The organism is Glycomyces sp. NRRL B-16210 (assembly GCF_000719515.1).
Taxonomy (GTDB): Bacteria; Actinomycetota; Actinomycetes; order Mycobacteriales; family Micromonosporaceae; genus Glycomyces.
In genome coordinates this window covers 1-115,026 of record NZ_JOGR01000006.1, presented here as the reverse complement: position 1 = coordinate 115,026, position 115,026 = coordinate 1, and the positions used below count along the sequence as shown (strand labels likewise).

General features: G+C 67.7%; 103 protein-coding genes, 1 tRNA gene and 1 rRNA gene. 39 read left to right on the top strand and 66 right to left on the bottom strand.

Going from position 1 to position 115,026, the window contains the following annotated elements; translation table 11 throughout:
* The first annotated feature begins 84 nt into the window (after positions 1 to 84).
* Complete coding sequence (locus tag IF12_RS0109420) at positions 85 to 1,059, top strand: AraC family transcriptional regulator (protein ID WP_030157315.1); 975 nt, start codon at positions 85 to 87, stop codon at positions 1,057 to 1,059.
* A gap of 141 nt (positions 1,060 to 1,200) precedes the next feature.
* Positions 1,201 to 1,821 carry a hypothetical protein gene (locus tag IF12_RS0109415; protein WP_133884207.1) on the top strand — a complete coding sequence of 207 codons (621 nt, stop codon included), beginning with the start codon at positions 1,201 to 1,203 and terminating at the stop codon, positions 1,819 to 1,821.
* Here IF12_RS0109415 and IF12_RS0109410 read toward each other — a convergent pair.
* Entirely contained in the window at positions 1,818 to 3,044 is a 1,227-nt protein-coding gene (locus tag IF12_RS0109410; protein ID WP_051704184.1) for an MFS transporter, read from the bottom strand. The two genes, IF12_RS0109415 and IF12_RS0109410, sit on opposite strands and share 4 nt — an antisense overlap.
* A gap of 388 nt (positions 3,045 to 3,432) precedes the next feature.
* Between IF12_RS0109410 and IF12_RS0109405 the strand changes: the two genes are divergently transcribed.
* Positions 3,433 to 4,350 (top strand): cation diffusion facilitator family transporter, encoded by a 918-nt coding sequence (locus IF12_RS0109405; protein ID WP_030157309.1) that lies wholly within the window; start codon positions 3,433 to 3,435, stop codon positions 4,348 to 4,350.
* Positions 4,351 to 4,359: 9 nt separating this feature from the next.
* Complete coding sequence (locus tag IF12_RS0109400) at positions 4,360 to 4,641, top strand: Smr/MutS family protein (protein WP_030157306.1); 282 nt, start codon at positions 4,360 to 4,362, stop codon at positions 4,639 to 4,641.
* 58 nt (positions 4,642 to 4,699) lie between these two features.
* Here the strand turns inward: IF12_RS0109400 and IF12_RS0109395 are convergent, their stop codons facing one another.
* Positions 4,700 to 4,975: a helix-turn-helix domain-containing protein gene (locus IF12_RS0109395; protein WP_051704183.1), complete on the bottom strand. Its 276-nt coding sequence runs from the start codon at positions 4,973 to 4,975 to the stop codon at positions 4,700 to 4,702.
* A 263-nt stretch (positions 4,976 to 5,238) separates the two neighbouring features.
* On the opposite strand from IF12_RS0109395, the gene IF12_RS0109390 reads away from it, so the two are divergent.
* Genes IF12_RS0109390 through IF12_RS0109380 form a run of 3 tightly spaced genes read left to right on the top strand, consistent with a single transcriptional unit; the run spans position 5,239 to position 9,158 of the window.
* Positions 5,239 to 6,063 (top strand): ABC transporter ATP-binding protein, encoded by an 825-nt coding sequence (locus IF12_RS0109390; protein ID WP_030157302.1) that lies wholly within the window; start codon positions 5,239 to 5,241, stop codon positions 6,061 to 6,063.
* Positions 6,064 to 6,075: 12 nt separating this feature from the next.
* Positions 6,076 to 7,065, top strand: coding sequence for an ABC transporter substrate-binding protein (locus tag IF12_RS0109385; RefSeq protein WP_030157299.1), 990 nt, complete (start codon positions 6,076 to 6,078; stop codon positions 7,063 to 7,065).
* Positions 7,066 to 7,070: 5 nt separating this feature from the next.
* Positions 7,071 to 9,158 carry an iron ABC transporter permease gene (locus IF12_RS0109380; protein ID WP_030157297.1) on the top strand — a complete coding sequence of 696 codons (2,088 nt, stop codon included), beginning with the start codon at positions 7,071 to 7,073 and terminating at the stop codon, positions 9,156 to 9,158.
* 60 nt (positions 9,159 to 9,218) lie between these two features.
* Here IF12_RS0109380 and IF12_RS0109375 read toward each other — a convergent pair whose 3' ends face one another.
* On the bottom strand, positions 9,219 to 9,587 hold the full coding sequence (locus IF12_RS0109375; RefSeq protein WP_030157294.1) for a hypothetical protein: 369 nt from the start codon (positions 9,585 to 9,587) through the stop codon (positions 9,219 to 9,221).
* A gap of 348 nt (positions 9,588 to 9,935) precedes the next feature.
* Between IF12_RS0109375 and IF12_RS0109370 the strand changes: the two genes are divergently transcribed.
* The 3 genes from IF12_RS0109370 to IF12_RS23965 all read left to right on the top strand — a co-directional run bounded on the left by IF12_RS0109370 (position 9,936) and on the right by IF12_RS23965 (position 13,748).
* A complete protein-coding gene (locus tag IF12_RS0109370; RefSeq protein WP_030157292.1) occupies positions 9,936 to 10,283 on the top strand; it encodes a helix-turn-helix transcriptional regulator in 348 nt (115 codons plus the stop codon).
* Positions 10,280 to 11,992, top strand: a complete 1,713-nt coding sequence (locus IF12_RS0109365) for a SulP family inorganic anion transporter (protein WP_030157289.1) — start codon at positions 10,280 to 10,282, stop codon at positions 11,990 to 11,992. The genes IF12_RS0109370 and IF12_RS0109365 overlap by 4 nt, the downstream gene beginning before the upstream one ends.
* A 103-nt stretch (positions 11,993 to 12,095) precedes the next feature.
* The gene (locus IF12_RS23965; protein WP_051704182.1) at positions 12,096 to 13,748 is read left to right on the top strand and encodes a hypothetical protein; all 1,653 of its coding nucleotides are present in this window, start codon (positions 12,096 to 12,098) and stop codon (positions 13,746 to 13,748) included.
* On the opposite strand, the gene IF12_RS0109355 is transcribed toward IF12_RS23965, so the two are convergent.
* Together IF12_RS0109355 and IF12_RS26130 are read right to left on the bottom strand one after the other, a co-directional pair.
* Positions 13,726 to 15,774, bottom strand: coding sequence for a hypothetical protein (locus IF12_RS0109355; RefSeq protein ID WP_030157284.1), 2,049 nt, complete (start codon positions 15,772 to 15,774; stop codon positions 13,726 to 13,728). The two genes, IF12_RS23965 and IF12_RS0109355, sit on opposite strands and share 23 nt — an antisense overlap.
* 105 nt (positions 15,775 to 15,879) lie before the next feature.
* On the bottom strand, positions 15,880 to 16,536 hold the full coding sequence (locus IF12_RS26130; RefSeq protein WP_051704181.1) for an excalibur calcium-binding domain-containing protein: 657 nt from the start codon (positions 16,534 to 16,536) through the stop codon (positions 15,880 to 15,882).
* Positions 16,537 to 17,179: 643 nt separating this feature from the next.
* Between IF12_RS26130 and IF12_RS0109345 the strand changes: the two genes are divergently transcribed.
* The 3 genes from IF12_RS0109345 to IF12_RS25560 all read left to right on the top strand — a co-directional run bounded on the left by IF12_RS0109345 (position 17,180) and on the right by IF12_RS25560 (position 20,897).
* Positions 17,180 to 18,664 carry a tyrosine-type recombinase/integrase gene (locus IF12_RS0109345; protein ID WP_030157280.1) on the top strand — a complete coding sequence of 495 codons (1,485 nt, stop codon included), beginning with the start codon at positions 17,180 to 17,182 and terminating at the stop codon, positions 18,662 to 18,664.
* Entirely contained in the window at positions 18,661 to 19,311 is a 651-nt protein-coding gene (locus IF12_RS25565; RefSeq protein WP_133884206.1) for a hypothetical protein, read from the top strand. Before IF12_RS0109345 ends, IF12_RS25565 begins: the two co-directional genes overlap by 4 nt.
* A 137-nt stretch (positions 19,312 to 19,448) precedes the next feature.
* Positions 19,449 to 20,897, top strand: coding sequence for a pentapeptide repeat-containing protein (locus IF12_RS25560; protein ID WP_133884205.1), 1,449 nt, complete (start codon positions 19,449 to 19,451; stop codon positions 20,895 to 20,897).
* A 42-nt stretch (positions 20,898 to 20,939) separates the two neighbouring features.
* On the opposite strand, the gene IF12_RS0109325 is transcribed toward IF12_RS25560, so the two are convergent.
* The 9 genes from IF12_RS0109325 to IF12_RS25555 all read right to left on the bottom strand — a co-directional run bounded on the left by IF12_RS0109325 (position 20,940) and on the right by IF12_RS25555 (position 30,553).
* Complete coding sequence (locus tag IF12_RS0109325) at positions 20,940 to 21,212, bottom strand: hypothetical protein (RefSeq protein ID WP_030157272.1); 273 nt, start codon at positions 21,210 to 21,212, stop codon at positions 20,940 to 20,942.
* Positions 21,209 to 22,174: a hypothetical protein gene (locus IF12_RS0109320; RefSeq protein WP_030157268.1), complete on the bottom strand. Its 966-nt coding sequence runs from the start codon at positions 22,172 to 22,174 to the stop codon at positions 21,209 to 21,211. Before IF12_RS0109320 ends, IF12_RS0109325 begins: the two co-directional genes overlap by 4 nt.
* Before the next feature lie 12 nt (positions 22,175 to 22,186).
* Positions 22,187 to 22,837, bottom strand: coding sequence for a hypothetical protein (locus IF12_RS0109315; RefSeq protein WP_030157265.1), 651 nt, complete (start codon positions 22,835 to 22,837; stop codon positions 22,187 to 22,189).
* 122 nt (positions 22,838 to 22,959) lie between these two features.
* Positions 22,960 to 24,792, bottom strand: coding sequence for a type IV secretory system conjugative DNA transfer family protein (locus tag IF12_RS0109310; RefSeq protein ID WP_081913436.1), 1,833 nt, complete (start codon positions 24,790 to 24,792; stop codon positions 22,960 to 22,962).
* A 7-nt stretch (positions 24,793 to 24,799) separates the two neighbouring features.
* Positions 24,800 to 26,305: a VirB4 family type IV secretion system protein gene (locus IF12_RS0109305; protein WP_030157261.1), complete on the bottom strand. Its 1,506-nt coding sequence runs from the start codon at positions 26,303 to 26,305 to the stop codon at positions 24,800 to 24,802.
* Positions 26,302 to 27,972, bottom strand: a complete 1,671-nt coding sequence (locus IF12_RS0109300) for an SCO6880 family protein (RefSeq protein ID WP_030157258.1) — start codon at positions 27,970 to 27,972, stop codon at positions 26,302 to 26,304. The genes IF12_RS0109305 and IF12_RS0109300 overlap by 4 nt, the downstream gene beginning before the upstream one ends.
* On the bottom strand, positions 27,969 to 29,426 hold the full coding sequence (locus tag IF12_RS0109295; RefSeq protein ID WP_030157255.1) for a hypothetical protein: 1,458 nt from the start codon (positions 29,424 to 29,426) through the stop codon (positions 27,969 to 27,971). The genes IF12_RS0109300 and IF12_RS0109295 overlap by 4 nt, the downstream gene beginning before the upstream one ends.
* Positions 29,427 to 29,471: 45 nt before the next feature.
* Positions 29,472 to 30,221: a hypothetical protein gene (locus IF12_RS0109290; protein ID WP_030157253.1), complete on the bottom strand. Its 750-nt coding sequence runs from the start codon at positions 30,219 to 30,221 to the stop codon at positions 29,472 to 29,474.
* A gap of 14 nt (positions 30,222 to 30,235) precedes the next feature.
* A complete protein-coding gene (locus IF12_RS25555; RefSeq protein ID WP_030157250.1) occupies positions 30,236 to 30,553 on the bottom strand; it encodes a hypothetical protein in 318 nt (105 codons plus the stop codon).
* A 675-nt stretch (positions 30,554 to 31,228) separates the two neighbouring features.
* Here IF12_RS25555 and IF12_RS0109280 point away from each other — a divergent pair.
* Both IF12_RS0109280 and IF12_RS24860 read left to right on the top strand, forming a co-directional pair.
* Positions 31,229 to 32,128, top strand: a complete 900-nt coding sequence (locus tag IF12_RS0109280) for a M23 family metallopeptidase (protein WP_197034666.1) — start codon at positions 31,229 to 31,231, stop codon at positions 32,126 to 32,128.
* A 299-nt stretch (positions 32,129 to 32,427) separates the two neighbouring features.
* Complete coding sequence (locus tag IF12_RS24860; RefSeq protein ID WP_133884204.1) at positions 32,428 to 33,717, top strand: pentapeptide repeat-containing protein; 1,290 nt, start codon at positions 32,428 to 32,430, stop codon at positions 33,715 to 33,717.
* Positions 33,718 to 33,949: 232 nt separating this feature from the next.
* Here the strand turns inward: IF12_RS24860 and IF12_RS0109265 are convergent, their stop codons facing one another.
* Both IF12_RS0109265 and IF12_RS26125 read right to left on the bottom strand, forming a co-directional pair.
* Entirely contained in the window at positions 33,950 to 34,261 is a 312-nt protein-coding gene (locus IF12_RS0109265; protein ID WP_030157240.1) for a hypothetical protein, read from the bottom strand.
* Entirely contained in the window at positions 34,258 to 34,527 is a 270-nt protein-coding gene (locus IF12_RS26125) for a helix-turn-helix domain-containing protein (RefSeq protein WP_197034665.1), read from the bottom strand. Before IF12_RS26125 ends, IF12_RS0109265 begins: the two co-directional genes overlap by 4 nt.
* 119 nt (positions 34,528 to 34,646) lie before the next feature.
* On the opposite strand from IF12_RS26125, the gene IF12_RS23955 reads away from it, so the two are divergent.
* Together IF12_RS23955 and IF12_RS0109245 are read left to right on the top strand one after the other, a co-directional pair.
* Positions 34,647 to 35,288 (top strand): helix-turn-helix domain-containing protein, encoded by a 642-nt coding sequence (locus IF12_RS23955; RefSeq protein ID WP_081913434.1) that lies wholly within the window; start codon positions 34,647 to 34,649, stop codon positions 35,286 to 35,288.
* Between the two features lie 114 nt (positions 35,289 to 35,402).
* On the top strand, positions 35,403 to 37,403 hold the full coding sequence (locus IF12_RS0109245; protein WP_133884203.1) for a hypothetical protein: 2,001 nt from the start codon (positions 35,403 to 35,405) through the stop codon (positions 37,401 to 37,403).
* Positions 37,404 to 37,567: 164 nt separating this feature from the next.
* Here IF12_RS0109245 and IF12_RS24855 read toward each other — a convergent pair whose 3' ends face one another.
* The 14 genes from IF12_RS24855 to IF12_RS0109180 all read right to left on the bottom strand — a co-directional run bounded on the left by IF12_RS24855 (position 37,568) and on the right by IF12_RS0109180 (position 52,627).
* Positions 37,568 to 37,765 (bottom strand): DUF397 domain-containing protein, encoded by a 198-nt coding sequence (locus tag IF12_RS24855; protein WP_081913433.1) that lies wholly within the window; start codon positions 37,763 to 37,765, stop codon positions 37,568 to 37,570.
* Complete coding sequence (locus IF12_RS0109240) at positions 37,762 to 38,604, bottom strand: Scr1 family TA system antitoxin-like transcriptional regulator (RefSeq protein WP_030157228.1); 843 nt, start codon at positions 38,602 to 38,604, stop codon at positions 37,762 to 37,764. Before IF12_RS0109240 ends, IF12_RS24855 begins: the two co-directional genes overlap by 4 nt.
* A 338-nt stretch (positions 38,605 to 38,942) precedes the next feature.
* Complete coding sequence (locus tag IF12_RS0109235) at positions 38,943 to 40,040, bottom strand: hypothetical protein (protein WP_030157226.1); 1,098 nt, start codon at positions 40,038 to 40,040, stop codon at positions 38,943 to 38,945.
* A 290-nt stretch (positions 40,041 to 40,330) separates the two neighbouring features.
* Positions 40,331 to 41,422 (bottom strand): hypothetical protein, encoded by a 1,092-nt coding sequence (locus tag IF12_RS0109230; protein ID WP_133884202.1) that lies wholly within the window; start codon positions 41,420 to 41,422, stop codon positions 40,331 to 40,333.
* 221 nt (positions 41,423 to 41,643) lie between these two features.
* Positions 41,644 to 42,786, bottom strand: coding sequence for a hypothetical protein (locus IF12_RS0109225; RefSeq protein WP_133884201.1), 1,143 nt, complete (start codon positions 42,784 to 42,786; stop codon positions 41,644 to 41,646).
* Positions 42,779 to 43,666: a thiopeptide-type bacteriocin biosynthesis protein gene (locus IF12_RS0109220; protein WP_051704176.1), complete on the bottom strand. Its 888-nt coding sequence runs from the start codon at positions 43,664 to 43,666 to the stop codon at positions 42,779 to 42,781. The genes IF12_RS0109225 and IF12_RS0109220 overlap by 8 nt, the downstream gene beginning before the upstream one ends.
* Positions 43,666 to 44,919 carry a lanthionine synthetase C family protein gene (locus tag IF12_RS0109215; protein ID WP_133884200.1) on the bottom strand — a complete coding sequence of 418 codons (1,254 nt, stop codon included), beginning with the start codon at positions 44,917 to 44,919 and terminating at the stop codon, positions 43,666 to 43,668. Before IF12_RS0109215 ends, IF12_RS0109220 begins: the two co-directional genes overlap by 1 nt.
* Positions 44,886 to 47,927, bottom strand: a complete 3,042-nt coding sequence (locus tag IF12_RS0109210) for a lantibiotic dehydratase (RefSeq protein ID WP_051704175.1) — start codon at positions 47,925 to 47,927, stop codon at positions 44,886 to 44,888. Before IF12_RS0109210 ends, IF12_RS0109215 begins: the two co-directional genes overlap by 34 nt.
* Before the next feature lie 65 nt (positions 47,928 to 47,992).
* A complete protein-coding gene (locus IF12_RS24850; protein ID WP_081913431.1) occupies positions 47,993 to 48,154 on the bottom strand; it encodes an FxLD family lanthipeptide in 162 nt (53 codons plus the stop codon).
* Between the two features lie 26 nt (positions 48,155 to 48,180).
* Positions 48,181 to 49,452 carry a methyltransferase, FxLD system gene (gene fxlM, locus IF12_RS0109200; RefSeq protein WP_197034664.1) on the bottom strand — a complete coding sequence of 424 codons (1,272 nt, stop codon included), beginning with the start codon at positions 49,450 to 49,452 and terminating at the stop codon, positions 48,181 to 48,183.
* Positions 49,453 to 49,595: 143 nt separating this feature from the next.
* Positions 49,596 to 50,159, bottom strand: coding sequence for a 2'-5' RNA ligase family protein (locus tag IF12_RS0109195; protein ID WP_051704174.1), 564 nt, complete (start codon positions 50,157 to 50,159; stop codon positions 49,596 to 49,598).
* The gene (locus tag IF12_RS0109190) at positions 50,152 to 50,580 is read right to left on the bottom strand and encodes a DUF2550 family protein (RefSeq protein ID WP_030157205.1); all 429 of its coding nucleotides are present in this window, start codon (positions 50,578 to 50,580) and stop codon (positions 50,152 to 50,154) included. Before IF12_RS0109190 ends, IF12_RS0109195 begins: the two co-directional genes overlap by 8 nt.
* Positions 50,567 to 51,163, bottom strand: coding sequence for a hypothetical protein (locus tag IF12_RS26120; RefSeq protein WP_166659570.1), 597 nt, complete (start codon positions 51,161 to 51,163; stop codon positions 50,567 to 50,569). The genes IF12_RS0109190 and IF12_RS26120 overlap by 14 nt, the downstream gene beginning before the upstream one ends.
* Positions 51,164 to 52,300: 1,137 nt before the next feature.
* Positions 52,301 to 52,627 (bottom strand): hypothetical protein, encoded by a 327-nt coding sequence (locus tag IF12_RS0109180; protein WP_133884198.1) that lies wholly within the window; start codon positions 52,625 to 52,627, stop codon positions 52,301 to 52,303.
* 457 nt (positions 52,628 to 53,084) lie between these two features.
* Here IF12_RS0109180 and IF12_RS0109175 point away from each other — a divergent pair, with 457 nt between their 5' ends.
* The 4 genes from IF12_RS0109175 to IF12_RS23950 all read left to right on the top strand — a co-directional run bounded on the left by IF12_RS0109175 (position 53,085) and on the right by IF12_RS23950 (position 56,751).
* Positions 53,085 to 54,509, top strand: a complete 1,425-nt coding sequence (locus tag IF12_RS0109175; RefSeq protein ID WP_081913430.1) for a helix-turn-helix transcriptional regulator — start codon at positions 53,085 to 53,087, stop codon at positions 54,507 to 54,509.
* A gap of 43 nt (positions 54,510 to 54,552) precedes the next feature.
* Positions 54,553 to 55,434, top strand: a complete 882-nt coding sequence (locus IF12_RS0109170) for a phosphotransferase family protein (protein WP_369807678.1) — start codon at positions 54,553 to 54,555, stop codon at positions 55,432 to 55,434.
* Between the two features lie 82 nt (positions 55,435 to 55,516).
* On the top strand, positions 55,517 to 56,290 hold the full coding sequence (locus IF12_RS0109165) for a hypothetical protein (RefSeq protein WP_030157193.1): 774 nt from the start codon (positions 55,517 to 55,519) through the stop codon (positions 56,288 to 56,290).
* Positions 56,290 to 56,751, top strand: a complete 462-nt coding sequence (locus tag IF12_RS23950; RefSeq protein ID WP_051704171.1) for a hypothetical protein — start codon at positions 56,290 to 56,292, stop codon at positions 56,749 to 56,751. The genes IF12_RS0109165 and IF12_RS23950 overlap by 1 nt, the downstream gene beginning before the upstream one ends.
* 27 nt (positions 56,752 to 56,778) lie before the next feature.
* Here the strand turns inward: IF12_RS23950 and fxlM (IF12_RS23945) are convergent, their stop codons facing one another.
* On the bottom strand, positions 56,779 to 58,326 hold the full coding sequence (gene fxlM, locus IF12_RS23945) for a methyltransferase, FxLD system (RefSeq protein ID WP_166659569.1): 1,548 nt from the start codon (positions 58,324 to 58,326) through the stop codon (positions 56,779 to 56,781).
* 236 nt (positions 58,327 to 58,562) lie between these two features.
* Here fxlM (IF12_RS23945) and IF12_RS0109150 point away from each other — a divergent pair, with 236 nt between their 5' ends.
* From IF12_RS0109150 to IF12_RS0109135, 4 genes are all read left to right on the top strand, one after another.
* Entirely contained in the window at positions 58,563 to 59,462 is a 900-nt protein-coding gene (locus tag IF12_RS0109150; RefSeq protein ID WP_030157185.1) for a hypothetical protein, read from the top strand.
* On the top strand, positions 59,455 to 60,087 hold the full coding sequence (locus tag IF12_RS0109145; protein WP_133884197.1) for a hypothetical protein: 633 nt from the start codon (positions 59,455 to 59,457) through the stop codon (positions 60,085 to 60,087). Before IF12_RS0109150 ends, IF12_RS0109145 begins: the two co-directional genes overlap by 8 nt.
* A 103-nt stretch (positions 60,088 to 60,190) precedes the next feature.
* Positions 60,191 to 60,952, top strand: a complete 762-nt coding sequence (locus IF12_RS0109140; RefSeq protein WP_030157181.1) for a hypothetical protein — start codon at positions 60,191 to 60,193, stop codon at positions 60,950 to 60,952.
* Entirely contained in the window at positions 60,942 to 61,193 is a 252-nt protein-coding gene (locus IF12_RS0109135; RefSeq protein WP_030157178.1) for a hypothetical protein, read from the top strand. The genes IF12_RS0109140 and IF12_RS0109135 overlap by 11 nt, the downstream gene beginning before the upstream one ends.
* A 341-nt stretch (positions 61,194 to 61,534) precedes the next feature.
* On the opposite strand, the gene IF12_RS23940 is transcribed toward IF12_RS0109135, so the two are convergent.
* Entirely contained in the window at positions 61,535 to 62,767 is a 1,233-nt protein-coding gene (locus tag IF12_RS23940; protein WP_133884196.1) for a helix-turn-helix domain-containing protein, read from the bottom strand.
* Positions 62,768 to 63,043: 276 nt separating this feature from the next.
* Here IF12_RS23940 and IF12_RS0109125 point away from each other — a divergent pair, with 276 nt between their 5' ends.
* Positions 63,044 to 63,664 carry a hypothetical protein gene (locus tag IF12_RS0109125; protein WP_051704169.1) on the top strand — a complete coding sequence of 207 codons (621 nt, stop codon included), beginning with the start codon at positions 63,044 to 63,046 and terminating at the stop codon, positions 63,662 to 63,664.
* Entirely contained in the window at positions 63,661 to 64,110 is a 450-nt protein-coding gene (locus tag IF12_RS0109120; RefSeq protein ID WP_133884195.1) for a hypothetical protein, read from the top strand. Before IF12_RS0109125 ends, IF12_RS0109120 begins: the two co-directional genes overlap by 4 nt.
* A 142-nt stretch (positions 64,111 to 64,252) precedes the next feature.
* Here the strand turns inward: IF12_RS0109120 and IF12_RS0109115 are convergent, their stop codons facing one another.
* A complete protein-coding gene (locus tag IF12_RS0109115; protein WP_030157158.1) occupies positions 64,253 to 65,836 on the bottom strand; it encodes a hypothetical protein in 1,584 nt (527 codons plus the stop codon).
* Between the two features lie 347 nt (positions 65,837 to 66,183).
* On the opposite strand from IF12_RS0109115, the gene IF12_RS22850 reads away from it, so the two are divergent.
* On the top strand, positions 66,184 to 67,788 hold the full coding sequence (locus IF12_RS22850; protein WP_035748738.1) for a ParB/RepB/Spo0J family partition protein: 1,605 nt from the start codon (positions 66,184 to 66,186) through the stop codon (positions 67,786 to 67,788).
* Positions 67,789 to 68,714: 926 nt separating this feature from the next.
* Here the strand turns inward: IF12_RS22850 and IF12_RS23935 are convergent.
* On the bottom strand, positions 68,715 to 69,794 hold the full coding sequence (locus IF12_RS23935; protein ID WP_133884194.1) for a hypothetical protein: 1,080 nt from the start codon (positions 69,792 to 69,794) through the stop codon (positions 68,715 to 68,717).
* A 441-nt stretch (positions 69,795 to 70,235) separates the two neighbouring features.
* Here IF12_RS23935 and IF12_RS23930 point away from each other — a divergent pair, with 441 nt between their 5' ends.
* The 3 genes from IF12_RS23930 to IF12_RS0109090 all read left to right on the top strand — a co-directional run bounded on the left by IF12_RS23930 (position 70,236) and on the right by IF12_RS0109090 (position 72,095).
* Positions 70,236 to 70,688, top strand: coding sequence for a single-stranded DNA-binding protein (locus tag IF12_RS23930; protein WP_030157152.1), 453 nt, complete (start codon positions 70,236 to 70,238; stop codon positions 70,686 to 70,688).
* A gap of 80 nt (positions 70,689 to 70,768) precedes the next feature.
* On the top strand, positions 70,769 to 71,737 hold the full coding sequence (locus IF12_RS0109095; RefSeq protein ID WP_030157151.1) for a DUF4192 domain-containing protein: 969 nt from the start codon (positions 70,769 to 70,771) through the stop codon (positions 71,735 to 71,737).
* 70 nt (positions 71,738 to 71,807) lie between these two features.
* Entirely contained in the window at positions 71,808 to 72,095 is a 288-nt protein-coding gene (locus IF12_RS0109090) for a hypothetical protein (protein WP_030157150.1), read from the top strand.
* Between the two features lie 20 nt (positions 72,096 to 72,115).
* On the opposite strand, the gene IF12_RS25550 is transcribed toward IF12_RS0109090, so the two are convergent.
* The gene (locus IF12_RS25550) at positions 72,116 to 72,445 is read right to left on the bottom strand and encodes a hypothetical protein (RefSeq protein WP_133884193.1); all 330 of its coding nucleotides are present in this window, start codon (positions 72,443 to 72,445) and stop codon (positions 72,116 to 72,118) included.
* A 299-nt stretch (positions 72,446 to 72,744) separates the two neighbouring features.
* Between IF12_RS25550 and mobF the strand changes: the two genes are divergently transcribed.
* On the top strand, positions 72,745 to 77,403 hold the full coding sequence (gene mobF, locus IF12_RS23925; RefSeq protein WP_133884192.1) for a MobF family relaxase: 4,659 nt from the start codon (positions 72,745 to 72,747) through the stop codon (positions 77,401 to 77,403).
* Positions 77,404 to 77,425: 22 nt separating this feature from the next.
* On the opposite strand, the gene IF12_RS24845 is transcribed toward mobF, so the two are convergent.
* The 3 genes from IF12_RS24845 to IF12_RS0109075 form a co-directional block, all read right to left on the bottom strand.
* Positions 77,426 to 78,679 (bottom strand): AIPR family protein, encoded by a 1,254-nt coding sequence (locus IF12_RS24845; protein WP_133884191.1) that lies wholly within the window; start codon positions 78,677 to 78,679, stop codon positions 77,426 to 77,428.
* Complete coding sequence (locus IF12_RS27170) at positions 78,679 to 79,005, bottom strand: helix-turn-helix transcriptional regulator (RefSeq protein ID WP_081913426.1); 327 nt, start codon at positions 79,003 to 79,005, stop codon at positions 78,679 to 78,681. The genes IF12_RS24845 and IF12_RS27170 overlap by 1 nt, the downstream gene beginning before the upstream one ends.
* A 166-nt stretch (positions 79,006 to 79,171) precedes the next feature.
* On the bottom strand, positions 79,172 to 81,124 hold the full coding sequence (locus IF12_RS0109075) for an ATP-binding protein (protein ID WP_051704167.1): 1,953 nt from the start codon (positions 81,122 to 81,124) through the stop codon (positions 79,172 to 79,174).
* Positions 81,125 to 81,326: 202 nt separating this feature from the next.
* Here IF12_RS0109075 and IF12_RS25545 point away from each other — a divergent pair, with 202 nt between their 5' ends.
* Entirely contained in the window at positions 81,327 to 82,250 is a 924-nt protein-coding gene (locus IF12_RS25545) for a hypothetical protein (RefSeq protein ID WP_133884190.1), read from the top strand.
* 275 nt (positions 82,251 to 82,525) lie between these two features.
* Here the strand turns inward: IF12_RS25545 and IF12_RS0109070 are convergent, their stop codons facing one another.
* The 16 genes from IF12_RS0109070 to hemW form a co-directional block, all read right to left on the bottom strand.
* A complete protein-coding gene (locus IF12_RS0109070) occupies positions 82,526 to 83,290 on the bottom strand; it encodes a hypothetical protein (RefSeq protein ID WP_133884189.1) in 765 nt (254 codons plus the stop codon).
* 224 nt (positions 83,291 to 83,514) lie between these two features.
* Positions 83,515 to 83,588: transfer RNA gene (locus IF12_RS0109065), tRNA-Met, on the bottom strand.
* 116 nt (positions 83,589 to 83,704) lie between these two features.
* Positions 83,705 to 84,163 (bottom strand): DUF6508 domain-containing protein, encoded by a 459-nt coding sequence (locus IF12_RS0109060; protein ID WP_030157143.1) that lies wholly within the window; start codon positions 84,161 to 84,163, stop codon positions 83,705 to 83,707.
* A 6-nt stretch (positions 84,164 to 84,169) separates the two neighbouring features.
* Positions 84,170 to 85,069 carry a GTPase Era gene (gene era / locus IF12_RS0109055; RefSeq protein WP_030157140.1) on the bottom strand — a complete coding sequence of 300 codons (900 nt, stop codon included), beginning with the start codon at positions 85,067 to 85,069 and terminating at the stop codon, positions 84,170 to 84,172.
* On the bottom strand, positions 85,062 to 85,385 hold the full coding sequence (locus tag IF12_RS0109050; RefSeq protein WP_035748758.1) for a hypothetical protein: 324 nt from the start codon (positions 85,383 to 85,385) through the stop codon (positions 85,062 to 85,064). Before IF12_RS0109050 ends, era begins: the two co-directional genes overlap by 8 nt.
* 22 nt (positions 85,386 to 85,407) lie before the next feature.
* Positions 85,408 to 86,724 (bottom strand): hemolysin family protein, encoded by a 1,317-nt coding sequence (locus IF12_RS0109045; protein ID WP_081913425.1) that lies wholly within the window; start codon positions 86,722 to 86,724, stop codon positions 85,408 to 85,410.
* A 6-nt stretch (positions 86,725 to 86,730) separates the two neighbouring features.
* Positions 86,731 to 87,204 (bottom strand): rRNA maturation RNase YbeY, encoded by a 474-nt coding sequence (ybeY, locus tag IF12_RS0109040; RefSeq protein ID WP_030157134.1) that lies wholly within the window; start codon positions 87,202 to 87,204, stop codon positions 86,731 to 86,733.
* Positions 87,182 to 89,305: a PhoH family protein gene (locus IF12_RS26575; RefSeq protein WP_051704166.1), complete on the bottom strand. Its 2,124-nt coding sequence runs from the start codon at positions 89,303 to 89,305 to the stop codon at positions 87,182 to 87,184. Before IF12_RS26575 ends, ybeY begins: the two co-directional genes overlap by 23 nt.
* 139 nt (positions 89,306 to 89,444) lie before the next feature.
* Positions 89,445 to 89,798, bottom strand: coding sequence for a histidine triad nucleotide-binding protein (locus tag IF12_RS0109030; protein ID WP_030157129.1), 354 nt, complete (start codon positions 89,796 to 89,798; stop codon positions 89,445 to 89,447).
* 25 nt (positions 89,799 to 89,823) lie between these two features.
* Positions 89,824 to 90,555, bottom strand: coding sequence for a hypothetical protein (locus IF12_RS22835; RefSeq protein ID WP_035748737.1), 732 nt, complete (start codon positions 90,553 to 90,555; stop codon positions 89,824 to 89,826).
* An 84-nt stretch (positions 90,556 to 90,639) separates the two neighbouring features.
* A complete protein-coding gene (locus IF12_RS0109020) occupies positions 90,640 to 91,365 on the bottom strand; it encodes a 16S rRNA (uracil(1498)-N(3))-methyltransferase (protein WP_030157127.1) in 726 nt (241 codons plus the stop codon).
* A 44-nt stretch (positions 91,366 to 91,409) separates the two neighbouring features.
* Complete coding sequence (locus tag IF12_RS23920; RefSeq protein ID WP_051704165.1) at positions 91,410 to 91,925, bottom strand: type II toxin-antitoxin system PemK/MazF family toxin; 516 nt, start codon at positions 91,923 to 91,925, stop codon at positions 91,410 to 91,412.
* 200 nt (positions 91,926 to 92,125) lie between these two features.
* Positions 92,126 to 93,259, bottom strand: a complete 1,134-nt coding sequence (dnaJ, locus tag IF12_RS0109010) for a molecular chaperone DnaJ (RefSeq protein ID WP_030157122.1) — start codon at positions 93,257 to 93,259, stop codon at positions 92,126 to 92,128.
* Between the two features lie 15 nt (positions 93,260 to 93,274).
* Entirely contained in the window at positions 93,275 to 94,291 is a 1,017-nt protein-coding gene (gene hrcA, locus IF12_RS0109005) for a heat-inducible transcriptional repressor HrcA (RefSeq protein ID WP_030157119.1), read from the bottom strand.
* Between the two features lie 154 nt (positions 94,292 to 94,445).
* The gene (locus tag IF12_RS0109000; RefSeq protein WP_051704164.1) at positions 94,446 to 95,552 is read right to left on the bottom strand and encodes a CapA family protein; all 1,107 of its coding nucleotides are present in this window, start codon (positions 95,550 to 95,552) and stop codon (positions 94,446 to 94,448) included.
* 319 nt (positions 95,553 to 95,871) lie between these two features.
* Positions 95,872 to 97,053 carry a radical SAM family heme chaperone HemW gene (gene hemW / locus IF12_RS0108995; RefSeq protein WP_030157115.1) on the bottom strand — a complete coding sequence of 394 codons (1,182 nt, stop codon included), beginning with the start codon at positions 97,051 to 97,053 and terminating at the stop codon, positions 95,872 to 95,874.
* A 45-nt stretch (positions 97,054 to 97,098) separates the two neighbouring features.
* Between hemW and IF12_RS0108990 the strand changes: the two genes are divergently transcribed.
* The 4 genes from IF12_RS0108990 (at position 97,099) to IF12_RS0108975 (ending at position 101,565) form a co-directional block, all read left to right on the top strand.
* Complete coding sequence (locus IF12_RS0108990; protein WP_030157106.1) at positions 97,099 to 97,863, top strand: enoyl-CoA hydratase-related protein; 765 nt, start codon at positions 97,099 to 97,101, stop codon at positions 97,861 to 97,863.
* Positions 97,864 to 97,895: 32 nt separating this feature from the next.
* Positions 97,896 to 98,747: a hypothetical protein gene (locus tag IF12_RS0108985; RefSeq protein ID WP_051704163.1), complete on the top strand. Its 852-nt coding sequence runs from the start codon at positions 97,896 to 97,898 to the stop codon at positions 98,745 to 98,747.
* Between the two features lie 309 nt (positions 98,748 to 99,056).
* Positions 99,057 to 100,715: an alkaline phosphatase gene (locus tag IF12_RS0108980; protein WP_081913422.1), complete on the top strand. Its 1,659-nt coding sequence runs from the start codon at positions 99,057 to 99,059 to the stop codon at positions 100,713 to 100,715.
* Positions 100,716 to 100,911: 196 nt separating this feature from the next.
* Positions 100,912 to 101,565 (top strand): hypothetical protein, encoded by a 654-nt coding sequence (locus IF12_RS0108975; protein ID WP_030157098.1) that lies wholly within the window; start codon positions 100,912 to 100,914, stop codon positions 101,563 to 101,565.
* 96 nt (positions 101,566 to 101,661) lie between these two features.
* On the opposite strand, the gene lepA is transcribed toward IF12_RS0108975, so the two are convergent.
* Both lepA and IF12_RS0108965 read right to left on the bottom strand, forming a co-directional pair.
* Positions 101,662 to 103,494 carry a translation elongation factor 4 gene (gene lepA / locus IF12_RS0108970; protein ID WP_231492474.1) on the bottom strand — a complete coding sequence of 611 codons (1,833 nt, stop codon included), beginning with the start codon at positions 103,492 to 103,494 and terminating at the stop codon, positions 101,662 to 101,664.
* Between the two features lie 556 nt (positions 103,495 to 104,050).
* Positions 104,051 to 105,082, bottom strand: coding sequence for an ABC transporter permease (locus IF12_RS0108965; RefSeq protein ID WP_030157093.1), 1,032 nt, complete (start codon positions 105,080 to 105,082; stop codon positions 104,051 to 104,053).
* A 102-nt stretch (positions 105,083 to 105,184) separates the two neighbouring features.
* Here IF12_RS0108965 and IF12_RS0108960 point away from each other — a divergent pair, with 102 nt between their 5' ends.
* Positions 105,185 to 105,772: a TetR/AcrR family transcriptional regulator gene (locus tag IF12_RS0108960; protein WP_051704162.1), complete on the top strand. Its 588-nt coding sequence runs from the start codon at positions 105,185 to 105,187 to the stop codon at positions 105,770 to 105,772.
* A gap of 227 nt (positions 105,773 to 105,999) precedes the next feature.
* Entirely contained in the window at positions 106,000 to 106,272 is a 273-nt protein-coding gene (rpsT, locus tag IF12_RS0108955) for a 30S ribosomal protein S20 (RefSeq protein ID WP_030157089.1), read from the top strand.
* Positions 106,273 to 106,442: 170 nt separating this feature from the next.
* Here rpsT and IF12_RS0108950 read toward each other — a convergent pair whose 3' ends face one another.
* From IF12_RS0108950 to IF12_RS26105, 10 genes are all read right to left on the bottom strand, one after another.
* Positions 106,443 to 106,694: a hypothetical protein gene (locus IF12_RS0108950; RefSeq protein ID WP_133884188.1), complete on the bottom strand. Its 252-nt coding sequence runs from the start codon at positions 106,692 to 106,694 to the stop codon at positions 106,443 to 106,445.
* Entirely contained in the window at positions 106,687 to 107,730 is a 1,044-nt protein-coding gene (gene holA / locus IF12_RS0108945) for a DNA polymerase III subunit delta (protein WP_051704231.1), read from the bottom strand. Before holA ends, IF12_RS0108950 begins: the two co-directional genes overlap by 8 nt.
* A gap of 345 nt (positions 107,731 to 108,075) precedes the next feature.
* Positions 108,076 to 110,352: a ComEC/Rec2 family competence protein gene (locus IF12_RS0108940; RefSeq protein ID WP_133884187.1), complete on the bottom strand. Its 2,277-nt coding sequence runs from the start codon at positions 110,350 to 110,352 to the stop codon at positions 108,076 to 108,078.
* A gap of 82 nt (positions 110,353 to 110,434) precedes the next feature.
* Positions 110,435 to 111,202 carry a helix-hairpin-helix domain-containing protein gene (locus IF12_RS23915; protein ID WP_051704160.1) on the bottom strand — a complete coding sequence of 256 codons (768 nt, stop codon included), beginning with the start codon at positions 111,200 to 111,202 and terminating at the stop codon, positions 110,435 to 110,437.
* Positions 111,203 to 111,380: 178 nt separating this feature from the next.
* The gene (locus tag IF12_RS0108930; protein ID WP_030157075.1) at positions 111,381 to 112,229 is read right to left on the bottom strand and encodes a DegV family protein; all 849 of its coding nucleotides are present in this window, start codon (positions 112,227 to 112,229) and stop codon (positions 111,381 to 111,383) included.
* A 13-nt stretch (positions 112,230 to 112,242) separates the two neighbouring features.
* Complete coding sequence (locus tag IF12_RS0108925) at positions 112,243 to 112,719, bottom strand: hypothetical protein (RefSeq protein WP_030157073.1); 477 nt, start codon at positions 112,717 to 112,719, stop codon at positions 112,243 to 112,245.
* Positions 112,720 to 112,813: 94 nt separating this feature from the next.
* A complete protein-coding gene (locus IF12_RS0108920; protein ID WP_030157070.1) occupies positions 112,814 to 113,470 on the bottom strand; it encodes a histidine phosphatase family protein in 657 nt (218 codons plus the stop codon).
* On the bottom strand, positions 113,467 to 113,889 hold the full coding sequence (gene rsfS, locus IF12_RS0108915) for a ribosome silencing factor (protein ID WP_030157068.1): 423 nt from the start codon (positions 113,887 to 113,889) through the stop codon (positions 113,467 to 113,469). Before rsfS ends, IF12_RS0108920 begins: the two co-directional genes overlap by 4 nt.
* Before the next feature lie 120 nt (positions 113,890 to 114,009).
* Positions 114,010 to 114,612 (bottom strand): nicotinate-nucleotide adenylyltransferase, encoded by a 603-nt coding sequence (gene nadD, locus IF12_RS0108910; protein WP_231492467.1) that lies wholly within the window; start codon positions 114,610 to 114,612, stop codon positions 114,010 to 114,012.
* A 312-nt stretch (positions 114,613 to 114,924) separates the two neighbouring features.
* Positions 114,925 to 115,026: ribosomal RNA gene (locus IF12_RS26105) — 23S ribosomal RNA — on the bottom strand; the annotation flags it as partial.

Genomic DNA, 115,026 nt, shown 5'->3' with positions numbered 1-115,026 from the left:
AACCTACGGGAGCGCGGGCGCTCCGCCCATCGGCGAGCGTCCTCGGTTCATACGCGATCGTCCTGCACCCGTTAGGCTCGCGGCATGGACGTGCTCAGCGATGTACTCACCGTGCTGCGGACCGGCCGCCCGTTCGCGGCCCGGTTCCCCTCGGTCGCACCATGGTCGAGCCACCGCCGCGACCGCTCCGGCGGGTTCGGGATCCAGATCCTGGTGCGCGGCGAGGCGGTCCTGACCGCGCCTTCGGGCGAGACGATCGCGTTGGCCGAGGGCGACGCGGTCGTGGTGCCCCGCGGCGCCGAGCACACCGTCGCCGACGCGCCGGGCACGCCGCCGGGGCCGCCCTGCGCCGGCGAGGGCGGGCCGGCCGGGACGGTGATCCGGTCCGACGATCCGGCGGCCTCGCACGTGCTGCTGTGCGTGGCCTACGAGCTCGCGCCCGGCCGCACGCACCCGCTGATCGGCTCGCTGCCCGAGTTCGTGCACGTCAGGTCCGATCCGCGGGCGCGGCCGGAGCTGGCCGGGGCGATCGCCATGCTGGACAACGAATTGCGCGCCGAGCGCAGCGGCGGCGACACGCTGGTGCGAGCGCTGCTCGACGCGGTGCTGATGTACCTGCTGCGGGCGACGCTCGACCCGGGAACGCGCGACTGCGGGTTCGGCGGGTGGGCCGCGGCGCTCGCGGACCGGCCGGTCACGGCGGCGCTGGAGGCGATCCACGCCGATCCGGCGAGGCAGTGGACGGTCGCTTCGCTGGGCGAGGTCGCGGGCCTGTCGCGTTCGGCGTTCTCGCGCCGGTTCACCGGGCTGGTCGGCAGGCCGCCGCTGAACTACCTGACCTCGTGGCGCCTGACGCTCGCGGCGCGGCTGCTCGCCGACACCGACCTGCCGCTGGCCGCGGTGGCCCGGCAGGTCGGGTACGCCTCCGAGTTCGCCTTCGCCGCCGCGTTCAAACGCGACTTCGGCAGGCCGCCGGGGCGGTTCCGCAGGGAGGCGCCCACGTGCGAGCCCTCCGAGCTCCCGGCTCTGCTCCGGCCCGAACCCGCCTTGGTCGCCTGAGCCGTTGCCGCCCAAGGCGTGCCGGGCTCCCTCGGGCGGGGGATCGCTTCGGCCCCTACGGGGGAGGCCGTTGCGATCGCCGGGACGGGAGCATCGGGTTGCAGGGCGCGGAGCCCTGATGAGCCGGAGGAGACCGAGCTGATGCAGTCCCGGATAGTGCAGGCCCAATGGACCGATGATCGCACCGCGGGCCCGGAGTCGAGAGTCCGGGCCGCGGGCGTGGCGATGGCGGCGGGCGCGGTCGTGTTCGCCGCCGCCGGATACGTCGCGGACGCGCCGCCCGGCACCATTGGGTACCTGGTGTCCAATGCGGCCGGTCTGGCGGCGGTGGCGTGCGTGCTGGTCGGGATGAACGCGTTCGTGCGCGGGGAGTCCTTGGGCCGCCTCGGTTCCTGGGGCACGGGGCTGATCAGGATCGGACTGGTCGCGACGATCGTCGGGTACCTGGTGAACCTCATCGGGCCGGCGCTTCCCGAAGCGGCCGAAGGGATCGTGGCGATCGCGGGCATCCCCGCGTGGTCGCTGGCGCACCTGATGTACGCGGGCGCGACCGTGCTCGGCCTGGCGTGCCTGCGGGCGGGCAGCGTGCCGCGAATCGTCGCGGTCCCGCTGGCCGCGGGCCTGCCGGTCCTGCTCATCGGCGTCGGCCTCGGACTGGCCCTGGGCGAGCCGTCCGCGCCGGTCCTCACGTGGGCGGCGACCGAGGGCCAGGCGGGCCTCGCGTGGCTCCTGGTCGGGCTGCGCCTCAGCGCCCGGGGTTAGGCCCTGCGCGAACGCATCCCCTTGGCGGCGATGAGGACCACCGGGACGAGCAGGGCGGCGCCGATCCACAGGACCCCCCTCGGGGCGGTCGCGTCCACGACGAAGCCCCCGGCGAAGGACCCCGCCGCGATCGACAGGTTGAACATGACCGTGTTCAGCGAGGTCGCGACCTCGACCTCGCCGGGGTCGACGGCCTTCATGAACCAGGTCTGCACCGCCGGGGAGACCAGGCCGTAGCCCGCGCCCCACAGCAGGAGCACCGCGGTCGCCGAGAACAGGTCGCCGACGGCGAAGGCCATGAGCGCCATGCCGACCGCCATGGCGATGCCGAGCCCGGCGAGCGTGGCGCGCAGGTGGCCGCCGATGAGCGAGCCCGAGGCGACCGTGGCGACCAGCGCCGCCGCACCGAAGGCCAGGAGCAAGAGGCTCACCTGCGAGGCGGCGATCCCGTTGCCCTGGAGAATCGGGCTGATGAACGTGTAGGCGATGAAGTGCCCGGTGACGATGAAGAACGTCAGGGCCAGGCCGGTGCGCACGGTCTTGTTGCGCCGCACCAGCCTCGGCAGCGAGGCGAAGGAGACCGAGGTGTTCGACGGGAGCCGGGGCACCAGGAGCGTGAGCGCGACCATGACGAGGACGGCGAGCCCGGCGAGGGCCCACAGGGCCGCGCGCCAGCCGAAGTGGTCGCCGATGAGCGTCCCGGCGGGGACGCCGAGGACGGTGGCCGCGCCGATGCCGCCGTAGACGGCCGCGGTCGCGCGCGGCACGTCCCGCGCGGGCACCAGGCGCAGCGCGATGCCGCCGGCGACGGCCCAGAACGCGCCGATCGAGAGCCCGACGAGGACGCGGGCGGCCAGGAGCTGCTCGAAGGTGCCGGCGGTGGCCGCGCCGATGTTCGCCCCGGCGACGAGCACGGCCAGGCCGATGAGCACCAGGCGCCGGTCGAGCCGGCGGGTGACGACGATGCTGACGGGCGCGGCGACGGCGGCCACGAGCCCGGGGACGGTGACCATGAGGCCGGCGGTGCCGGCGCTGACGCCCAGCGCCGAGCCGATCGGGGTGAGCAGCCCCACGGGCAGGACTTCGGAGGTCATGACGGCGAAGACGCCGAGGGCGACGGCCGCGACGGCCAGCCACTGCCTGGGCGTGGCGCGCTCGGGCGCGGCGTCGGTGGAGGGAAGGGCGCTCGGCGAAGGGGCGAGCGAATGGTCGAGGGCGGTCACGGCGGCACTCCAAGTGGTTCGAAGCGTTCGGTTCTCGGCAAGACCCGGACGGGTCTTCAGCCGGAACCGGTCCACCACTCGGTCCGTGCTCGGTGACGCGGGGCGCCGCGTGCACAGGGGCCGAGCGCCTCGGTGAGGCCTCCGGCCGGGGAGCGGGCTCCCCTTGGCGGTGTACGCGCGTGCGCCCTGACCGGAGGCGGTGCCTCCGGGGCGTCAACTTGCCTCCAACGGTACCAGCGCCCGCGGCCCTCGCGGAAGCGCGAAGACCTGTCTCGTGCGTTACCGCCGGCCCGGCGGCCTCGTCGAAGCAGGGGGGTTGCGCAGGCGTGACACACTCAGTCAGCGTCGCACGCACCGGGCGCGCGCCAACGGAAGGAACGACGGGCCGATGTCAGCAGAAGGCGGCACCAAGGCGATCGTCGCGGCTCTGGCCGCGAACACGGGCATCGCGATCAGCAAGTTCATCGCGGCCGGGATCACCGGTTCGGCGTCGATGCTCGCCGAGGGCGTCCACTCGGTGGCCGACGCGGCCAACCAGGTCCTGCTCCTCATCGGCGGCAAGGCCTCCCGCAAGGCCGCCAGTCCGGCCCACCCGTTCGGCTACGGGCGCGAACGCTACATCTACGCGTTCATCGTCTCGATCGTCCTGTTCTCCATCGGCGGCGTCTACGCCCTCTACGAGGGCTACCACAAGCTCTCCGACCAGGGGCACGGCCTGGAGACGCCCATCGTGGCCGTCATCGTCCTGGTCGTGGCGATCATCCTGGAGTCGTTCTCGCTGCGCACGGCCGTCAAGGAGTCCAACGCGGTGCGCGGCAACCAGTCCTGGGTGCGGTTCATCAAGGGCTCGCGCTCGCCCGAGCTGCCGGTGATCCTCTTGGAGGACATCGGCGCGCTCGTCGGCCTCGTCGCCGCGCTCCTGGGCGTGGGACTGTCGATGATCACCGGGAACGTCGTGTGGGACGCGATCGGCACGCTCGTCATCGGCCTGCTGCTGGTGTGCATCGCCGTCGTCCTGGCCATCGAGATCCGCTCGATGCTCATCGGCGAGTCGGCCACCCACGAGGACATCGCCGCGATCGAGGCGGCCATCAACGAGGACGACGCGAACACCCTCATCCACCTCAAGACCCTGCACATCGGCCCCGACGAGCTGCTGGTGGCCGCGAAGATCGGCATCGGCACCTCCGAGACCGGCGAGCAGGTCGCCGCCGAGATCGACGCCGCCGAGGCGCGCATCCGCGCCGCCGTCCCCACCGCGAAGCTCATCTACATCGAGCCGGACATCCCCCGCACCGGGGCATAGGGTCGGGCCATGGCGAAACTGGTGCTGGACCTGCACGACATCTACAACAAGGGCGGGCTGATCGAGAAGGCCCTGCGGGAGGTCATCGACGAGGCGGTCGCCAAGAAGATCGACCTCGTGGAGATCATCCCCGGCAAGGGCTCGGGCCAGCTCAAGAAGAAGGTGCTCAGGTTCCTCGACCAGAAGGAGGTCAAGGCCCTGTACCACCGGGTGGACAAGGACTCGAAGAACTTCGGGCGGCTCTTCGTGCACTTCCGCCACCAGAGCAAGGACAAGCGCAGGAAGCGCTGAGAAGCACGACAGCGGCGGCGCACCCCTCCCCCTGGGTCGCGCCGCCGCCTCGCGTTCGCTAGTTGATCATCCGGTCGCGCTCGTTCGTCGATTCGGGCGCCCCGAGCAGCTCGAGCAGCCGCAGCACCGGTACCCGGTAACTGTGGCCGATCCGAAGGACCTGGACGGGAAAGTCGCCGTCCTTCGCCAGCCGGTAAGCGACCGTCCGGCCGATCCCCAGGATCTGCGCGGCCGTCTCGACATTCGTCATCACGCCGAGCGACTTGACGCGCTCGACCGTCCAGATCTCGTCGATGACGACACTCGAAGGCCCCACCTTCGCATTCGGTGTCATGTTCGTCCTCTCTGGCGCCCCGCGCCGACACGGGGTGCATCGGCAGGACGGCGCCTAGGACCAGTCGACCCCACCCGGCACGGTCAAGTCCAGAGTGCCGCGCGGGAATTCACTCTTACGCGTGGTGTGCGCGTCCTCACCGGCGAGTGATCCATTTGGGCGCGAACGGAATTCACCGCCTCGAAACCGCACGTCGAGGCCGCATCGCGGGACGCTGACCAGCCGAGATGCCGTCGAAAACCAGATAGGTTAGCCTTGCCTACATGCCAGATGACGCCGGACTGAGCGGCCGCGCCCTCCGCCTCGCCTACTTCGGCACCACCGTGGTGCACGACGCCGACATCGACCTGCCCCCCGGCGCCGTCACCGCCCTCCTCGGCCCCAACGGCTCGGGCAAGTCCACCCTCCTGCGGTCCCTCGCGCGCCTCCACAAGCCCGACCAGGGCAGCGTCGAATTCCCCGACGGCGCCGACGCGACCGCCCTCAGCCCCAAGGACTTCGCCCGCCGCGTCTCCCTCCTTGCCCAGTCCCGGCCCACCCCCGGCGGCATCCGCGTCGTCGACGTCGTCGGCTACGGCCGCCACCCCCACCGCGGGCGCTGGCGCCACGGCGACGCCGAAGGCCCCGCGAAGATCCGGCGCGCCATGGAGATCTGCGGCGTCGAACACATGGCCGACCGCGGCGTCGAAGCCCTCTCCGGCGGCGAACGCCAGCGCGTCTGGCTCGCCTCCTGCCTCGCCCAGGACACCGCCGTGCTCCTGCTCGACGAGCCCACCACCTACCTGGACCTGCGCTACCAGGTCGAGATCCTCGACCTCATCCGCGACCTCGCCGACGACCACGGCACCGCCGTCGGCGTGGTCCTGCACGACCTCGACCAGGCCGCCGCGGTCGCCGACCGCGCCGTCCTCCTCCACGACGGCCGCGTCAAAGCGGCCGGCACCCCGGCGGAGGTCCTCACCGCAGAGAACCTCACCGCCGCCTACGGCATCGACATCCGCGTCGACGCCGATCCCAACACCGGACTGCTCTCCGCGCGACCGATCGGCCGACACAGCCACCGGTTCGCGGGCAGCACCGCCGACTGACGAAGGAACCCGATGCAGCATCCCCACCTCAAGCGATTCGCCGTGCCCGCGGCACTCGCAGCCGTGATCGCCATGTCCGCGTGCGGCACCACCGAGGAGGCCGGCGACGGCGACAAGGCCGCCTCCGAGGCCGGCCCGGTCTCGGTCACCGACTTCCTCGGGCGCACCGTCGAACTCGACGCCCCCGCCGAGAAGGTCGTCACGCTCGAATGGGCCGAGGTCGAGATCGTCGCCAGCCTCGGCGTCACGCCCGTGGGCGTGGCCGACCTCGAGGGCTACAACCTCTGGGTGGGCGGCTCGGTGCCGGTCGACGACACCGCCACCGACGTCGGCACCCGCCAGGAGCCCTCCATCGACGCCATCGCCGGGCTCGGCGCCGACCTCGTGATCATGGAGACCGACGACGAGGCCCACATCGCCGCGATCGAGGAGTTCGTGCCCGTCCTGGTCGTCGAGGGCTCCAGCGAGAACGACAACCTCGCCCGCATGAAGCGCGACGTCGACATGATCGCCGAACTGCTCGGCAAGACCCCCGAGGCCGCCGCGCTCTGGGGCGAGCTCGAGGCCAAGATCGCCGAGACCGCCGCGACCATCGAGGCCGCCGGCACCGGCGACCTCCCGTTCCTGTTCGCCGACGGCTGGGTCGAGGGCGACGCGGTCTCCGTGCGGCCCTTCGGCACCGGTTCCCTCGTCGGCTCGCTCGCGGACGCGGCGGGCCTCGAGAACGCCTGGACCGGCGAGACCGACGGCGTGTGGGGCCTGGGCGGCACCGACGTCGAGGGCCTGGCCCAGTACACCGACACCGAGATGCGGTTCATCTTCAACAACGCCGACGGCAGCGACATCTTCACCGAGGTCCTCGCCGGCAACGCGATCTGGGAGGGCCTGAGCTTCGTCCAGAACGGCGACGTCTACGAGATGCCGCAGGGCATCTGGATGTTCGGCGGCCCCAAGTCCTCCGAGGCGATCCTCGACGCCATCGCCGAGGTCTACGCGAGTTGAGCACGCTGAGCCCGCCGGCGCGACCGGAGGCTCCGACCCGGAAGGCCCCGCGGCTGCTCACAGCCGCGGCGGTCTTCGCCATCGGGATCGGTGCCCTGGTCGCTCTGGCGGCCCTCCACCTGACCCAGGGCACCTCCGCGGTCGACGCGGGCGACCTGGTGCGGCTGCTCACCGGTTCGGCCGACGCGAGCGTGTGGAACGTGCTCCAGGGGGCGCGGCTGCCGCGGCTGACCGGGGCGGTCCTGGTCGGCATCGCCCTCGGCGCCTCCGGCGTGCTGCTCCAGTCGGTGGCGCGCAACGCGCTGGCGAGTCCGGACACGCTCGCGGTGAACGCCGGGGCGTACCTGGCCGTGACCGCCGTGGCGGCGTTCGGGATCTCGCTCCCGTTCCTGTCGAGCATCGGCGTGGCCTTCACCGGGGCGCTGCTGACGGCGGGTCTGGTGATGGCGCTGTCGGCGGGCGGCGGCGAGTCGAGCACGACGCGGCTGATCCTCGCCGGCTCGGCGACCGCGATGGCCGGGAACTCCCTGGTGTCGCTGCTGATCCTGCTGTTCCAGGAGCAGACGACGGGTCTGTTCGCCTGGGGCTCGGGCAGTCTCAACCTCGCCGGGTTCGGCACGGCGGCCCAGGCGGCCCCGCTCGTGCTGCTGGCGGTCGTCACGGCCGTGCTCGCGGCCCCGCGCCTGGACCTGCTGCGTCTGGGCGACGACACGGCGGCGAGTCTCGGCGTGCACGTGCGGCGCACGCGCCTGGTCGCGGTGGTCTGCTCGCTGCTGCTGGCCGCGTGCGCGGTGACGGTGGCCGGGCCGATCGGCTTCGTGGGCCTGGCGGCCCCGGTGATCGCGCGCCAGATCGCGAAGAAGCTCCCGGTGCTGCTCGCGCACCGGTTCCTGATCCCGTTCAGCGCCTTGTGCGGCGCTCTGGTGATCGTGGGCGCCGACCTGGCCGTCCGCGCCGTGTTCGGGGCCGACAAGAGCATCGAGATCCCCGTGGGCGTCACGACCACGCTCCTGGGCGCGGGCGTCATGGTCTGGCTGGCGCGCTCGGTGACCAGTGCGGGCTCGGGCGACCGGCCCGCGATCCTGCACGGGGCGGCGGCGCGCGGCCGGCCGGCCTTCACCCTGATCGTGGGCGGCCTGGCCGCCGCCTCGTTCACGGCGCTCGTGGTCGGGATGCTCTCGGGGGACACGATGCTCCTGAGCGGCGACCTGATCAACTATCTCGCGGGCAAGACCGGCGCGAGCTACACGTGGATCATCGACCAGCGCTTCCCGCGGGTGTTCGCGGCGATTCTGGCCGGGGCGGCGCTCGCGTGCGCGGGCACGGTGACGCAGGGGGTGCTGCGCAATCCGCTCGCGGAGCCGGGGCTGCTCGGCGTCACCGCCGGGGCCGGGATCGGGGCGGTCACGCTCATCACCTGGGTGCCCTCGGCGGGGCCGTGGGCGATCACGGGCTTCGCGGCCGCCGGCGGGCTGGGCGCGTTCGCGCTGGTCTACGCGATCTCTTGGCGGGGCGGGCTGGACACGGCGCGGCTGGTCCTGGTGGGCATCGGGGTCTGGTCGCTGGGGATGGCGCTGATCACGCTGATCATCCTGGCCTCGGACCCGTGGAACACCCCGAAGGCGATGACGTGGCTGTCGGGCACCACGTACGGCAGGACCGCCGACAGGCTCCTCCCGCTGGTCGTGGCATTGGTGCTGGTGCTGCCGTTGGTGTTGGTGCACCGCAAGGAGATCGACCTGTTGTCGCTGGACGACGACACGCCCCGCGTGCTCGGCGTCCGCTTGGAGCGCACCAGGCTGCTCCTGTTGTGCTCGGCCGCGGTGCTCACCGCCGCCGCTGTGGCGGTGGTGGGGGTGATCGGCTTCGTGGGCCTGGTGGCCCCGCACCTGGCGAGGGGCCTCGTGGGAAGCCGGAGCCACAGGACGCTCCCGGTGGCGATCCTGATCGGCGTGCTCCTGGTGAGCGTCGCCGACACCTTGGGCCGCACGGTGATAGCCCCGGCCCAGATCCCCGCGGGCCTGGTATGCGCCCTCATCGGAACCCCGTACTTCCTCTGGCTCCTATGGAGAACGAGAACCCGAACCGCCTGACGGTGAACGCGGAAGGCCGCCGAGCATCGCTCGGCGGCCCTTCGCCAGTGGTGGGCAGGGTCATCGACGCCTTCGGGTCAAGCGGTTCGCTTCCAGGAGGTCGCAGTGGTCGAGGCGCCAGCCGTTCATGGTGGCGCGGAAGGTGAACGTCATCGCCTGGCGGGCGCAGCCGTTCTCGACCATCGCGACCACTTCGGTGGAGTCGCGGGTCGGACTGGCGGCGCGGACCACGCGCACCCGGCTGAAGCGGGTCGGGACCCGCCGCCGGACCCTGTTGAACGCCAACCAACCCGCCTCCGTCGCGAGCAGGCGGGCGTCGCCGGCGGCCTTGCGCCCGGCGAGGACGTTGAGGAAGTAGTTGGAGTAGTCCACGGCCTCGCGCTGCGAAGGTCGGCCGGCGGTGGGGGCGAAAACCTTGGGGCAGTTCATATTTCCTCCATACGATCGGTGGGGATCGGTTCGGAAGGAAATTTAAGGCTCACTGCTCGTGAAGTCAAACACACCATGGGTAATCAGTCCTCGTCGAATGCGGTCCCGTTGTGCGAATCCGACGGTCCGCGGAGGGCCGACATGGCGACGTATGCGACACGAGCGAAGACGTAAGCATCCCGCCTTGCGGAACCCTACAAAAATCAGACATTTCGCCACGACGCGCCGAAAACACCGAATGCGGCGGCCCGCGATCGTGGCCGATGCCTCAATCGCGAACACCGCCTACGATGAGTGACTTGAAGAATTATTCAATTACTCAAGTTGTCGAGTGATGGGGAGTGCGCGATGCCGGTTCCGCTGTACCAGGTCAAGGCCGAGTTCTTCCGGATGCTCGGCCACCCGGTCCGGATCCGGGTGCTCGAACTCCTCGGCGAGGGCCCCAAGCCCGTGCGGGAACTGCTGGCCGACACCGGCGTCGAGGCCTCCAGCCTCTCCCAGCAGCTCGCGGTGCTGCGCCGCGCCGGGATCGTCACCTCCGAACGGGAAGGCTCGACGGTCACCTACGCGCTCGCCGGCCCCGACGTCGCCGACCTGATGCGGGCCGCCCGGCGCATCCTCACCGAGATGCTCGCCGGGCAGGCCGAACTCCTCGACGAGCTCCGCGAATCCGACACCGCGGCGGCCGGGAAGTGAACAGCCGCAACGCGGTTCGCGCCTCATGGCGCCGACTGCGGGACCTGCTGCCGGGCAGGGCCGACCTCGCGACGGTCCGCCGCTCGCCCGGACGCGACCTGCTCGCCGGACTCACCGTCGCGGTCGTCGCGCTGCCGCTCGCACTCGGCTTCGGCGTCGCCTCCGGCCTCGGCGCCGCGGCCGGGCTCGCCACCGCCGTCGTCGCCGGCGCGGTCGCCGCGATCTTCGGCGGCTCGAACCTCCAGGTGTCCGGGCCGACCGGCGCGATGACCGTCGTCCTGGTCCCCATCGTCGCCCAGTACGGGCCGGGCGGCGTCCTCACCGTCGGGCTCATGGCCGGGCTCCTGCTCATCGCACTCGCGCTCGCCAAGGCCGGCAGGTACGTGCGCCTCATCCCAGCGCCGGTGGTCGAAGGCTTCACCGTCGGCATCGCGGCGGTGATCTTCCTCCAGCAGATCCCCGCCGCGCTCGGCGTGCCCGCGCCCGAAGGCGAGAAGGTCGCCCTCATCGCGTGGAGCGCCGTGCTCGACTACGCCGCGGCCCCGACCTGGCCGGCGGTCGCGCTCGCCGTCGGCGTCGCGGCCGTGATGCTCCTCGGCGCCAAATGGCGACCGCAGATCCCGTTCTCGCTCTTGGCGGTCGTCGTCGCCACGGCCGCGACCGTCTTGGCGCACTTGGAGACACCGCGCATCGGCGCACTGCCCGCCACACTGCCGGCGCCGTCGCTGTCGTTCCTCGAACCGTCCGCGATCCCCGGGCTCGCCGGGGCGGCGGTCGCGGTCGCCGCGCTCGCGGCACTGGAGTCGCTGCTGTCGGCGACCGTGGCCGACGGCATGACCGTCGGGTCCCGGCACGATCCCGACCGCGAGCTCTTCGGCCAGGGCCTGGCCAACATCGCCGCGCCGATGTTCGGCGGCGTCCCGGCCACGGCCGCGATCGCCCGCACCGCCGTGAACGTCCGCTCCGGCGCCTCCTCGCGCCTCGCCGCGCTCACGCACGCGATCGTGCTGGCGCTCATCATGCTCGCCGCCGCGCCGCTGGTCGCCCACGTCCCGCTGGCGGCGCTCGCCGGGGTCCTGCTGGCGACCGCCGTCCGCATGATCGAGGTCGGCTCGGTCCGGGTGCTGGCGAGGGCCTCGCGCTCCGACGCGGTGATCCTCGTGCTCACCGCCGCGGTGACGATCGCGGTGGACCTGGTCTGGGCGGTCATCTGCGGCCTGGTCGTGGCCGGGGCGTTCGCGCTGCGCAAGATCGCCGCCTCCGCGAGCATCGAGACCGTGCCGCTGCAAGAGGGCGACCACCACCTCGCCGAGCACGAGCTGCTGGCCGAGCACATCGTGGCCTACCGCATCGACGGACCGCTGTTCTTCGCCGCGGCACACCGGTTCCTGCTCACCCTGTCCGAGACGGCCGACGTCCGGGTCGTGATCATCCGGCTCTCGCGCATCAGCGCGATCGACGCCACCGGCGCGCTCGTGCTGCGCGACGCCGTCGAGCGGCTCGAACACCGCGGCATCGAGGTCTACCTGTCGGGGATGCGGCCCGAGCACGGGAAGGCGCTCGCCGCCGTCGACCTGCTCGACCGGCTCCGCAAGGAGGGCAAGGTCTTCGAGGCAACGCCCGGGGCGATCGCGGCGGCGCGCGGCCACCTCGCCGAGATCGGGGTGGTGCCGGGGCAGCGGGCCGAGACGCGCGGACGCGCGGCGTGAAGTTCGGCTCACCGCCGCGCGGGTCCTGACCTCCGCAAACGCGCTAGGATCGGTGGCGGACCGACGGTCCCCATCATTCGCAAAGCGGCACAACAGGACTATAATGCAGCAAGGAACCCGGAACCCGGAACCCGGAACCCGGAACCCGGAACCCGGAACCCGGAACCCGGTAACGCGTTGGCCGCTTGACGGCCCCACCGCTCCGTTCCAGCGCCGCATCGTCCTCGCCGGCAGCACCGTCCAAGCCCTCAACCGGCTCTTCTACGACGTCGAACCGCTCCTAGCCGCCGACCGCCGACTCCTCGTGCGGTACTCGCTCTTCCACGCCGAACGCCAGCGCAGCGGCCGCCACTTCGCCCGCCGACACGACATCGACCTGCTCGACTGGGCCACCGTCACCGCCGACCCGCCCGACCTCATCGTCGCCTCCGGCGCGACCCGCACCCTCCACGAACCCGGCCGCGATGTCGCCCTGATCCCCCACGGCGCCGGGCACAACCGCTTCACCCCCTACTTCGACGGCGTCGCCGGACTCGCCCGCGGCCAACTCCGCAGCGACACCGGCCGCCTCCCCGCCTACCTCGCCCTGCCCGGGCCCGCAGCCGCCGAACGCCTCGCCGTCGACTGCCCGGAAGCCCTGCCGTGCAGCGAGATCACCGGCGACCTCTGCTTCGAACGACTCCGGCTCAGCGCCAGAATGCGCCGCGAATACCGCCGCTCCCTCGGCATCGGGCCGCGAAAGCGCCTGATCGCGGTCTCCTCGACGTGGCTGGCGCACTCACTGTTCGGGCAGCACCCCCGCCTGCCCGAGCGACTCCTCGAAGCCCTGCCGATGGACGACTACGCCGTCGCCTTCATCCCCCACCCGAACATCCTGTCCGTGCACGGCAGCATCGAGAGCCTCTTCCGGCGCCAACTGGAGAACGGCCTCATCATGGTCGACCCGGGCGAGGGATGGCGGGCCGCGCTGCTCGCCGCCGACGCGGTCATCGGCGACCACGGCTCAGTCGGCTTCTACGCCGCCGCGCTCGGCATACCGACCGCTGTGGCGGCCTTCGGGTTCGACGAGATGCCGGCCGAGTCCCCGCTGGCCGCCTTCGGCTCGCTGGCACCGAGGTTCGACCCGTCCGGGGACCTGCTCGCCCAGGTCGAGGCGCTGTGCGAGGTGCGGCCGCTCCAGAGCGAGTGCTTCGGACGGGCGCTGGCAGAGCCCGATCCGGGCCCGTCGCAACGCGTCCGCTCGGGCCTGTACCGAACCCTGAATCTCGACGCGGCCGAAGGCCCCGGCCCGCGCATGTTCGATCCTCCAGGGCCGGTGGAGCACTGGCGCCGGACCTCGGCGTGGCGCTGCGAGGTCGACTTCGACGGCGACACGGCGCGGTGGCTCCGGTTCCCTGCGGACGACGGACGCCGCCGCGCGGGTCATCTTGTGGCTGAGGTCCGCTGCCTGGACGTGGACGCGCGGGACCGGGCCGACATCGTGATCCGCCACCACGGTTCGCTTCCTGAGGCCGAGGCCCGCATAGAAGCGCGCAAGCTGCTGCGGGAGCATCCACTTGCGACTCTGGCAAGCGTGCGCACCGGGCCGGGTGCCTTGGTCTGGGAGTGCGCGGATGGCCGTGCGTTTCACGCGACTTGCCCGCCCGAATCAGCCGACGCGGCGGTCTCGGTGTGGTTCGCCGCCGGACGACCCGACTCCGGCGACTGGCGGCTCTCCGGTCCGGAAGGAACGCTCAGCGTTCGGAGGCTTCGCTGACGCCCAGGGCGTTGCGGATCCGGTCGGCGTCGAGCGGGGCGCCATGGGCCTCGTACAGGTGGAGGGCGCGCTCGAGTCGCTCCTCAGGCCTCGCGATCAGGTCCTCGTTCGAATGCGGGACCAGCACTTCGGCGACACGCTCGTGGGTCTCGGCGGCGAGCTGCCACAGCCCCTTGCGGATCGCGGTGGCGACGAACTGGTCCACTTCGGCCAGACTCGCGGCGTCGCGGAGTTGCGAGAAGTGCAGCATGGCGAGGTCGAGGCGCGTACCGATGAGGTTCCGGTCGTCCTTCTCGCCTTGGAAGATCACTGCGGCCCGTCGCCATTCCCGTTCGGCCCCTAGGTGGTCGCCTCGGGCGAGGAGGATCTCGGCCCGCACCCGCAGGCGGATGCCCACGGCCCGAGGCCGTTCGATCTCCTCGGCGCAGGCGATCGCGGTGTCGGTGTACGCGTCGGCCTCGTCGAGACGTCGTTCGCGCAGGCGCAGCCGCCCGAGCTGTTCGGCGACGATGCCCATCAGCTCGGTCCAGCGCCGCGCGTGCCGGCCGAGGCCGGGACCGCCCCGCGCCTCGGCAGCGGCGGCGAGGCCCCGGTCGAGCACCTGCCCGGCCTCGACGTACTCCTCGCAGCCGATGAGGCTGAGCCCCAGCAGAGCCGACAACTGCGCTTCGACCGCCGGGCCGTCGGCGACGGCGAGCGCGCTCCGGTAGCACTTGACCGCCTCGCGGTACCGGTTGGCGTTGGAGAAATAGGCCCACAGCGCCTCAGCGAGGGCCCAGGCCTCGTCCGTCCAAAGTCGATCGGCGGCGATCTCGACTGAGACCGACAGGGCCGCATAGAGGGTGCGCAGCCATTCCATGGCCTCGGCGGGGCCGCTGAACCCGGGAGGGCGCACGCGGCGGCCGAAGTCGGGGGCGAAACGCGCCCGGTCGCCCATGACGGCGAGGTCCGCGAGTTGGGCCCGCCGGACGTGCCAGGTCAGGGAATCCCTTCGGGCGCTGAAGATCTCGACGGGAACGGGGTCGCGAGGATCGAAGCGGCCCTCGGCGGCGTGCTCGACCCGGTACCAGCCCGGCCGGTGCTCGACGACCAGTTCGGCGTCGAGGAGTTCGGCGAGCGGCGCGGGGACCGCTTCGAGTCCCCAGCCCTTCGCGCCGGTGAAGATCCCTGTCAAGGCGCGCTCGAACTCGCGGTTCGGCAAGGCGGCGAGCAGGCGGTACAGCCATTTCGCCGATTCGCTGAGGCTCGCTTCGACCGTTTCGAGGAGGCTCTTGCCGTCCACGGCGTCCTGGACCTCGAGGAGGCCGGTGAGGGAACGGAGGCGGATGAGGCCGGCGAGCTTGCTCAGGTCGGAGGGGCGCGCACCGAACTCCGCGATCAGGCGCGGCGCGACCCCGTCGGGAAGGTTCGGGCAGGCGCACCGCAGGTACTCGGCGGCGATGTCCGGTTCGAGGGGGCCCAAATCGTGCACGAGGTACGGCTGGTCGTCCAGGGCGACGCTCGTGACCGCGAGGAACCCGGCGGTCGCCGAGGCGGGGCGGAACAGCGGGGCCTCGCGGCTGCGCGTGATGCGGTCGACGACCACCAGCAGCGACCGGTTCCGCGTCACCGACCGGAACACGGCGACGCGGCCTTCGAGGCTCGGGGGGATCTGGGCGGGCGCGACGCCGAGCCGGATGAGGACCGACTGCATGGCCTCCGAGGCTTCGTCCTTGTCGAGGTCGATGTAGACCTGCCCGTCGGGGTACCGGCCCCGATTGCGATCGATCGCCATCAACGCGACGGCCGTAGTGCCGGATCCGGCCTCGCCGTGCAGCGCCACAGGCCGGCCGTGTCGCAGCGCCTCGTCGATGGCGTCGAGGTCGCCGTCGCGACCGATCCAATCGGTCCGGACCGGGGAGCCTTCTTGCGGCACAACCACTTCGGGGCCGTTGTGCAGATGGAGGGCGTCGATTCGTCCGGCCTGCACCACGTTCGGGTTGTCACCGTTGAACGTGTTGTGGGCGGCGAACGGTTCCTCTGTCATGCGGGCTCCCGAAATGTGCGTTGCGCTCAGACCATGTTCCCACAGAAGTCCCGGAGCCTGAGGATTCGCTGCGCCCGCCGAGAGCCTCACCGTGCCGGCGACCGCTCATTCGCAGCCGACGCCGTCTCCGTCGCGGTCGAGGTGCTTGCCGTAGCCGGGATCGCCGCGGTAAACGGGCGCGGCTCCCGCCGCGCGCGCCGCGTCGCAGTTCTTGTAGTGGACATCCGAGCTGTCGCCACTGCCGCCGCTGTCGCCGCCGCCACCGCCATTCCCGCCGCCTCCGTTGCCTCCGCCACCGGAGGAGGAGTCCTCGCAACCCACGCCGTCGCCATCGCCGTCGAGGCCGGGCCGATAGCCGGGTTGGCCTTCGAGGACGGGTGCGGCGCCCGCAGCTCGGGCGGCGGCGCAGTTCTCGTAGTAGACCTCCTGCGACTTGGTCGTCTCCTCGACCCGGGCCGCGGCCTCCGTCGTGGGCTCGGGTTCGGGCTCGGTAGTTGAGGCCGCCTCGGTCGGCGCGGGACGGGTGGTCGGCGCGGACTTGGAAGGAGAAGAAGTGACCCTCTCGGACGTCTCGACCTCGGTCGCGACTTCGACGGGTGCCTCCGGATCGTCGTCGCCGCCCATGGCGTTGATGACGCCGCCGCAGCAGAGCACGAGGCCGGCCAAGACCGAGATGGCAAGCGTCTTCCCGAGATTCGTGAGTCGGGACCAGGCTTTGGCGATGGCCTGCTTCGGGTCTGTGTTCAAGGGATCGGTGGTCACGGGAACTCCAATGGACTATGTGGAGGAGTGCGGGGTAGATGCAGGCTATGCCTGTTGTAGACCCCGGAGAATCCTCCTCGCGGTTGACCGCCCACCAACCGTTAGGCCTCCCCCGTTCGTGTCACCCCGGAACTCACCCGAGCAGAAAGCAACCGACCGCCGCTCCAGGGCCGACACACCCAGGCAGGCGGCCGCGGCCCCGACCCGACGCACTGGTGAATACTGTGGAATGCCGACCTCAGTCCGAATGGCCCCACCAGCGCCGCACCTAAGAATCCGATTCCCTATCGTGACTGTCGCCACTCTTAGTTGCAACCGGGAAGTCGTCTCCCCAGATCACCGCAATCGGCGAGTGCGACAAAGCGCGATACGACAAAGAAAGACCCGGTCTCCTCTTTCGAGAAAACCGGGTCTCACTTGATATTCCGTGGTAGCGGGAGGCGGATTTGAACCACCGACCTCCAGGTTATGAGCCCGGTCCTGTCGTAATTGCGACGACCCTGTCCGGGCAGCGAGTTCAACTGAAAACTGGTTCTTGACCAGGGAAAACATAGGTTTTCAACGTACCTGTGCGTACCCCTAGGTCCTTGTCGATCGCGAGTGGTCTGACAAGCGAAAAACAAGCGAGAACCGGAGCTCCCCCATGGGCTACTGCAACAAGAAGACGAACAGGTTCGGCCAGGAACGCTGGACGGCCATGTTCCTCGACCGCCACGGCATCGCGAGGTCCGCCGGGACCTACGACTCCGAGGAGGAGGGCAACGACGCCTGGAGGGAAGCCGAGAAGAAGGTCCAGGCTGGCAAGGGCGACGTCTTGGTCCGCGGCAGGACTCTCTTCCGGGAGTACGTCGAAGAGACCTGGCTCCCCCACCTGACGGTCGAGGTCAAGACCCGCGAGGTCTACACGTACCAGCTCTACGCGCACCTCATGGCCTTCTTCGGCGACAGGCCGATGCTCGACATCTACACCACCGACATCAAGGAATGGCTCTCCGAGCTCAAGGACCAAGGCGTCTCGGCCACCACGAGGAAGCGTCTCAAGCAGCTCCTGAGCTCTATCCTCGGCAGTGCCGTCAGCGACCGATACCTCGCCGAGAACCCGTGTCTTCTGGTGAAGACCGACCCGGTTCCCAAGAAGCCGCTCACCATCATCACCCCCGCTCAGTTCGACGTCTTCTATGTGGCGCTCCCCGACGCCATGTCGAAGCTGCTCGTGGAGACCGCGATCGAAACCGGAACGCGGTGGGGCGAACTCACCGAACTGCGCGTGTCGGACTGGGACCCCGAACACAAGGCGTTCACGGTCTGCCGCGCCGTCGTTCAGATCAGGCCCGAGTTCCATCCCGAAAGCAAGCGGTTCTTCGTCAAGGACTACCCCAAGGACGGCGAGTACCGCCTCATCAAGGTCGCCGGCCACCTCGCCGAGAAGATCGACGCCCACATCGAAGCCAACAACCTGAAGGAGAACAACCTCCTTTTCTGGTACGAGCCCCAAGCCCGTCTCACCTCCACCTGCGCCAAGGTCGAGCTCGGGAAGCCCTCGGGTCGCACCAAGCGGAATCGACGCGGTCAGACCTTCGCCCACGGCACTATGAGCGCGTACACCGCTGGGCGCTGCCGCTGCGCCTATTGCAGGGAGGCGATGGCCGCCTACCGCCGCAAGCGTCGCGCCAGCGGCAAGGACAACCCGCGGAAGCCCCGGGTCTGGGACACGGACGGCCACATACCCAACCGATGGTTCCGCGAACAGATCATCAAGCCCGCATTGAGATCAGCGGGTATCAAGGTCGACATTCGGATGCACCTGCTTCGGCATGCACATGCGTCCTGGCTGCTCAACGGCGGCGCCGACCTCATGGTTGTTAAGGAACGACTCGGGCACGCCAGCATCACGACTACCGAGCGATACCTGCACACCGTTGCGAACGCAGACGAGACCGCACTCGCAGCGCTCGACAAGGTTCGCCAGCACCAACGACGAGAGATACCGTCCGAGCCGGACAATCGCAACAGTCACCACCGATCAGAGCCGATGTCGAACGAGCAGCTGCTTGCTCAGATGGCATCGCTTCAGGCCGAGCTCACGAAGCGCCTCGGAGGGAGCAACGGAGGGGCGGCGGCTGCATGAAGCGCTTTCAAAGAAGGAAGCGAGCTTCCAAGGCGGAAGAGCAGGGTGCTCAAGCGAGGGCGGACACCGCTGCCAATGCTTCACCACTGATGATCGACGCCGTCCCGATCGGCCCCGGCCTGCTGTATCCGGACATGCTGCCCGCGAACGTGTGGGGATCGAACCTTCGAGGAATTCTCTCCAGTGGCGACTGGGATCGGATTCGCATCCCCGTCTGCGAACGAGCCGGAAATCGCTGCGAGGTCTGCGGGCAACCCGGATTTGATCCTGAATCCGGCAGGCCGAGACGGCCCGACTGCCACGAGCTCTGGCACTTCGAGGTGGCCTCAACCTCGGCGGTACAGCGACTCGCTGGGCTCATCGCACTGTGCCCGGACTGCCACCGCGTTCAACATGCGGGGCGTGCGGCGGTCAAGGGTGAACTCTCGCTGGTCGTCGAACAGCTCAGGGCCATCAACGGCTGGACCGACCCCGAGATTCGACTAGCACTCGAAAACGCCGACGAACGTTTTCAGTGGCGGCGACGATACAGATGGGATCTGAATCTAGGTCTTCTAGCTCCTGAGATCCACATCCCTGGCAGTACAAACCTGATCATTCCTGCGTCCCAACGGATGAGACTCGGGAATTCGTACCTCGGTAAGTAGCAGACATCGCGGGCGGTGCAGAGTCCCTGCATCGCCCGCTGACCCGCTCGGCGGCGCAAGCTCTGTAACGCCAGACACCGCACGAAACGGGTATGGAGGTCGTGCAGCCAGCTTGACTTCACGCTACGTTGAGGCCAATGGCTGAAAATCTTACCCGCAAGTCCCACAACGAGACACGAGAGCGCTCGACAATCTGGCGGTCTCCGGAGTTCTGGGGAACGATTGCTCTCTGGACAACCCTTGCGGTTGCCGCGACCGTCGGAATGTACTTCTGGTTGATGGCTGACATCGCCGCGCTTGATCACAGCAATCCAGCCGAACGCGTCGACTCGGTAATCCAAGGTGTGCAGGCCAAACACGTCGCTGTGCTCGCAGGGCTAGGAAGCGCCACGATCGGCGTCCTCCTTCTGCGATTTCGCAAGCAGCTCCATGACGAACGAGAGTCCGAGCGGGCACACAAGGCCCGAGAGCGCCAGCTCGCGAATGCTGAGCGTCAGCTCGAACACTCTGAGCGGCAACTCGCGCTGCGCGACGAGGAGATGAGAGATGCCCGTCTAGATTCAGAGCGGCAGCTCGCATTGCGCGACGAGGAGATGCGAAACACTCGTGCGGATGCCGAACAGCGCAGAATCCTGGACCACTGGGCTAGGGCAATCGACAAGCTCGGCAGTGAAAGCTCCATGGTCAGGATTGCCGGTCTGCATCTGCTCGAAGAACTCGCACGGCAATATGAAGACAAGCGACAGGCAATCATCGACCATATATGCGCCTACCTACGCCAGCATTATCAACCTCCACAGCACGAAGCGACCGGTTGGCCAGGTGTCTCGGGACCACTGCCTGACTTGTTTGGACCACTCCCACCGGCACCAAATCATGAGGTGGATCAGGAACGTCAGGTTCGCCTTGAAGCGCAGCGAATCCTCCAACGGCACTTGAATCGGGTTGAGCACGCCGAAGAATATTGGGAGCACGATCGCATCATTCTCGCTGGAGCGTTCCTAGAGAACATAATCTTCGATGACTGCGAGCTTCACGGCGCCGACTTCTCCAGCGCGGTCTTCGTAGACTTCGCCGAGTTCTCCCACGCAAAGTTCCCGACCGGGGCAACCTTCCGTGCGGCTCGATTCGAAAGCACTGCCAATTTCATCGAAGCCGAATTCGATTGCGATCTGGAATACCTCGCACGCCGCAAGCCCGGTCAGGTTCAATTCAGCGAGCAATTCTGTGCCGATTTTCGAGACACCATTTTCCGTGGTGACTCCGAGTGGACCGTTACGAAGTTCCATGCCGATGTCACGTTCTCCAATGCCCGCTTCTCAAAATGTGGATTCTCGGCGGCTTCATTCAATAAGAGCGCATTCTTCCAGAATGTCACATTCGATGACATGCTCTTCTTCGACGTTCGCAGATGTTACATGGCGCATTTCAACGGCGCAAAAGCGACATCCAAACAGCCACACCAACTCCATGACGCAATGATGCTCGAACTTGATCCGAATTCGAACTTTTACCGCATGAGTTGGTCACTTGATCTCGCCTATCACTCAACTGATAACGAAACCCGGCCTCCACGCCAGGACTGACCTAGGACCTCCCTGATACCGGATGCCATGTGTCCTTTATTGTCAGACCAGCTTCTTTTGAAGCTCTGAGAGGGCGATGGCCGCTCGTTTCTGGGTGGCTTCGTAGAGGTCGATGGCTTTGGGGTCGGTGGCGCGGACCCAGGCGTCGGTGCCGTCGAGGTTCCACCAGTGGCCGGCGTATTTGACGGTCATGTCGAGGATCGGGGAGAGCGGGGTGACCTCGCGGTCGAGCCAGTGGCGGCGCATCTCGGTGGCGGTCATGACCTTCGGGAGGCGGTGGGCGGGGAGCTCGGTCTGGGAGGGGCGGCGGTTCATCGCGCACCACCCGCGGGCCCCTGCGTGGGTCCTTGGTGGTGTTGGGGTTCGGGTGGGGCGTGGGGGTCGATCTGGTTGGCGTGGTGGAAGACCGAGGCCGAGCTGACGGTCCGGTCCAGCAAGTGCGACTCACGCTGCTCGGTGAGGCTGGCCTTGATGTCTTCAGTGAGGAGAGTCTTGGCGGTGTCGATACCGGTCTTGTGGTCGGTGTCGGTGCGGGCGAGGCGGGCGACGAAAGCAGCGTCGGGCTCGCTGTAGTTCGGCGTGGTGTCGCCAAGGCCGATGGCGATCTCGCGAGCTTTGGCGATCTGCCAGACCAGGCTGATGTCACTGGTGTGGTCGCCGTCCCAGCCTGCGGAGGCGACGGCTTCGTAGGCGACGCGGCAGCGGAAGTCCTGAACAGCTTCGGGCGGGACGATGCCGACGAGGGTCCGGGCTTGTTCGGGGTAGGCCATGAGCGCGGCGACGAGGAGTTCTTCGTGGCCGGTGCGGGTGGCGGTCTCGGGGGCGATGGCGGCGACGGCCTGGTCGGGCCAGGGGGTGTCGAAGAGCCGCTGGTAGTGCTCGGCGTGGCGGGAGTTGAGCCGGGGCGTGTCTGGGTCCGGGTGTTCGCCGTCGGCGAGGGCGGTGGCTGCGTAGACCGCGAGGTCGCGTTGCGCGCTGCCGCCGAGGACCATGCTCACGTAGTGAGGCGCCTCGGTCTCGGTGGGGGCGTCGGCGCGGAGGCGTTCGAGTCGTTCGGCGTCGAGGCCGGGGGCGTCTGCGCGTTCGGCGGCGGCGCGGGTGAGGTCGGGGCCGTGGAGGTCGGGGTGTTCGCGGTGGAGGTCTTGGACAGCTTGGTAGACCGCGGCGTAGCCCGGGTGGGCAAGGTCGCGGGCTTCGATGGCACCGACGGCGAGTTCGGGCCGGTCAAGGACCAGGGCGAGATAGCGCCGCTCGGCTTCGGTGATGAGGGTCGACATCAGTTGCGCTCCCTAGTTCCCGGGCTCGGTGGCGGCGAGGTTGTCAAGGCGGCGGTGCATCTCAGGGTCGGTGATCTTGACCCAGTCCCCGGTCTCGAGGTCGCGGGTCCACCAGTCGCCGAGGGAGTGGACATGGTCGCTGTCGGGTCCGTCGAGTCCGCGCGCGGAACCGAGTTCCAAGCGGCGGTGCATCTCCGCGGCGTCGAGGCGTGGTGCCCGGCTGGGCGATGTGCCTGTACTCGTACTCGGTGCGTCGATGCCGCATCGAGGGTCGGCTGCAAGCCACGCCGTCTTGAGGTCGGTTTTCGACCGGTCTGAGAGGCGCCGGCCGCTGCCGTGTTCGGCGGCGCAGCGTTCGGCGTAGAAGGTGATCTGGGTGAAGAGGTTGCGCAGGTCGGTATGCCAGTAGCGGGCGTGCTGGGCGAGGCCGCCGGCTTCGTGGCCGGTGAGGACGCCGGTGTCGGTGTCGGTGGTGTAGAGGGCTTCGCGCCACATCTTCAGCGTCCAGAGCTCTTCGATGATGCCGGGGTGCTGGGGCCAGCATTCGGGCAGGCGCGATTGGATGGAGAGCTCGTAGCGGTCGTGGAGCCAGGCGACCCATTCGACCAAGCCCGCCCAGGCGGCGCTGCGCTGCTCGTCGCTCATCGCGTGCCACTCGGTCAAGCGTCCTTTGATCGCGAGGACGCCGGAGCCGCTTCCCTGCGAGCCGCCGCCCTCATTTTTTGCGGGAGTTCGGCCGCGGCGCACGCTCGGTGTCGTGGGTCGTTGCGGCTGCTGTGCCTGTGTCATCGCCAGTCCCTTCGTTCGACAGCGTGGTCAGGGCGTTCCCAGACCGCGCCGATCGGTTCGGCGACGGCCGCGCCGCGGCCGAGCATCTGCTTCGTCTCCGCGGCCGACCGCTCGTAGTCCTTCGCTTCTCGCGATTGGTAGTGGCGCCGCATGTAGGTCTTGATCGCGGGGGTGGAGGCGTGGACGATGAGGGCTTCGCCGCGTTCAGCGTCGAGGGTGCGGACTTCGGCGGCGGTGATCGTGGAGCGTTCGTGCTCGGCCCGGGACCTGGAGGTGCCGTTCGGGCCGTGCTGTTCGTTGACGACCTGTTCGCGCCAGGTTCCGGCGAGGTCGGCGAACCACTTCGACTCCTCCCCCGCGAGGCCCGCGAGGGCGACCTTGACCGTGGAGGCGCCCCAGAGCATGTCGGCGCCGTCCCTGCCCCAGCGCTTGCGGGCGGCGGCAATCTCTTGGAGGACCGCGACGATGAAGATCCCCGAGCCGGCCGAGTAGGACATGAGGGCGGGGAGGTTCTCGAGGGCGACGACGTTGCCGACCTCGTCGAGGAATTCGCCCAGGGGCGGGTCGAGGCGCTCGGACTCAGATTGGTCGGCGAGGTGGAGGGCGACTTCGTTGACTTCGTCGACCAGGGCGTTGATGATCGGGGCGAGTTCGCTGGTCTGCATTGCGGGGGCGAGGAGATACATGGTGCCGCAGTCGCGCAGGAACTGCTCGATGTCGATCGATTCATTGGGGTGGCAGGAGAACAGGCGGCGGGCCTTGGCGGACAGGAGCGGAGTGATGGCCGTCTGGACGGTGTTGAACAGGTCGCCTTTGGAGTCAGAGTCGCCGGTGTAGAGGGAGAAGAGGTTGCCCGCCACGCCGCTTACGGCGCTCGGGTTGGCGCGCAGCAGGGTGATCGGCTCGTCGTCGCGAGGATCGAGCGCCCAGCGCACCACGTCGTCCATCGTGCGGCCTTCGAGAGCCGCGATGTGGAGCCAGGCCGAAAGGAGGTTCACGGCGTTGTTGCGAAAATACCCGGCGTTTGTGGAGTCGCCGTCGCTGCCGACGGTGACCATGACGTTCGCCCTTCGCCGGGCCCGGTCGTAGTCCTCGCATCCGGCGACCGGGCTCCACCTGAGCGGGTAGGGCCACTCGGTGTCGGAAACGTCCAGGACCGCGACGGGCCCGATCTTGCGGCGGATCTCGTGGGTGGCGAGGACCACATCGCGGCGGATCGAGGTGGTCAGCGCCGGGCCGGGCCAGCGCCGCAGCCACGGGATGATGACTTGCGAGGTCTTGCCTTGGCGGGGTGCGGCGAGGACGAGGATGGAGTTCTCGATGCTGGCGGCGAGACGCTTGGCGCCCACGCCGACCGTCCTCCCGAGGTCAACGGCGACCTCATAGACCGCGACGCGGCCACTCAACCCGGGTCGCAGGCGCTTCGCCTTCTTCAAAGCGGCGCGGTGGGTGAGGGCGCGTTCGAGTTGGACACTGGTGGCAAAGCCCTTAGTGCCGCCGAAACCCGCGAACACCTTGACCAAGCCGATCCCGGCGACCGTGATCGCGGCGAACGCGAGAACGGCGGCGAGCGTGAAGCCGACCGGGCCGGGCAGATGGCCGCGGACACCAGCGGGCCAGGCTCCAGCCGGGTCGGCGATCGAGCCGGGCAGCGCGAACGCAACCTGCACCGTCTCCTCAATCCCCACGTCGATCCAAGTCCAGGAGAAGAGCACGGCCGCAAGCTGGCCGGTCAGCCACACTCCAGCCAAGAGGCCGATGACGATGTAGGCGCAGGCAAGGAAGATCATGTCGCTGCCGAAGCTGCTGGTTCCTGAACTGCTGCTCATGACACTCCTATAGGGACATGCGTTCGTTGGTCCAAGTGAGTTCCTGCTCGATGGGGGTGAGCATCATCTGGACGACGTGGGAGGAGGAGCGGCCGATCTTCCAGATGGCACGGCCCTTGTGCTGGCCGGTCCAGGAGGCGATGTGCTGGCATTCGGTGTCGGTCAACCCGATCGCGTCGCGGGTCATCGCCAACGGGGCGGTGTCTTGGGCAAGGCAGATCCGCACGTCGCAGGAGCTGATGAGGCCCTTGGCGATCGAGACCTCCTCGCTGCCGGCCGCGCCGACGGCCTCGAAGTCGGAGAGCCGGTGCGTGGAGAGGATTTCGATGGTGCCGTTGGAGCGGGAGAGCCGCAGGTCGGCGTCGAGCTTGCGCACCATCGCGGGGATGCGCATCGCGCGCCACAGCTCGTCGCGGATGACGAGACGCACTGGGCCGTTCGGGTCGTCGATGGCGGTCTGGCCCCAGCTCGAGGCACAGGCAAGCGTCATGGCGACCGTCTCGTCCCCGCGGCCCTTCATGCGCTCGAGGTTCACCGTCTGGATCGGAGCGTCGAAGTCGAGCCGGACGGTGGTCGGGCCGTCGAACAGGCCCGACAGGCTGCCTTGGACCATGTTGCCGAGCGCGTCCGCGGCGGGCCGGATGCGCTCGCGCAGCTCCTTCACCGAGTCGGCGCGCAGCTCCTCGACCATCACCGGGTGCGGGTCGCGGAGCACGGCCCACACATCCGGGATGGTCGGGTCGACGAGTTCAGAGTTGCCGTCGTGCTCGCCGGAGATGTCCTTGATCGCGTATGCGAGCGCCGCTTCCTCGGTCGGGTCGAGCTTGCGATCGAGCCGGACTTCCAAGAGGGAGGAGAGGAGGGTGACGCGGCGGCGGTGGATCTCGGCAAGCCGGTCGCGCAGCTCGATGGGGTCGGTCGGCAGGTGCCGACCTAGGGGCCCGGAGTCGAGCGGGTTGAGCCGGGTAGGGAGCCCGGGGCCGAGCTCGACCGGTTCGACGCCGAGTGCGCGGGCGACCTTGGCGTACTCGTTCTTGATGTCGCCCAACACGAACGTCTTCACGCCGTAAGTCAGCAGCCGAAGGGCCAGGCCCTTGATGGTCGCGGACTTCCCCGAGCCGGGAACCCCGGTGATCAAGAGGTTCGGGTTCGAGGTGAGGCCGCGGTGGAGCCATTCGACAGGGTGGCAGGAGAACGCCCCGCCAGTGAGGCAGTCCACGCCCATGTACGCCCCGACCGGCGGCAAGGACTTCCCATACAGCCACGGGTAGAGTCCCTGGACCTGCCCGGTCGAGGACCGGAATGCGGGCAGGTTCGGGATGCGAGGGGCACGGCCGGAGAACGGCTTGGCGACACCGCGCCGCGACGGGATCGGCTCCGGGCGCTCGCGGCGCTCCCTTTCCCGCACGGGCGCTTCGGCCGCTTCGGTTGGGGCGAGCACATCGGCGAGGTCAGCGTGCGGGAGGTGCTGGGCGGCCTTGGCCGCGCGGCGGCGTTCGAGTGCCTGCTTCACTGGGACCACCGTGCCTTCGGCAGGCCGAACCCCAAGGGGAGGGCGGACATGGCGAAGCCGATGTCCTGGGTGTTCCACATCCGGTCGACCTCGATCCGGGCCGCCGCGGCGTCGGCTTCGAGCGCGGCGGCGGCGTCTTCGAGTTCCCGGTGCGAGGCGTCGCTGGTGTCGTCGAAGTCGGTGACCGTGATGGTGATGAGTCCGGTGAACCGGACGAGCCCGTGACCGTTGGCGCGCTCGACGTCCTGCTGGGCCGCGCGGTCAAGGGCGGCCTGCTCGTGCTCGGGCACAATCTGCCCAGTGCGCTGGCGCATCCGCACGGCGACCGACCGGGCCGTCCGTTCCTTCATGACCTCCTTCTCGGCCTTGCGAGGACCGAGCGGTTCATGGTGCATGGAGAAGGTCCGGCGGTGCTGGCCCTCGCCGAGTAGCGGCGCGAGCACCGTGGAGTAAGTGCGCGAGCGCGGCCAGTCGTACACCCAGTAGGTGATCGAGGCGGACCCGTCATGGAGGTAGTAGCCGGGGCGGGCCTCGGCCGAGGCCGGCCGGGCAAGGACCGGATCGATGCCAGCGGGCAGGCCGCCCCGGTCGGCGGCTTCGCGACGCTCGGCCAGCGAGCGCACCATGTTCGGGGTGAACGCCGAGCGGACGACTTCGGCGAGCTCACGCGGTTGCAGCCAGGACTGGACGGCCAGGTCGGCGCCGCCGATGGACGCGGTCAGCGAGATGACGTGGCGGGCGAGCACGGCGGACGCGGCTCGGGAGCCGCCGCCGGCCGATCGGATCGCCGAGGCTGCACGGCGGGCGTCCATGGTGAAGGCCAGGAACGACTCCCGGCTGGAGGTTGCCAGCGTCGCGGTCGACAGCAGCCCCTCGGTGATCGCCTGTGTGACCTCGGGCGCTTGCGGGTCGGCGTGGTCGAGGTGCCAGCGCCGCAGGGCCGCACCGGATTCGGGCAGGAGGCGCTGGAACGCTTGGACGCGGATGATCGGGTTGCCCTCGGTGCAGAGCCCGGCGAGCAGGCCGCCCCAGCCCGCGACTCGCTGTTCGCGCCGGTCGGTGTCGACGAGCCCGAGGCCGGGGTAGGTAATGCGGGCGACCGCGGTGAAGGTCTTGTCGATGCGGTGATGGACGATCGCGATCGGCGTCCCATCGGGGAACTCGTCCTCCAGGATCTCGATCGGCGCCAAAACCCCCGGAAGGTCAGCGCGCTGGCGCTTCCGACCTCGTCTAACGCCGTGTCCGTGGTCGTGTCCGTGCCGTTTCCGGGCGGTGATGGAATCTGCCTCCGGCTCGGCTTCCTCTTCTGTCGCTTCGGGTTCGAGGTCGGTGGTGTCGATGACTGGGCTGGCGTCGGGGGCGAGGGCGCCGGAGGCGAACTTGTGGAAGTCGCGCCGCTTGCCGAGGTGATAGGAGACCCATCCGGTAATCCACTCGTCAGCGGTCCGCCCGCGGACTCGGAAGAAAACAAGCCCGACGGTGAGGGCGGCGATCGGCCAGACGATGACTCCGAACAGGAGGTCGGCGACGGTGAAGGGCCACACGGCCAGGAGTGAGGCGGCGCCGAGCATGAGCACACGCGGGCCGGACATGCCGAACATGAACGCGACGCGCTCGACCTGCCAGCCGAAGTAGCTGCGCGCTTCGGGCTTGGTCGGGTTGCTCATCGGTTACCTCCTTGGTCGGTGTGGCTGGGGGGCGGGGGCTGGATCGGCGGTGGTGGCGTCGGATTGCTTGCACTTCCGTGGTCCGGGGGAGGCGAAGCCGCCTGTGGGGCACCATGACCGGGGCGCGGCTCGCCGTTCGTGTCCGGACCGGGCGGTCGGGGTACCGGCTGGTGGTAGCCGGGGTAGCCGCCGGGGAGCGCATAGGGGTTAGCTCCTTCGATGCCGGCGCGGGCCGCGGTCTGCTCCATGCGTTGGGTGAGGGAGTTGGCGCCTCGCTGGACTCCGCGCAGTGCCATCGCCGCACCAGCGATCCACGGTCCTGCCGCGCCAGCGGCCTTCATGGCGCCGCCGCCGATCGCGCCGCTCTTGTTGCCCGCCATCGTCATGCGGCCACCGACGGCCGCCATTGTGCGGGCTTCGGCGGCCTGACCGAACTGGAAGGAGTTGGGGCTGCCGCCCATCGCGGGGGCTGATTGCGCGCTGAGAAACCCGGCTCCGGCCCCGGCGACCGCCGCGAGCCCCGAACCGCCGCCGACATGGGTGGAAGTGAAGGTCATGAATCTCGCCAGCGCGGGCCAGGCGAGCGCCGCGAGCAGGATGATGAGCATGCCGCTCAGGAGTGTGGCGACGTCAGTCGCGCCGGTGCCGTCCTCGGTTTCAGTCTCGCCGATCAGCCCGAACCCGATCGCGAAGATGATCGCGATCAACGGCTTCATGATGATGAGCTGAATCGTGGCGCTGACGAGTTTCGACCACCATTGCTTGGTGGTGTGGGACATCTGGCCGACCGCGGCGATCGGGCTGGTGGCAATCAATACCGCTATCGCGGCGTTGCGAAGGATCAGCTCACCCCAGAGCACGAAGAGCAAAGCGATGCCGGCCAGCGAGATCAGAAGGACCAGGGTGGCCGCGAGTTCGGGGCTGGCGCCGAAAGCGAGCAGTGAGGCGAGTTTGTCGCGGAGTCCGGCGTCGCCGTCTTCGAAGGTGAGGTCGATGATGCCACCGGCGAGTTCGTCCGAGGCGATGAGCGCCATCGAGCCGATGGTCAGCGTCGTCACGACCGCCAGGAGTGCTTTACCTAGGCCTACAACGGCTTCGACGACGGGTCGGCCTTCAGCGGTCATGACCGTTCGGATGATCTGGGTGAACATGATGAAGACCGAGACGATGGCGGCGATGCCCATGCTGATGGCGTAGACCTTGGAGATGCCGCCGCCGGCGAGGTCGATGTTCGGGAATGCGACGAAGGCTTCCGCGAACCACTCCATCATCTGCATCATCCCGGCCGCGGCGTCGAGCGCAAGGTCTCCCATCACGGTGCTGCCGATCGAGCTGCCGACGGTATCGCTGGCCTCATCTGCGGCGCCGGAGATCAGTTGGTCGATCGCCCACTTGTTGACGGGGCTGCAAAAGACGTAGTCAGAGACGGAAGTGGGGTCGAAGTCATCGCACATGGGCGGGCTCCTGGAGATGGGGATCAGGTTCGGGGCAGGGCGGGATCAGCGGGTGAGCCGGGACCAGCCGAGTTCGGTGGCTTCAAGTGAGCCGGGGTCGGCCAAGAGCGACTGGTAGTCCAACTCGCCGAACGGGAAGCCGTCGATCTTCCAGTCGCCCGATTCCCAGACCATGACGAGAGGGTTGAGCACTGGGGAGGTCTGCGGGAGGCCGTCATCGGTGTAGACGGTGGCCTCGCCCAGCAGCAGGAGGTTCACGCGGTCGGCCTCGTACCCGTAGGTCTGGTAGTTCGAGAAGGCCACGTTCAAGTCGATGCCCTCGGGCACCTCGCCTTCGGCGGGAACGCCGATCGATTCGCGCGAGTCGAGCGCCTTGGCCCGCAGGCCCTCGGTGTCGAGGTCGGCGAGCATCGACTCGGAGAAGATCGCTGCGCCGAGCGCTTCGCCCCGGTCGGGGTCGAGGTTCGCAGAGTAGGTCGACCAGTACTCCACACCCGCGGAGATCGCCCCGGTCAGGTCATGGTCGAACCCGACCCACATGCCCGAGACCAGCTCGGTGCCAACCGTGTCCAGCACCAACACTTCGGGCACATCTTGGTCGGGTACGACCGGACTCGCTTCGGCGCTGGGGCCGGTCGATGGCGAGGGTTGGTTTGCTGCCGCAGAGGCGTCGTCGTCTCCGGACTGGAGCGCGGCGATGGTGAGGATGCCGCCGAGTCCCAGCACCAGCACCACAACGAGCGGCACGACGAGTCGGCCCGATCGCGAACGCGCAAGGAAGTTGTTGCGTCCCATCGTCTCTCCCCCGCCTACGCGACGAAGGTCCAGGTCGTGTTCGTGACGACGATCCAAACCCCCGCCACGACGATGCCGACGAAGGAGCACAGGAGCGCCTTCTTACCGAGGTCGGCTGTGTCGGGGCGCTTGCTCGCGCCGCCGATGGCGATCAACGCACCCGCCACCACTCCGACGATGCCGCAGACGATGAGCACGATGTATTTCGCGGACGAGATCAGGAAGCTGACACCCTCTGATCCCCCGGTGGGGTCAACTGGCGCGGGATTCGGGACGAGGGCGAGAACGTCAACCGTTCTACTGGCAACCACGATTGCGGAATTAGCATCCATAGAGGGCACTCCTGAATGAGGTGGTTCATTTCCTGGGGGGAGACGATCAGACGTCCCTTCGGGGGCCGAAAGTGCACCTGCGGTCATCCGTTCGGCTCAATCGGTCGGCCTAACGTAGCGGCCATCACGGCCCTGCTGCAACTCCACGAAGAACTTCGTTACCATTTTGAGACATCAAACTTGCAGGTCAAGTGCCACTCACAATAGACACGTTACGTTGTGCTCGTACCTGAATACGACACGAAATGTCCGATCACGCCTGCTTGTCCCGTTCACGGTTTACTCGAACTCGGAGTCACCGAAACGACTTCGCGCGCGCTCAGAGCATCCCAAGTACCTACCAGTAACTTCTGAGTTCTATTTTCGTTGACTAAGAGCGATTTCAGGTAACAGATTTACAAAGTGGCACCCGCCGGTATTGACGATCAGTGTTGGGTGCCGCCTATATTGGAGCGCCGCATCGCGCGTTCCTCCTTCGATTTCCGCGCGATGCGCTCCCCGTCCCCGACGATCCTGGTACTCGACATGAACGCACGCGCCCCGATCGCCGCCTTGCTGGCGCTGCCGCTCGTTGCAGTTCTCGGCGCTGTCGTCCTAACGGCGGCAGCGAGCACCCCCGAACTGACAGACGGTATGTTCTACACCTGCCGGACTCAAGCCGAAGGTGCGGCGACCTTGATCGAGGAGACCGAGCTCTCCGACGAGCAGATCCAGAACGCCATCACGATCTACACCGTGGGCGCCGAACGCGGCCTGCCCGACCAGGCGATGGTCATCGCGCTCGCAACCGCGATGCAGGAATCCACACTTCGCAACCTCGGCCATCTCGGCGAGGCCAACGATCATGATTCGCTCGGCCTTTTCCAACAACGCCCGTCTTCGGGGTGGGGGACTCCCGAGCAGATCCAGGACCCGGTCTACGCCTCCACCAAGTTCTACGACAAGTTGGAGACCATCTCCGGTTGGGAGTCCATGCCGGTCACCGAGGCCGCCCAGAGCGTCCAGATCAGTGCGTTCGGCGACGCTTACGCGAAGTGGGAACCGCTCGCGCGACTCGCCGTCGGCCTGCTCGCGGCCATCGTCAACTGCGAGACCGCCGACCTCCCCAAAGGCGCCTGGACCAACCCGCTGCCAGGCGCCCCGATCGTCTCCGGCTACCGCACCGGCGAGCGCCCCGATCACGACGGCCTCGACCTGTGGGCCGACAAGGGCACCACCATCTACGCCGCCAGCGACGGCACCGTCAACCGAGTCCGCTGCAACGCGACCCTCTACGGCGCCGGCTACTCGTGCGACATCGACGGTTCCCCCGAGGTGCGAGGCTGCGGCTGGTACATGCAGATTGCCCACCCCGACGGAACCTTGACCAGGTACTGCCACATGGTGAGCGAACCGCTCCCCGAGGTCGGCGACACCGTCGAGGCCGGCGACATCATCGGCTACGTCGGCAGCTCTGGCAACTCGTCCGGCCCACACCTCCATCTGGAAGCGCACACCAGCCACGACGCTTCCAGCGCCGACGCAACCGACCCGCTTTCGTATTTTGCCGACCGCGGGATCAGCTTCTCCTCCTGACACGGCCCCGTGTAGGTTCTCACTTCCGTTTGCAATTTCTCACCGGAATGGCCAACGGTTCGTCCAACTGGCTAGACTCGTGAGAAGCGATGCCGTTGACCTGCGGCGCAACTGTCGGCTCCCAGTTTGTCTGTCGCAGGTCCCATTTCATCTTGCGAGAACTGGCGAGTTTTCGGCAAAGACAAGTTCGAGAGACTGGGGCAGTTGCGGCATAAAGGTGAACGAATTCGTACAGTTCGTTACCCGGACGGCACACTTTGGCCGTTCCCCGCGCCTCGCGGTACCCCTATCCTGGGACAATGCACCAGCAGCCTGCCCCGGGTAACACCCCCGCGATCCAGCCTCGGAGCAGCGCTTGGACGTGGACCGCGTTGATCGCCGCCCCCCTCATCATTGCTGCAATCTTCATCAGCTATTTCTTCTTCTCCGCGCCCATCCCCGACCGACCGCCCGCCACCACAGGCCTAAGCCCGCAGGAAGCCGCAAGCCAGAACGCAGCCGCGGAACTCGAACTCGCGCGCCTGCGCACCGAAGCCCGCCGCAACACCCTCGCTGCTGGCGGTGGCTTCGTGGCGATCGCCGCCCTCATCCTGGCGCTGCGCCGTCAACACCACCACGAGAAATCCACCTCTTTCGCCGAGGACGACGCCCTCCAGCGCCGGATCACCGATGCTCGTATCAGGGCAGTCGAGCAGCTCGGCTCTGACAACCCGGCCGTACGGATCGGTGGAATCCATAATCTCGAGCGAATCGGGCAGCAACACACCGAGCTTCGACAGGTTGTCCTCGACGAGATCTGCTCCTACCTCCGCCTCCCCTACACGCCACCAGCACCGGAGACGAAGAAACCAATCTCGGCAGCACTGTTCGAGCCAACCGGCCCTCCGCCCGCCGAAACCCACAGCGACCAAGCCGAACGCGAAGTGCGCCTGATCGCCCAAGAAGTCCTGCAACGCCACCTCACCCTCTACAATCAGGACCTGTACTGGCAGCATTCCCGCCTGAATCTCCGCAATGCCCACCTCGACGCCATCCAACTCGCTGGCGCCCACCTGTCCTGGGCCGACTTCACCAACGCGACCTTCACCGACACCGCGCAGTTCATGCGCGTGACCTTCACCGGCGACGCACGGTTTGTGTCCGTGACCTTCACCGGCAACGCGCATTTCGACAGAGCAACCTTCACCGGCAACGCGCATTTCGGTGGCGCAACCTTCTCCAGAACCACGCGGTTTACGGGCATGACCTTCACCGGGAACGCGTTGTTCATCGGCGCGACCTTCGCCGAGGACGCGTTGTTCAGAACCGCGATCTTCACCCGCGCGGCGAAGTTCGAGAGCGCGTCCTTCGGCGGATACGCGGACTTCAAAGGCACAACCTTCGGCGGTCCCATCGAGTTCGGAGGGGTGCGGGTTCAAGGCGCTCTCTGTGCGACCAGTCCAGCTTCGCTCGAGGTGCTACGACGGCAAGGCGTTTGCTTGCGTATCGAAGCCCATCACCAGCTGCCCAAAGAATGGGATTTGAATCCGGACCCAACCAACCCCGGGTGGGGACACCTCACCAACCAGACTGCGACAACCCCGGGTTGATCGGACGCGTGAAATGGGTCGTGCAACAGACAACCTGAGGCTCGATATGCAACCACGGCGATGAACGAACCGCGGGAAGGCTGCCTGAGGGAATGGTCACTCCCGTGAGAATCATGCCTGGCCAAACCAATGAGAGATCGAGTGGCACCGCTGGTCGCCGCGGGGAGGGCGGCCAAGCTCAATGAGAACCTACACCCCGACCCCGCAGCGGTCGACGGCCAGGACACTGGCACTAATCATCGTGGTTCCAGCTCCCCCAGCGCGGCGCGAGCTCCTTGAGGAAGCCCGCGATCGTCTGCTCTGTCAGGCGCTCGCCGAGTCCGGCATTGAGGCACTTCGCGCGGAGCTGCGCCGCGTGCTCGCCGAGCTGCATCCATCTCCCGGTGAACTCGGCCAGCGCGACACGGTCCCCGAGCTCACCGAGTTCCTCCCAGACGGCCATGAACTCCTCCGGGTCACCCACGGCCTCTTCGAGCGTGATTTCCTCAGGCTCGAAGGAGGACCCGGGCGCCAGCCCTTCCCAGATGTCTCGTCGGCAGCTCACCGCTCGCCCTCCGATTCCGACTTCGCGCCGTAGAGCAGTTCAAGGAGTTCTTCCACGACCACCCGGCATCGATTGCCGAGCTTGAGGACCTTCACCGGGAAGGTTCCGGCGCTCGCGTGCTCGTAGGCGGTGTTCCGGCTGATGCTCAGGATGTCGGCGGCCGTCATCAGCGGGCACGTGGTGCCCAGCGCTTCGATGTCCGCGCGCCGCCACATCCGATTCGCACTGAAGCGCGGGGGCTTGCTCGTCAGAGTCCGGTTCGGCATGACGCCTCCTATCTCGCAGTTTCGACAGGATCGATCTTGATCCTTTCGCTTTCCTGCATCGATGGTGCGCGAGTGGCTATCGTGACGGACAGAGGATTCGCAAAAACGACAGGAGCGAGATGGCACGCCCGAGATCGAGAGCCACTGGCGCCAGGGTGCTCACCCCCGCCGAACTCGTCCTGAACCGTATTCGCGCGATCCGCGAAGCCCAAGGACTCTCCATCACCGCGCTCGCCGAACGTCTCGCCGAGCACGGCTACGTGATCAGCGACAACCGCCTCTGGAACCTCGAATCGGGCCGGACCAAACTCCACGTCGACACGCTCTTCGCCATCGCCGCAGCCCTCGGCGTCTCCCCGCTCACCCTCCAAACCACACCTACCGACGACGAGGACGAGGAAATCCAGCCGGCACCTGGCGTGCGCGTCTCCACAGCTCGGTTCAACGCCTGGATGACCGGCACCAGCCCACTCCCCGGGGCGAACACATCGACGTACGCCGAATACCATCCACATGGGACGCAACTCGGCCGCTTCCGAGGCGACCTCGACCAACGCGCCCAAGCCCTGGCGCTCCGCCTCGCCTCCCGCGCCGACGAAACCTCCGCAGCAGCCGAGGCACTACGGGAACAGGCCCTCGCGTATGCCGCGAGCCTCCTCGAAGGCGAACCCTCCGAGGACGTGATCCGCTCAGCCGAGGCGCTGTCGAAGCGACTGGGCGTCGACTTGTCAAACCTCGAAGCTCGGCGTGACAAAGCGTAGAGTCACTTCCCAGCCGTCTTCCGCCGAATGAACACGTAGACACAGCAGACTGTGCTCAGTACCTCGCCCACCTCGGCGCTTCCCATACCGCCCAGGACATGGGAATCTAGAGCCATGGGTATCGAGTCCGGAAAGCCGCTGGAAGAAAACGACGACCTACATCATCAGCGCTTCTTGGAAGTCCTTGAGGTCGAAAAGCTGACGCCTGACGGCCGTTCCGCTCAACAAGAGACCTCGGGCGAGACAGCGGAACCCGCCTTCACCGACAGCGAAGATAGTGGGGACGACGACGGCCAATCGGCAATCGAAGTTCGCCGAACGGACGAGAACCGCCCGGATGGAGTTCGCAAACAAGACCTCGACGACGGTGTGCCTCCAGGCCAAAACCTTGAGACCTTCATTGCCGGAGGCGAGACTTCGGCTGAGCTGGAACCACCATCGGATCAGGTCGAGACGGATATCAGTAAGACGACGATCGAGGAGATCGAACCGCCGGAGGAGCTGGAGGCGGACCCGCCGGAAGCCCAATCCATGGCTGGCAAGGTCACCGGAGGGGAACGGCCAGAGGAATTCGATGATGCCGAGGTACCCGACACCAGCCACGACGACTCTGGAAGACCAGCCAGGTTGGAGTTGGGTACCACATCGCACGTGCCCGAACCGGTCGATGAGCTTCCCAACGAATCGTCAGTCGAGTCCGAAGGCTCGGATTCCAACCGCAGCGACGAGTCGCGCGGCTCAATCAAAGAAACTTCGATGGAGAGCGATCCCGGCCAGGAGCGCCGCGTCGAATCCTTTGCGGGGGAGGCTGTTTCTGAATCCGAAACGGAACCCATCGCCGAGAAGAGCGAGGCCCCTGCCAACGAGGCCCCTGGTGAACTAGACGGGGATGTGGAGGAACTCGGCGAGACCGGCGACGAGATCACCGGAGACCCCAAGCAGGCCCCGGAGAAGGATGCCAAGGCCGAACCCAAGCCCGCACCCAAACCAACCAAGAAGGCCAACAAGGAACCCGGGGCGAGCGAGGCGTCAGAAGATACGGTGGAGCAGCCGGGGCAGCCGGCCGAAATGACGGAAACAGAGAAGCTGGAGCAGTTGAAGGTCGCGCTCAAGTGCGGCTTGCAACTGATCTACATCGCCAGAGCCGAGCGCGCCCAAGCTATTGATCTCGATGTCCCGCACACGTTCTTGTCCGAGGGCATAGGGATCGGTGCAGCTTCCAATCCGGTCGTCGGGATCATATGCAGAGGCGTCGAGGTGATTGCCACGTCGGTGGGTGCGGAACCGTTCACGGCCAAGGTTCTCGCTGTGGGGACGAAGTTCTTCCTGGAACCGCTGCTCTCCGATTTCAGGACCCGCATCGACTCGATGCGGTCAGAGGTCTTCCACTTCATCCGGGTCGTCGAAGTCTGCTACCACCACCAAGCGGGAATCGACTTCGCATCGAACCCGGCCGTTGACTCGCTCCTATCGCAGTTGGCCTCGCGCGACATCGAAGCCGCGATCGACCGGTTTGCCGACGCCGTTCGGGACCAACTCAGCCGCTCGAATATCGATGCACCTCCAGACCTGGACGTGCGGCCACAACGGACGGATCATCGTCTGCACTTCGAGCCACCTCGAAGTCCTGAGTGGCCGTCGCAACCGGGCGTTGCAGGTGAGCCGATGGGGCCGCGCAGGAAAGAGGCGGAGGGCACCGGTGAGGGACTGTCCCCTGTCATTCCGTCCGAGGTTGCCGCCCTTCCGCCTGACTTCTTCGAGAAGTTCACCGCAGCCTTCGACGAGTATCTGGGCAGGCCCGAGATCGTCCAAGCTCTGAACGCGAACGAACCGGTTGAGAAGGCAACGGACCAAGGCAACTCCACCGGCCCCGCGGCCGGCGGCACGGCCACCGACAAGCCGAAGCCCAATGAGGCCCCGGAACACCATGAGGGTGCTGAGCGGGTCCAAGGCGGCTGGGGGGACGGTGAGCCGCGCGCGAATCTGGACCTGTCGTTCGGGGACGAAGCAGCGTCATGGTCGCGTCCGCGTGGGCTGGTGACCATCGCTACCGTCGCGGGAGCCGGGCTTGCCTGCGTGCTCGGCTGGCTAGCCTGGCGCTCGCGCCGCAACTAAGCGGAACGACCGTGTCCATATACTCCGATTTGCGGGGCTATGTTGCCATTTTGCACCAAATGATACGAGGCGGCGGACGTGTTGGTCCGCCACCTCCAGTAGGTTGAAGCTTGAGCAATCTCGCTTGGGCACGGCCCGCTGTTTCGCCGCGGCCGGCCATGGGCTCACTCTTGCCCGTGCTGCTTCACCCAGGACAACAAGGCGTAGTAGCTGCTAGACGAGATCGGCAAGATCGGGCGGTCGTCCGGGAGCTTGCTGTCTGAAATCTCTGGAACACCAGCATTTAGACGAACTTCAACACAGTTGTCGTTCTGATTCCCCTGGCTGCGGGAGGACTTGCGCCAAGGGCCGGGGTTACTCATGCCAGAAACTCCTCTGCTGCGATTGACTTCACGGACGCCCGCTTGTAGGCGTCGATGAAGAACTTACCTTGAGTCGAGCCCGCTGCGATCAGGCCGGAACCCCGAGGAGATTCCACCTGCAAGATGCTCTCCTCCCCACCCTCGAACTCCAAGAGCCGCAACGTATAGCCCATGAGGTCATAGCGGCCAACTTTGAACGGGATCACCCGCACATCCGCGAAGGGAAGTGCAACCATCTTTCGGAGATCAGCAAGGATCTCATCCGCTTTAGGCCCCAGGTCGATGGTTAGTGCCGCCTCGTGGATGAGCAACTGGGCAGGTCGCTCTGATGCGATCCAGCGACGCCGTCGTTCCATGCGAAAGCTCGCGTCCTGGTTGCTGTCGACCTCGGCCACACGCACTTCACTCGTGTCAACGATCCGCTCGTAGTACGCCTCACCCTGAATCAATGACGGCAGCGCGAAGCACGAATGAAAGAACAGGTCGGTTGCAGCGTCTTCGCGCTGCTGGTAGAACCAACCCTTGTCATCGGCGACATCACTGTAGACACTGCACCAGTCGTCCGCTTTGGCCGCCTTGACCAGGCGTTTGATCTGCTCGATTCTCCGGTGCTCTGTGCCATAGAAGTCGAGGAGTTCCAGGATCTTTCCCAGGCTCATACCCCGGTAGGTCCCCGACTCGATGCGATCAAGAGTGCGCGCCGAACAGATGTTGCCAGGGATCTCGCTCTTCTTGAAGCCGTTGGGCTTGCGAGACCGAGGCCTGGTGCGTTCGTAGACCATCTGCTGGGCAAGCTCAGTGAGCGGAGGTGAGCTTACGAAGTCGTCACCGTCTGTCATAACGGTTGATTCTATGGTTCCGCGTCCTCCTTCTTCAAGGGGGCTTCCCACGTCCGTATGACTGAAGTCCCCAGAGAAGAATCGCGGAAGAGCAACTGGTGGTGCCCGGAAAGGATCACCTGCCGGGCACCACCAGGATTGTCGAAGGCACCGCGTTCACCCGTTCGCCCGGCCGACACCGCTTGCAGAATCGCGGTAATCTCAGGGCGGGAAAATGCCCAGAACATTCATGTGATTCCTGAATGGGCATTGAAGATGGGGATAACCAGGTGGTGAGCGCATCCGCCGGAGGTATAGCGTGCAACGCCGACCGATCCAGGGCGTACGTTGTTTCCTGCCTAATATAGCCGTTGAAGGAGTCGCATGCAGAACTCTCGAACCTCGGGAGGGTTCGAGATGTTCATCGCCCCGTGGAGCAGTAGCTCCCGCGCGGCCGAATGGCCCAATTCGGCAAGCCGCCCAGTGGCGGGAACCCTGTCGAGCAGGTCGATCGACCGAGCGGTGGTCAGGAACCAGTAGGCCTCGATCATGGTCTCTCGCTTGTAGATCCCGGTGCGCTCAGCGGCAAAATACCGGTCTTCGACCGCGAACGAGCTGTCGGTGACGATCCGGTATAGCGCCGAAGCCGCCCGGTTGACATCCGTGCGTGCCAACCGCTCGGCGGCCATGATCCGCTCGCGCGCACCGAACTCGGGTGAGTCCGCGATCACCTCGTACGCCAGAGCGGCCATGCCCGGATCCCAGACGTGCATCTCGTCTACCGCGAGGATACGGATCTCACTAGGCTGTTCGGCGTCGGTGAACAGGCGCCCGAGCAGATCGACTCCACGCGAGCGATCACGCCGCGCGATGCACGTCGCGATGAGTACCCTCGTCCACGGCTGGGTACCATCGTGAAAGAACTGTGTCTCCAGAGACTTCCGCTCGCGCTCCCAGATCTCAACCGGGGCCAGGAGTGCCGCCTGCATCCGAAACAGCAAGCCGTTGATCGCCCCGTCAGTCCCGGCGTGCAGGCCAATGATGTTGGTGATCGGCGAGCATTCCATGTCACGGCCGAGAATCTGATCGAACCTCGACGCGGCCCCGGGGGGCGGCAGTTCGAGCTGTCGCTGTTGGCGCCGCATCGTTTCGAAACGGCGCCACCACCATCGGGAATGCCGTCCGGTAAGGGCGACCCATGCCTTCTCAACGTACGTGGCCAAACCCCCCATCACCGGCCGAAGATGGGTCTCAACTTGTTGGTGCGCAGTTCGAATCCTCTCCATTACCAGGGTGCCGAGAACCGCGAGCGCAGGTCCAACGACCGGAAGATACTCAATCGCCACCCAACCCACGAGCGTGAGCCCGGGGGCGATGAGCGCGATGATTATGAACGTGATGACCAGTGGGTGGCGACGCCACCACGGCCGTTTGTCCCCATGCGACTCATGGGACATAGGGGTCAACTCCTCTGTTGATTCTTACGCCTCAGTGAGGTCGGTCCACTACGTTCGGCAACCTCTTGCCGGGAATCGTAGCGGCTCAACTCTATGCGGTGGTTTTCCCCCCTGACGCACAACGAGTCCGATAGTCGCCCTTGAAAGCCTTTACAAGACGGATGTCCTGTACGGTGTCATCACGCATATCGATATGATGCAAGCGCATCGGTACTGGTACCGCATGTTTGTTGTTGTCTCGCTTGTGCTTTGATATCCGGACGATGTCGATAATGCACATTTGAGCGAGATCACATTCCGAGTGTCAGTTTTCTGACAACTTCGAACTTCGTGCGTTCATCGAGATCAGGATCACGTTGGAACGCTTGCAGTGTGAGCCGCCCGTCAGATTCGTCGATCTCGCCGAGCCGGACGGCCGCATCCAGGCGAACTGCCCATGTCAGGCTCGGGTCGTACGCCATCGCCTTATAGCAGTGCAGTGCCTGCGACGCATCATGCTGCGTCAGAAGCGCGATCGCCGCGAAGCGCTGGTCGGAGTCGACCTGTGGATCGTTGGCCAAAGTCCACAACGCGCGCGCGGCACGTGCCGGGTTGCTTCGCCCGAGCAGTTCGGCAGCCTCGATGCGAATGTCCGCGTCGAGGGTGGACTCGCCTACGAGGTACGCCAGCAAGGCAGCCGAATCTGCGGATGGCACGCTCTCGGGTTCGCCTTCGGTGTAGGAGATCGCGGCCTTCAGCCGGAGGGCGTCGGGGGTGTCGGAGGACTTGACGATGGACTGGAGGTAGGGCTCCCCGGCCTGCCGTGAGTGCGCGTACAGCAGTTCTGCGGCCGTCAACCGTGTCACGATGGGGGCGTGCTCGTCGTCCGTGACCATGCGATAGGTCCGCGTCGCCAAGATGTGGTCCCGCGGAGCCAGCGCCGCGGCGATCCGCAACCGCACGTCTGGAGCGACCTCAGGATCGGTGGCGAGAGGACGGAGGTCGGCAAGCGTCTCTGCGTCGGCGTCCCGCATCAGCAAAGTGACCATCTCAAGTTGCGTCGGCAACGACAACGTCGACTCGGTCAAGGTTCTCGTGAGCGCTCGACGCCAGTTTCGCGCACGCCATCGGTCGAACAAGGTCGAAGGGGAAGGCAGCGCGGCGACTGGGCCTTGACGGTCGATGCGTCGGGAGACATCCGCAGTGCCGGGCGGCAGGAACCAGGCGAGGATCAGCCACAGTCCCAGGGCGACCGCGGCGCTCAAGGCTGCGTCGAGCCAAGAATCGAGCATCCCGACCAGCGTCACGACCGCCGCCGCGAGAGCGGCTGTCGTCCACAAGACCGCGCGACGGTGGTCGGCGAACCACCTGTGCACGGCCCGAAGGCGGTGCCGCTGCTTCATGGTCTCACCCCGACGTTGGTGGATGCGTGCGTAGCGAGGAGATGACACGCCCGCACATGAGGCCGGTTCGGCTTCGACTGCGTTCGCGCAAGCATATCCATGCGTCTCCACGATGCGACCGGACTAGCTGTCCGTTGCGGCCGATGAGAATCCGGCAGACCGGTCATCATGTTTCTCTCCTTCCCCATGAAGCAGTGCAAGCAAACCGTTTCCGAATGTCCTCAGCAGTTGGCGAGCCACCGGGAGAGCTGCGCGGTGGCAGTCTCCGTGATCGACTTCAACCGATCGAGCAGAGTCGGGTCGGAGTCACTACCGATGCGGCGAGCGCGGGTTCGCTGCGGCGAAGGCGGGTCCGCGCTATGGTCAAGGCCGGATTGTTGCAACATTGTGGCGAGGTGGGCCGCGGTTTCCGGGTCGATCTCGCTCCGGAAACTCGCACTCGCAAGGAGGTCACGCGCGGCATAGGCGTCGCCTATATCTTGAGTGACTTGCCCCATTATGATCGCAATTTCTTTCGAATCTCGGCCGGACATGCGTGTGAGATCGAGTGCGCTCAAGCCGAGTCGGATATGGAACAGACGTTGCTCAGTCGGCAGCTCCAGGCGCGTGACGCGGTCGGTGAGATCCGTGAGAGCGGTCGTGTTCGCACGGCCGCGCGCATGGTCAGCGACTGCCTGGAAGTACCTGGCGAGTGCTTGTTCCCACAGGTCTGTGACCGCCGTGTCGGCAATGAGCGCTTGCGCGGTATCGAATGCGCCCGCCGCCAAGTTGGCGATGATCGCGGTCTGCCGACCGTCGAGGAGGCGGTCACCGATGCCCTTGTGCCGCAAGACGGACCGTTGCGCCTCTGCCCATCGTCCGGCACGAGTGAGCGCTCGAGTGCCGTCGGAGAGGAGTGCAACCCACACGCGCTCGCGCATCTCTTGTCGTCCTGCCCAATCTGCGGCCAAGGAGGCCATGCTGACTCGGTGTTCGTCGATAGCGGTGTCTGTGCCTTCGGTTGCCGCGGTGAAGGTCTGGTCGAGAATTCGGTAGGCGCGGTCTCCGTCCCCGTTGCGGATGGCGAGCCTGGCGAGGTTGATGAGCGGTTCCACGGCCATGCCCGCGCTCCGGTGGTCGAGTGGCGCGTGATCGGAGAAGATCCAGAACTGGCCCCAGCACATCCGCCGTGCGAGTTCGCCTGCGCCGATGTCACTGGCGACGAGTGCGGTCAAGTTAAGCGCGGCAGCGGCTTCGGTGGTGGTGTGCGCCTGTTGCGTCATGGTGGCAAGAGCATCGATGCGCTCGTCGAGGGAAGCGCAGAGCGGTCGTGCCCGCGGTACAAGCGGGAACCACTTCGCAAGCGCTGACGGCAGGTCAGGCATCGGGTTGATTCCTTCCAGAGCGGGCTTGACGGGCTGGTGGTTGGATTCGGGGGCTGGTGAAGACGGCGTCGCGGGCTGCCCTCGCGAGGGTCTGCTGATCGGGGATCGAGAGCCCGATCCGGTTCCAGGCGAACAGGATGTGGTGAGCTAGCACATCCCTGAGTCCTCGCTGGAGTTGGCCTCGGTCGGCCAATCCGCGAAGGGCGATGCCGGCGGTGCGGTACTCGGTGAGCGCTCCGGCGGCCCGGTGGGAGAGGTCGTCGGGGAGACGACGAGCGAAGGTCGCATCGGGGTCGGCGGTGAGCAGGTGCCAGGCGGCTTCGGCGGCCGTGTCGGGGTCGGTGGGGAGGCGCGGGTTGTTGCCGCGGACGGCCGCGATGCGGGCCCAGATGTCGCCGTGCTCGTACCATTCCTGGCCGGCGGCACGGGTCATCGCCGTGCACAACAGTAGGGAGAGTTCCTTTCGCTGGTCGAGGACCGGCCTGCGATGGAGGTGGCCGAGGTACTCGCTGACGAATGCCGAGTCGTGGTTGAAGAAGCGGTGCGCGATGTCCATCGCCTGCGGTCCGCCGAAGGCGGTGCACTCGGGTTCGTAGATCTGGTGGTTGAACTCGGCCAGATACGGTCGGGACTGGAGTCCGGTGAGGATTTCGGTGATGCGGGAACGGGCCTGCTCCGGTTCTATGCCGGGTGCGGGCCGGTAGCGCAGCCGCCACCAGGGAGTCTTGCGGACGAAGAACCAGCCGCCGAGCACGTGGTCCTGCATGCACGACCAGATGGCCGGCCACAGGATCCCGGCGAAGTAGCGTTCGGCGCGGCTGGGATCGGTCAGGCGCACCGCGGCCTGGAGCCAGGTGTCGGCTGTGAGCTGACCGTCCATCAGACAACCGCCTTCGGTGCGATGAGCCCGAGCGCGGCGTCCCAGACGCTCGCGTCGGCGATCCGTGGGCCGGTGCTGAGCAGGGTGAGCCCGAGCCCGGCTTCACCGTCGAGGAATCCGGCCTCCGGCACCGCATTGCTGGTCAGGATCGCTTCGAGGCCGGTGAGCGCCGAGGTGAACCGGTCGTCTCGGGCGTCTTCGGCGACGCGTTGCGTGATGCGGTAGAGCCCGGCGGTCCCGTGGCACAGACCGCCTTCGGCTAGACGCCCCGTCTGCTCAGGGTCGGCAAGACAGCGAACGAAGGCATCCTCGGCGGCGCTCTGCCGGGCGGAGTCGTCAAGGGCGATTGCGGCCAGTTGCAGCGCACGGGCGATCCCGGGGGTGCCGTAGCACCAGCTGGGCCGCCCCGGACCTGGCTGGGAAGCCCGGCCGACGGCGAAGTCGACACGGGTGAGCCATTGGGGCCACCAGCCGGACTCGTCCTGCCAGGTGTCGTAGAACTGGCAGATCCACTCGATCGCCTCACGCTGGCCGGGGACGCGCAGGCCGGCGGCGTAGGCGAAGGCGAGCACGGTCAGGGGTCCGGGGATGCCGTGCGCGGCACCGAGATTGAGGTGCCCGCCGGAGAACTCCGGGGACTGTTTCAGGAAGGGGTCGTGGCCCGACCACCATCCGGGCACCCAAACGCCGTCGATGCTGATCGGCTTGATCAGGGCAACCAGGTAGGCGAGAATCTCACCGGTCAGATCGCTATCGGTCTCGGTCGCGAGCAGATAGGTCCCCAGGCCGCTCAGTCCTGAGAGCTGGCTGTACTCGGCGAAGCCCGTGGGCAAATGCTCGGTGAGGCGTTCGCGAGCGAGTCCGAGCCGCCTCACCGTGATGGCCCGGACCTGTTCGTGCAGTCGGGAGCGAAGTTCGTCATAGCGGGGCGGGGCGTCGGTGGCGTGGAGGACGAACGCGAGGGCGGGGGCGCCGTTAAAGAGGTTGGTCGCGGCGGCGCTGTTGACGTGCGGGTGGGCAACCGCTCGCAGCCAGGCGCGGGCCGTGACATCGTCGCTCAAGCCGAGACGGAGGCGTTCGAAGTGCAGTAGCACCGCGCCGAGGCCGCCCGCGCCGAGCGATTGCGCTGCGACTCCCGGACGGAACCCGCCAGCGTCGGGCGCGGTCAAGCGGTGGGCGAGCCGGTCGGCCGCGGCGACGCCCGCGACACTGGTGCGATTCATGATGAGCCCCTTCGATTGCGGGATTGCCAAGCGAGCGCCGCAGCCCGGGCGAGCTTCAGCGTGGCCTGCTCACTGCCGGGGTCGATGCCGGCCACCCGGATGTGATGGAGGTGCAGCAGCGCGGAAAGGACCGGATCTGCCGGATGCTCGGCCGTGGTAAGGGCGAACCGATATCGTCCGACGACACGCGCCCGTTGCCCCCAGGCGTCAACCACCGCCGAACCCGAAGGCGATGCGGACAGATGCTGTCCGCCTGACGCGTGGGGGTCCAGCAGTTCGGCAAGCCTGGTGTGGGCGGTGCGATCCAGGGGTGGCCCGCTGCGGTCGACGTGTTCTAGGAGCCAGCGCATCCCATGGTCCACGGACCCAGTGAAGGCGATGGTCAAGTCGATGAGGCTTGCCGCGCGAAGCACCAGCCCAAGGCCGGGCGCTGGGGCGGCGTGACGGATCTGGGCGAGAGCGGCGATCGAGTCGACGGTGAAGACCTCCTCGGCGGCGGTCAACGCCGGGCCGGGCCCGTACCGGCCGATCTCGGGGGTGTACGTGTCGAGCTGGAGACCGGCTATCAGCCCTCGCTGTCGCAGCTCCCCGGCCCAAGCTCCAAGCCGCTCAGCGAGAGACCCGTATCCGGTGGCCGCGGTCAGTCGGAAGCGCACGCGCAGATGCGGGAGCGGGTCAAGGTAGCGGATGAACCACCAGTCGAGTCCGGTTTCGGCGGCGAACCGGGCAAGATGCTCGGTCAGCAGCTCATCGGCTCGGGCGGGGTGGACGTGGATCTTGGCGTAGAGCCAGGTCCCGGAACCGGGTAGGTGCTCGTCCTCCGCGGTGGTGAGTCGCGGGGGGCCGGGCGGGCGCAGGCGTTGCGGTGCAGGTGGGGCGGTCGCGGCAAGCGGGAGGGTGATCTCGTGGGCGCGTCCGCCGATCCAGCCGAAGTCGGCGCGGCTCGGGGCTTCGCGTAGGACGACCGTTCGGTGCCGGTCGAGTTCGCGGCGCAGCAAGACCAGGTGCGCCCGGTCTCCGAGGTCGATGCAGATGCGGACGTCGTTCTCGCCCAAGTACAGGCGGCTGGGGAGCTGGTGGTCGTCGCGGAGACTGCCCCATGCCGACGCCCATTCGCTCCATGGACGGTCTTTGCCGGGGAGTTGCTCGGCGTGCAGCCTCCACCGCACGGGCGCGAGAAGGGTGCGGCCCAGCCGCACACTGGGGAGTACCGGGAGCGCCGCCGCGGCGCCCCAGTCGAACTTCGCGTATACCGAAGTGCGAGCGCGCGGCAGTTCGGCCAGGAACCGTTGGAGCGGGTGCATCCGGATGATCGGTTCGACCGCGTTGGGGACCATAGGCTCTACGACCGTCCCGTCAGTGAGATCGACGAGGAAGAGATGTTCGGCATCGGCCGAGACGGCGAGATCGGCGAGGCTGATCAGGTTCGCATCTGGGGGAGGGAATTCGCCGAGTGCCAAGAAGTCGCCGATCGCCTGCGGTACCCGGCTGACGTTCGCGGTCGAGGTGAACAAGGGCGGCGCTGAAACCTGCACCCGCCTCGCGCCGTCCATCGTGGTCGGCAGATGGTCCCACACCTGCTGTATTCGGGCGCGGTCGCCCGGGTCGAGCAGGTGCAGGAACCGGCCCTCGGTCGTGCCGACCGCACGGCCGGCTCCTTCGACGCCGAGCGTGAATTGCCCGGAGGCGACCGCGTCGAGGTCGGTTGCGCGTAGGTGGAAGGCGATGCCGACGTGGGGCGGTGTGGTGACCGCTTCGGCTGCGATCTCGTCAAGGCCGTGCGTGTCCAGCTCGATCTCGCGCTGCTCGTGCCGGATCGCCTCGTGCGCGAGCGCGATCAGCGCCCGGTCTCGGGCGGTGATTGCGGTTGTCGGCGAGGAGAGGAGGGAGTCGCGGAAACCCGCGGGAAAACCGAGTCCTGCGATCGGGTCGACCAGTTCCCCCACCCGCACGACTGCGCCAAGGCCATACCGTTCAAGGAACTGAAGGTGGTAGGCCGCCCACGGCCCGAACCCTCTCGGAAGTGGGGTCAGGCGCAGAAGCGCAGTCGCCGCGCGTTCTGCTTCGGCGACCACCTTCGACGGCAGGGTCACATCCAAGTCCAAGGCGAGGTCGACCGCCAGCGCCGGGCGGTCGCCCTCCCGCCCGAGGACACGGGCGGCTTCGCGCAGTGCCGCGCGCTGCTCGTCGTGCCCAGGGGCCGCACCGACTGCTCGAAGCGCCTGATGCGATTCCTGGAACATAGGTTGCGGCACTGTCTGAGGGGCGTGTCCCAGTCCGTGCGCGATGGACCCGAGTGGGTCGGGTTCGCTCATGGGCGGTTCAAGTCGCGTCAGGAGCACCCCTTGATCGACCAGCGCACGCAGCATCGCCTCGACCGTGGATGCCGACGTACCGGCAAACTCGGTGGTGAGCTTCGCCGCCAGATCAGCGAACCGGATTGGACCGGCGGCAAGTCGCTGCACTGCTGCGGTCGCCGGGGTGTGCCGCAACGTGGCTGCGATCGGGCCGGGCTCGTTGCGTCCGGCCGGGGACAGCACGATCAATCGCCCACCTTGGACCGACGCCAGATTGTTGAACAGAACCGTCAGATCGGCGAGAGGTCCTTGCACGATCGGGGCGGTGAGTCGTCGCAGCCGCAGTGCCTCCGGCCGCGCGACCGCACGGTGCTTCGATCCGATCAATACCTTTGGCGTATCGGCGAGACGAACGGGAGCAATTCCGGCGAAGAGACCGAACGGTGTCGCGCGCGATTCGAAACGCAGGTCGTAGCGCAAGAGAGCGAACGCGACCCGTCGTATCTGCTCAGGGTCTACCACAACGCCGGTGAGAATCGCTTCGATCCGCTCCGCGAGCGCCGGCGAGGCAACTTCGACTGCCGCAGCGAAACCGACGTCGCGCCAAGCCAGTCTGATCCACTCGCGCTGAGCCCGAGCAGCATCGGCGTCGGCTCGTTCGGGCGAGGGCAGGGACGGCAGAGTTGCGGCGGTCGCGCGGGCGGTCGCGCGGACCAATCCGGCGTCGACGGCACGGAACATGGTGATCCTCCAGAAGTGTGACGGGGGCCGGTACCGACCGTGCAGGTCGGTACCGGCGCCGCGGATTATCCGCAGCTGTTGCAGGCGCTCTCGCAGGTCTGCCCGCATCCGTCGGAGGTGTCGTAGAGGATCCGTCCGAGGTCAGGTCCCGACTCCACGAACTGGATGTCCAACTCGAACGCGTCGTCGGGTTCGGTCTCGGTGAGCTGCTGGGTCTGGGTACTCATGTCACTCCCTGTTGTCGGTTTACGGATTACTGCACCTGGCCCGCTCGACCGGTGGTCGAGGGCCAGGAGACGGTGACGCGGTTGTGTCGCTTCTCGACGACCAGACCTTGCGGCAGGTCGCCGTCCAGTGCGGTCTTCGGGTGGACCTCGAAATGGGGCCGGTTCCCGCGGCGCTGGTCGCGGCCCCAACTGCGGGTGTGCCGCACGATCCGGTCAGCAAGCTCGATGGCGTTAGGGCCGTGGGCGAACGCGCCGAACTCGTATTCGGTGCGCGCCTCATCGACCGGGCGCAGCGTCAGGTAGGCGAGCGAGTCACGGTCCCAGATCGCGGCCATACCCCATCGCCGCGACAACGTCACCAGACCTGAATCCCAGCCGGCGTCGGTGGCGGTGAGGTACCCGAACGCGGAAGCGACGGTGGCGAGCCACATGTCCAGGTCGTCCCACGGTTCCATCCCACCGACCCGCACTCCCGACCACGCTTCGATCCGGGGCTGCGTGAGGGCCTGGCGCAGCGGTCCGGCTTCGACCGGCTGGCGGTCGTCGACCCGCAGCGCGATGTCCTCGCCGTGGAGGGCGACCATGCGCTCGCGGTTCTCCCCGACTCCCTGCATCGGCACGAACCCGCATAGCTCGAACTCAGTGCAGGTCAGGTGTCCCCCTTCGCGTTCGAACACGAAGGATCGCTCCAGTCCGCGGATGCGCAGTGGGAGGACCAGGCGCCCGTCCTCGGCGAGTTGATCGACCCACGCCGGGGGGATGTCGGGGGCGCTGACGGTGACCAAGATGCGGTCGAACGGCCCGTACTCCGGAGCACCGAACTCGCCGTCGCCGCGCACGACGGTGACCACGTCCCCATAGCCCGCGTCGGTCAGGCCCTGATCGGCGCGCGCGATGACGTCGGGATCGATGTCTAGCGTGACCACCGAGCCGGTGGGGCCCACGAGTTCGGCGATCAGCGCCGCGTTGTAGCCGCCGCTACCGATCTCCAGCACTCGCATTCCCCGCCGGAGCTGCGCCTGCTGAAGCATCATCGCCTGGAGCCACGGTGCCGAGACCGAACTGATCGGCACTCCGTCGGCGTCGTACAGCATGATCGCGACCGCGTTGGCGTAGCCCTCCTCCAAGCTCAGGCCCGGCGTGAACAAGTGCCGAGGGACCGCACGCACTGCGTCCAGGATCGTCTCGTCGACCGACTGGCCGATGTCACCGCGGTTCTTGACGATCGCTTCAGCCAGTTCACGGCGCAGCCGCCCCGCGGTAGCTTCCTCATCGGTCATCGTGGATTCGCTGCTCACATTTTCCTCCTGTTGCTGGTGTTCTTCGGTTGGTGTCGAATGCCCGCGCACGCCGAGACTTCATGGCCGCCTACTGCCATCTCGTCCTCGGGGCACACCGCTCGACCAGGTCGGCAGGGACTTCCTCCTGTCTCACCCCCCGTTCACCGCGACCACCCTGCAGACAAGGCAGTGGCGATCGGCGCAGGGTTGAACGAGATGCGCTGCACCGCAGTCCATTCAGTGAGCGAACCGGCAGAGATCGACACCAACAGCTCCGCGAGGTCGAATCGTGCGCGGAAACCGCTCAGAAGGACAAGAGCGCGTTTCAGCGCCGCAGGGCCACAGTGGTGCGCGATGGTTACGTGCGCATGGAAGGGATAGGTCGGTCGAACGGTGACGGGGCCCGATCCCAGCCCTGCCGCCAGCCCGGCGCACTCGTCCGCCCCAGATGTGAGCCGTGCGTAGACCACATCGGAGTCCGGGAGGAAGGTCTCGACGCCGTCGAGCTCGACCGTGATCGGTGCCCATGCGGCCGCGACAGACCGGGCATGGCGGACAAGCCCCGGCAGTTGCGCGGGGCGAACCCAGGTGGGCGGAAGGACGGTGACGTGGGCGGGGACGACCTCGCCGAGCGGGTCGCCCAAGGCGCATCGGACTGAACCGAGCAGTGCCCGCCACGGGTCGGGAACCGGTAGAGCGATCCCGACAAGGATCTGCTCAGCCATGCCCTGACTCCTCCTCGATCCAGGCCGCTACCTTGGCCGCGACCTCGGCGGGCAGAACCAGACGCACCGGGCCCTCAGGGGCCGCCAGGCGCAGCTCGACTGCATCGGGCATTGTCCTCGTCCTGCCTGGGATGAGCCTCCTGTCGGTCAGTACCGTCAGGCTCTGGTGGATCACGAACGGTGGCAACGGCAGCGGGCCGAGATGGTGCCAGCGCAACTTGTCGCCGACCACTGCGACCATGCCGAGTCGAAACCGACTCCTTGGCGTCTCCAGGAATCCGGTGCTCGACAGCGCCGAGCGCTGCGCGATAAGTGCGGTGTGGGCCGCGCTGGTCGCCACCGCGGCGAGGAGCCCGGCCGCGGCACCCAACAGGGCCGGAACAAAATGCGGTCCGACGCGCGCCTTCTCAAGTTGCAGCACTGTCCAGCCCTTCGCTCCCAGATTGAAGACTGCGGCGCCGTCGCTTGTCCTCAGCACGCCAGCGCCGGATCGCACACCGGCGGATGATCGTCCGTGCCCGTGTGTCCCCGAACAGGCCGGTCCAGGCAGAGTGGAGCCGGAATTGAGTGGTCGTGCCATCGAGATGGGCGTCCCGGAGTCGGCCCACGAGCAGTGGCACCCGGTCCGCTGTGGTCACGACGACCCGCGCTTGGTCGAGGTCACACGCGAACGCCAGTTCAACTCCACGGAGCGTCATCGTCGTTGACAAGTCCTCGGTTTCGGGCGGTGCCGTAGCCAATCCGAGCCGGAACGAGGAGTACAGGGCAACGGATTCATCGGACAAGACTTCTTCGAGTTCCCCGAGTAGGTCGGCAAAGTCCTCGGTGAACCCGCACCTGACACTGCCCGTGTGCCAGTCGATCAGCGCTACCGGCTCGGGCGGCCAGACAGCCGTGGTGACACCGACCATCGAATCGCCGAGATACGCGGTCATGCGCAGCGTGGTGCCCTCATCAAGGCGCAGCACCACCGATGGGCAGACCAGTTCGTCGCCTCGCTTCACGCTCCCTCCACCCGCGCCACACCCACGGCCCGGCCAGGAGCCTGACCGAGGCGGACCGCCAACAAATCATCTTGAGCGCCTTGATCTTGGACGCTGCTGAGCTCACTGGATACGATATTCGCAACCACGGAAGTCCTAACCTTTCGTGTGCCAGCGGCCCCACGCCAGGACTGACTCTCGCCAAAGATCCCGGTTCCGACGTGGGCCGCGACTCCTAATGGGAAGTGGAGTGGTGTAATGCCCACCCTTCTCTGACGACTCCATACCGCGACGCTCTCTGCGTTCGCACCGCCTAGCCTCAATCCATCTCGATGAATCAAAGGAAGGGGCCGCAAGCGAGAGCCCTGCCCTGAAAGGGCCACAACGTGGTTCTCAATGGCCCCCGCGCACGGGACTTCGAGCTGAGGCAGCGCCGAGTCCACTCGTACTTCGTGGCGCTGCCCCAGCAGGGCAACCGATTCGCCTGGGGTCATCGGTTCTCCCGGGTGTGACGACATTGCGGGCACCGGGTTTCCCGCAGGGTGCCGCCAGGTCCAAAAACCCAGCCCACCGATTTGATCGCGCTTCGCACTTCGTTCCAGCCGCGAACCGGAAGCAACTCATCCGTGCCGCATCCGCTGCAATAGATGCGCGCCGTCTTCGGCCTCGGAACCGTAGGAGCGCCCGTTCCGAGGTGGTCCAGTTCGTACACGACCGCCCGGTACCGATCCTGTGTCTCCGCAACCTTGCCCTGGCCCAATCCGTAACGAGCGAGCACTTCATCCAAGGAGAGAAGAGCCGATCGGTCCGTGCCCGAAGTGACCCGAGTCCGGGCGCCCCCACCAAGGCGCCCGGATTCCCTCGGGCCAGGTTCCTGTACGTCGATCTCCTGCCAGTACGACTCGCCTCTCATGACGGTGGGGCCATCCTGTTCAACAGGCGCTGCGAGGTTTCGCGAACCTCTCGCCGCAGTTGCCGGCCGTCCTGGCAGTCGCGCTTCCATCGATGCGCGATGGCGGAGCGGCACGGGTCGCAGTCAAGCAGGTGATGAACGTGTCGCGTCCGGGCAGCGTCAACGCCGCCATCGGGTCGGCTTGCGATCGACATGCTCTTCCTTTCGCTCTGATCGTTCAAGTCATCAGTGAGTGAGGGGCAAGCTCACTCCTTCTCGCGCCCATCGATTCCAGGTGTCACCTCGGAGTCGGCAGCGATGACACCGTCGAGTACCGCCGACGCCGAGACGGCGACGGAGTCCTTCCAACGACGGTGGTTGCGCTGCCACAGCGGGCGGAACCGGACGGCCCTGCCAACCGGGTCGACAGGGTTGAGGATCTCAGCGACGACCGGCCCCTCGGAGTGGTTGAGTAGAACGTGGGCACGGACTCCATGCTTGGTTGCCTTCACCACCATCTGATGTCCTTCAGGTGAGTCGAATACGCCGTACACACGGTCGCGATCGAGTCTGAGTCCCTGTCTTGCCGGCATTCGAGTCACCTCCCGCGCCTAGTTGAGCAGTCCCTTGTGACCAGTTCTGGAGCACCACTTCTATAACCACGATAGGACGGCAACAGACCGGCCTCAAGCTGGAGTTTTGCGTGCATGTCGCGCCTTGCCGCCTTGCAGGGACACGAGGTTGCGCCAAAATGGCGGCTCCTGCTGTCGGAGTCTCGTTCGCAGAATCCGCGCTACCGAAACACCGGGAGTCAAGGCTCGTCCACTTGCTACGTTCATCGCAACCGGACTCTTCGCGTTGACATTGCGCGCGGTGGCCTGGCCGACCGAGTCGGCCAGTCGACGTTTGCGCCAGAGGCGCCCCGACACGGGGCGTGCGTACTTGACTGCCATGTATGTAGCCTGGAACACGAGCCGGAGCACGGACAAGCATCTGAATCGGACATGATGACGGGACCCGATCTGTCCGATTCAAATCGAGGAGACGGTCATGCCGCGCCCCCTGAAACCGCTGGACCCCACGAAGGGTCCTGTCGAGTGGTTCGGTGCCGAACTTCGCCACCATCGCCTGGCCAAAGGCCTTTCTCAAGGCGACCTCGGCGAACGAGTCTTCGTGTCCGGCTCGGAGATCGGCAAGATCGAGACCGCCGCTCGACGATGCCCGCTCGACCTTGCTCGCAATCTCGACCAGGTCCTCGAAACCGGCGGCGTCCTCGAACGTTGCTGGCCCCTCCTGAAGGCGGAATCAGACAAGCCGTCCAGGGAATCGGACAGTCCAGCGAAGAGCAGCTTCAGCATTGACGACCATCCCCTTCTCGGGGAGATGCTTGAGCCTCAACCGTCAGCCGCCCCAGGAGCTTCATTGGACCGACGCAAGTTCCTCGTAACAAGCACCGGCGTGTTCGCTGGTGTCGCCGTCCCGAACGGAGTCGAATCGCTGCTGCCGATCGATCTGATGACCCAAGTCGACCAGATCGCCGCAACCTGCGTCCAGATGTCCAATCAACGGAGCATCGGGCGTGCCGATTTGACTCGTCTCGGTGCCGTCCATGACCTCTACCAGTCCATCGACTATCAATACGGCGGCGGGCTGGTCTTCGAGAAACTCAACCTGATCGCGGACGCCTCGGCCGCGATGCTCGACGGTTCCTGCCCCGATCGACTCCGCCCCACGCTCATCAACACCGTGGCGAAACTGCGTCTCTTGGCCGGCTGGACCGGCTTCGACATGTGCGACCATTCAAGCGGCCAGCGGCACTTCGCGGCGGCCGAAAGGCTTGCGGTCCTCGCCGAGAACACCAGCCTGGCTGCGTACGTGCACTACTGCCAGGCCCGTCAACTCCAACACCTGCGGCACAACCGCGACGCCGTGGAGGTGCTCCGGCTCGCCCAGCAACGCCTCGATCGGCAATCCACACCGGGCACCAGAGCGGTCCTCGATGCCACGATCGCGCCTTCGTTGGCCGCTCTGGGAGATCGCGACGGTGCCGACGCCGCGCTGTCGAGAGCCACCGACGCGTTCGAGCGCATGAGCCACGGCGACGAGCCCAGTTGGATCAGTTGGATCGATCAGGCCGAACTCGCCGCCCAGTTCGGCCGGGTCTACCGCGACTTCGCAAGGCAGGATCGATCATTCGCCGAGCAGGCCGCCGACTGGACCCGGCGAGCGATCGACGGCTTCGACGAAGGGATGCAACGCAGCAGCGTGCTCAACCAGGTCGGCCTGTGCTCGGCATGGTTCCTGGCCGGTGAGGCGGACGCGGCGCTGGAGATCGGCGCCGGGTTGCTGGAGAACGCCGGTCAAGTACATTCGGCGAGGATCAAGGAGCGAATCGTGAACCTCGGCCGTGACGCGCAGGCCTGCGCCGGGCGCTCGGATGTCGACGACTTCATCAACGAGATCACGACCATCTGACGAGGGGTGCGAGGTGTCCAACGGCCGGTTCACCGAGGAGCGGATGCGCGCCGCCATGAGCGCGATCGGCGACCGACTCGGCATCGAGGTCGAAGACGCCGAGACCCTCCACATGGCGAACAACGCCGTCTACGCCCTCCCCAGCGCTGGAGTCGTACTCCGGATCACCCGATCGAACCGGCTGCACGATCGCATTCGCAAAGGCGCCCGCCTCGGCCGTTGGTTCGCCGAGGTCGACGCGCCGACCATCCGCCTCGCCGCGATTTCGGACCAGCCGCTGATCTATGAGGATCTTTTGGCAACGGTCTGGGAGTATGTCCTTCCGTCTCCGAATGCTCCAAGTACCGACGACCTGGGGCGGGTCCTCCGCGAGTTCCACAACCTGCCGACCCCCACCATCGCGCTCCCCGATTGGGACCCGGTCGGCACTGCGAGGAAGCGGATTGCCGACGCCGAGGCCCTTCGAGCGGCCGATCGGCAGGCACTCCTCGAATGGTGCGACCGCCTCGAACCTGAAGTCGAAGCCCTCGTCGCCGATGCCACCCGCACCCTGGTGCACGGGGACGCCCACGTGGGCAACCTGCTGCGCCGGCCGGATGATCGCGTGGTCCTCTGCGATTTCGACTCCACCTGCCTGGGCCCCGCCGGTGTCGACCTCGCAGCGGTGGCCGCGGCCGAGATCTGGTTCGGCTCCACCGGTGAACACGAGCGCCTCGCCGCAGCCTACGGACACGACATCACCACCGATCCCGCGTGGCCGGTCTTGCGCCAGGCTCGCGAGCTCACGTTCGTGGTCGGTGGCGTGCCGCTCCTGGCGAGTACCCCCGGCGTAGCCGAACAGTTCAGGCTCCGGCTCGACTCGGTGATGGCGAACGACACCGGCGTGACCTGGACGCCCTACGCCGCATACGCCAAGATGAGCTGAAATCTACGGTTCCGAGACCGTCCTGATTGCGGCGCAACCGTATAGTCGCCGGAACTGATGAACCCCGTATCAGAGGAGTCCTGTGACCAGCATCGATGAGGCATCCGGTGCCGTCGGCGGCAACGCCGAGCACGCGAGGGAACTCGCCGGTGGCATTCTCGCGTCCAAGGAGGCCCTCGACTCCGTGGTCGCGCAGACGAGCGCCCTCGGGTTGGAGGCCAAGACCGAGCAGGCACAGGCCGCCAGCGACCGCGCCGAGGAGCTTGCGGGCCATGCCAACACGCTCGCCGGCGCGCTCGATGCGCTCCGCGCCCAGGTTGAGGCGCTGAAGGGATTACTGGCCGGTGCCGCCGGCAAGGCCGCGGCTTCTGCCTCAGCTTCGGGGGCGGTTTCCCCTACCGTAGACGCACCAGCTTCCGCTTCGCTCAAACCCAAGGGACCGGCGGCTTCCACAGTGCCTACACGGGTGGGCAAGCGTCACCTGTTTGACCAGGTGCGCCTGAACAGTCCGGCGAAGGAGAAGAACACCGTGGTCCTGCCGCATGTCGATACCGGGGCCGACGTTGCCGCCATCAAGTCCGGGCAGGCCGAGCACCTCCGCGACAATCTCTACGCGGTGCGCGGCCGCGTCTACGGACTCGAAACCCCATCGGGCACGGTCTACCCTGTCAGGGGCGAGGGCTTCGTCGCGATGGACAAGTTGCAGTTCACCGCGTTCAAGGGCTTGACGGCATACGGTGGTGACCGGGCCGCGGCCGAACGCGACCCGAAGATCGCCCGGTTCCGTCGGCATATGACCGACGAGACCTGGACCTACGCCCAAAGCGTGTACGAGCAGGGGAAGGGCAGCGCCTGATGCGCGACTACACCGTCACCTTCATCGAGTCAGTGGACCTCGAAGCCTTGGCTGGGGCCGCCGCCGAGGCGTTCACGATGCCGCGTGAGCAGATCGAGGTCTGGGACGGGCAGGGCTTCGCGGGCGCCGTCGCAGAGCCGGTCCTCGCACAGGTCGCCGCCGGATCGGGGCCGGGTGCCTTTGCCGAGTTCGTCGGCTTCGACGCCTTCGCCCACCACACCGGCGCACCCGACCACCTGACCGTCGCCATCGCACTCGCCACCCGCGTGCAGAAGCGCGCGATCTTTCCACCCGAATCCCTTGAGGACTACCAGTGGACGCTGGTGGCCGCCGACGGCAGCCACGGCCAGGTCGTCCTCGACAGCGATCTGCTCGACGAGGGCACCATATCGATCGTCGGTGCCGTCGAGCCGATCGCCGGGGCCTCTGACCTGCGAGTCATTGGAGCCGAAGGCCTGTAGACGGACTTCAGCGGGCGGGGCCGGGGTTCAGTGTTTCGTCTCCGCACCGATGCGCTTGATTGCAATGGCGACCGCACCGAGCGCCCGTTTCTCAGGCGTATAGAGAGCCTCGATGCCCGCGAGCTGCTCGGCTCGGTTGCGGTGCGGGTTGATCGCGGCAGCGTCCTCGCTTGCGTAGAGCGCTGCGAAGGTGTCGTAGCGAGCGACCCGGACGACCACCACGGTCAGCATCCGGCCGCCACTGGTGAACCGGATATGCGAACCAGGTTGAACAGCAAGGCGTTTGACGTCGGCGCACCGGACTTCGACCGTCTTCTGACCTGAGGCGATGAGGTCGAAGTACTCCTCGTGCAGGTGCATCGCGATCGGTTCCGGCCCGGCCGCCGGCCAGGTGACGCGGATGCGCGAGTGTTGCTTGTCGAGCACCACCGGCCCGAGATCCGCTCGGTCGGTCTCTGGGGTGCGCGGGTAAACGGTAAAGACCGGGTCGAGTTCACGGAGGCGTTCCCAGGAGCGAACGTCATCGGCGAGAAGGGTGGCGACGCTGGCGGCTTCGGGTCCGTAGGCGAGCACACCGACCTCGTGGTGGTCGGCGGCCGCTGATGGCCGAAGGGCCAGGTGCGCGATCGTGCCTTCGTACTCGATCGCATAGATGACGTTCCATGCGCGCAGCGCACCAGGCAGGAAGTCGCGTGGTGCGGTCAGGGTGAACATGCCCTGGTGGTGCAGCGCCAGGAAGATGAGCAGCCGATCGAACCGTCCTGGTGGAGGTAGCACTACTCCGGTCCACACCGGCACCGGCTCACCCGCAAGCCGGTCAAGGATTGTGCGCGCTTCCTGGCCGAGACCGTGCGGTGATTCGATGCTGATCGTCTCGTCGACCACTTCGATGGTGCGGGGCCTGGCGTCGCGGCCCCTTTGGGCCAAGAATCCGCCCGCCAGCACAGTGACCGAACGCAGTCCATAGTCGGTGAGTGCAAAGGCGACGATCCGCTGCACCGCTCCGAGGCTCAGCGGCATGACCAGTTTCCCGCCGGGGGCGAGTTGGGCGATCCACTCAGGAGCAGGCTCCCAGGAGCCGACAGAGACGATGATGCGATCCCAGGGTGCCCCCTCCGGATCGCCGAGGGCGCCGTCGGCGCAGGTGACGGTGACGCGGCTGTACCCGGTGGCATCGAGGTTGCGGTGGGCTTCGTCGGTGATCTCGGGGTCGAGGTCGATGGTGGTAACCGCCCCGGAGGGGCCGACGAGTTCGGCGATGAGCGCGGCGCAATATCCGGTCCCGGCGCCGATCTCCAGTACGCGGTGTCCGGGTGCGAGGTCGAGCAGGTCGAGCATTTGGGCGACCATTGAGGGCTGTGAGATCGAAGAGAGCGCCCGGCCGTGTTCGTCGCGGCGGGTGACCACCGCATCGTCGACGTAGGCCGCCTCAAGATCGACGTCAGGGACGAAGGCGTGGCGGGGAACCTGCCGGACGACCTCGAGCGTCTCGGCGTTCAGGTGCGGGAAGTCGCGCTCGACCCGGTCGGCCAGGGTCGCTCGCAGCGCGGCGGCGTTCGTTTCGTCGTTGGTCACGCCCGCCACGATCGCATACGACCCCGACACTCCCCGTAGCGGCGAGACGGGCGGGTCGCGGGCTCGGATTGCCGCCGCCAGGGTACCCGGCGGCCGAGCAGGGGCCGCTGCGCCTGCACCGGTCGCTCCTGCGTCGCTGTTCCGGTGCGCCCCTGCGCTTTCCCGCCGGGTGGGCGGACGGGTCAATCCGGCCGCGACCGATCAACAGTCCGCGGCCCCGACCCGAGGAGGACTCGATGTCCAACTACACCATTGACGAGCTGCGACAACTCGCGATCGATCACGCCGATGCGCTCTGCGACGAGCTCGCGGGCGGCTGGCGCTGGATGAATCACCCACCGGCTCCGGCCGCCCTTCACCGCGGCGACTGCGTCCTTCATTTCCTATGCTCCGAGCAGGACGGCACCGCACTTCTCACGATCGAGGCCCACCTTCCCGACACGTGGGGCGAGGTGGAAGGGTTCACGGCACCTGAAATCACCGTCCGCGCCGAGCGCTCCGCCGAGTCGATCGCCACCGACATCGCCCGGCAGCTCCTGCCCGCCCACGCCGAGCAGACAGCCCGGGTCCGCGAAGCACTGGAGCGAGTGGAGCGGCCCGAGGCCGTGACCGCCTCGATCGTGGACTACTTCCTGGACACGATGCCCGGGGGCGTGCCCGATGCCCACCACCCCTCCACCGCCGCCAGCAGCAGGGGCGCGAGGGCTTTCAGCGCAAGCCTGCGCCTCAGCCATGATGCGCAGACCACCGACCTGCACTTGCGGGGCCTCCCACTCGATCTCGCCCGCAGCATCGTCCATCGCACCGGCCGCCGCCTCGGCAACGGCGAACCGGCGGAAGGGTCTCCCGAACGGGTGCTTAACACGCTCGCTGACGCCATCACCGAGCTCGCAGGCACCCGCACCACGATCCCGACCGCGACGCTCCTGCGCGAGACCGCGCTGAACATCCTCGTCCTCTCGCGCATCGCTTCGAACCGGCTGGAAGACCGCGCCGCCCGCGACCAGATCGAGGATCTGGCCGACCAGCTCATCACCGCGATCCGTCACCGCACCCGGGCACTGCCTGGCGAACCCACTGCGGACGCGCACCCCACCGTCCAGGAGCAGACGCCTTCGGAGGCGACCGATGAGTGAGATCCCCTCCTGGCGTGAAGAACAGCGCCTTCGCGCCTCCATCGCCGCATCGTGCGCTGCGGGACTGGCCGAGCACCTGCCTGGTGATTGGGTCCGGTGCGATCCGCACGAGCACCTGGTCGCCCTCCGATCGGGCCAGCGGTGCTTGACGATCCGCCCCGAGCAGAAGGATCCGCTCTGGCGGGTGGTCATCACCGCCGACCTACCCCAGGGCTACCAGTCGCATACACGCCTTGAGGTCGAGCAGACCAGTGCCGCCGCCGACCGCCCAGCCGACCAGATCGCCCGCCAAGTCGAGCGGCGACTCCTCACCGCCGCCTACAACGCGGCCATCGCCGAAGCCCGCACCGCGCTCGATGCCGCGCGCGACCGCAAGGCAGTCCTCGCGGCCACCGTCGCCGAACTCCAGGCCCTCGTTCCCGGCACGCACCAGTACCAGCATGACCCTGACGGCTCAATGCGGTTCAGCGGACCGAACTACTTCCGAGGCTCGCTGCGCGTCCACTACGGCGCCACCGAGGTCACCATCGAGCTCGACAGCGTCCCGATCGGACTCGCCCGCAGCCTCGCCGCCCTCATCGGCCAGCACCTCAGCACCAACGCGCCCGCCGAGCCCGAGGAGTGACCGCAGGCACCAACTACATCCCACTACCGCACCTTCGGGCCGGCCAGCCTCGCGCTGGTCGGCCCGTCCTCGTTCCCTCCCACCTCCGAATGGAGCACACGTCATGTCCATCCACCGCTTCGCTGAAGGCGAGATCGTCAAGGCCCGCCCGCACCTGCTGGCTCCGCGCACCCCTTCGGACTCGCGGCCGTTCGCCTGGCCGTTCTACTACCCCGCCCGCATCACCAGCCTGATCGGCGAGGACGGTGCGATCGTCGAGTTCCTCGAACACCAGCACCCGGCTGGCGCCTGGGAGCAGGTCATCACCCCCTGGTCCAGGGAGCAGGGCTTCTCGATCAAGTCGTTGCACGCCCTCGACTGCGACTGCGGCACGTGCGATCCCAACGAGATGCTGCGCGACCCCCGCGCCCTCATCGACCGGCTCAGGGCCGACCTCAACGGCCTCGGCGAGCGCCGCGCCGAGCACACCGCCCGCACCCTCCACGCGAAGCGCTTTCCCGGCAGCCTCCGCCTCATCTCCGCCGCTGACCTTGAGCGCGGGGACTTCCTGCTGTTCCCACAGCAGCATGTGCACGCCGCCGCCGAGGTCCGCGGTGACGTCCGGCTCGCCTTCTGCCACGGCGCGCTCGTCACCGGGCCCGGAACCCGGTACCTGATCCACCGACCAGCCACGTCCGCGCCGGTCTGCGATCCGCGCTCGAACGCCTTCGACCCTCGCTACACCGCGGCCCTCGAACCGTCGGGCCAGACGCTACTGGAGCAAGCCGCCCTCGACTGCCTCGCCGACCTCGGCCTCACCGAGCCCGCAGGCCGCGAGGCCACCGGGCTCATCGCGGCTGGAACGGAGACCGGTCATGGCAAGTGACCAGCAGTGCCCTGTACCTGAGTGCGGGAAGCCGATCGTCATCAAGGCAGAAGCCAGCGGCTCTATCTATCCCCGACACAGCGCGATCATCGACGGCCCGTGCATCGGCTTCGTCGCCCGCGCCTGCGCCGATCACGAGTTCGAACTGCTGACCGGTCTGGGCGATGCCGTTGACTGGGCCACCGTGACCCGGCTCGGCCCGCCCAAGACCGTGGTCGTCGGAAAGAAGGTCCGCTCATGACACGCCCCTCCCTGATCGACATCGGGTTCGACCTCGCGACCCTGCGCGTCAACGCCACCAGCACCGTCCGGCGCAGTCCGAGCGGTTCGAGTCCGAACACGCGGCCAGCCTCAGCCTGCTTCTCGACAGCGCAGAGTTCTTGCAACGCACCGTCATCGGCCCGCCCGAAGCCGATCCCAGGCCCCACCTCGCCGGGCTCGCCCCGGTCCTGCCCGAGGACTGCATCGAGCTGTCCGGCTTCGAAGCGGTCACCGACCTGGCCGCTCGGCTCTCCGAACTCGGCTGGCCGACAGCCGTCGCCGAAGTCTGGGACGACACAGACAAGGACACCTTGTCTGTGATCAGTCGGTGGTGTTCTCGTAGGTCAAATAGGGCTTGGCGCTTTCGTAGGTTCCGAGTGCCCGCGCGAACTGCCCGATGAGCCGGTTGGCAACCTTGCGTGGTCGATCCTCGATCTCGAAGTTTGTGGCAGTCGTTGATTTGCGGTACTCATCGCGGCTGTAGCGAGGGCCGCCTTCGCCCCATTCGTCCTGGATGCTTGGGTGACCATGCAGGCCGGTAGCTGCCACGCCGAACTGCCAGGAACCGCGATAGGCGAAGGCGTCTGCAAAGAGCCGTGTCCAGTGGACGAGTCTGAGTGTCCAAGCGACTGCGAGTGAGTCAAAGATGCGGATCGGGCTGTCGTCCCCGCGCCCGAGCGGCCGGGACAGGCCGCCAACGAGCACCCGGATTTGACCGGAGACGCGAAATTCGATGTCGGCCATCAATATCTCGGATGCGTCAGACATGGGTTGGAAGATCCGGCCTCCTGACAGGCTTTCTGAACATCGGGCGTAGCCGTCTGCGCGTCGTGACGGCGAGGTTGCTGTTACTGCCGACGGCCTGACACCACGGATCGCGTGGGGCACTTCCCGCTCGCCGTGGTCGACCAGCCACCAAAGCACATCGTTGTCGCCATACACAATGTCGTGCACGACGTCGCGCGGAGCATCGACCGGGTGGGCGACGAGGTACAGATGCCCGCTGCTCCGATCTGCTGGCGCTACGGGGTCTCGTGCGATCTCCTCATCCAGGAGCCGGTCGATGACGGCCTCCTGGTCTGCGCGAGCCGCGTGGAAGCGGCGGACTTGCGCGTCTCCGAGGCGTACACGAGTTTTCTCTCCACGCTGGTAGTACACACCGTCGACCATGTGGGGGGCTTCGAGCGACGCCGAAACCTCTACAGCCAAGTAACCGTGGCCCGGCTTGCCTGCCGCAGGAATCTCGGTGATGCGGAGTATCAACGGCGGATCTACCAGATTGAAAGCGACCTGTTCCACCCGTTCGGCATACCCGGAAAGGTCGACCGGCTCAGGGTCCCATCGTTTGTTGACCTTGTCCTCATGGACACCAATGATGAAGATCCCGCCGTCGACCGCGAACGAGGCGAGATCCCGAGCGGTTTCCTTCCGCTCGCCCTTCGTGTCCCCCACACTGCTCTTGGCCTCGAAGAAATGGCCCTCGTCGAAGATGCCGTCCTCGATGGCCTTCAACAGCGCCGCCTCAGTCGACGGCACCCAGCGTTTCGCGTTCATACGGCGACGCTACGCCTATTCGCGCCAGACCGCGTGCCACGCAAGCCCGGACGGTCGGCCCTTGCCTTCTTCTTGCGCCTTCCAGACGCGCTTCCTTGCCCTGAGCCAGGGCACGGCAGGTGGCTGCCGCTCGCGGGCGCGGACGCTACCCGACGGCCGGGGCGACCGGGCTGCGCCCTGGAACTGCGTTCCTCGCCCCTTCCCCGCCGGGTAATGGCGCCGCACCGCGCGGCAGCCACCCCGGCAGCCGCGCCCGGCCCTGGAAGGCGCACCGCCATGACACCACAGACATCGTTCGACACCCTCCTAGAGCAGGCGACCGGTCCGGCCGAGTTCGCCGCCGCATTCATGGATCACCTCGGCCTAGCCGGGATCTTCGAGCGCATGGACATCGCCGAAGACGAGATCACCCGCGCCCAGCAGCGGCATCCGGACGCGAGCGACCGGCTCTACCACTCCTTCAAGCTCCTGATCCCCACCCATGAGCGCATGGAGTACGAGCCGGTCTACCGCTCGCACTGCCGCGAACTCCTCGACCGCGTCGCCGCCAGAGGCGACACACGGATCGGGACGGCCGCCGAGGTCTGTTGCGCCCTCCACGACACCAGCCTCATCGCACCACTCCGATCCGCCGCCGCCGGCCTGTACTTCAGGATGTGGCGAGCCGCCGGTCTCCCCGACTTCCCCGAACTCGTCCCCGCCAGCGAAAACCATGAGGCCCTGGAGGGATCGCGGATCGACGACCACGAATCCGAGACCCGCCGCAAGCTCACCGACCCCACCCGGACCCTCAACAAGGTCCAATGCCGCGGGCTCCACCACGGCGAGCGCGTCACCTGCTCCCTAGCTCCCGCCTCGACCCTGTTCGACGCCGTGGACGCGGGAGCGGCGTCATGAACGGCGATGGCTTGATCGCCCTCATGTGCGGCCGTCTCGACGTCCCGCGCGACGAGCGCGAGCGCCAGCGCCTTCGCCGCCTCGGAGCGCTCGGCCTATTCCCAATCGGCGTCTGCCCCGACTGCCGGGGCACGATCATCCGATCCGAGCCCGAACAGCCTGCGCGCGAGGCCATCGCCTCGCATCAGGTTGATGCCAGCGGGTGCACTGCCCGGATCGCGGCCCGCCTGGTCGCCGCGCACGTCAACGCCGCCCGCCCGGCCGCGGCCGTGGCGACCATGCAGTACCTCCGCCTCAAGGTCGAGGCCGACGACGTCACCTCCGCTGAGCGGCATCGCCTGCGCGATCGCATCACCGAAGGCATCCCGCACTTCGAGGAGCCGACCTGGACGCTCGTCTACGACCTGTTCGGCGGCCCCTACGAGTCTGAGTCTGAACAGGACTGACCGTCCAGCAGGGCCCTGCGCGCCCAAGACATGGTGCGGCCCGTCCGAGTATCCGCTCGGGCGGGCCGCGCCGTATTCTTCCCTGCCCGCAGACGCTTCGCAGCCGGCGATCATGTTCAGTCGCGTCGGTGCCGCACGCTTGCTAGGTCGCGGCGTTCTCCGGCCTTCTGAGCTCGGGCTCGACAGCAGGAGTGTCGTCCTCGCTGGTCTGGTGTTCCTCGGGTGCGGTCGCGGCTTTGCCGTCTCTGTCGCGCTGGTCGCGGCGGGGCCTGGCGCGGGCGGTGAGGTGCAGGGCTGTGGCGGTGATGAGCAGGACCCACACGCCTGCGGTCAGCCAGCCCCAGGTGATCGGGCCGATGCCGAGCAGGGTTCCCGGTGCGCCGATGGCGAGAGCGAACAAAGCGAGGATCAACAGGCCCTTGGTCGAGGCGATGTTCGCCGAGTGGGCGGCCGAGCGCAGCGAGACATTGAGCGGCTGGCCGCTGAGTGCGATCCAGATCAGTGTCAACGCGATCGCCGCGGCCACGATGCCCGCGCCGATCCACGCCAGAGTCAACCACTGGCCTTCGGCCAGGTAGCGGCGTACCGCCTCCGACCACCACGCGATGGTCACCGCCGCGCAGGAGGCGAAGGCGAACGGTATCAACACCACCCGCACCGCTCGGAGTGTCGCAGCCCTGAACACGCGCCACCCATCCCAGCCCACCAAGCTCGCCGCGACGATCGATCCGAGAATTCTCCTGGAGGCCTCGACGCCGATCCGCACCAGCCAGTTGACCAGCGCGGCGGAGGCGACCAGGAGGCCGTACCCGAGCAGGCGCAGGGCGCTCAGCAGCCGGGTGCCACCGAGCGCCGAGCCGGCCACGACCACGTGGACGAAGGCGATGACCCCGCGGGCGAGCCGATCGATCGGTCCTGCCGGTCGCCCTGGACGCGCGCGGGCAACCTGGACCCGCCATCGCAGCGCCAGCGGTCTGGAGAGATACGGGATCTGCGGGGGCCGGGCGTGGTCGAGGTGCCTGCCGCCGCGCAGCACCCCGATGATGGCCGCGACCAGCAGCGCGCCGGTGACACCGCCGATAGCCAGAATCAAAGCGAGATCGCGCCATTGCTCGCCCACGACAGCGGCCCCGAGCGCGGGGAGGGTGACGGTCAAGGTCACCGCGACCAGCTGTGCGCCGCGGTCGAACCCGGCAGCCCCGGCGCGGCCACCGCCACCGGAATTGGCGACCAGCGCGGTGAAGACCCACCAGGCGGCCAGGCCCACATAGGCGGTCCAGGTGAGCAGTCCGGTGCGGGTGGTGAAGGCCCCGAACCAGAACTCCAGGCCGAGGGCGGCGGCGACGAGCCAGAACAGGGCGGCGGCATTTCGGCCGAGCCCGTACAGCCGCAGCGGCAGCGCCGCGATCGCCAGGCCGCTGAGGAGTGCGACGCCCCAGACCGGGAGCATCGAGTCCAGCAGGGCGGTGAAGACGAACCCTGCGGCGATGACGACCCGTAGCGCGCCGATCGCCACGTAGTGCAGTGGGTGCGGCTTGCGCGGCCCCCAGCCGAGGAAAGCCTCATGGGTGCGGCAGTACGCGTCGGTGGCCGCGATCGGGCCGCGATCGCAATCGGGCTGGACGCATCCGTGGACGCGACCGGGGGTTTCGGCGCCCAACCGCATCCACCACGAGTCCTGGCCTGACGGGGTGACGAGCGGAGGGTCTTCGAGGGTGTGAGGCATAGGCGCTCCCAGGGCGGGCGGGAGGACCGCCGAGCCAAACCGGGCTGGCGCGCTCGGCGACGGAACCATATTTTATCAATCCCAAGTCGACAAAACGGTCCGCGACAACCCTATTGAGCAGGTCAAACAGCTACTCACCGCTGTCGGATTCGCGACAGCAGACGGTGTCCGAAGCCAAGGCGGTATCGTCCCGAACGCGCCTCTCCGCGTGCTCGGGTTCGGAGCAGACCCCTCCCGGCGGCGCTTGCTGGGCCGAACCAGTGTAGCCGCTGCGCGGCTGGGATCGGCCCATCAGCAAGCGCCGCCTGCAATCTCATGCAGGCGGCCTGACCCGAATGGAGTCCCTGATGGAGCTCACCCAGATCCCGGCCACACAACTTGTTCCGCACGAGAACAACGCGCACTCCGAGCTGCGCGGCATCGACGCGCTCGCCAAGACCGTCGCCTACCTCGGCATCATCGAACCGCTCATCGTCCTCCCCGCCGACGAGGACGGCCGCCACACGATCGTGGCCGGGCACCGTCGCCACGCCGCCGCCACCCAAGTCGGCCTCGATACCGTGCCGTGCATCGTGGTCGATGACCCCGGCGCGGCCAATCAACTCGTCACGATGCTGGCCGAGAACCTCCACCGCGACGACCTCACCGTCCTCGAAGAAGCCCAGACCTACCAGCAACTCACCCTCCTGGACTGGGAACCCGAACGCATCGCCCAAGCCACCGGCAGCGACCTCGACCGCGTCCAACAGTCCCTCACCCTCCACAAGCTCCCCGAGCAGGTCCAGCAGGCCGCGCACGCCGGTCAGGTAGACCTGGTCTCCGCTGCGGCACTGGCGGAGTTCACGCACGACCCGAAGGTGATCGAGCGGATCATGAAGAAGGCCGGCGGGCACTGGAGCGTCCAGCACCTCATCGCCGAGGAACGCCACCGCCAAGGCGCCAAGGACACGATCGAACGGCTCAAGGCCGAACTCGTCCTTGCCGGTGTGAAGGTCACCCCCCGGCCAGACTTCCACAGCGAGGGCTGCACCGCGGTCCGCCTGGAGCACCTCGTCGACGCCGACGGGCACCCCGTGGACGCGGAGACGGTCAAGAGCGAGCCGGGGTTCGCGGCCTACATCAACCGCGACTACGGCGCCAAGGCCGAGTACTACTGCCCTGACCCCGCCGCGGTCGGCCTGCGCCCGGCCCCGAACTCCTCAGCGGCACACCGGGCCGAGCGCGACGCCCGCGACGCCGAATCCGAGGCGCGTCGTGCAGCGTGGGAGGCCGCAACCGGCGTCCGCACCGACTTCCTGCTCTCCCGGTTCGGCACCGCGAAGGGCGCGAAGATCCTCTTCCGGCCCGCGCTGCGCGAACTGGCCGCCACCTCGATGCGGCTGCCCTACAACGAGTACGCCCACCTCGCCGACGCCCTGTGCGGATGCGAGATCCGCGAGCTGCCTGAGAACGCCGGGATGGACCGCCTCACCCGCGCCACCGTCGCCCGATGGCTCGCGCGGTGCGAGGAGAACCTGTCCGGGCTCGTCCTCGGCCGCTGGGGCGACCTCGACCACGCCCTGGCCTACCTCGACCTCCTCGTGACCGAGGGATACGAGCTGGCCGAAGTCGAGGCCGAGGTCCGCCAGTCGATCACCGACCGCCTCGCCGAGAAGGAGGAAGAGGAAGTGGAAGAGGAGGACACCGAGGAAGACGAGGGTGACGGCGACGCCTCGGAGACGGACGCCGACGTCGAGACCGAGGCGGTTGCGGAGGACGAGGCCGACGTCGTGCCGAACTCGGCCGATCTCGGCGACGCCGACGCCGAGCGCAAGCTCGAAGCGGTCTTATCTCCATCGGGGTGGCACCGCAAACACGGTGCCGCCCCGATGCGCTCGTGCTCCTCCGAGACCTGCCGGTTCGCGCCATGCCGACGGATGCGCCTCCCCCGCTTGCACCTACAGAATCGTTAGGGTCGGTGCGTGCGGCCGGGAGTTCCAGTCGACCGGTGGGGTTGAAAAGCGGACCCGGCCGCGCACCACCGTCACACGACGCGCATCCACCCCGCTCTCAAGCGCCCCTCCTGCGGCACCGTGTCGGGAAGATCAATGCCTTCAGCAGCGGTTTCGCTGGCATTTCAATTGGTCCGCAACCAATGTGACAACCCTTTGATCCCTGGCTAACCTAATCAATTGAAACAAGTGTTCGATATAATAAGGGCGGGGCATGTCAGGAAGTGCAGCGCGGTTGAGCCCGGCCGAGTTGGCCGAATCGATGGGGATGCGGTTGGGCGCCGAGCTGCGCCCCGGCGCTGTCCTCGCCGTCCCGGGGCTGCCCCCGACGCGGGCGGTGCATCCGGTGGCTGATGCGCTCGCGCTGCTCCTGCCCACCGGTGGCCCCTCGGATCAGCTCGGTATCGACGCCCGGAGGCGCGGCGCCACCACGTTCCTGTTCGCGCTCCTCGCCGCCGCCACCGCCAAGGGGCTGTGGAGCGCGATCGTGGACGAGCCGCGCCTCTACCCGCTCTCAGCGGTCGCTGCGCGGGCGTCAACCTCGAACGCCTCGCCCTGGTCGAAACCCCAGGCGTCGAGGGTCGGCTTGCCGCGATCGGCGCGCTCTGCGAGGGCATCCCGGTTCTGGTCGCCTCGACACGGGGGTTCACCGCTCGCCAACTTCAGCGCGCGGCCTCGCGCGCTTCCCGGTCCGGTACCGCAATCATCTGGTTGGAGGACCAGTCCACACCGCGACTCAAAGCCCGGATGGCCGTCACCTCTTGCCAGTGGCTCGGCCTGCGGCAGAATGAGAACCGTCGGTGGGGCTCAGGGAGATTCGATTCGTGCAGGCTCCACGTCACTGCCGCCTGGCGCGGGGGCAGGCGCGCGAGTGCGGAGCTGTGGCCCTACGGCCGTGGATCTTCATCGGGATTCTTGGCGGGCTTACTCTCGATCGAAGTCCCGTCGGCAATTCGGAGAACGTCGCCGGCCGTCAAGTACGTCCACATGATGCAGGTCTCCGCTTCGGAGCGGGAGACTACCCCGTGTACCCCTTTCGACGCGAGCTCGTTGAGCCGCTTGAGACGCATCCCGAGGCTGCGGAACGTCTCCTTGAGCAGGTCAGTGTGAGTGCTCTTCCCGAGTTCTTCCACCGCGAACTGAAGCAAGCGGTTCTGGTAGGAGCTGTCGTCCATCTTCCGGTCACGGCCGTCCACACCGGTGATGACCTCGTTGCTCGCGGGGTACACGGCGTCCGCAATCGCTTTGATCATGCGACGGCAGCTCGTCAGCGCATGAGCGAGGTCCTCGGGACCACCCCGTTCAAGCGCCCCTTCGGCGCCGTGGAAGACGGCAAGCGCCTCCGGAGCTCGCTGTTTGAGCGACTGTTCGATGTACTCCCGGCCGCGGTCGAAGACGGTCGGCCGCTGTTGACCCGATCGGAGTTGATGCTCAGTCTCGACGAGGAAGCCGTGCACCGCGTCCTTGACCCGTTGGATGGTCTGCTTCAGCGAAGTCCGCGGTTGCAACAGCTTCGCGATGTTCTTGTCGTTCTCCTTGAGCACGAAGAAGGTGTCGGTCGGGGTCAAGTTTGTCGGCGTCGTCTGGAACGATCGGTGTTGCTCATCCAACTCCGCGAGCATCGATTCCAGGTGCCCGATGCTTCCGCCTTGAATATTGCTTTTTGGGTCGGCGCTGATCCGACGTCTGGTCATGTACCGCATCACGGCGGCGATGGACTGCTCCTCGGCCTTTTTCTTGCCCAGCAGCGCGGTCAGGTTTTCACGGGCTTCGGCCATCACGGGATGGTCGGCCTGTCCTCCCGTGAAGTCCAGCGTCTCAGGGATGAACTCGATCAAGCCGATGAAGTCCTGACGCTGCGAGGCGATCCGCACGGCCCGTCGTACGTGACCTGCGACCGAAGCAGTCTCGTCGTCAAATGCCTCGATCGCCTTGTCGACGAGATGCTCCACGGATGTCGTTGCCAAGTTCCACTCCTTCTCCCAGGTAGCCAGCTAGGTCCCGTCAAGTATTCCTTGCAGGGGTGACGATGCGCTCGACAGTTTTCCGCCGATGGCCCTTGCCCCTGGATCTCGCGGATTGAAGTTGGCCGGTCTCGGCATGGTGAAGCTCCCGCACTCTTCGCCGGATCGCTGGCGCAGTCGGGTTCGCCTGCCCGGGTGTGCAGCTGTGGTGTGAGCACGCTACCCGACGGCCGCGAGCGCACCGCTCCTCCTTCGTCGTCGCTCGCAAGGGCGCCTGCGCACTTTCTTCGCCGGGCCGCTCCTTCGTCGCTGCGAAGAAAGCACTTGGTGCCCTTGACGTCCCTCGCTTCCCCGCCGGGATGGACGCGGGCTCACCACAGCGGCACACCACCCGGGGCGAATCCCCGGCAACCGCGTCAGCCGCCCTCCAGAAGGAGTCACGCAATGGAGTTCCACTTCGCCGTCGAAGGCCAGATCGTCCGCCGCGACCCCGAGGTCTTCGCGACCCCCAACGGCAACGCCGGGGTCCGCTTCGAGCTCGCCCACAAACCGACCTACCGCGACGCCGCTGGCAAGTGGGTCGAGGGCAAGACCCAGTTCTTCGACATCACCTGCTGGGGCGCCCTGGCCGACAACGTCCTGGCCTCCTTCGAGCGCTACGACACCGTCATCGTCACCGCCCGGTCCCTCTTCGCCCAGGAGTCGGGCGGGTTCGCCCACCTCAAGGTCACCGCCGAGAACGTCGCCGCCTCGCTCCGGTTCGGCACGGTGACGCCAGCCCGCAAGGAGCGGGTAGCGAACGCCTCGGTCCGCACCGCCGACGGCGAGACCCGCTCGGTCACCGTCGAGGACGCCTGGGCCACCGCGACCCCCGCGCCGCAGCCGACCGCGGCCTGAACCTCTCCCGCGGGGCGGCCCATGGGCCGCCCCGCACCCGCTCCGCATCTGCTTCCCTCAACTGCCTCTTTGGAGACGTCATGAACGACACCGCCAAGCTCTCGGTCAACGGCCCGACCGACCTCATCGCCGCCGTCCCGTATCTCCTCGGGTTCGTGCCCGAGCACTCCCTGGTCGCCGTCGGCCTCAAGGACCGCGGGCTTGAATGCACCTTCCGCGTCGACCTGCCCGGCTCGCTCGATCACCTCGACCTGCTCAACACCCTCGTCGACCCCGTCCGCACGAACGACTGCACCGCGGTGGTCCTCATCGCCTACGGCGAGGACGAGATCGCGACCGCCTGCCTCAGCCAAGCCCTCATCGACTACGCCCTGGCCGACATCAACGTCCTCGACGCCCTCCGGGTCACCGACGGGCGCTTCTTCAACTCGACCTACACCGACTCCTGCTGCCCGCCCGAAGGGCTCCCGCTCCCCGAGGACTCCGCGATCGGCGCCGCGCTCGTGGCCGCCGGCGCGAACCGCCACCCCGACCGCGACGCCATTACCGCGCTGCTGGCCCCCGTCGCACCCGGTCGCCGGGCGGTCGTCTCGACCGCGATCGATGACGCGATCGTGCAGGAGGCGACGCTCTCATGGGGCGAGCAGCGCCGCATGGACTTGGCCGCGGTCGACCAGTGGCTGGCTGCCGCGGACCTCCCCGACTCCTCCACCGACATCGCGATCCTCGGCCTCGCGGTCGGGGACCTCGACGTCCGCGACCACGCCCTCATCGCCTCCGACACCGACCCCGAGAAGGCTGTGGAGTTGTGGCTGTGGGTGGCGCGACACCTCGACGAGGAACTGGCTGCCCCGGCGTTCACCATCGCCGGGTGGTGCGCCTACCGCACTGGCAACGGCGTCCTCGCCCTCGAAGCCTTCAACGCCGCACTCAAGTCGAGCCCCTCCTACCGGCTGGCCCACATGCTCATGGCCGCCCTCCAGGCCGGCATCCCCCCGAAGGCACTGGGCAACATGGCGTGCCTTGACGCCGAGCCCGCCAGCGCCTGACCCCGAACTGAATGGCCCCGCCCGCGCTCTCGCGCGGGCGGGGCCCTCCTCATTCCGATGGGAGGTTCCCGTGAACGCCACCGACACCCGCACTCACCCGCTCGACGCACTTGCGATCGCCGAAGACGCCTTCCAGCAAGCACGGGCCCGGCTCAAGGAAGCCGAGGCCGACCGGTACGCCTCGATCTGGGCCGCCCTCACCAAAGCGAACGACTTGGCCGAGCTGCGCGCGATGCTCCCTCCTACCGTCACCGCCCAGTCCCTCCGGGCCGCGGTCCGCCGCCACGCCACCGGCGATACCGGCTACATCCAGCCCGAGCTGTTCGACGGCGACTGCCAGTCCGCCACGATGCCGTAGCCGCAGCACAGACGGGACCATCATGCGGGCCGAGGCGCGATCGCACTCGCCTCCCCATTCGCTTTCCTCGCTGCTGCCAGAGCGGTACGAACATCGGTGACGCGCATGCCGCACAGCTCCGCGATACTCTCAGGTGTCTCACCAAACGCCCGCAGCTTCATGACACCGCCGCTGATCGCTACGTTCGCTTCCTCGATCGCGAGATGGGCAGTGATCACCCCGACCGCGGTGTCCTCGATCTGTGCTTCTCGTTCGCGCGCCACCGCGATACGGCGACGCCGGATCTCGCCCGCGCGCCGGACCGCGAGGATCTTCTTACTCGGCTGCTTCGCATTTCCTGAATCGTTCATACCGGCGACAATAAACGCGAGATACGACCCTCGACAAGTGCGAGATTTCGCGAATACAGGACCCTTCGGTACCCCTCGGAACTCCCCATGACTCTCCATGACAAAAATAGTCACCCACTGGTACAACCACGCTCTCACCAGCATCAACATCCGGATACACAGCCTCAGCCACATATGGAGGACACACCTCTTGCACGTTTCGTGAATCAGGACCATTCGGTATTGGAACCCGCTCCGCGAATGGCTAGCGTTGGCCATCCGGAATTGTCGTGTCGGCGGGGCGGGGGTGGCGTGCGGTGATGACCGTCCACAAGCTGACGGTCGGCGACGGCTACACCTACCTCACCCGCCAGACCGCCGGCGGCGATGTCCCGCGGGCGCCGGGGCAGTCGGCGGCGGGCTACTACACGCAAGCGGGTAACCCACCGGGCCGGTGGACCGGGTCCGGAATCGAAGCGCTCGGGCTGGAACCGGGTCAACAGGTCGTTGAAGCCCAGATGCGGAACCTGTTCGGCGAGGGCCTGCACCCCGACGCCGAAGCAATCCAAGACGCCTACCTCGCCGAGCACCTGCGACCCGGACTCACCGCCGCACAGGAGCACCGTGTGCAGGCAGCAGCCGAGAGGGCAGGGAAACTCGGTCAGCGTTTCCCTGCATACAAGATCCTCGAACCGTTCCAGCAGCGCGTCGCAGAGCGCCTGCGCGACGTCGCCGCCGAGACCGGCCGCGCGCCGACACCGGCAGAGGTCGCGAAAGTCAAGCGCGAGGAAGCGACCCGGCAACGCGCGGGCGTCGCGGGGTACGACCTGGTCTTCACCCCAGTGAAGTCGGTGTCGGTGCTCTGGGCGCTCCACCCCGACGAGGCAGTGCGATCCGAGGTGAAGGCCGCGCACGACGCCGCCGTGAAGCAGGCGGTCGCGATGCTGGAGGAGCATGCGGCGTTCACGCGCTCGGGCGCGGGCGGGGCGGCGCAGATCGAGACCAACGGCCTCGTCGCCACGGCATTCGACCACCACGACTCCCGGTCCGGGGACCCCGACCTTCACACCCACCTCGCGGTCGCGAACAAGATCCAAGGCCGCGACGGGAAGTGGAGATCCCTCGACGGCACCGCGTTGTACGCGGTCGGGGTGGCGGCCTCGGAGACCTACAACGCGGCCATCGAAGCCGAACTCACGGCGCGGCTGGGCGTCTCGTTCGTCGACCGGCCGGGGCCGGCGAGGTCGAACCGGCCCGTCCGCGAGATCGAAGGCATCGACCCCGCCATGTTGAAGCACTTCTCGGCCCGCCGCACTGCAATCGAGGCCCGCTACAGCATCCTCCGCTCGGAGTTCCGTGCCCGGCACGGGCGTGATCCGGACCCGCAGGCCGCCTACGAGCTCGCCCAGCAGGCGACGTTGGAGACCCGCGAGGGCAAGGCCGCGCCGCGCAGCCTCGACCAGATGCGCACCGAGTGGACTGCTCAGGCTTTCGCCCAATTCGGTCCCGATGCCGTCCGCGACATCCAGGCCGCCGTCCCCGGCGTGCAGCAGCCGCAGGCACGGACACGGCTCGAACCCGAGGAGGTCGAGCGGCTCGCACAGGCCGTGATCGCTCGTGTCGGGGAGGAGCGGGCGACCTGGGGCCGGTGGAATCTCCACGCCGAAGCCGCCAGGGTCATCCGCGGGATCGATGCCGTGCTCGGGCCCGAGGACCAGCGCGAGGCGGTGGATCGGATCGTCGCTGCCGCGACAGGGGAAGGGCATTCGATCCAGCTCGGCCAGAATGCGCCGGTGAGTGAGCCGGTGTTGTTGCAGCGCAGCGACGGCACGAGTGTGTTCAAGCGACACGAGTCCGACCGGTTCACCTCGCAGGCCGTCCTCGACGCCGAACAGCGACTCGTCAAGGCAGCGCAGACGCCCACCGTGTGGTCAGCGAGCGCCAATGTTGTCGCGGAGCGGATCACCGGATTCGAGGCCCGGCACGGTCGGACTCTCGATGCGGGGCAGCGGGCACTGGTCACCGCGTTCACCACCGACGACCGGCTCCTCGCCGTCGGGATCGGGCCAGCGGGTTCGGGGAAGACCACCGCGATGCGCGCCTTCAAGGAAGCCCTGGCAACCGAAGGCCGGCGCCTGATCGGCCTCGCGCCCTCCGCCCAGGCCGCGAACGTCCTCGCCGCCGACCTCGGCATCACCTGCTCCACGGTCGACAAGTTCCTCTGGCAGGTCAACCCCGGCAACCTCCTCAACGGTCCCGAACTGGTCGAGGCGATCCGCTCCATCGAAACCGCCCAAGCCGACCGGAAGGCCGAGGGTGACGTCGACGGGCTCATGGCCCCGGTCGGTGACCTTCGGCCCGGGGACGTCCTGCTGGTCGACGAGGCGTCGATGGCCGGGACGTTCAATCTCGACCGCATCACCGCCCTCGCCCAACACGCCGGAGCCCAAGTGCGGCTATTGGGCGATGACTGCCAGCTCGGCGCCGTCGCCTCCGGCGGCGTCCTCCGCCTCATCGCCGCCGAGGCCGGCGCGACCGAACTGCGCGACCTCCACCGCTTCACCGACCCCGCCTTCGCAACCGCTTCACTGCGCCTGCGGGAGGGCGATACGGCCGGGCTCGACTACTTCCAAGACCGCGAACGCCTCCGCGGCGGCTCACGGGACGCCATGCTCCAAGCGGCCTACGCCGGATGGAAGGCCGATACCGCGGCCGGACGAACCAGTCTGATGATGGCCTATGCCAACACCGACGTCACGACGCTCTCGACATGGGCGAGGGACGACCGGATCGCCGCCGGGCAAGTCGCCGAGACCGGAGTGCTGCTCGGGAACGGTCAGGTTGCGGGGCGCGGAGACTGGGTCGTCACCCGCCACAACCAGTACGGCCTGAAGTACTGCGGCGGGAAGGACTTCGTCCGCAACGGCGCCACCTGGGACGTCATCGACACCCGCGCGGACGGTTCCTTGAAGGTGAAGTCTCGCGAGTCCGGCGGCACCTTGGTACTCCCCTCGGAATACGTGGCTGAGCATGTCGAGCTCGCCTACGCCGCCACCGTCCACCGCTGCCAGGGCATGACCGTCGACACCGCCCACCCCGTCCTCACCGACCAGATGACCCGCGACGCCCTCTACGTCGCCGCCACCCGCGCCGCCGAAACGACCACCCTCTACGCGGTCACCCACACCGAGATCCCGGCCGACACCGACCACCAGTTCGACCGCCCCAAGTGGGACCCCGACGCAACCGCCGCCCGCGAAATCGCCGAACAGATCCTCGCCAGAGAACCCGACAACCTCTCCGCGACCGAGACCGGCCAGCGCCTCACCGCACGATCCGGCGACCTCCACGAACTCGTCGCCCGCTACCGCACCGCCACCGACATGGCCGCCGACCACCACTACAACGACCTCATCACCCGCGTCCTGACCCCCGTCTTCACAGCCGAGTACCTGGCCGACATCGAAGCCAACGGCCGCGGTGCACTCGCCGGGACCCTCGCCAAAGCCGAAACCAAGGGGTGGAACCCCGAGCAGATCCTCACCCTCGCCATCGCCCGCGGACCCGTGGATGACGCAGGCTCCGTCGCCGCCGTCCTGATCGGCCGCATCAACGGCCACATGGAAGACCACACCCCGCCCCCAGCAGGCGCCCAACCCACACCAGAAGACCTCGACCGCTACCGCGAACTCCTCCGCACCCACTACCCCGACGCCCACCTGAAGGACGAGAGCGCGATCCACCCTCGGCCGGTAGGGTTTCCGGCCAACGCCGCGCATGAGGCCGAACCGACCCGGGCCGCCAACCGCTACCGCGCTGAACTCGTCGAAGTCCTCGGTGTGGAGCTCGCGGACCAAGTCACTGCCGAGCGGGCCTGGCCCGCCGTCATCGGGTCCCTCCGCCGCGCCGAAGAAGCCGGCCAGTACTCCACCGAAGCCCTCCAGCGCGCTGCCGCGCAACGCGACTTCGACGGCCTCGACACCATCTCTCCTAACTTGGCCTGGAGGATCGAACGCCAGACCCGCCTGATCGAACTCGACCCCACCCACACCGGCCAAGCCTGGCCCGCCCTCGCCTGGACCGTCAAAGCCTGGGAGAACGCCGGAGGCGACGCCACCGAACTCATTGACGACCTCGCCCCAGACCGGACCCTCACCGGCCTCGCGCTCGAAGCCGGCCACGAACTCACCTGGCACCAGCTCCTCGAAACAATCGAGCACGCACCCCATCCGCTTCCCTGGGCCACCGCACACGCCGCGCTCCACCACAGCGACGCCGTCCCCGCCGAACTGCGCGACTACCTCGACCACGTCGCAGGCGCCATCACCACCCGCGTCGACCTCCTCACCGACCACGCCATCACCGAACGACCCGCCTGGACCGAAGCCTTCGGCGAAACCCCCACCGACGAAGGAACCCTCGAGCGCTGGCACACCGCCATCGCCCTCGCTGCCGCCCACCGCGACCAGATGCGCACTGAAACCGACGACTCCGCACACCCCTTCGGCCCCTACCCGGAAGAAGGCCGCGCAGGACACCACTCCTGGTGGGCCGCAGCAAGCGCCGCCCTCACTATCGACCAACCAAACGAACCCATCACCAATACCGGCCTCGCCGAATCTGCAGCGCACCAGCTCACCATTGCCGTCGCACAAGCCGTCTACACCGCCCTGCCCGCTGCGGATCGTGCAGCAGTTCATGACCTGATCGCATCAACCCGGGGACCGAGCTGGCATATGATCGCACATGCCCCATCGGACGCTGTGACTCAAAGTCCTTTGGCAAGAGACCTGGTCGATGCGCTTTCCATGCAGGGATTGTTGACTCCGGAACTCGCGGGTGAACTGCGAATGACAGCCCGACATGTTCGAGACGGTAACAGTCCAGAACCTATTGAGAACGGTGTGATAGATCAACCGCTCGAAAGCGCTTTTGACTCACAATCTGACTGTGAACAAACAAGGACACATCGAATCTGATGGAGCTCTGGAACAGCGTAAGCTACGAATCAGGATCTCGCTCTTCATGAAGCAATCGATCTGCCACCTCGGCAAGCGTTGTTCCGTCGTCAAGTACCCAGAAGCGTGGACCGAATACTGAAGTCGGGTTTATGCCCGAGTCTTGCAATATTTTCAAAGCCAGTCCGGCCACTGAGTAGAGCTTCCCGTCGACCTGCCATCTCAACGGCTTTTGGCCGCCATTGTTGTCCCACTCCGCTACCCCGCGATTCGGGTCATCCGCGATCCATTGACTAGCCGCTTCACGATATGAACTGTTTGCTGAAATGAACTTCAGTTCAGTTCCATCGCTAATTGCGTGCTTTGAGATCAGAGTCTTCGTAATGTCTTGCCTTCGCCTACGCGCCCAAGTAGCCGGTGAAACGCGCTGACGCGGATTCATGAACGGGAGTCCCGAGAATCTGCCTTCCCAGGAGGAGTAAGCATTGACGATTTTCTGAATGGAGCCAGCACCCTGATCGGCGGTATCACAAACTCGAACTTGCACCCTGGCCTGCGTAAGGTCTCCACGAGTGGAGCGGAGCGCACGTGAGATCGCAAGAATTGTGGACGCACCACTAATTACCGATGGAGTACTTACATCTACACTGCCGCCAATATTCCATGCCCCGCCTTGCGCCAAAAGTGTCACACCATTGGTGGTATGCCAGAGCAATTCGGGGTTGTGATGGATGACCTCCTCAAGGTAGTGAGATTCAGATCTCTCACCCAGAAAGCTTCTGATGTTCTCCTGGAACAGGGCTTCACCATAGGTTTCGTACCAATCTAGGATATCCATCGCCGTTACGGTTCCTGTAAAAGTTCGCAGCGGACCCTGAACCAGCTGAAAATCCTCGAACCTCACCCGCAGACTGAATTCCGCACCCCAAACCGCGCGTCGGAGCTCATCCATCCTGTCGACAGTCATCTCTGTTGTCTTCTCCTTCGACGAAACGGATTGACCTTCTTCACCCTGACTGCTTTTCAGGGCCTCGCGCATTCGAATCTGCGGGACCATGCGAGGAAGATTGATAACGAACCCGAGGGCAGCCCCAAGCTGTGACAACTTGCCGGGAATCTCGTTGAGTTCTGCGTGCCATTCCGACTCATAGCGAGAGACTGACTCGGCTTTGCCCAGTCGTCGAGCAGCCCACGACGCGATTCTGCGCGCAGCCCACGGCGCCCAGTCCCCGGCCTCTGCGAGAACCAAAGGAAGTGCGATGGCGGTGAGCAGGAAGATCCAAACACTTGCCCCCACTACGCCTCCCCAAGGGTAGGACGCAGCGCTCTGCTAGGCGCATGAGGCTGAACCCTTCGAGATTGCACCAAAGCACGCGCAGCCCCTAGGACTTCGGGATCAAGCTCGTAGAAGCGACGCCTTGGACCGCGATCTTCCTTCGAGGAATCCTCCCAACGGCTCTGGACCCACCCGCAGTTCTCCAACCTCATCAGGATCGGCGCAACGCTGCCGGTCGCCCGGCCAATCTCTCTCGCGATCTTCAACCCGTACAACTTGTCTTGACCGCTGAGCAGGACCGTCAGCACATCAAGCGTCGCTGGCGTGATCCGGAACGGATAACTCATGCCGCTAACTCTACTTAGGTAGATTTGACAGAACGCGACGGGCCCGTGCGGGACCTACGGGAGTAGGTTTGCCCTCCAACAAGGCTGACTCGCAACGACCTGCTTCGCAGCCCCGTCGTCTGAGTCGAGAGATTCGTGACGCCTCTGGGGTCGTGTTCGCCTGCGATCAGGCGGCGTCGGAAGCCGGTCGTTCACTGGGGAGGTACTTCTCGTGAGTGCGGTGGAGGTAGTCCATGCCACCTTCAGTGGTGGCGGCGTAGTCCAGCGAGTGTTTGACGAAGTTCAGCCGGTGCCGTGCGGCCTGGATGATGCTCGCCCAGGTGACGACGCGAACCACCGTGTTGTTGTAGTCCACAGCGACCCCTGGTTCACGGTTGGCCTGGTTGATCATCATATTGAGTTCGTCCTTGATGACGTCGCCGACGATCCAGAACTCCCAGCGGGTGTCGGTGGCTGCAAATCGGGGGTCGTTGGCGACGGTGTTGGCGTACTTCGTGATCTGCGCAAGTTCGTCATTACCGATGTGCACCGAGGGGCGCTTCAGCTCGATCACCACATGTTCGCGGTGGTCAGCGTGGTGTTCGATCACACGGCTGAGCATGAGGTCAACGACGGCGCGGTTGCCGTCGAGGTCGAGAACTTCGCCGGCCTCGAGTTCTTCGGGGGCGAGGTCTTCGCGGCCGAGGAGACCGGTGTGGGCCTTGAGCGCGGTGGTGAGGGTGTTGTCGTCGGCGGTCAGGGCGTACTCCTCGCGGAAGATCCATGTCTCTTTCGCGAGGATGCGATGGAGCTGGCTGCGCTCCTTCGTCTTCTTCTTCAGGACCGGGTCAAAGACGATCGCTTCGAGGCCGGCGAGGAAATCAAGTCGGTCGGTGATAGCCCGCGCTGAGGCGATGACGGCCCCGAAGCTGGTCCGCTCCAGCAGCTGACGCAGTTCCTCGCGCTGGGTCTCGGGGAGGACAAGAACCTCGGCCAGGACGCTGTGCAGGCTTTCAGGGCTGGTCTCAAGCGTCTCACGCAGCAGCCGCAGCGACAGCTTCCGCGACCGACGATCCACGTTCTCGACCGCCGGTGCCGCAGCAAGCGCAACGACATTGAACAGCTCCCGTTCGGAACGTTCGAACTGGCCCGTCGGCTCGCCTTCGTACGGGTAGGTGCGGTCATCCTTCCAAGACTGCACCAGCTCATTACCTCTTTGGTCTGTGCGCTCCTTGAAGTGGGTGCGCATCGCGTCCTTGGCGGCACTCATGATCTGCGGCAGCGGTGCCTCAGCATGCGACAGGGGCGCCGAGCCGTAGTGCTCCCGGAAGCCCGTCCATTTCAGGTAAGCGGTGAACGAAAAGCCGGGGGCCTGGATGCCGGGAGGCATCTGATTGAGCGAGACCCCAGTCTCGTCACAAATGTGAAGTGCGCGCTCGACAGTCATCTTCCACTCGATGATCGTCAACGTGACCTCGTCGCTGACTCCCTCGACCTCAAGAGGGATCTCGGCGCGGTGCTGCTGCGCGGCTTCAGGGTCGATTGCGGTCCCCAGGATACCCACAGTGGCTGGGTACTTCGAGAGATACAGCGCGAACACGGAGGTGAGGTCGTTGATGACGTCGTCCCTGGACAAGAACGCATCAGCCTTGGCATGGACGTTTCGCACCGTCACTACAGTCCCCGGCGTCGCTCCCGGCTCGGCGCCGAGCGGCTCGGAGGTCTGGAACTCCTTGAGCGCACTCTGGCGGCCAGAGATCACCAGTTCTGTCAAGGTCCCGTCATCGGATTCTGTGATGGAGGTCCAGTCGACCAGACTGCCGAGGCCATAGGCGGCCCACCGGCCGCGACCGAACCGCCCATGCAACACCCGTCCCTCCTGGGTCTTGAGGACCGTCTTCTTCCAGGAACCACCCAGATTCCCGAACTCGCGATCGGCCTGCTCAGGCGAAATGCCAGAACCGTTGTCAGCAATCACGACGGACTCGGTCCCACCCAGACTGTTGGACTCGGTCGTAACCAACACTTCGGTCGCGTCCGCGTCGAGCGCGTTCCATATCAACTCGGACACCGCGGCGAGCGGACCCTTCACCAAGCCGTCAAGGTGGTCATCCTGGACAGATACCGTCAGTCGCGACATCGCTCCAGTGTTCCACTCCAGGCAATCGCACGCAATGCCCCGAACAGCTTTATCACGCAAATGAGAAAGGAGCTCGAAGGGTATCACGGCAGTCCGTCGATTATTTCGAAGGAGTCGGAGTGGTTGCCAAGTTCAGCGGACTTCGGGCGGGATCATGATGTGGACCTGGGTGAGAAGCACCGTGATACCGAACTGGAGATCCATGAAGCACTACTGCGTCGACGAAAAACTGGTTGGTCCGCATCCTGGAACCAGTGATGACTCCTCCAAATCAACACGTTGGAGCGCTTTGATTCAAGGGAGCCTCGATGCCCGGACCGGCTGGGAGAAGCATCCAACTTCGGACCTTTGGACCTACAGCCCCTCAATCCCTCGTGTCGAGGGTACGGCAGTTCCTCCGCCGTCCTGCCGTCTGCTCGGCACCACATTCTCAGCCGCCTGCGGTGTGCTCTTCCCTCCCTCGGTGAAGTTCATCTTCGACGAAGAAGATTGCGAAGGCGAAGCCGAAGAGGCCAGCTTGATCACCGGCACGGACAACCCCCTGCTCCGAACCACAGGAGTCGTCACCGCGATCTACCTGCCCTCGCCGTTCGACCTTGATTCACGACTGCCTGAGATCGAATCCTGGCGCTGGCCCGCGAGGCTTCCCCGGACGGGCTTCGGAGCAGGAGAAGAGTGGTATCGACCGCTGCCTCCCGATTTCGAGCAACTCGCCGAGGTAATCGGCACCCGTCGGGGGTGGAGTTTCACCGCCGAACCGAACGACTGGGAGCCGCTCGCGTACCCGTTCCAGAAGCTAGAGCACTGGAAGGGAGACGAACTCAGTTGCAGCATCACGACCTGGGATCGCACCGACGATCACCGCTACCTGATACGTCCTCGCGACGGAATCCACGGACTCCTGGTCCCAAACGTCCACACCATCATCAAGAACATCGCCTACATCGAATCCTGGGGCACGACCGATCTTCCACGGTGGTACCTCGAATCCGACCAAACGTGGAGACACCGCCAATGCCCCTCCTGCAAGGTGCCACCACACGAACGATGCGATGCCGATGGGACGCTTGTCATGCTTCATGTCGAACGCCTTTCACCGGGAGCCCTTGAACTTTCCGACGCTTGATAATCAGTTCGTAAGTGATGCAACAGGACAGGTCTTCGCAGAAGATTACGTGACTCAATAGCAGCCTGCCAGCCGTCCTTACGGCACGCCCTGCCTCCGAACGCCGGATCACGACGCCGCACTTTACGGCAAAGAGCGTGGCTCACCATACGCAGCATAAGACTGACTTTCGCCAAGGGCTTGCGCCGAGATCCGCCCGTATCGTTCCTACTTTACGGCCGGGATGCTACATCCCGCTTCTTCTTCCTTCGCGTGCTTCGATCTCCACTTCAACGTCAGTTCTCACTTACAAGCGCCGGTGGATCGACCACCAGGCGCTGGCCGGAGTAGACGGAGCGCCCGTCATCTGAGAGTTTCCGGTTAGGCCCCGCTAGGTTGCCGACAGTGGAGAGTGCAGCGTTGATCGCAGGAATCAGCTCGGAGCGGCCCGCCACAGCTCTTGCCCAGACTTGAGCACGAGTCCACGTCTGCCAGGCGACTCCAGCGACAATCACTAGAAGAAGCAGGCTCCACAACGTAACAGTGAAGGTCAGCACCACGGTAAGGACCAGTAGGGGCAGAAGGAGTTCCGCCCTGAGATCAGCTTCATGTCCGAGCCGGTCGAGGCGTTCGTACGGCACACCGTCCTCTTGCAAGAGCGTCACTTCAACCTGCGTGGCCTCTGCTCGGGCGTCCCCTTCGTAGGCGTGAAGAATTCTCGAACGGTCGGCATCAGAGACGCTTGACCGGTCGCAGCGAGCGGTGACCTCGCCCCGAAGCTCGCGAACGATCGTCTCGCGACGGATGATCCAGGTTAGCGGGTGACTGATGCTTCGCGCGGCGATGCCGACGAGCACTGCCACCACTGCGATGGAGCCGAGCGTGGCGAATATTCCCGCCCAATCGCTGAGGGCCGCGACCTTCCCGCCAAATGCCGCGAGCTCGCCGGACCAGGTCTGAGAAACTGCAAACACCCAAGCAGCGGCCACCCAGACAAGACCTGCCATGAACGAGTTGCGAGGCTCTCGTAGGCCCGGTATCAGTTGCGTCAGGATCTGCACAGTCCCTATTGTCCTTCATGTCCTGAGTTCAGACCTCCCCGACATACTGAACGGGCAGATCCCGCTGATCGATCAGAGTAGTGATCGAAGTCACGCTCACAGAGAGTTCCGTACTCGCGAATGCCGAGGCATCCTGGGGAGTCACAACAAGCGAACGACAAGCGAGAACCAAAAGAGCCGGTCCCCTTATTCAAGGAAACCGGCTCTCAGCTGGACTTTCTTTGTAGCGGGAGGCGGATTTGAACCACCGACCTCCAGGTTATGAGCCTGGCGAGCTACCGAGCTGCTCTATCCCGCGTCGTTGAGATAACTGTACATCATGCTGGAATGGACCCGCAAAGTGGGGCTCGGTGAGTGCGGTCACCGCGCAATCCCGCGCCTATTCGCGCATACGGTGCGCACGGCCGTCGCATGTCACGGCCGCGGTTCGCTGAGGCCGTGTTCGGCCGTGTACCAGCGGCGGAGGCGCTCCAGGATCGCCGTGAAGACGCCGTCTCGCAGGGCTGCCTCGATGGTGCCCTCACTGAAGCGCTCGCCGCGGAGGACCGCCGTGGCCGCCCGCGCCGCGGTCGCCGGGCCGGCGGCGGCGATGGCCTCGGGGCTGAGCGCCTCAGGGTGGGCACTGAGCCAGGCCGGCCAGTCGAACGGCGTGACCGCGACTTCGCCGAGCAGGTTGCGGATCTCCTGGACGGTGTCGCCGTACATCGGGAACGGCATCGTGATCGCGCCGCTCGGGGTCCTCTGGCCGCCGCCCCAGGGCACGTCGAAGTCGGCCTCGGTGAGCGCGTCCGCGAGGGCGAACAGGCGCTCCCAGGCCGCGGCCGGAGCCGCGGCCATGCGCGCCACGATGTCGGCGTCAGCGACCTCGGACACGGCCGGCTAGAAGCCCAGGCGTTCGAGCAGCTTGGGGTCCCGCTGCCAGTCCTTGGCGACCCGCACGTGCAGGTCGAGGTAGACGCGACCCCCGATGAGCTGGGCGATGCCCTTGCGGGCCTTGGTGCCCACCCGCTTGAGCCGCTCGCCGCCCTTGCCGATGACGATGCCCTTCTGGCTGTCGCGCTCGACGAAGATCTCGGCCCAGATCTTCTTGCGCGGGCCGCCGTCGGAGTCCTCGTCCTCGATGTCCTCGATGACGACGGCGAGGGAGTGCGGCAGCTCGTCGCGGACGCCTTCGAGGGCGGCCTCGCGGATGAGCTCGGCCATCATGACCCGCTCGGGCTCCTCGGTGATCATCCCGTCCGGGTACAGCTGCGGCGACTCGGGCAGGTGGCCCGAGAGGACCTCCACGAGCGTCTCCAGGTTCTCGCCGGTCTTGGCCGAGACCGGCACGATGTCGGCGAAGTCCGCGAGGGCCTCGACGTTGGTGAGGTGGCGGACGAGCGTGTCCTTCGAGACGAGGTCGATCTTGGTGACGACCGCGACCACCTTCGCGTGGAGCTTGCTGATCTCGCTGGAGATGAACTTGTCGCCGGGGCCGGGCTTCTCGTTGGCGGGCAGGCACAGCCCGATGACGTCCACTTCGGACCACGTCTGGCGCACGAGGTCGTTGAGGCGCTCGCCGAGCAGGGTGCGCGGGCGGTGCAGGCCCGGCGTGTCGACGAGGATGAGCTGGGAGTCGGGGCGGTGCAGGATCGCTCGGACCACGTGACGGGTCGTCTGCGGCCGCTTCGAGGTGATCGCGATCTTCTGGCCCATGATCGCGTTGGTCAGCGTGGACTTGCCCGCATTCGGGCGGCCTACGAAGCAGGCGAAGCCTGCATGGAAGTCATTGCTAGGCAAGACGGTTCACCTCTTTGCGGATCACCGTGTAGGCGACCAGGTCGGCACTGATCTCTTGAGCGGCCCGGAGGCCGTCCGCGTCGGCGTTCGCGCCGAAGACGACCGCCGCTTCGAGTTTGTCGGCGCCCGCCGCGAAGGCCTGGGCGACCGCGGCTTGGAGGGCGGTGAGCTTGAGGGAGGGCAGGTCGACCGCCGCCGAGGCGTAGGTGCGGCCGATGCCGTCGCGCACGGCGGCGCCGGTGGTCTGATGGACCCGTCCGGCGGCGCCTCGGGCGAGGGTGGCGAGCTTCGCGTCCTCGGCGTCCAGGTCTTCCAGTGTCAGGTCGCCTGCGGTCAGGTCAGACATTGATCTCGTGCCTCTCGTCGTTCGCGCCGGACGCCTTCGCGGCATCGGCGTCGATCCCGGGTTCGGGCAGGCGCGCGACGCGCACCGTCTCGATGCGGTTGCGGCGGCCAACGGTACCTTCGGCGGTCAGCTCGAGTCCGGCCAGGCGCGCCCGGTCGCCCGCGAGCGGGACCTTGCCGAGCTCGGCGGCGAGCAATCCGGCGACGGTGTCGACGTCGAGTTCGGGCAGGTCCACGTCGAACAGCTCGGCGAGGTCCTGCACCGAGAGGCGGGCGGTGACCCGGGCGGTGCGGTCGTCGAGCCAGGCGACCGGCGGCAGCTCGTTGTCGTACTCGTCGGTGATCTCGCCGACGATCTCCTCCAGGATGTCCTCGATGGTCACGAGCCCGGCGGTGCCGCCGTACTCGTCGACGACCGTGGCGATGTGGATGCGCGCGGTCTGCATGTCCCGCAGCAGGTCGTCCACGGGTTTGGAGTCGGGGACGAACGAGACGGCCCGCATGACCTCGCTGACGGGCGGGTTCGCGCCGTCCTCGAGGCGCACGAGGTCCTTGAGGTAGACCACGCCGCGCACGTCGTCGAGATCCTCCCCCACCACGGGGATGCGGGAGAAGCCCGAGCGCAGCGCGACCTGCTTCGCCTCGTCGGCGAGGGTGTCGGCCGGGAGCCACACCATCGCGGTGCGCGGCACCATGACCTCGCGGGCCACGGTGTCGCCCAGGGCGAACACGGAGGCGATCATGTCGCGCTCCTCGTGGTCGACGGTGCCCTGGGCCTCGGCGGCGTCGACCATCTCGCGGATCTCGATCTCGGAGGTCGCGAACGGCCCCTCGCGGAAACCGCGGCCGGGGGTGACGGCGTTGCCGATGAGGATGAGCAGCTTCGCGAACGGCCCGAGGGCCTTGCTGAGCAGCGCGACGGGCCCGGCCACGGCCAGCGCGATCGGGTAGGCGTGCTGGCGTCCGAGCGTGCGCGGGCCGACGCCGATGGCGACGAAGGACACGATGGTCATGACCACCGCGGACAGGCCCACGGCCAGCCACGAGTCGTTCCAGGTGTCGAAGGCGACGACGGCGACGATCGCGATGGCGGCGGCCTCGCAGGCGAGGCGCAGGAGGATGAGGAGGTTGAGGTGCCGCGGCAGGTCGGCGGTGATCTTCACCAGCGACTCGGCGCCGCGGCGGCGCTGCTCGGCGAGTTCGGCGGCGCGGGCGGGCGAGACGGCGATGAGGGCCGAGTCGACCATGGCGGCGGCCCCGGCCACGGCGGTCAGTGCGACAGCCGTGGCCAGGAGCGTATACGGGAGCATCGGTACCTAACTCTCCGCTGCGGCGGCGCGCTGGGCGCGCCAGGAGTCGAGCAGCCGGTTCTGCAGGCCGAACATCTCCTTGGCCTGCTCGGGTTCGGCGTGGTCGTAGCCGAGGATGTGGAGCACGCCGTGGACGGAGAGCATGTGCAGTTCGTCGGCGGTGGTGTGTCCGGCGTCCTTGGCCTGGGCCTCGGCCACTTCAGGGGAGAGGACGAGGTCGCCGAGGACGGGCATGACCGGTTCGACCGAGTCGGGGCGGCCGGGCATGGCGTCGTCCATCGGGAACGAGAGGACGTCGGTGGGTCCGGTGCCGCCCATCCAGCGGCGGTTGAGCTCGGTCATGTGCTCGACGTCGACGATGAGGATCGAGAGTTCGGCGAGCGGGTTGACCCCCATCTCGTGGAGGGCGAAGTCGGAGACGGCGCGGATGCCCGCCTCGTCGACCTCGCGCCCGGACTCATTGATGATCTCGATGCCCACGGTTTCCTCGTTGCCCCTTCTTCGGGTCGCCCCGTTTGGCGTCCCACTTCTCGTAGGCGTTCACGATATCGCTGACCAACTGGTGGCGGACCACATCATCGGCCGAGAGGGAGGCGAAGTGCACGTCGTCCAGGTCTTCGAGGATGTCGCGGATGATGCGCAGGCCCGAGGTGGCGTGGTTCGGGAGGTCGACCTGGGTGATGTCGCCGGTGACGACGATCTTGGAGCCGAAGCCGAGCCGGGTCAGGAACATCTTCATCTGCTCGGGCGTGGTGTTCTGCGCCTCGTCGAGAATGATGAACGCATCATTCAGCGTGTTGTGCGTGACCAGGTAGTCCTCGGTGACGTACAGCGAGTCTGCGGCTGCGACTTGGATGCAGACCGCTTCCTCTTCACCGGCGTGCTCGATGGAGTCGATGTACCGCATGGGGCGGCCTCCGCCTCCGGACTCGCGGTACTTGTCCGCCTTCCGCTTGAGTCGGAAGGGCTCGATGCCTTCGGGGAGCCTGATGTCGATGACATGGGCGTCCTGGCGGTAGTGGACTTCCCGGCCTTTCGCCAGACCCGGTTTCCGGCCTTCTGCGGGACGCCTGCGGCTGTAGGCGATGCCGCCGAGCGATTGCACGAGCTCGATCACGTGGTCGTGGAGGATGATCGAGGTCGTGGTGTATTGGATTCGGCAGGTGCGGTCTTTTTGTGCGACCGGGCCGCCGTCCGAGTCAAGCAGTCCTTGGAGCAGTGCTAGGCGCGCTTCAGGCGTGTTGAAGCGGTAGTCCTCTGGGATGAATTTGTTGTGCGACTTCGCGCCGATCAGTTCGAGTTCACGGAGGATCGCCGTCACAGGGTTGGTGATGGTCACCGTGTCACCCAGAGACTTGACACGGTTGAGCACGTAATCGGGGCCGGACGTGTGGCGCAGTTCGATGCCGGGAAGCGCGTCTTCGAGAGCCGTGGCGAGCTCAGGGTCCGCCGTGCTGAACGACGGCGTGGTGGTACCGGTGAGGCATCCGTCGCCGAGCAGCAGTCCGAGCGCGTACGGGTCCATCGAGAGGTCTCGCTCGGGAAACTCCACCGGCTTGGAGATGAGCGGAAGCTCGTATTTCCGCTGGTGGAAGACGCGGAGGTCGTCGATCATCTCCTGGGTTTCGAGGATCCGATAGGGCTTGCCGCGGCGCTTGTCGGAAGCGGTCTTGACCGCCCACAGGTGTTCGGCCGTGGCATGCACGAACGCGTCGTCCTGTGTCGTTACCCGGAAGATCTCCTTCTTCCCCTGTGGGAAGACACCGAGGACTGGAGTCGGTTCACCGTTCGATCCGACCACCAGGTCCCCGACCTCCAGGTCCCCGATCTCACGCCAGCCGTCGGGTGTCAGGACATTGGTGGACACCGGGTGCGCCCGGCCGCGCATGAAGGCCAGGGGGGCGACTTCGATGGTGCCGGACTCCATGAGCTTGGGGATGGAGCCGGGGTCGATCATGTCGTGCAGCGCGTCGTAGAGCGGGCGCAGGTAGGGGTCGATCTTCTCGAACAGCGTGCCGGGGAGGAAGCCGAGCTTCTCGCCGGCCTCGACGGCGGGGCGGGTGAGGATGATCCGGGTGATCTCCTTGGCCTGGAGCGCCTGCACGGCCTTGGCCATGGCGAGGTAGGTCTTGCCGGTGCCGGCGGGGCCGATCCCGAAGACGATGGTGTTCTCGTCGATGGCCTCGACGTAGCGCTTCTGACCGAGGGTCTTGGGCCGGATGGCCTTGCCTCGCTTGGAGATGATGTCCTGCGTGAGCACGTCCACGGGTCGCTCGCCGGGAGCGGCCTTGAGCATGTTCTCGGTGCGCCGGATGATGTCGGGGTCGACGTTCTCGCCGTTCTCGATCAAGGCGAGCAGCTCCTTCACGAGTCGTTCGGCGGCGTGCAGCGCGCCGTTGAGTCCGGTGAGGGTGATGGTGTCCCCGCGCACGTGGAGGTCGACGCCGGGATTGCGGCGTTCGATGTAGCGCAGGTTCTCGTCGGCTTGGCCGAGCAGCGCCATCAGTGAGCGCTGGTCGCCGACGGTGATCGTGGACGTGATCGTCGAAGTGTGCTGGCCGTTGTCAGAGCGGTCGGTCATAGGCTTCGCCCTTGCGGGCTGTTCGCCACCTGCTTCCAGTTGCGATCCTCAGCGGCCTTCGGGCCGCTGCTTGCGAGGTCTCAATGGTAGTTCCCGGCACCGACGGCGGACAACGAGTAATCGCGGTGCCGGTGTGATTTCACGCGGCGACCATCGGTCCGAGCGGTTTGCCGCCGACCACGTGGAAATGGACGTGGAAGACGTCCTGGCCGCCGTCTGCGCCGGTGTTGGCGAACAGGCGCCAGCCGGGCCCGTCGACCCCTTCGGCGGCCGCGACCTCGGCGGCGACGGCGAGGACCTCGCCGGCCAGCGCGGGGTCGGCGGCGGCGAGCTCGGCGACGTTCGCGTAGTGGTCCTTGGGGATGACCAGGACGTGCGTGGGGGCCTTGGGGTAGAGGTCGCGGAAGGCGATGACCCGCTCGGTCTCGCGGACCTGCGTCGAGGGGATGTCCCCGGCGACGATCTTGCAGAAAATGCAGTCGGCATCCGTCATGGGGACATTCTAGGAGCGGGCAGGACTACGAGAACCGGACCTCGGCCCATGAGGCGGTGGCGGTGTTGTCGGTGAGGTCGCCGTACACCTGGGTGTCGATCACCTCGACTTGGAATCGGACCCTGCCGTGCTCGGTGACATCGAGGTCGAATTCCTCGACCTCGCCGTATTTCAGGGTCTGGGAGAACAGCGGTTCGCCCGTTTCGGGCACAGGGTGGACGACGAATTCGACGATCATGGAGGTGTCGGCCGAATCGTCGGCGATTCCGGCCAGCCCGGTGAGCCGCTCGGCGCCGGCGGGTACGGCGAAGTCGACGTATCCGACGGACTGGCGTTGATTGGCGGGCGTCGAGTTGGTGCTGTAGGGCACACAGGAGAAGGCGTGCACGTACTCCTCGCCCGCCAGTCGCACCGGCCTGGAGTTCCAATGGCCGCCACTGCTGCTGTAGTTCGTGCAGTTGTCGAGCGCGAGGTTGTCGTCGAAATCGAGGGTGACGGCGGTCGAGGCGGTCTCCCCAGTGATGGGTTGCTCCAGTTGCGATTCGAGGGCGACGATCTCCTCCGAAAGCTGGTCGCGCTCGGCGCGCAGCGATTCCACGTCGTCTCGCAGGGTGCCGGCCTCGTCTTCGGACTGCTGGGCCTGTCCGTTGAAGAAGAAGGCGGCGAGGGTCGCCGCGACGGTGGCGAGGCTGGCGATGATGCCGAAGATGAGCGAGGCTCGATTGAGGCGGTGATCGGTGCGATTGGACGCTTCCATGCGAGGTCCCTAGGGGCGGAGGGGAATCGGGCGGCCCTGATCGTATCGGGGTCGCCTTCGGGGTGTCAGTCCTCCGTTCGGGTACTACCAGCGGCCGAGTCGGGCCTGGAGGACCGCCGTTGCGGCGGGGCCGGCGGTGGAGGTCCGCAGGACGGTCTCGCCGAGGCGCACAGGTTCGCCGAATTCGCTCAGGGCGGCGAGTTCGTCGGGGCTGATGGAGCCTTCGGGGCCGATGACGAGGGCGATCTCGCCGGCCTCGGGGAGTGCGGCCTTCGAGAGCGGCAGGTCGGCCTCCTCGTGGAGGACGAGGACCGCCGCGGCTTCGCGGAGGCGCTGGACGAGCTGCTTGGTGGTGTGGAGTTCGGCGACCTGGGCGAGGCGGGCGCGGCGGGCCTGCTTGGAGGCTTCGCGGGCGGTGGCGGTCCATTTGGCGCGGGCCTTGTCGCCGCGCTGGCCCTTCCACTGGACGATGGAGCGGGAGGCGGCCCAGGGGATGACCTCGTCGACGCCGATCTCGGTGAGCATCTGGACGGCGCGTTCGCCGCGGTCGCCTTTGGGGAGGGCCTGGACGACGGTGAGTTTCGGGTCGGGAGCCGGGAGGGTGCGGCGCTCGATGATGTCGAGGCGCAGGGATCCGCGTTCGGCGTGTGCGACGCGGGCGGCGGCGAGGCCGCCGGCGCCGTCGGTCAGGAGCAGGGTCTCGCCCGGTTGGAGGCGCTGCACGTCGGCGGCGTGGTGGCCTTCGGGGCCGTCGAGGGTGAAGTCGTCGGCGGCCGGGAGGGCGTCGACGAGGAAGACCGGATCGCTCACCTGTGTCCTGTTCCGTTGCGCGGTGCTGGCCGGGATGAGTGTAGTCAGGCGGTGAAGTCCCAGGCGCGTTCCCAGCGCACGCGGCCCTCGATCTCGCGCTGCGTCTTGGCGCTGCCGAGGATGCCGAGGCGGCGTTCGAAGCGGCCCTTGGGGAGGTGGAAGGGCACGAGGTCGACGTAGCCGTCCTTGTCGGAGGCCGGCTGCCAGCGGGAGGCGCCCACGGGGACGCGCCAGTGGGCCTCGCGCGGCGCCTGGGTGGTGCATTTGAGGACCCAATAGCCGGTGCCGGAGTGGCCGAGGACGAGGCAGGGGCGGGCTTTGGAGGTGGTGGGGTCGTCCTGGTGCGGGAAGTCGACCCACCAGCGTTCACGGGGCTGCGGGCCGCCGGCCGGGGCTGGTTTGAACCGCTTGGGGCGGGCCGGGGCGGTCGAGTCGGTCCGGCCGCGCGGGCCGGTGCCGCGGCCTCCGGAGCGGAGCGCCCGGAATCTGAGGACGACGCCGATGATCAGGGCGAAGACCGCGAGCACGATCAGCACGGCGCGGAGCGATTCGGTGTCCATGCAGCCCTCCTCGGGATGCGCGAAGTGTTGCGGGGCGACGGGACGGAGCGGGTCGGGACCGGGGCGCGGCGGCCTCGGTGGCCCTTTGCCGCCGTACAGGGTACGACGTTAAGAGATTTACCGTACGCAGTACGATGTACTGCGTACGATAACGGGAAGCTTTGCCGTACCGAGTACGACGTACTGCGTACGGTTCGGGACTATGCGTGTCCGTTGAACGCGTCCCTCATGCGACTAAAAAAACCGGAACCGCCTTTGACCTCTTTGATCTCCTCGTCGCGCAGGCTCGCGAGCTTCTTGAGGATCTCTTCCTGCTCGGTGTCGATCTTGGTGGGGGTGCGCACGTCGAGTTCGATGTACAGGTCGCCGCGCGCGCCGGCGCCGCGGAGCTTGGGGACGCCGTGGCCGCGGACCTTCTTGACGGTGCCGGGCTGCGTGCCGGGGACGACCTCGATCTCGACCTGGTCGTCGAGGGTGTGGATGTTCAGCTTGGTGCCCAGGGCCGCCTGCGTCATCGGCACGCGGATGCGGCAGCGCAGGTCCGAGCCCTCGCGGGTGAAGACCTCGTGGGGCTTCTCGTGGACCTCGACGTACAGGTCGCCGGCCGGGCCGCCGCCGGGGCCGACCTCGCCTTCGCCGGAGAGGCGGATGCGCATCCCGTCCTCGACGCCCGAGGGCACCTTGACGGTGATGCGGCGGCGGGAGCGGACGCGGCCTTCCTCGCCGCACTTGCGGCACGGCTCGGTGATGATCGTGCCGTAGCCCGAGCAGGCCGAGCAGGGCCGCGCGGTGCGAACCTGGCCGAGAATCGTACGCTGTACGACCTGCACTTCGCCGGAGCCGCCGCAGGTCGTGCAGGTCTGGGGCTCGGCGTTCCCTTCGGTGCAGGAGCCGTTGCACGCGTCGCAGAGGATCGCCGTGTCCACCGTCAGGGTGGACTCGGTGCCGAAGGCGACCTCTTCGAGGTCGAGGTCCAAGCGCAGGAGCGCGTCGTTGCCCGGGCGGGTGCGCGAGCGCGGGCCGCGGCGGCCGAAGCCGCCCATGGAGCCGCCGAAGAAGGCGTCCATGATGTCCTCGAAGCCCATGAACGGCGCCCCGCCGGCGCCCCCGGCGGTGCGGGAGAACGGGTCGCCGCCGGCGTCGACGACCGCGCGCTTCTGCGGGTCCATGAGGACCTCGAAGGCGGCGTTGATCTCCTGGAGGCGCTCCTGGGCGTCGGGCTCGCTGCTGATGTCCGGGTGGTACTTGCGCGCCAGCTTCCGGTACGCCTTCTTGAGCTCGTCGTCGGTGGCGTTCCGGTCGACGCCGAGAATGCCGTAGTAGTCCTTAGCCACGTGCGCTCTGTCCTGTCAGCGGTTCTGTTCCAAAATCTCGGACACGTACCGGGCCACGGCGCGTACCGCCGCGATGGTGCCCGGGTAGTCCATGCGGGTGGGTCCGAGGACGCCCATGTGGCCGACCACCGAGCCCGGCCCGTATCCGGCGGTGACCACGGTGGTCTCGCGGAAGTCGTCGAGGTGGTTCTCGTCGCCGATGCGCACCGTCAGGAGCGCGTTCGAGTCGGCCCGGCCCAGCAGCTGCATGAGCACGACCTCCTCTTCGAGGGCTTCGAGGATGGGCCGCATGGACCCGGCGAAGAAGTTGCCCGCGCGCGTGAGGTTCGCCGCGCCGGCGACGACCACGCGCTCCTCGGTGCGGGCGACCACGGTCTCCAAAAGCACCCGCGCCAGCGCCGAGGCGGTGGCGTGGAGCTCGGGGCGGACCAGGTCGACGAGGTCGGCGATCGCGCGGGGCGCGTCGGCGAGCGGTTTGCCCTGGAGCTGCTCGTTGGCGAGGCGGCGCAGTTCGAGCACGTCGTCCTCGCTGAGTTCGGCGGGCAGCTCGACGTAGCGCTGCTCGACGCGGCCGGTGTCGGTGATCATGACGAGCATGAGCCGGGTCGGGGTGAGCGAGACGAGTTCGAGGTGGCGCACGGAGGAGCGGTTGAGGCTCGGGTACTGGACGACCGCGACCTGGTGCGTGAGCTGGGCGAGGAGGCGCACGGTGCGGGTGACGACGTCGTCGAGGTCGATGGCCTCGGAGAGGAAGCGGTGCACGGCGCGCCGCTCGGCGGCCGAGAGCGGCTTGATCTTGCCGAGGCGGTCGACGAACAGCCGGTAGCCCTTGGCGGTCGGGATGCGCCCGGCCGAGGTGTGGGGCTGCTGGATGTAGCCGGCCTCTTCGAGGTAGGCCATGTCGTTGCGGACGGTCGCGGCCGAGACGCCGAGGGTGTGGCGCTGCGCGACGGCCTTGGAGCCCACCGGCTCCTGGGTCGAGACGTAGTCCTCGACGATGGCGCGCAGCACTTCCAGCTTGCGATCGTCCATCGCTGCCACGTCCCTTCGCTCTCGGTGCCGCTCGGCTGCGCCCGCGTCGTGGACGGCGCCCACCGCTGGCATGTGTCCGCGGCGGGCCGATGCCTGCCGCGGCCGGACTCAAGTTTGGCACTCCCGGTCCGCGAGTGCCAGTCTACGGTGGGCCTCACACCCCCGGGATGATGAGCGCGCCGTCGTCGGCGACGGTCACTCCCGCGTCCCCGAAATCGCCCGCGAGCTCGTTGAGGTCGGCGTAGGCGCCGTTGTCGGCGTCGAGCTGCGGGTACCCGGCGTCGTCCATGCGGGTGGCCAGGGCCTGCCCGGCGAGGATCGTGCCGTCCTCGCGGACGGTGACGGTCAGGACGGCCGAGCGCCCCAGGGGGCCGGCGGTGGCGAACAGGTTCTGGCCGCCGCCGAAGTTCCCCAGGGAGTAGGCGATGAGCTTGCCGTTGTAGACCTCCATGCCGCGCAGCACGTGCGGGCCGTGGCCGAAGACCAGGTCGGCGCCGTTGTCGACGCAGGTGCGGGCGAAGGCGCGGGTGTCGCCGCGGTCCTCGCCGAGATAGGTCTCGACGCCTTCGGGCACGTGGCGGTGGTCGGTGCCCTCGGCGCCGAGGTGCGCGGTGGCGATGACGATGTCGGCCTGCTGCTTGGCGGAGGCGACCAGCGAGGCGACCGCGTCGAGGTCGCGGTTGTCGGTGTAGAACGTGTACGGCGCGAAGCCGACCAGGCCCACGGTGAGGCCGTTCTCGGTCTCGACGAGGGCCACCTCGTCCTTGATCCCGCAGACCTCCATGCCGGCGGCGCGGATGGCGTCCTGGGTCTCGGCGGCGCCGTCGGGCCCGGCGTCCCAGCCGTGGTTGTTCGCCTGGTTGAGCACGTCGAAGCCCGCGTCGGCGAAGACCTGCGCGTAGTCGGCGGGCAGGCGGAAGTAGGTGCACTGTCCGCCGCCGCACTTGTCGAAGTCGTAGGTCGAGAGCGCGCCCTCGAGGTTGGCGATGACCACGTCGCCGTGGAGGGACTCGCGCACGCCGTCGAAGAAGCTCGCGCCCTCGTCGGCGGCCATCTGGTTGGGGTAGGAGCCGGGCATGGTGTCGCCCACGTGCGTGATGGTGATCTCGCGGGGAGGCTCGGGCGAGGGGGCCTCGGAGGTGGGCTCCTCCGCGGCGCCGATGCCGCCGTCGTCCACGACCGGAGGCGGTTCCTCCTCGGAGCACGCGGCCGCCGCGGCGATGCCGGCGACGGAGGCCAGGAGGAGGCCCCGGCGAGCCAATGGCGTGCTCCGCAGGCTGGACCCGGACTGAATCGACCGCGCGGCGGGGAGTGGCGTGTGCATGGGTGGTGGGCTCCGGTGGTGGGGAAAGGGGGGCGGGGCCGGCTGCGGACCGCACGCGGGGCGCGTGCCGAGGGTGGACGCTGCGGTGTCGGGCCCGTTGGGGACGGGCGCCGACTCGGCCCTTCTGGCTGTTCAGATGTGCGTGCGACCGCGAGTCCGAGCAGGTCTTCGACCGTGGGTTCGACTCGCGGGCGTTTACGGTTCGCAAGCGTAACCGTGATGGTGTCGAATGTACGGCCCGCCGGAGCGGGGGCGGTCAGCCGGTGAGGTCTCTCACGACCGCGTCGGCGAGGAGTCGCCCGCGCAGCGTGAGTTTGAGGTGTTCGTCCTCGACGACGGCCAGGCCGTCGGCGGTCACCTGCGCGACCGCCGCCGCCCCGGCGGCACGCAGCAACGATAGCGGCAGGCCGCTCGCGAGCCGGGTCCGCAGCAGGATCTGCTCCAGGTGGTGGTCGTCCTCGCTGAGGTGCTCGTGGCCGGCCGCGGGCAGGTCCTGCGCCAGGGCCGTCGCGTACGTCGAGGGGTGCTTGTGGTTCCACCAGCGCACCCCCGGCAGGTGCGAATGGGAGCCGGGACCGGCCCCCCACCAGTGGCCGCCCTCCCAGTACAGGAGGTTGTGGCGGCAACGCGCCTCGGGCGACCTGGCCCAGTTGGAGACCTCGTACCAGTCGAACCCGGCGGCGGCCAGCGCGGCGTCGGCGGCCAGGTACCGGTCGGCGGCCACGTCGTCGGAGGGCTGGGGCACCTGGCCGGAGCGGATGCGCCGGGCCAGGGCGGTCCCGTCCTCGACGATGAGCGCATAGGCGGAGACGTGGTCGACGCCGCTGTCGACGGCCGCGGCGAGGCTGTCGGTGAAGTCGGCGGCGCTCTCGCCGGGCGTGCCGTAGATGAGGTCGAGGCTGACGTGCTCGAAACCGGCCCGGTGGGCGTGGGCGACCGCGGCGAGGGCTTTAGCCGGGGAGTGCTCGCGGTCGAGGATCTTCAGCACGTGCGAGGCGGTGGACTGCATCCCGACCGACAAGCGGGTGAACCCGCCGTCGTGGAGGCGCGCGAGGTAGTCGGCGTCGACGGACTCGGGGTTCGCCTCGGTGGTGGCCTCGTAGTCGCCTGCGAGGCCGAATTCGCGGTCGATCTCGGCGAGGATCGCGGCGAGGTCGGCCGCGGGCAGCAGCGTGGGAGTGCCGCCGCCGAAGAAGACGGTGTCGACCTTCGGCGGGGTGTCGAAGCGGGCCGCGGCGGCGCGGATCTCTGCGCGCACGACGCCCGCATAAGTGTCGCGGGAGACGCCGGCGCCGAGCTCGGCGGCGGTGTAGGTGTTGAAGTCGCAGTAGCCGCAGCGTGAGACGCAGAACGGCACGTGCACGTAGAACCCGAACCCGGTCGCGCCCGTGGCGGGGTCGGCGGCGGCGGCTTCGATGGCGGCAGTGGGCGAACTCACGGCGGCGGTCGCGGGACTGGTGGACACCTTGACTACCGTACTTGCATGACTGGCAACGACGCACCGATCGCCTACGAGGCCAAGGACGCAGTGGCGACCATTACGCTCGACGACCCCGCGCGGCGCAACGCGCTGTCGACCCGCCTCATCGCCGCGATGCGCGAGGCGCTGGCCGCGGCGGTCGCCGACCCCGAGGTGCGGGTGATCGTGGTCGACCACACCGGCCCGGTGTTCTGCGCGGGCGGGGACCTCAAGGAGTCGGCGGCGGCCGAGCGGGCCGAGGATCTTCCGGCCGTGCACCTCGCCGACCTGCTGTGGGAGCTGTGCGAGGCGCCGAAGCCGGTGGTCGCGGTCGCCCGCGGGGCCGCGCGGGGCGGCGGCCTGGGGCTGCTGGCCGCGGCGGACATCACGATCTGCCTCGACGAGGCGGAGATGGCGTTCAGCGAGGTGCGCCTGGGCGTGGTCCCGGCGGTGATCGCTCCGGTGGTGGCCCGCAAGATCGGGGCGGCACGGATGCGGGCGCTGTTCCTGACCGGCTACCAGTTCCAGGCGGGCGAGGCCGAGCCGTGGGGTTTGGTGACCTTCTCCACGTACGACGGCATCGACGCGGCGGTCGCCGAGACCGTCTCCGAACTGCTGGCGGGCGGCCCGCAGGCCCAGGCGGGCATCAAAGCGCTTACGGCCACACCGGAACTGCGCGAGCAATTGCAGGCCGAGGCGGTCCGAACGGCCGAGTACTTCCTCTCTTCGGAGGGGCGCGAGGGGGTCCGTTCGTTCCTTGAGAAACGGACCCCTTCCTGGGTAGGCTGATCAGCCGCTCACCGACCTGATCGGAGTCCCACTTGCGCGTGCTCCCTGCGCTGACCTCGCTGTTCCTGGCCGCCGCCGTCGCCGGCTGCACCGGGACGACCGACGAGCTGCTGCGTCCCAAGCCGACCGGCTGCTACTTCGAGACCGGTGACGACACGGTGCATCTGACGGCGGAGCAGACCGCGAACGCGGCCACGATCGCGGCGGTCGGGATACGCGACGGCATGGACGAGCACGCGGTGCAGGTGGCCATCACCACCGTGATGCAGGAGTCCGAGTTGATCAACGTCGACTACGGGCACGACGATTCGCTGGGGCTGTTCCAGCAGCGCCCGAGCATGGGCTGGGGCACCGAGGAGGAGCTCCTCGACCCGGTGTACGCCTCGTTCAAGTTCTACGAGAAGCTCCGGCGCACCGACGGCTGGCAGGAGATGCGCCTCGCCGAGGCCGCGCAGGCGGTCCAGGTCAGCGCCTACCCCGAGCTGTACGAGAAGTGGGAGGACGAGGCCGTGGTCATCGCGGCGGTGCTCGCCGGCGGCCAGGGGTCGGGCCTGCGGTGCGTCAGCGACAGCCCCGAGGACGTGGTCACGGAGGCCGAGGCCCTCGCGGACGCGTACGCCTACCACTGGGGCGGTTCGGTGTCCGGCGTGGACGGACCGGTGGTCACGATCGCTCCCGAGGACGACGCGGCGGGCTGGAACCGGGCGGCGTGGGCCGTCTCACGCGCCTACGACCACGGGATCGCGAGCGTCGAATACGGCGGACTCGTCTGGGTCCCAGGGGAGAACGGCTGGGAGGCCCCGCAGGCCGAGGAGGGCGAGGCCGTGACCGCTTCCGTGGAGGCCGACCCGGCGATCGTGACGGTCACCTTCGCGACCGAGTAGCGCAACGCTTTCGATTCGGGCGCAGGCGTTCTCACTGAGGCAGGCGGCGGTGACCGGCGCCCTCCGGCGTGGCCGATCGCGACGTTGAACGAATCTGGCTCGGGCGCAACGGTTTTCACTTCGAGGAACATCGCCTGCCGTCACCGCCGTTCACCGGCGTTGCGGCCGTGCGCTCACTGATGCGGCTGCGGCGTATCAGAGTTCCGCGGCGGTTCACCGCCGTGTCGCCGGAAGGTTCCGGCGCATCCACGCTCGCTTGTTGGGCTGAAGGGGTCAAACCCACGCAACCCCCATCAAAGCGAGGTCCACATGCGCGTTTCGCGCCGTATCCTGCTCGCGTCCTCCGCCGCCGCCACCGCCACCGCGATGCCCGCCGCCGCATGGGCCCAGTCCCGAATCCACCAGACCCTCGACGCCGACCCCTTCACCCTCGGCGTCGCCTCCGGCGACCCCGAGCCCGACGGCGTGGTCCTGTGGACCCGCCTGGCGGTGAACCCGCTCGCCGAGGACGGCTTCGGCGGGATGCCCGACGGCTCCTTCGACGTCCACTGGGAGGTGGCGCGCGACGAGCGGTTCCGCCGCCGCGTCGCCGCCGGCACCGTCGAGACCGCCGCCGCGGTCGGCTACAGCGTCCACGTCGAGGTGAGCGGCCTCGACGCGGGCCGGGAGTACTTCTACCGCTTCAGGACCGGCCAGTGGATCTCGCCGACCGGGCGCACGCTCACGGCCCCCTCGCCCGAGTCGATGCCCGCCGAGCTGCGGATGGCCTTCGCCTCGTGCTCGCAGTACGAGCACGGCTACTTCACCGCCTACCGCCACCTCGCCGAGTCCCGGCCCGACCTGGTCCTGCACCTGGGCGACTACCAGTACGAGTACCGGGCCGGGGCGTACGTCTCCCCCGACGGGAACGTCCGCGACCACGAAGGGCCCGAGACGGTCACGCTCGCGACCTACCGCCAGCGCCACGCCCAGTACAAGGCCGACCCCGACCTCCAGGCCGCGCATCACGCCGCGCCGTGGCTGGTGGTGTGGGACGACCACGAGCTGGAGAACAACTGGGCCGACGAGGTCCCCGAATCGGGCTCGGACACCCCCGACCCGGCGGACTTCCTGCTGCGGAGGGCCGCGGCGTTCCAGGCGTACTGGGAGAACATGCCGCTGCGCACCAGCTCGGTGCCGCAGGGGATCGACATGCAGCTGTATCGGCGGGTGCGGTGGGGGCGGCTGGCGAACTTCCACATGCTCGACACCCGCCAGTACCGCGACGACCAGGCGTGCGGGGACGGGACCCAGACCGACTGCGCCGAGGCGTGGGACGAGTCGCGCACGATCACCGGTGCGGCGCAGGAGGAGTGGCTCATCGACGGCTTCCACGCCTCGGAGTCGCGGTGGGACGTGATCGGCCAGCAGGTGTTCTTCACGCAGCGCGACGCCGACGCGGGCGGGCCGCTGCGCACGAGCATGGACGGCTGGGACGGGTACGCCGCCTCGCGCCAGCGCGTCATCGACGGCTGGGTCGAGGCGCAGGTGCGCAACCCGGTGGTGCTCACCGGGGACGTGCACACGCACTGGGCCGGGGAGATCCTGCCGGACTTCCCTGAGGCCCAAGGGCCTTCGGTGGGCGTGGAGCTGGTGGCCACCTCGATCACCTCGGGCGGGAACGGCGCCGACTCGGTGCCCGAGGACAACGAGGCGCTGGTGATCAACCCGCACATCAAGTTCCGTAACGCGCAGCGCGGCTATGTGGAAACGGTGATCACTCCCGACCAGATGGACGTGAGCTTCCAGGTGGTGCCGCAGGTGACGGTGCAGGACGCGCCGGTGTACACCCGGCGGTCGTACACGATCGCCGACGGGGACCGGTCGCTGCACCAGACGTACGACCGGCCGGTCGACCCGGCGACGGTCTCGACGGACACGAGCGTGTTCGCCGACTCGGACGAGCGCGCCGACGACTACCTGAATTGACAGGTGCGGCAAGGGAAAGGGCGGTCTGGTGGCCGGGCCGCCCATTCTTCGGGACGCATTCCCCTCGGTTCCGGAATTGCGGGGATTGCCATATCCCCCACTGCATTGCGCAGAAACGCCGTATCCCCGCAAGTCGCACTCCCGGGCTACAGTGATCAGTGTCAGTGCACCCTTCTCTTTGCCCGGAGCAGCCAATATGACGTATCCACCGCAATCGCCCGAACCGAATCCGTACGGCGCGGCCCCCGGCCAGCCCGGTCCCGGACCCCAGCCCGGCGCCTCTTCGGACTTCGCGACCGAATGGGGTGTCAAGGAGAACCCGAACCGCCCCAAGAAGGTCAACCAGCTGACGCAGGTGCTGTGGGGATACGCCGCCGCGACAGCGGTCATGGCGCTGCTCACGATCGTCGCGGTCGCGACGGTGCCGTGGTTCGGCGGTTTCATCATCGGCTCGACGATCATCGGGCTGATCTTCCACGGCCTGTCGGTCGTGATCATCTGGTTCATCGCCAAGGAGAAGCTGGGCGTCTTCAACGCGGTCGACCCGCGCAACCCGCTGTACATCCTGCTGGGCGTCCTCGGGTTCTTCGCGCTCACCGGTTTCTTCGGCGGCTGGTCCCTGGGCTGGTTCGCGGCGCTGAGCGCGCTGCTGGGCCTCGCCCGCCTCGCGGCCGTGGGCGCCGCGTTCTACCTGGTGACCCAGCCGGAGGTCGAGCACTGGCTGAAGTCGCGGCCGGGCAACCAGCGGAAGACGCCGCTCCCGCCGCAGGCGGGCTACCAGCAGCCCCCGCCCCCGGGTTACCCGCAGCAGCAGCCTCCCGGGCAGCCCCCGCAGCCGCCGGTGCAGTAGCGCCGCGAGCGTATCGACGTGAAAGGGCCCGGCCGCGATTCGCGGCCGGGCCCTTTCACGTGCTCGGTCGATGTCCGGGCGGTCTGCCTTCGGTGATCAGTTCTCGTCGGTGCGGAGGGCGGCGATGAACGCCTCCTGCGGGACCTCGACGCGGCCGATGTTCTTCATCCGCTTCTTGCCCTCCTTCTGCTTCTCGAGCAGCTTGCGCTTGCGGGAGATGTCGCCGCCGTAGCACTTGGCGAGGACGTCCTTGCGCAGCGCGCGGATGGTCTCGCGGGCGATGATCCGGCTGCCGATGGCGGCCTGGATGGGCACCTCGAACTGCTGGCGCGGGATGAGCTTCTTGAGCCGCTCGGACAGTCGCACGCCGTAGGCGTAGGCCTGGTCCTTGTGGACGATGGCGGCGAAGGCGTCGACGCGCTCGCTCTGGAGGAGGATGTCGACCTTCACCAGGTCGGACTCCTGGGTGCCCTCGATGTCGTAGTCGAGCGAGGCGTAGCCCTTGGTGCGGGACTTGAGGTTGTCGAAGAAGTCGAACACGATCTCGGCCAGGGGCATCGTGTACCGGATCTCGACCCGGTCGGTCGAGAGGTAGTCCATGCCGATCTGGACGCCGCGCTTGGTCTGGCACAGTTCCATGACGGTGCCGATGTACTCGGTGGGGGTCAGGATGGTGGCCTTGACGATCGGCTCGGTGATCGAGTGGATCTTCCCTTCGGGGAACTCCGAGGGGTTGGTGACCTCGATCTGCTCGCCGTCCTCCTTGACCACCTCGTAGACCACGTTGGGCGCGGTCGAGATGAGGTCGAGGTTGAACTCGCGCTCCAGGCGCTCCTGGATGATCTCCAGGTGCAGCAGGCCGAGGAAGCCGACGCGGAAGCCGAAGCCGAGCGCGGCGGAGGTCTCGGGCTCGTACTGGAGCGCGGCGTCGTTGAGCTGGAGCTTGTCGAGCGCTTCGCGCAGGTTGCCGTAGTCGGAGCCGTCGATCGGGTAGAGCCCGGAGAAGACCATGGGCTTGGCGATCGTGTAGCCGGGCAGCGCTTGGGTGGCCGGGGTTCGATTGAGCGTGACGGTGTCGCCGACCTTCGACTGGCGCACGTCCTTGACGCCGGTGATGAGGTAGCCGACCTCGCCGACGCCGAGGGCCTTGGAGACGACCGGTTCGGGACTGATGACGCCGATCTCCAGCAGCTCGTGGTCGGCCTTGGTCGACATCATGCGGATGCGGTCGCGGGCGCTGAGCTTGCCGTCGATGACACGGATGTAGGTGACCACGCCGCGGTAGACGTCGTAGACGGAGTCGAAGATGAGGGCGCGGGCGGGCGCGTCGGCGTCGCCGGTGGGCGCCGGGACCTGCTCGACGACCGCGTCGAGGAGCTCGGCCACGCCGGCGCCGGTCTTGCCGGAGACGCGGAAGACGTCCTCGGGCTCGCAGCCGATGAGGTTCGCGATCTCCTGGGCGTAGCGGTCCGGGTCGGCCGAGGGGAGGTCGATCTTGTTGAGTACGGGGATGATCGTCAGGTCGTTGGCCATCGCCAGGTAGAGGTTGGCGAGGGTCTGCGCCTCGATGCCCTGCGCGGCGTCGACCAGGAGGATCGCGCCCTCGCAGGCGGCGAGCGACCGGGAGACCTCGTAGGTGAAGTCGACGTGCCCGGGGGTGTCGATCATGTTGAGCACGAAGCCCTGTCCCTCGACCGGGCCGGAGCGGGCGGTCCAGGGCATGCGGACGGCCTGGGACTTGACGGTGATGCCGCGTTCCCGCTCGATGTCCATCCGGTCGAGGTACTGCGCGCGCATCTGGCGGGCGTCGACGACCTCGGTGATCTGCAACATGCGGTCGGCCAGGGTGGACTTGCCGTGGTCGATGTGCGCGATGATGCAGAAGTTCCGGATCGTCTCCGGAGCGGTCGAGCCTGGCGCGTTGGTCACGTTGACCTTCCTTGATCGGATGGGTGGGCTTGACAATTCTGCCTTACGGGCCCGGCGAACCCCGCACAGCCAGCGAGAAAAGGCGATCGGCTCACCACCGCCGGTCGCAAGCCCCGATTCCCGCGCACCGCCGAGCCGCATTCGGGTGCCGCAGAGATGTCACACCCGCCAGGCACCATAGAAACCGGGGGCGCCGCAGAACTCCCCCGATCGAAGGACCCCGAGGTCGGCGTGCCCGCCAAACGCCTCACCCTGCCCCATCCCTTCCCTTCCCTCCCAGCCCAGCCCAGCCCAGCCCCGAAATGTCACACCCACCGGGCACCATCGAAACCGGGGGCGGCACGAAACTCCCCTGATCGAAGGACTCCCAGGTCGGCGTGCCCACCGAACACCCCAGCACCCAGCACCCAGCACCCAGCACCCAATGTCACACCCGCCAGGCACCATCGAGACCGGGGGCGATCCAGAACTCCCCCATCCGCAGGACCCTCGCTTTGCGCTGCCCAGACGGCCCCGGCGCGCATCAAGGCACGCCGGGGCCGCCGGGCCGTCTCACTCAGGCGGGGACCGGAACCGCTTCCGACTTCTCCGCGCTCACGCCCTCGCCCTTCGCGCGGATCGCGCCGACCGCGAACAGCACCGCGCCGACCGCCGCCCACGCCGCGAGCGTCCACACCGCGGCCTGGCCGCCGTGCCCCTCGAAGTAGGCAGTCGAGCGCAGCAGCGTCGCGCCAGCGCCCGGCGGCAGCAACTGGCCGAACGCGCCCCACGGCGCCGGCAGCAGCTCCGGCGCGCCCGTCATGCCCGACAGCGGGTTCCCGACGAGCATCACGATGATCGCCCCGACCGCGATCCCCGGATTGCCGAGCAGCTTGCGCAGCCCGAGGATCAGCCAGCCCGCGCCGGCCGTCGCCAGCGCGATCGCGCCGGAGATCGCCAGGTAATCACCATCGAGCGATTCGAGCACGAACAGCAGGACCGCAGCGACGCCCGCGCCGATGGCGAGCGGCGCGAGGATCGCCGCCGCGATCTGCCGGCCCGAACCGCGCACGGCCGAGCCGATGAGCACGGCCATGATGATGCCGCCCGCGGCGAGCGGCAGACCCGCGGCGGCGAGGCCGGCGCCGTTTGGGTCGTCGGCGGGCAGCGGCACGAGGTCTTCGACGGCGACCCGGACGCTGCCGGGCTCGCCGGCGGCCTGTCCGGCCTGGGCCGCCATCTGCTCGGCCATGCCGGTGATGAGGCGCGCGACCGTCGGCGAGGCGGCCGTCGCGGTGTACACCGTGACTCCGTCGGGGGCGATCTGGAGCGCGGCGTAGGCCTCGCGTTCCTCGATGAGGGTCCGGGCCCCGTCGGCATCGGCGGCGGTGCTGACCTCGAAGCCGTCGGGTTCGACGGCGTCGAGCTGGTCCTGCACCTGTTCGGCGGCCTGGTCCGGGCCGATGACGGCGATCGGGATCCCGTTCGGGCCCATCCCGGCCGAGGGCCAGGCGAAGGCCAAGGTGATGATGCCGACGATGAGCGCGAGGCCCGCGCTGAGCGCGATCACCCGGCCGACCGGGGTGCGCTCCGGGGTGGTGGTTTCCATGATGGTTTCCAATCATCCGCAAGATACGGTCCGTATCTTGATGACCTCAAGCTAACATAAGAAACGGCCAGTATCTAGAGAGGGTTGATCTTGGAGCGCAAGGTGACGCAGCGACGCCGCGGCGAGGAACTGGAGCAGGCGATCCTCGACGCGACCTGGGAGGAGTTCGGGGAGGTCGGGTTCGCCAAACTCACGATCGAAGGCGTCGCGCGGCGGGCGGGCACGAGCAAGCCGGTGATCTACCGGCGGTGGCCGAGCATGCTGGAGCTGATGGTCGACTGCGCCACGAGCCGCATGCCCACGGTCGACTCGATCCCCGAGACCGGCGCGCTGCGGGAGGACACGATCGCCGTGCTCAAGCTCCTGCGCGAGCGGATGGTGATGATAGGGCCCGCCGCGATGCACGGGATGCTCAGCCTCGTCAGCCTCGACCCCGAGGCGCTGCGGGTCCTCGTCACCCGGTTCATCAGCCACGTGCTCTCGCTCATGGACACGGTCGTCGACCGCGCCGCCGCGCGCGGCGAGCTCGACCCCACGCCCCTCACCGAGCGGCTGCGGCGACTGCCGATCGACCTCGCCCGCAACGAGTTCCTCATCACCGGCCGGGTCGAGGACGAGGCGATCGACGCGATCGTCGACGAGGTGTTCCTCCCTGCGCTGCAAGGCAGCGGCGCGTTCGCGACCGAATGAGCGCGCCGCGCTGCTCGCGGCGCGGAACCCGGTTCGGGTAACGCGGGATACAGCCGGGGACCGGGGCGGGAGCGTGCCCTTCGACCTGGTGTAATCTGGCTCGCGGTCATGCTCCCAGGGCGTGTGCGATGCTCGGCTCCTGGTAACGTTGACAGGCGCTCGGAGTGCCCTCTGCCTCCGTCGCGATCAATTAAGGAACCAGCAATCACGAAACTGAGGCTTCACGCGTGGCGAACATTAAGTCCAAGGAAAAGCGCATTCTGACGAACGAGAAGCGCCGCATCCGCAACAAGTCCGTGAAGTCGTCGCTGAAGACCGCCGTCCGGAAGTTCCGTGAGGCGTCTGCCACCGGCGACGTCACCGCTGCGGAGACGCACCTGCGCGCCGCCAGCCGCGAGCTGGACAAGGCCGCCACCAAGGGCGTCATCCACAAGAACCAGGCCGCGCAGCGCAAGTCCAAGCTCGCCGCGGCGTACAACAAGCTGTCCGCGGCCGCCTGAGCGCAGCCTGCGAGGAGCGAAAAGCTTCAGAAGGCCCAGGGGTTTCACCCCTGGGCCTTCGGCGTTTCTGACCGCGTTGCCGGCCGCGCTGCTCACGATGCGCGGAGATCCGCGGGATGCGAGGTCCGGAGGCATCGACCTTCATGGGAGCGGTCATCCGCTTCGAACGTTCAGCTGCGCTGGTCGAAGGCTCCGGCGATGACGTCGTTGAGCTTCACCATGGCGGCGACGCCGAGCGGCAGGACGAGCACGACCCACCAGGTCACCAGCTCGGTCAGCGCCATGAGCATCGCCAGCGCGATCGATCCCTCGAAGAGCACCACGCACCACAGGTTCGACAGGTGCAGGTGCTTGAGGCGCAGCGTCCGCGCGTACCAGGGGCGGCGGGGTCGGGCCACTCGCCCGTGGCGGTACTCAGACACGGCCGGCCTTCCCTGCGGCGCTCAGGCTGGTGATCTCGAGGATCGCGTGTTCGAGGGCCCAGCCGCGGTCGTCGGCGCCGCCTTTGACCTCGCCGTTGAGGCGGGCGCAGATCCGCATCGCCTCGGCGAGGGCGTCGGCGGTCCAGTTGCGGGACTGCTTGCGGGCCTTCTCGATCTGCCAGGGGGCCATGCCGAGCTGGCCGGCGAGCTGGGCCGCGCCGCCGCGTTCGGCGGCGACCCGCGAGAGGTTGCGGACGGCCATGGCCAGGGCGTCGGCGATCGGCACGGCGTCGACGCCGACCTGCATGGCCCAGCGGAGGGTGCCGAGGGCTTCGCCCGCGTCGCCGGCGATGGTGGCGTCTGCGACGGCGAAGCCGGAGACCTCGGCGCGGCCGGAGTAGTAGCGGGCCACGTTGTCGTGGGTGATGTTGCCGTCGGTGTCGGCGACGAGCTGGGCGCAGGCTGAGGCGAGTTCGCGCAGGTCGGAGCCGACGGCTTGGATGATGGTGTCGGCGATCTCGGCCGAGGCGGAGCGCGGGGAGGCGCCGGCGGCGCGCAGTTCGCCGCGGACGAAGGCGACCCGGTCGGGCTGGCGCTTGATCTTGGAGACGCGCACGGTCTCGACGTCGAGCTTCTTGAGGCCCTCGGAGAGTGCCTTGCCCTTGTTGCCGCCGTTGTGGCAGACGGCTAGGTAGATCTCGGGTGCGGGCTGCTTCGCGTAGGCGAGGACGGCGGCGATGGTGTCCTTGTCGACGTCCTGGCCCGATTCGATGACGGCGATGACCGCGCCGCCGAACAGGGTCGGGCTGGTCAGGGTGGAGAGGGCGCCGGCGGTGAGGTCGGCGCCGGGGATGCGGTTGACGGCGGGGGCCGGGTCGTGCTCGGGCATCTCGGCGCGGACCGCCTTGACGTAGTCGGCGGCGGCGCGCTCGGCGAGGAATTCGTCGTCGCCCAGGATCAGGCGGATGGGTTGGAGTGCTGCCACCGGACCATCCTCCCATGCCGGAGGGACCGGCACGGGTTTCGACCGGGCCATCGTCTCCCACGCGACGGTGGGGCGATGCCGGAAGGTGTTGTGAAGCATCGGAGGGGCCCTGCGCCCTGCGCCCTGCGCCCTGCGCCCTGCGCCCTGCGCCCTGCGCCCTGCGCCCTGCGCCCTGCGCCCTGCGCCCTGCGCCCTGCGCCCACGGATTGTCGTACCCCCGAGCCACTCTTGAACCGGGGGGACCTGCGATCCGACACGCCCGACCCCGGGGGCGCCGAAGCACCCTCAACCCGCACAGCACCCACCGTCCTCTGCGAACTGTCGTACCCCCGAGGCACCTTTGAAACCGGGGGAACCTCCGTCCCGACACACCCGACCCCGGGGACCGGACCCCGCTCAACCGTCCGTCGTCACCTCGAACCCTTCCTCGCCGCGCACCACCGTGATCCGCCCCGACAGATCCGTCCGGAACACCAGCGCCCCGCCTTCCTCCAGCACCCCGATCGGTCCCGGATCCGGATGCCCGTACTCGTTCCCCGAGCCCACCCCGACCAGCGCCACCACCGGATCCGCCGCCTCCAGAAACTCCCGCACCTGAAACGCCGACCCGTGGTGCGGCACCTTCAGCACCTCCACGTCCAGAGCGCCCCCGTTCCGCAGCAGCGCCCGTTGCCCCTCCAGTTCCACGTCCCCCGCCAGCAGCACACTCGTCCCCGCGACCTCCGCGCGCAGCGCCACCGAGTTGTTGTTCGGGTCGGACCTCGTGCCGCGCAGCAGCTCCGACGGCGGCCCCAGCACCTCGAGCCGCGTCTCCCCGAAGACGAACGCCTCCCCCGGCACCGCCTCCAGCACCGGCACGGCACCGGCCGCCTCCTCGACCAGCTCGTACCCGTACTTCGCCTCCCCCGGCGGCGGCGCCAGGATCGCCGCGACCTCCCTCCCCTCCATCGCCCCGCTGATCCCGGCCGTGTGATCGATGTGGAAGTGCGACAAGACGAGCAGCGCGATCCGGTCGACTCCGAGATCGTCCAGGCACGCGTCCATCGCCGCCGGGTCCGGTCCCACGTCGACCACCACCACCGCGTCCCCTGCCGGCAGCACCAGCGCATCGCCTTGGCCCACATCACACATCGTGACCACCCAGCCCGACGGGACGCCGCCGGTCAACAGGCAGGCCGGAACCGAACCCACGCCAACCGCCGCGAGCACCGCCAACACTGGGCGCCGCAACCGGCGCAGATGGAGCGCCCAGATCAACGCCGCCAGCACGGCCCCCGAACCCAGGCCCCACCACAAGCCTCCGGGCACCGGCAGCAGCGCGTTGGGCACTTCGGCTCCCGTGCGCGCCAACCAGATCAGCCAGCGGGCCGGAATCGCCGCGAGTTGCGCGACGAACTCGCCGGCCGGGACCCACACGGCCGCCGCGGCCGCGGCGGCGACCGACAGCATCACCACCGGGGCCGCGACCAGCGCCGCCAACAGGTTCACCGGGACGGACACCAGGCTCACGCCGCCGCCGATCCCGACCAGCAGCGGCGTCACCGCGACCTGCGTCGCCAGAGGGATCGTGACCGCCAGCGCCACCGGCTGCGGCCATCCCCGGTGCTCCAGCGGCTTCGCCCACCGGAACGCCAAGAGCAGCAGCCCGACGCACGCCGCCACCGACAGCGCGAATCCCACCTGCGCCGCCATGTCCGGGTCGGCCAGGATGAGCACCAGCACGGCGGTCGACAGCGCCGGCATCGCCGCGCGCGGCCGCCCCGCGGCCAGGGCCAGCAACGTCATCCCCGCCATGACGGCCGCCCTCAGGACGCTCGGCTGCGGTCCGGCGACGACCACGATCGCCGCCGCCGCGACGGCACCCGCCAGTACGCGGGCGCGCGGTCCGGCGCGGCAGGCCATCGCCACCGCGAGCACCACACCGACGACCAGGCTCAAGTGGTAGCCGGACACGACTACGAGGTGCACGAGTCCGGTCGTCTTGAAGTCGGCGGCGGTCTCCGGTTCCATCATGGAGGCGTCGCCGACCGCGAGCGCCGGGATCAATCCCGATTCGGGTTGCGGCACGGATTCGACCGCGACCGCCAACCGTTCGCGCACATGCGCGGCGAACCGGTGCGCGAACGCCGGTCGCCCGTCGAGTTCGGGCGGACCTCGGGCGCTGACGATCGCGGCGGTGAGCCGACCCGGATCGGCTTCGCGGAGCACCGCGGGCACCGTCAACCGCTGCCCGGAGGTCGCCTCGCGCCATTCGTCGCCGCTGGCGACCAGGAGCACCTGCCAGTTCCCTTCGAGAGTCGCGTCTTCGGTGGTGAACGTGCGCAGCCGGGCGGTCGCGGTGACCAGTTCCGGGCGTCGCGTCGAGGCTTTCGGGACGGTGTGCAGCACGAGTTCTGCCTCGCCGTGGGCCTCGGCGGCGGTCATCGAAGTGAGGCCTTCGTGATCGCGGGCGGCGACGTGCACGGTGGTGACGCCCGCGGCGAGCATGGCGCCGAAGGCGACCGTGGCCGTCGCGGCGGCGACGCCGCTGCGCCAACGCAGCCCGGCCAATACCAGTGCCAGGCACACGATCGCGGTGACGAGGCCGCTGGTGACCGTGCCGTAGAGGCCCGCCAGGGCCGCGGCCCATACTCCTGCGGCGGCCAGCGGCAGGCGCCAGTCCCGTCGCACCACTTCCGTAGGCGAGGGCCGGAGATTGAATTCTGCGCTCACCGCACCGACCTCCCACAGCGTCGGGAACCGTCCCGTTCGGAGTTCACACGGTCACCTGCTCTCGGAGCTGCTCCAAGAGTGCGGCTCCGATGCCGGAGACCTCGGCTAGCTCGTCGATCGACTGGAAACTGCCGTTCGCCTCCCGGTAGGCGATGATCCGATCGGCGAGCACCGGGCCGATGCCGTTGAGGGCGACCAGTTCGGCGGCTCCGGCGATATTGACGTTCACCAGGCCGCCCACGCTCGCTCCTGCGCCCGGAGCCGCGACGGTGTCCGGGTTCGCGGCGTCCGGGACCGCAACCAGGTCGCCGTCGGCGACCACCCGGGCGAGGTTGAGGAATCCCGGGTCCGCGCCTTCGGCGAGGCCCCCGGCCGCTTCGATGGCGTCGGCGACCCGCGCGCCGGCCTCCAGTTCCACGATCCCGGGCGCGTTCACCGCACCGGCCACCGACACCACGATCGTCTGCGGCGCCGCGTCGACCGCCGCCGGAGGCCCGGTGGGCACGGTGGCGGCGGGTTCCGAATCGGGCCAGGACAGCAAGGTCACCGACAACCCGACCGCGGCGACCACGAGCGCGACGATCAAGAGGACCCACCGGTTCAGGTGCGAGAGGCCGAGCCGGGTCTGGAGACGCTCCAGGCGCTCGTCGAAGCGCCCGATCGGGCGCTGGTCGACAGCGGGTTCGGTGCGGGCCTCGCCGGTCTCGGTGTCGACGGTCTCGTTGCAGGCCCGGTCGGCCTCGGACTCGTTGAGACGCAGTCGGAGCCTCGCGGCGACGGCGGCCGGGTCGTGTGGGAGTTCGCGTTCCATACCGGACTCAACGAGCGAAGGTCACGGCCGTGATCCAAGAATTTTCGCGCCTGTGGACAACCGAATCGACCCTGTGGACAACGGCGATCGGTGTGGACGGGACCGTTCGAGCCGAGTCATAATGCGCCGAACGCAGAATCTACTGATTAACAGTTAGCTGGAATGTAAATTGAGCGGCTCATGCCAGGCGGCGGGTGATCACGCCGACCAGGCCGGGGCCGCAGTGGGCTCCGATCGCCGCACCGACCTCGGTCACGTCGATCCTGCGCAGCCGCTCCTCGAAGTGCTCGGCGAGCCAGCCCGCCAGGGCTTCGGCGCGCCGCTCCGCTCCCAGGTGGTGCACGGTCATCTCGACCTCGGCGCCGCCGGCATCGGCGACGGCGAGCGCCGCCAGCCGCTGGAGGCCGCGGGTGGGCGTGCGCACCTTCTCGACCACGTCGATGCGCCCGTCCTCAACGCCCAGAATGGGTTTGACCGACAACGCGGTGCCGACGATCGCGCGCGCCGTGCTGATCCGGCCCCCGCGCCTCAGGTACTCCAAGGTGTCCAGGTAGAAGTACGTAGTGGTCCGGGCGAGTACCTCCTGCGCCGCTGCGGCGACCGCCAGCAGGTCCGCGCCCTTCTCGGCCGCGTCCAGCGCGGCGAGCGCCGGATACCCGACGCCCATGCCGGCTCCGAGCGAGTCGACGACTGCGACCCGGCCCTCGAAACCGCTGGCCGCGGCCTCTGCGGCGGCGACCGTCCCCGAGAGCCTTCCGGAGAGGTGCACCGAGACGACACCGCTCGCGCCCTCGTCGAGCAGCCGCTGATAGGTGGCGCGCAGTTCTTCGGGCGGCAGGCCCGAGGTCGTCACGGTCCGGCCTTCGCGAAGCGCCCGCAGGATCTCGTCGCCTGTGACGTCCTCGCCTTCTCGGAACTCGGCCCCGCCGATCAGCACCGGTATCCCCAGCACCGTCAGGCCGCCGTGCGTGGCGCGCAGCGGCTCGGACAGGGCAGAGGTGGAATCGGTAACAACGACGACGGTCACGCGGCCACACTACCTAACCCGCGGATTCGGCGTTCTCCACCACGAAAGGGGTCCCCTGCTGACAGGTCGTCATCATGCCGGTGTCGACCTTGCCGTGGAGCGTCACCTTGGCGCCGGCAAATACCACTGACGAGTCGAAGCGGCCGTAGATGCCGTAGACGGTGCCCTCGTGTTCGAGGACCAGGCAGCCGGCTTCCACGCCCGACTCGACCGTCCCGGTGATGGTCGTCTGCGAACTCGACCCGGACTTGGACGGTTCGCCGAGCGACGGGTCCAGGTACGGGGTGGTCTCGTCTGGCACTGGGCTCTCCTCCGTGGGGTCCGACGTCTCGGGGGCGGAGACCGTCTCGGTCACCGCCGGTGCCGTCGGCGTCTCGACCTCGTCGTCCTGGCCGCTCCCGCAGGCGGCGATGGAAGCCAGCAGCAGCGCACCGGCGAGCAGGCCGGTCAGGTTCGCCGACCGCCTGGCGCGGGATGTATGCGTGTCCATGCCGGTTTGACGCCTCCGATCCCGGCGCGGTTGCACCTCGACCGAAGCCTACGACCGCGACCGACCCCAGTCCAGGCCGCGCCGGGATCCGACGTCAACGACCGGCCTGCTGGCCCTTCGCGAGCGGGCTCTTCCCGATGGTGTGCGCGGCCGGGACGCCCAGGTTGTAGCCGAACATCCGCCACTTGCCCGAGCGCATCCGCCGCAGATCGGCCCAGTGCGCGTTGTCCATGCCGGAGAGGCCGCTGGTCGAGCCCTGGTCCCAGCCGAGGATGCCGCCGACGATCTGACGCGCGGAGCCGCCGTGGCAGACCACGATCGCGGTCCCTTCGGCGTCCGAAGCGGTGATGTCCTTGACCGCGTCGGCGGTCCGGCGGTGCAGATCGGCCCAGGTCTCGATCTCGGGGTGCTGCAAGGGCTCCTGCGATCGCCAACGCCGGTGGTCCTCCGGGAACCGCTCGGCGATGTCCACGTGCGTCAGGCCCTCCCAGGGCCCGTAAGCGCGCTCCCTGAGCCGCTTGTCCAGCTCGATCTCGACCCCGGTGAGGTCGGCGATCGGCCGGGCGGTGTCGACCGCGCGGCGAAGGTCCGAGGAGATGATCCGGACCGGGCCGTACTCGGCCAGCTCCGGCGCGGCCTCGAACGCCTGGGCCTTCCCGACCTCGTCGAGGTCGATGTCCGAGGAGCCCTGGATGCGCCCGGCGATGTTCCACTCGGTCCGCCCGTGGCGGACGACGAGCAGCCGGTTCATCGCGCTTCTCCCGAATCGGTGTCGGCCACCTCGGCTCGGCGCTCCCGCTCCGCGTCGGCCTCGTCCACGAACTCGATCTCGGGGCAGTCTTTCCAGAGCCCGTCGAGCCCGAAGTACTCGCGAGCCTCCTGGTGGAAGACGTGGACCACGATGTCGTTGTAGTCCAGCAGCACCCATTGCTCGCCGCCCTTGCCTTCGCGGCGCAGCGGACGCGTGTCGTGCTCCTTGATCAACCGCTCCTCGACCGCGTCGACGACCGCATGGACCTGCCGCTCGTTCGAGGCCGAAACGATCACGAAGACATCGGTAAGCGCGATCTTCGAAGTGACGTCCCGAAGGTTGATGGCAAAGGCCTTCTTGTCAGCCGCCGCCTGGGCTGCGGAAAAAGCCAGGGTCTTGGCGGTTTCACTTGCGGTCACGAACGCTCCTGACGACGAGATTCCCACCGGTGCTCCACCGGCTCAGCTCTAGTCTTACACGTCGGGTACGACGGAGCCCTCCCAGTTTCATGCCCGTCGCTGTGCGCCGCGTCCCAACCCTCAAGCGGCGTAAAGACCGTGCTCGGCGATGTACGCGGCGACCGGATCGGGGACGAGATACCGAAGGGGCTGCCCGTCGCGGACCCGCTGCCGGCATTCGGTCGAGGAGAGGTCCACAGCGGGCATGTCGATGAACTCGACCTCGACGCCGAACGAGGTGTCCACCTCGCTGCGTGAGTGCCCGGGCCGGTTGAGCGCGATGAACTTCACGGACTTGCAGAGCTCTTCGACCCGATGCCACGTGTGGAGGTTCTCCAGCGAATCGGCACCGATGACGAAGTGCAGGTCGACTTCGCCTTCGTACTCCGCCGCGACATCCGAGACCGTGTCGACCGCGTAGGTGGGGCCGTCCCGGTCGATATCGCAGGTGCTGATGCGAAACAGGGGGTTTTCGCCGATCGCGAGAGCCGTCATCGCAAGCCGCGCAGGGGCTTTGGTGACGTTGAGATGGTGCTTCTGCCAGGGGTCGCCGGCCGGCACGAAGACCACCTCGTCGAGCCGGCACTCGAACGCGGCCTCACTGGCTGCCACGAGGTGACCCAGGTGGGGAGGATCGAAGGTCCCACCGAAGACCCCGACGCGACGAACAGGCAGGTCGAACACAGTCCGAATCCTATCGCGCGTTCCTGGGCCCAGGGCATGCAAAAGGCCCGACGCATTGGCGTCGGGCTCTTTCAATTTCGGGTTCGGAATGGGACCGGGTGTGACACTTCCGCTTTCACCACCAAACAAACCTGCAAGCAACACGCCCCCGGCGATCAGCACCCACCCGCCCCGATAGAGGCAATGGTGTGTGGATCGAGCCTGGGACACGAATGGTGTGTGGATCGAGCCTGGGACACGTGTTGTCTCAGAATCGCATAGCGTGCGTGAATGTCTCGTTCTACCCTGCACTCCCCCGGTAAAGGGAAATATAGTGTTAAGTTCTCGGCGGTTAGTACCCGTCCACTCCACACCTCGCAGTGCTTCCATGTCGAGCCTATCAACCCAGTCATCTTCTGGGCGCCTCACCAAACT

Excerpts from the sequence above, each read along its gene's own strand:
- IF12_RS0109420 (WP_030157315.1), top strand. The coding sequence starts at position 85 with ATGGACGTGCTCAGCGATGTACTCACCGTGCTGCGGACCGGCCGCCCG.
- IF12_RS0109415 (WP_133884207.1), top strand. The coding sequence starts at position 1,201 with ATGCAGTCCCGGATAGTGCAGGCCCAATGGACCGATGATCGCACCGCG.
- IF12_RS0109405 (WP_030157309.1), top strand. The coding sequence starts at position 3,433 with ATGTCAGCAGAAGGCGGCACCAAGGCGATCGTCGCGGCTCTGGCCGCG.
- IF12_RS0109400 (WP_030157306.1), top strand. The coding sequence starts at position 4,360 with ATGGCGAAACTGGTGCTGGACCTGCACGACATCTACAACAAGGGCGGG.
- IF12_RS0109395 (WP_051704183.1), bottom strand. The coding sequence starts at position 4,975 with ATGACACCGAATGCGAAGGTGGGGCCTTCGAGTGTCGTCATCGACGAG.
- IF12_RS0109390 (WP_030157302.1), top strand. The coding sequence starts at position 5,239 with ATGCCAGATGACGCCGGACTGAGCGGCCGCGCCCTCCGCCTCGCCTAC.
- IF12_RS0109385 (WP_030157299.1), top strand. The coding sequence starts at position 6,076 with ATGCAGCATCCCCACCTCAAGCGATTCGCCGTGCCCGCGGCACTCGCA.
- IF12_RS0109375 (WP_030157294.1), bottom strand. The coding sequence starts at position 9,587 with ATGAACTGCCCCAAGGTTTTCGCCCCCACCGCCGGCCGACCTTCGCAG.
- IF12_RS0109370 (WP_030157292.1), top strand. The coding sequence starts at position 9,936 with ATGCCGGTTCCGCTGTACCAGGTCAAGGCCGAGTTCTTCCGGATGCTC.
- IF12_RS23965 (WP_051704182.1), top strand. The coding sequence starts at position 12,096 with ATGCAGCAAGGAACCCGGAACCCGGAACCCGGAACCCGGAACCCGGAA.
- IF12_RS0109355 (WP_030157284.1), bottom strand. The coding sequence starts at position 15,774 with ATGACAGAGGAACCGTTCGCCGCCCACAACACGTTCAACGGTGACAAC.
- IF12_RS0109345 (WP_030157280.1), top strand. The coding sequence starts at position 17,180 with ATGGGCTACTGCAACAAGAAGACGAACAGGTTCGGCCAGGAACGCTGG.
- IF12_RS25565 (WP_133884206.1), top strand. The coding sequence starts at position 18,661 with ATGAAGCGCTTTCAAAGAAGGAAGCGAGCTTCCAAGGCGGAAGAGCAG.
- IF12_RS25560 (WP_133884205.1), top strand. The coding sequence starts at position 19,449 with ATGGCTGAAAATCTTACCCGCAAGTCCCACAACGAGACACGAGAGCGC.
- IF12_RS0109325 (WP_030157272.1), bottom strand. The coding sequence starts at position 21,212 with ATGAACCGCCGCCCCTCCCAGACCGAGCTCCCCGCCCACCGCCTCCCG.
- IF12_RS0109320 (WP_030157268.1), bottom strand. The coding sequence starts at position 22,174 with ATGTCGACCCTCATCACCGAAGCCGAGCGGCGCTATCTCGCCCTGGTC.
- IF12_RS0109310 (WP_081913436.1), bottom strand. The coding sequence starts at position 24,792 with ATGAGCAGCAGTTCAGGAACCAGCAGCTTCGGCAGCGACATGATCTTC.
- IF12_RS0109300 (WP_030157258.1), bottom strand. The coding sequence starts at position 27,972 with ATGAGCAACCCGACCAAGCCCGAAGCGCGCAGCTACTTCGGCTGGCAG.
- IF12_RS0109295 (WP_030157255.1), bottom strand. The coding sequence starts at position 29,426 with ATGTGCGATGACTTCGACCCCACTTCCGTCTCTGACTACGTCTTTTGC.
- IF12_RS0109290 (WP_030157253.1), bottom strand. The coding sequence starts at position 30,221 with ATGGGACGCAACAACTTCCTTGCGCGTTCGCGATCGGGCCGACTCGTC.
- IF12_RS25555 (WP_030157250.1), bottom strand. The coding sequence starts at position 30,553 with ATGGATGCTAATTCCGCAATCGTGGTTGCCAGTAGAACGGTTGACGTT.
- IF12_RS24860 (WP_133884204.1), top strand. The coding sequence starts at position 32,428 with ATGCACCAGCAGCCTGCCCCGGGTAACACCCCCGCGATCCAGCCTCGG.
- IF12_RS26125 (WP_197034665.1), bottom strand. The coding sequence starts at position 34,527 with ATGCCGAACCGGACTCTGACGAGCAAGCCCCCGCGCTTCAGTGCGAAT.
- IF12_RS23955 (WP_081913434.1), top strand. The coding sequence starts at position 34,647 with ATGGCACGCCCGAGATCGAGAGCCACTGGCGCCAGGGTGCTCACCCCC.
- IF12_RS0109245 (WP_133884203.1), top strand. The coding sequence starts at position 35,403 with ATGGGTATCGAGTCCGGAAAGCCGCTGGAAGAAAACGACGACCTACAT.
- IF12_RS24855 (WP_081913433.1), bottom strand. The coding sequence starts at position 37,765 with ATGAGTAACCCCGGCCCTTGGCGCAAGTCCTCCCGCAGCCAGGGGAAT.
- IF12_RS0109240 (WP_030157228.1), bottom strand. The coding sequence starts at position 38,604 with ATGACAGACGGTGACGACTTCGTAAGCTCACCTCCGCTCACTGAGCTT.
- IF12_RS0109235 (WP_030157226.1), bottom strand. The coding sequence starts at position 40,040 with ATGTCCCATGAGTCGCATGGGGACAAACGGCCGTGGTGGCGTCGCCAC.
- IF12_RS0109230 (WP_133884202.1), bottom strand. The coding sequence starts at position 41,422 with ATGAAGCAGCGGCACCGCCTTCGGGCCGTGCACAGGTGGTTCGCCGAC.
- IF12_RS0109225 (WP_133884201.1), bottom strand. The coding sequence starts at position 42,786 with ATGCCTGACCTGCCGTCAGCGCTTGCGAAGTGGTTCCCGCTTGTACCG.
- IF12_RS0109220 (WP_051704176.1), bottom strand. The coding sequence starts at position 43,666 with ATGGACGGTCAGCTCACAGCCGACACCTGGCTCCAGGCCGCGGTGCGC.
- IF12_RS0109210 (WP_051704175.1), bottom strand. The coding sequence starts at position 47,927 with ATGTTCCGTGCCGTCGACGCCGGATTGGTCCGCGCGACCGCCCGCGCG.
- IF12_RS24850 (WP_081913431.1), bottom strand. The coding sequence starts at position 48,154 with ATGAGTACCCAGACCCAGCAGCTCACCGAGACCGAACCCGACGACGCG.
- IF12_RS0109195 (WP_051704174.1), bottom strand. The coding sequence starts at position 50,159 with ATGGCTGAGCAGATCCTTGTCGGGATCGCTCTACCGGTTCCCGACCCG.
- IF12_RS0109180 (WP_133884198.1), bottom strand. The coding sequence starts at position 52,627 with ATGCCGGCAAGACAGGGACTCAGACTCGATCGCGACCGTGTGTACGGC.
- IF12_RS0109175 (WP_081913430.1), top strand. The coding sequence starts at position 53,085 with ATGCCGCGCCCCCTGAAACCGCTGGACCCCACGAAGGGTCCTGTCGAG.
- IF12_RS0109170 (WP_369807678.1), top strand. The coding sequence starts at position 54,553 with ATGCGCGCCGCCATGAGCGCGATCGGCGACCGACTCGGCATCGAGGTC.
- IF12_RS23950 (WP_051704171.1), top strand. The coding sequence starts at position 56,290 with ATGCGCGACTACACCGTCACCTTCATCGAGTCAGTGGACCTCGAAGCC.
- IF12_RS0109150 (WP_030157185.1), top strand. The coding sequence starts at position 58,563 with ATGTCCAACTACACCATTGACGAGCTGCGACAACTCGCGATCGATCAC.
- IF12_RS0109145 (WP_133884197.1), top strand. The coding sequence starts at position 59,455 with ATGAGTGAGATCCCCTCCTGGCGTGAAGAACAGCGCCTTCGCGCCTCC.
- IF12_RS0109140 (WP_030157181.1), top strand. The coding sequence starts at position 60,191 with ATGTCCATCCACCGCTTCGCTGAAGGCGAGATCGTCAAGGCCCGCCCG.
- IF12_RS0109135 (WP_030157178.1), top strand. The coding sequence starts at position 60,942 with ATGGCAAGTGACCAGCAGTGCCCTGTACCTGAGTGCGGGAAGCCGATC.
- IF12_RS23940 (WP_133884196.1), bottom strand. The coding sequence starts at position 62,767 with ATGAACGCGAAACGCTGGGTGCCGTCGACTGAGGCGGCGCTGTTGAAG.
- IF12_RS0109125 (WP_051704169.1), top strand. The coding sequence starts at position 63,044 with ATGACACCACAGACATCGTTCGACACCCTCCTAGAGCAGGCGACCGGT.
- IF12_RS0109120 (WP_133884195.1), top strand. The coding sequence starts at position 63,661 with ATGAACGGCGATGGCTTGATCGCCCTCATGTGCGGCCGTCTCGACGTC.
- IF12_RS0109115 (WP_030157158.1), bottom strand. The coding sequence starts at position 65,836 with ATGCCTCACACCCTCGAAGACCCTCCGCTCGTCACCCCGTCAGGCCAG.
- IF12_RS22850 (WP_035748738.1), top strand. The coding sequence starts at position 66,184 with ATGGAGCTCACCCAGATCCCGGCCACACAACTTGTTCCGCACGAGAAC.
- IF12_RS23930 (WP_030157152.1), top strand. The coding sequence starts at position 70,236 with ATGGAGTTCCACTTCGCCGTCGAAGGCCAGATCGTCCGCCGCGACCCC.
- IF12_RS0109095 (WP_030157151.1), top strand. The coding sequence starts at position 70,769 with ATGAACGACACCGCCAAGCTCTCGGTCAACGGCCCGACCGACCTCATC.
- IF12_RS25550 (WP_133884193.1), bottom strand. The coding sequence starts at position 72,445 with ATGAACGATTCAGGAAATGCGAAGCAGCCGAGTAAGAAGATCCTCGCG.
- mobF (WP_133884192.1), top strand. The coding sequence starts at position 72,745 with ATGACCGTCCACAAGCTGACGGTCGGCGACGGCTACACCTACCTCACC.
- IF12_RS27170 (WP_081913426.1), bottom strand. The coding sequence starts at position 79,005 with ATGAGTTATCCGTTCCGGATCACGCCAGCGACGCTTGATGTGCTGACG.
- IF12_RS0109075 (WP_051704167.1), bottom strand. The coding sequence starts at position 81,124 with ATGTCGCGACTGACGGTATCTGTCCAGGATGACCACCTTGACGGCTTG.
- IF12_RS25545 (WP_133884190.1), top strand. The coding sequence starts at position 81,327 with ATGAAGCACTACTGCGTCGACGAAAAACTGGTTGGTCCGCATCCTGGA.
- IF12_RS0109045 (WP_081913425.1), bottom strand. The coding sequence starts at position 86,724 with ATGCTCCCGTATACGCTCCTGGCCACGGCTGTCGCACTGACCGCCGTG.
- IF12_RS26575 (WP_051704166.1), bottom strand. The coding sequence starts at position 89,305 with ATGACCGACCGCTCTGACAACGGCCAGCACACTTCGACGATCACGTCC.
- IF12_RS0109030 (WP_030157129.1), bottom strand. The coding sequence starts at position 89,798 with ATGACGGATGCCGACTGCATTTTCTGCAAGATCGTCGCCGGGGACATC.
- IF12_RS22835 (WP_035748737.1), bottom strand. The coding sequence starts at position 90,555 with ATGGAAGCGTCCAATCGCACCGATCACCGCCTCAATCGAGCCTCGCTC.
- IF12_RS23920 (WP_051704165.1), bottom strand. The coding sequence starts at position 91,925 with ATGGACACCGAATCGCTCCGCGCCGTGCTGATCGTGCTCGCGGTCTTC.
- hrcA (WP_030157119.1), bottom strand. The coding sequence starts at position 94,291 with ATGGACGATCGCAAGCTGGAAGTGCTGCGCGCCATCGTCGAGGACTAC.
- IF12_RS0108990 (WP_030157106.1), top strand. The coding sequence starts at position 97,099 with ATGACTGGCAACGACGCACCGATCGCCTACGAGGCCAAGGACGCAGTG.
- IF12_RS0108980 (WP_081913422.1), top strand. The coding sequence starts at position 99,057 with ATGCGCGTTTCGCGCCGTATCCTGCTCGCGTCCTCCGCCGCCGCCACC.
- IF12_RS0108975 (WP_030157098.1), top strand. The coding sequence starts at position 100,912 with ATGACGTATCCACCGCAATCGCCCGAACCGAATCCGTACGGCGCGGCC.
- IF12_RS0108965 (WP_030157093.1), bottom strand. The coding sequence starts at position 105,082 with ATGGAAACCACCACCCCGGAGCGCACCCCGGTCGGCCGGGTGATCGCG.
- holA (WP_051704231.1), bottom strand. The coding sequence starts at position 107,730 with ATGGCCCGGTCGAAACCCGTGCCGGTCCCTCCGGCATGGGAGGATGGT.
- IF12_RS23915 (WP_051704160.1), bottom strand. The coding sequence starts at position 111,202 with ATGGAACGCGAACTCCCACACGACCCGGCCGCCGTCGCCGCGAGGCTC.
- IF12_RS0108925 (WP_030157073.1), bottom strand. The coding sequence starts at position 112,719 with ATGGACACGCATACATCCCGCGCCAGGCGGTCGGCGAACCTGACCGGC.
- IF12_RS0108920 (WP_030157070.1), bottom strand. The coding sequence starts at position 113,470 with ATGAACCGGCTGCTCGTCGTCCGCCACGGGCGGACCGAGTGGAACATC.